This window comes from Virgibacillus subterraneus, from assembly GCF_900110695.1.
GTDB classification, from domain to species: Bacteria; Bacillota; Bacilli; order Bacillales; family Amphibacillaceae; genus Lentibacillus; species Lentibacillus subterraneus.
This window is the reverse complement of record NZ_FOEH01000002.1, coordinates 403,700-519,042: the sequence shown is the minus strand read 5'-3', so window position 1 is coordinate 519,042 and position 115,343 is coordinate 403,700. Positions and strand designations below refer to the sequence as shown.

The 115,343-nt window shown below is 35.9% G+C and carries 142 protein-coding genes, 2 pseudogenes and 1 riboswitch (2 of these 145 running past the window's edge); of the genes and pseudogenes, 15 read left to right on the top strand and 129 right to left on the bottom strand.

Annotation, left to right across the window (positions count from 1 at the left end; genetic code table 11):
- The 27 genes from BMY13_RS09145 to prsW all read right to left on the bottom strand — a co-directional run.
- A protein-coding gene (locus tag BMY13_RS09145; protein WP_092492715.1) for a ReoY family proteolytic degradation factor crosses the window boundary here: on the bottom strand, window positions 1-454 show its 5' portion. Its footprint begins 119 nt before the window's first position; the window shows 454 of its 573 coding nt (coding positions 1-454); the start codon lies at window positions 452-454; its stop codon lies beyond the left edge, outside the window.
- A gap of 340 nt (window positions 455-794) precedes the next feature.
- The gene (locus BMY13_RS09140; protein ID WP_092504074.1) at window positions 795-2,060 is read right to left on the bottom strand and encodes a tetratricopeptide repeat protein; all 1,266 of its coding nucleotides are present in this window, start codon (window positions 2,058-2,060) and stop codon (window positions 795-797) included.
- Between the two features lie 112 nt (window positions 2,061-2,172).
- Window positions 2,173-3,459, bottom strand: a complete 1,287-nt coding sequence (gene aroA / locus BMY13_RS09135; protein ID WP_425445145.1) for a 3-phosphoshikimate 1-carboxyvinyltransferase — start codon at window positions 3,457-3,459, stop codon at window positions 2,173-2,175.
- A gap of 27 nt (window positions 3,460-3,486) precedes the next feature.
- On the bottom strand, window positions 3,487-4,587 hold the full coding sequence (locus tag BMY13_RS09130; protein ID WP_175476759.1) for a prephenate dehydrogenase: 1,101 nt from the start codon (window positions 4,585-4,587) through the stop codon (window positions 3,487-3,489).
- Entirely contained in the window at window positions 4,584-5,690 is a 1,107-nt protein-coding gene (gene hisC, locus BMY13_RS09125; RefSeq protein WP_092504070.1) for a histidinol-phosphate transaminase, read from the bottom strand. The genes BMY13_RS09130 and hisC overlap by 4 nt, the downstream gene beginning before the upstream one ends.
- Window positions 5,691-5,693: 3 nt before the next feature.
- On the bottom strand, window positions 5,694-6,782 hold the full coding sequence (gene aroB / locus BMY13_RS09120) for a 3-dehydroquinate synthase (protein ID WP_342728755.1): 1,089 nt from the start codon (window positions 6,780-6,782) through the stop codon (window positions 5,694-5,696).
- Window positions 6,783-6,787: 5 nt separating this feature from the next.
- Complete coding sequence (gene aroC / locus BMY13_RS09115; protein WP_092504066.1) at window positions 6,788-7,954, bottom strand: chorismate synthase; 1,167 nt, start codon at window positions 7,952-7,954, stop codon at window positions 6,788-6,790.
- Window positions 7,955-8,184: 230 nt separating this feature from the next.
- Window positions 8,185-8,964: a CheR family methyltransferase gene (locus BMY13_RS09110; RefSeq protein ID WP_092504064.1), complete on the bottom strand. Its 780-nt coding sequence runs from the start codon at window positions 8,962-8,964 to the stop codon at window positions 8,185-8,187.
- A gap of 206 nt (window positions 8,965-9,170) precedes the next feature.
- Window positions 9,171-9,617: a nucleoside-diphosphate kinase gene (gene ndk, locus BMY13_RS09105; protein ID WP_092504062.1), complete on the bottom strand. Its 447-nt coding sequence runs from the start codon at window positions 9,615-9,617 to the stop codon at window positions 9,171-9,173.
- A gap of 241 nt (window positions 9,618-9,858) precedes the next feature.
- Entirely contained in the window at window positions 9,859-10,830 is a 972-nt protein-coding gene (gene hepT / locus BMY13_RS09100; protein WP_092492707.1) for a heptaprenyl diphosphate synthase component II, read from the bottom strand.
- A gap of 45 nt (window positions 10,831-10,875) precedes the next feature.
- A complete protein-coding gene (locus tag BMY13_RS09095; RefSeq protein ID WP_092492706.1) occupies window positions 10,876-11,586 on the bottom strand; it encodes a demethylmenaquinone methyltransferase in 711 nt (236 codons plus the stop codon).
- A 3-nt stretch (window positions 11,587-11,589) separates the two neighbouring features.
- Window positions 11,590-12,384 (bottom strand): heptaprenyl diphosphate synthase component 1, encoded by a 795-nt coding sequence (locus tag BMY13_RS09090; protein WP_175476758.1) that lies wholly within the window; start codon window positions 12,382-12,384, stop codon window positions 11,590-11,592.
- Window positions 12,385-12,648: 264 nt separating this feature from the next.
- Window positions 12,649-12,921 carry an HU family DNA-binding protein gene (locus BMY13_RS09085; RefSeq protein ID WP_092492704.1) on the bottom strand — a complete coding sequence of 91 codons (273 nt, stop codon included), beginning with the start codon at window positions 12,919-12,921 and terminating at the stop codon, window positions 12,649-12,651.
- 362 nt (window positions 12,922-13,283) lie between these two features.
- Window positions 13,284-14,762, bottom strand: coding sequence for a stage IV sporulation protein A (spoIVA, locus tag BMY13_RS09080; RefSeq protein WP_092492703.1), 1,479 nt, complete (start codon window positions 14,760-14,762; stop codon window positions 13,284-13,286).
- Between the two features lie 216 nt (window positions 14,763-14,978).
- Entirely contained in the window at window positions 14,979-15,707 is a 729-nt protein-coding gene (locus BMY13_RS09075) for a hypothetical protein (protein ID WP_092504058.1), read from the bottom strand.
- Between the two features lie 10 nt (window positions 15,708-15,717).
- On the bottom strand, window positions 15,718-15,915 hold the full coding sequence (locus BMY13_RS09070) for a DUF2768 domain-containing protein (RefSeq protein ID WP_092492701.1): 198 nt from the start codon (window positions 15,913-15,915) through the stop codon (window positions 15,718-15,720).
- 213 nt (window positions 15,916-16,128) lie between these two features.
- Window positions 16,129-16,389 carry a stage VI sporulation protein F gene (locus BMY13_RS09065; RefSeq protein WP_092492700.1) on the bottom strand — a complete coding sequence of 87 codons (261 nt, stop codon included), beginning with the start codon at window positions 16,387-16,389 and terminating at the stop codon, window positions 16,129-16,131.
- 59 nt (window positions 16,390-16,448) lie between these two features.
- Complete coding sequence (locus tag BMY13_RS09060) at window positions 16,449-17,486, bottom strand: NAD(P)H-dependent glycerol-3-phosphate dehydrogenase (protein ID WP_092492699.1); 1,038 nt, start codon at window positions 17,484-17,486, stop codon at window positions 16,449-16,451.
- Window positions 17,487-17,499: 13 nt separating this feature from the next.
- Window positions 17,500-18,810 (bottom strand): ribosome biogenesis GTPase Der, encoded by a 1,311-nt coding sequence (der, locus tag BMY13_RS09055; protein ID WP_092492698.1) that lies wholly within the window; start codon window positions 18,808-18,810, stop codon window positions 17,500-17,502.
- 97 nt (window positions 18,811-18,907) lie between these two features.
- Window positions 18,908-19,513, bottom strand: a complete 606-nt coding sequence (locus BMY13_RS20050) for a YphA family membrane protein (protein WP_092492697.1) — start codon at window positions 19,511-19,513, stop codon at window positions 18,908-18,910.
- Between the two features lie 479 nt (window positions 19,514-19,992).
- The gene (gene rpsA, locus BMY13_RS09045) at window positions 19,993-21,123 is read right to left on the bottom strand and encodes a 30S ribosomal protein S1 (protein WP_092492696.1); all 1,131 of its coding nucleotides are present in this window, start codon (window positions 21,121-21,123) and stop codon (window positions 19,993-19,995) included.
- 94 nt (window positions 21,124-21,217) lie between these two features.
- Window positions 21,218-21,802, bottom strand: coding sequence for a lysophospholipid acyltransferase family protein (locus BMY13_RS09040; protein ID WP_092504056.1), 585 nt, complete (start codon window positions 21,800-21,802; stop codon window positions 21,218-21,220).
- Between the two features lie 12 nt (window positions 21,803-21,814).
- A complete protein-coding gene (cmk, locus tag BMY13_RS09035) occupies window positions 21,815-22,492 on the bottom strand; it encodes a (d)CMP kinase (RefSeq protein WP_092504054.1) in 678 nt (225 codons plus the stop codon).
- Between the two features lie 239 nt (window positions 22,493-22,731).
- Window positions 22,732-23,382, bottom strand: coding sequence for a flagellar brake protein (locus BMY13_RS09030; RefSeq protein ID WP_139184807.1), 651 nt, complete (start codon window positions 23,380-23,382; stop codon window positions 22,732-22,734).
- 144 nt (window positions 23,383-23,526) lie between these two features.
- The gene (ypeB, locus tag BMY13_RS09025; RefSeq protein WP_092504050.1) at window positions 23,527-24,888 is read right to left on the bottom strand and encodes a germination protein YpeB; all 1,362 of its coding nucleotides are present in this window, start codon (window positions 24,886-24,888) and stop codon (window positions 23,527-23,529) included.
- Window positions 24,889-24,903: 15 nt separating this feature from the next.
- Entirely contained in the window at window positions 24,904-25,767 is an 864-nt protein-coding gene (gene sleB, locus BMY13_RS09020; RefSeq protein WP_092492691.1) for a spore cortex-lytic enzyme, read from the bottom strand.
- Window positions 25,768-25,889: 122 nt separating this feature from the next.
- Entirely contained in the window at window positions 25,890-26,570 is a 681-nt protein-coding gene (gene prsW, locus BMY13_RS09015) for a glutamic-type intramembrane protease PrsW (RefSeq protein ID WP_092492690.1), read from the bottom strand.
- Window positions 26,571-26,654: 84 nt separating this feature from the next.
- Here prsW and BMY13_RS09010 point away from each other — a divergent pair, with 84 nt between their 5' ends.
- Window positions 26,655-27,626, top strand: coding sequence for an asparaginase (locus tag BMY13_RS09010; RefSeq protein ID WP_092504048.1), 972 nt, complete (start codon window positions 26,655-26,657; stop codon window positions 27,624-27,626).
- A gap of 50 nt (window positions 27,627-27,676) precedes the next feature.
- On the opposite strand, the gene BMY13_RS09005 is transcribed toward BMY13_RS09010, so the two are convergent.
- The 4 genes from BMY13_RS09005 to BMY13_RS08990 all read right to left on the bottom strand — a co-directional run bounded on the left by BMY13_RS09005 (window position 27,677) and on the right by BMY13_RS08990 (window position 31,880).
- The gene (locus BMY13_RS09005; RefSeq protein WP_092504046.1) at window positions 27,677-28,651 is read right to left on the bottom strand and encodes a YpdA family putative bacillithiol disulfide reductase; all 975 of its coding nucleotides are present in this window, start codon (window positions 28,649-28,651) and stop codon (window positions 27,677-27,679) included.
- Between the two features lie 208 nt (window positions 28,652-28,859).
- Window positions 28,860-30,140 (bottom strand): Glu/Leu/Phe/Val family dehydrogenase, encoded by a 1,281-nt coding sequence (locus BMY13_RS09000; RefSeq protein WP_092504044.1) that lies wholly within the window; start codon window positions 30,138-30,140, stop codon window positions 28,860-28,862.
- A gap of 160 nt (window positions 30,141-30,300) precedes the next feature.
- Window positions 30,301-30,882, bottom strand: coding sequence for a genetic competence negative regulator (locus BMY13_RS08995; protein ID WP_092492686.1), 582 nt, complete (start codon window positions 30,880-30,882; stop codon window positions 30,301-30,303).
- A gap of 239 nt (window positions 30,883-31,121) precedes the next feature.
- Entirely contained in the window at window positions 31,122-31,880 is a 759-nt protein-coding gene (locus tag BMY13_RS08990) for a metallophosphoesterase (protein ID WP_092504042.1), read from the bottom strand.
- Window positions 31,881-32,149: 269 nt separating this feature from the next.
- Here BMY13_RS08990 and BMY13_RS08985 point away from each other — a divergent pair, with 269 nt between their 5' ends.
- Genes BMY13_RS08985 through BMY13_RS08975 form a run of 3 tightly spaced genes read left to right on the top strand, consistent with a single transcriptional unit; the run spans window position 32,150 to window position 33,236 of the window.
- Window positions 32,150-32,374: a spore coat associated protein CotJA gene (locus BMY13_RS08985; RefSeq protein ID WP_092492684.1), complete on the top strand. Its 225-nt coding sequence runs from the start codon at window positions 32,150-32,152 to the stop codon at window positions 32,372-32,374.
- Entirely contained in the window at window positions 32,367-32,630 is a 264-nt protein-coding gene (locus BMY13_RS08980; RefSeq protein WP_092492683.1) for a spore coat protein CotJB, read from the top strand. Before BMY13_RS08985 ends, BMY13_RS08980 begins: the two co-directional genes overlap by 8 nt.
- Window positions 32,631-32,666: 36 nt before the next feature.
- On the top strand, window positions 32,667-33,236 hold the full coding sequence (locus BMY13_RS08975; protein ID WP_092492682.1) for a manganese catalase family protein: 570 nt from the start codon (window positions 32,667-32,669) through the stop codon (window positions 33,234-33,236).
- A gap of 37 nt (window positions 33,237-33,273) precedes the next feature.
- Here BMY13_RS08975 and BMY13_RS08970 read toward each other — a convergent pair whose 3' ends face one another.
- Genes BMY13_RS08970 through BMY13_RS08955 form a run of 4 tightly spaced genes read right to left on the bottom strand, consistent with a single transcriptional unit; the run spans window position 33,274 to window position 36,768 of the window.
- Window positions 33,274-33,600, bottom strand: a complete 327-nt coding sequence (locus BMY13_RS08970) for a hypothetical protein (RefSeq protein WP_092492681.1) — start codon at window positions 33,598-33,600, stop codon at window positions 33,274-33,276.
- Window positions 33,593-34,180 (bottom strand): CPBP family intramembrane glutamic endopeptidase, encoded by a 588-nt coding sequence (locus BMY13_RS08965; RefSeq protein ID WP_092504040.1) that lies wholly within the window; start codon window positions 34,178-34,180, stop codon window positions 33,593-33,595. Before BMY13_RS08965 ends, BMY13_RS08970 begins: the two co-directional genes overlap by 8 nt.
- Window positions 34,173-35,702: a RecQ family ATP-dependent DNA helicase gene (locus BMY13_RS08960; protein ID WP_245736066.1), complete on the bottom strand. Its 1,530-nt coding sequence runs from the start codon at window positions 35,700-35,702 to the stop codon at window positions 34,173-34,175. Before BMY13_RS08960 ends, BMY13_RS08965 begins: the two co-directional genes overlap by 8 nt.
- 19 nt (window positions 35,703-35,721) lie before the next feature.
- The gene (locus tag BMY13_RS08955) at window positions 35,722-36,768 is read right to left on the bottom strand and encodes a YpbB family protein (RefSeq protein ID WP_092504036.1); all 1,047 of its coding nucleotides are present in this window, start codon (window positions 36,766-36,768) and stop codon (window positions 35,722-35,724) included.
- A 153-nt stretch (window positions 36,769-36,921) separates the two neighbouring features.
- Here BMY13_RS08955 and BMY13_RS08950 point away from each other — a divergent pair, with 153 nt between their 5' ends.
- Window positions 36,922-37,176 carry a ferredoxin gene (locus tag BMY13_RS08950; RefSeq protein ID WP_092504034.1) on the top strand — a complete coding sequence of 85 codons (255 nt, stop codon included), beginning with the start codon at window positions 36,922-36,924 and terminating at the stop codon, window positions 37,174-37,176.
- Between the two features lie 36 nt (window positions 37,177-37,212).
- Here BMY13_RS08950 and BMY13_RS08945 read toward each other — a convergent pair.
- The 15 genes and pseudogenes from BMY13_RS08945 to BMY13_RS08875 all read right to left on the bottom strand — a co-directional run.
- Window positions 37,213-37,464 (bottom strand): annotated as a pseudogene (locus tag BMY13_RS08945) (helix-turn-helix transcriptional regulator); the annotation flags it as partial.
- A gap of 105 nt (window positions 37,465-37,569) precedes the next feature.
- A complete protein-coding gene (locus BMY13_RS08940) occupies window positions 37,570-38,760 on the bottom strand; it encodes a hypothetical protein (protein WP_092504032.1) in 1,191 nt (396 codons plus the stop codon).
- Window positions 38,757-39,281: an RNA polymerase sigma factor SigX gene (sigX, locus tag BMY13_RS08935; RefSeq protein ID WP_092492674.1), complete on the bottom strand. Its 525-nt coding sequence runs from the start codon at window positions 39,279-39,281 to the stop codon at window positions 38,757-38,759. Before sigX ends, BMY13_RS08940 begins: the two co-directional genes overlap by 4 nt.
- Before the next feature lie 95 nt (window positions 39,282-39,376).
- Entirely contained in the window at window positions 39,377-39,892 is a 516-nt protein-coding gene (locus tag BMY13_RS08930) for an ECF transporter S component (RefSeq protein WP_092492673.1), read from the bottom strand.
- A gap of 5 nt (window positions 39,893-39,897) precedes the next feature.
- Window positions 39,898-40,335, bottom strand: a complete 438-nt coding sequence (locus tag BMY13_RS08925) for a DUF4430 domain-containing protein (protein WP_092504030.1) — start codon at window positions 40,333-40,335, stop codon at window positions 39,898-39,900.
- A gap of 205 nt (window positions 40,336-40,540) precedes the next feature.
- Window positions 40,541-40,723, bottom strand: a riboswitch (cobalamin riboswitch).
- 24 nt (window positions 40,724-40,747) lie between these two features.
- Window positions 40,748-42,511 carry an ATP-binding protein gene (locus BMY13_RS08920; protein WP_092504209.1) on the bottom strand — a complete coding sequence of 588 codons (1,764 nt, stop codon included), beginning with the start codon at window positions 42,509-42,511 and terminating at the stop codon, window positions 40,748-40,750.
- A gap of 2 nt (window positions 42,512-42,513) precedes the next feature.
- Window positions 42,514-43,230, bottom strand: a complete 717-nt coding sequence (locus BMY13_RS08915) for a response regulator transcription factor (RefSeq protein WP_092504028.1) — start codon at window positions 43,228-43,230, stop codon at window positions 42,514-42,516.
- A 68-nt stretch (window positions 43,231-43,298) separates the two neighbouring features.
- Window positions 43,299-44,492: a c-type cytochrome biogenesis protein CcsB gene (gene ccsB, locus BMY13_RS08910; RefSeq protein WP_092492670.1), complete on the bottom strand. Its 1,194-nt coding sequence runs from the start codon at window positions 44,490-44,492 to the stop codon at window positions 43,299-43,301.
- A gap of 26 nt (window positions 44,493-44,518) precedes the next feature.
- Window positions 44,519-46,159: a cytochrome c biogenesis protein ResB gene (gene resB / locus BMY13_RS08905; RefSeq protein ID WP_092504026.1), complete on the bottom strand. Its 1,641-nt coding sequence runs from the start codon at window positions 46,157-46,159 to the stop codon at window positions 44,519-44,521.
- Window positions 46,160-46,186: 27 nt separating this feature from the next.
- A complete protein-coding gene (resA, locus tag BMY13_RS08900; protein WP_092492668.1) occupies window positions 46,187-46,759 on the bottom strand; it encodes a thiol-disulfide oxidoreductase ResA in 573 nt (190 codons plus the stop codon).
- 148 nt (window positions 46,760-46,907) lie between these two features.
- Window positions 46,908-47,639, bottom strand: a complete 732-nt coding sequence (locus tag BMY13_RS08895) for a pseudouridine synthase (protein WP_092504207.1) — start codon at window positions 47,637-47,639, stop codon at window positions 46,908-46,910.
- 206 nt (window positions 47,640-47,845) lie between these two features.
- On the bottom strand, window positions 47,846-48,514 hold the full coding sequence (locus BMY13_RS08890; protein ID WP_092504024.1) for a coiled-coil domain-containing protein: 669 nt from the start codon (window positions 48,512-48,514) through the stop codon (window positions 47,846-47,848).
- Window positions 48,515-48,934: 420 nt separating this feature from the next.
- A complete protein-coding gene (locus BMY13_RS08885) occupies window positions 48,935-49,405 on the bottom strand; it encodes a spore coat protein (RefSeq protein ID WP_092504022.1) in 471 nt (156 codons plus the stop codon).
- Window positions 49,406-49,574: 169 nt separating this feature from the next.
- Complete coding sequence (locus BMY13_RS08880; protein WP_092504020.1) at window positions 49,575-49,769, bottom strand: hypothetical protein; 195 nt, start codon at window positions 49,767-49,769, stop codon at window positions 49,575-49,577.
- A gap of 1,166 nt (window positions 49,770-50,935) precedes the next feature.
- Window positions 50,936-51,055 (bottom strand): YjcZ family sporulation protein, encoded by a 120-nt coding sequence (locus tag BMY13_RS08875; RefSeq protein WP_092504018.1) that lies wholly within the window; start codon window positions 51,053-51,055, stop codon window positions 50,936-50,938.
- A gap of 422 nt (window positions 51,056-51,477) precedes the next feature.
- Here BMY13_RS08875 and BMY13_RS08870 point away from each other — a divergent pair, with 422 nt between their 5' ends.
- Both BMY13_RS08870 and BMY13_RS08865 read left to right on the top strand, forming a co-directional pair.
- Window positions 51,478-51,693: a helix-turn-helix domain-containing protein gene (locus tag BMY13_RS08870; protein WP_092504016.1), complete on the top strand. Its 216-nt coding sequence runs from the start codon at window positions 51,478-51,480 to the stop codon at window positions 51,691-51,693.
- Window positions 51,694-51,831: 138 nt separating this feature from the next.
- The gene (locus BMY13_RS08865) at window positions 51,832-52,035 is read left to right on the top strand and encodes a hypothetical protein (protein WP_092504014.1); all 204 of its coding nucleotides are present in this window, start codon (window positions 51,832-51,834) and stop codon (window positions 52,033-52,035) included.
- A 356-nt stretch (window positions 52,036-52,391) separates the two neighbouring features.
- On the opposite strand, the gene BMY13_RS19915 is transcribed toward BMY13_RS08865, so the two are convergent.
- The 8 genes from BMY13_RS19915 to BMY13_RS08830 all read right to left on the bottom strand — a co-directional run bounded on the left by BMY13_RS19915 (window position 52,392) and on the right by BMY13_RS08830 (window position 58,444).
- The gene (locus BMY13_RS19915) at window positions 52,392-53,354 is read right to left on the bottom strand and encodes a peptidoglycan-binding protein (protein WP_175476757.1); all 963 of its coding nucleotides are present in this window, start codon (window positions 53,352-53,354) and stop codon (window positions 52,392-52,394) included.
- Between the two features lies 1 nt (window position 53,355).
- Complete coding sequence (locus BMY13_RS08855; protein WP_092504010.1) at window positions 53,356-53,781, bottom strand: phage holin family protein; 426 nt, start codon at window positions 53,779-53,781, stop codon at window positions 53,356-53,358.
- 144 nt (window positions 53,782-53,925) lie between these two features.
- Complete coding sequence (locus tag BMY13_RS08850) at window positions 53,926-54,471, bottom strand: hypothetical protein (RefSeq protein WP_092504008.1); 546 nt, start codon at window positions 54,469-54,471, stop codon at window positions 53,926-53,928.
- A gap of 68 nt (window positions 54,472-54,539) precedes the next feature.
- Window positions 54,540-54,713, bottom strand: coding sequence for a hypothetical protein (locus BMY13_RS19470; protein ID WP_175476756.1), 174 nt, complete (start codon window positions 54,711-54,713; stop codon window positions 54,540-54,542).
- Window positions 54,710-54,922, bottom strand: coding sequence for a hypothetical protein (locus tag BMY13_RS08845; RefSeq protein WP_092504006.1), 213 nt, complete (start codon window positions 54,920-54,922; stop codon window positions 54,710-54,712). Before BMY13_RS08845 ends, BMY13_RS19470 begins: the two co-directional genes overlap by 4 nt.
- A complete protein-coding gene (locus BMY13_RS08840; protein ID WP_175476755.1) occupies window positions 54,922-56,787 on the bottom strand; it encodes a phage tail spike protein in 1,866 nt (621 codons plus the stop codon). The genes BMY13_RS08845 and BMY13_RS08840 overlap by 1 nt, the downstream gene beginning before the upstream one ends.
- Before the next feature lie 66 nt (window positions 56,788-56,853).
- Entirely contained in the window at window positions 56,854-57,396 is a 543-nt protein-coding gene (locus tag BMY13_RS08835) for a DUF2441 domain-containing protein (RefSeq protein WP_092504002.1), read from the bottom strand.
- Between the two features lie 100 nt (window positions 57,397-57,496).
- Window positions 57,497-58,444: a glycosyltransferase family A protein gene (locus BMY13_RS08830; RefSeq protein ID WP_175476754.1), complete on the bottom strand. Its 948-nt coding sequence runs from the start codon at window positions 58,442-58,444 to the stop codon at window positions 57,497-57,499.
- A gap of 168 nt (window positions 58,445-58,612) precedes the next feature.
- Here BMY13_RS08830 and BMY13_RS08825 point away from each other — a divergent pair, with 168 nt between their 5' ends.
- Window positions 58,613-59,647 (top strand): acyltransferase family protein, encoded by a 1,035-nt coding sequence (locus tag BMY13_RS08825; RefSeq protein ID WP_175476753.1) that lies wholly within the window; start codon window positions 58,613-58,615, stop codon window positions 59,645-59,647.
- 35 nt (window positions 59,648-59,682) lie between these two features.
- On the opposite strand, the gene BMY13_RS08820 is transcribed toward BMY13_RS08825, so the two are convergent.
- From BMY13_RS08820 to BMY13_RS08640, 41 genes and pseudogenes are all read right to left on the bottom strand, one after another.
- The gene (locus BMY13_RS08820) at window positions 59,683-61,206 is read right to left on the bottom strand and encodes a polysaccharide deacetylase family protein (RefSeq protein ID WP_175476752.1); all 1,524 of its coding nucleotides are present in this window, start codon (window positions 61,204-61,206) and stop codon (window positions 59,683-59,685) included.
- 15 nt (window positions 61,207-61,221) lie between these two features.
- Window positions 61,222-62,034: a phage tail domain-containing protein gene (locus tag BMY13_RS08815; RefSeq protein WP_092503997.1), complete on the bottom strand. Its 813-nt coding sequence runs from the start codon at window positions 62,032-62,034 to the stop codon at window positions 61,222-61,224.
- Window positions 62,031-65,015 (bottom strand): phage tail tape measure protein, encoded by a 2,985-nt coding sequence (locus BMY13_RS08810; RefSeq protein WP_092503994.1) that lies wholly within the window; start codon window positions 65,013-65,015, stop codon window positions 62,031-62,033. The genes BMY13_RS08815 and BMY13_RS08810 overlap by 4 nt, the downstream gene beginning before the upstream one ends.
- A 15-nt stretch (window positions 65,016-65,030) precedes the next feature.
- Window positions 65,031-65,153 carry a phage tail assembly chaperone GT gene (gene gpGT / locus BMY13_RS19910; RefSeq protein WP_425445148.1) on the bottom strand — a complete coding sequence of 41 codons (123 nt, stop codon included), beginning with the start codon at window positions 65,151-65,153 and terminating at the stop codon, window positions 65,031-65,033.
- A gap of 59 nt (window positions 65,154-65,212) precedes the next feature.
- Complete coding sequence (gene gpG / locus BMY13_RS08805) at window positions 65,213-65,566, bottom strand: phage tail assembly chaperone G (protein ID WP_092503991.1); 354 nt, start codon at window positions 65,564-65,566, stop codon at window positions 65,213-65,215.
- Window positions 65,567-65,606: 40 nt separating this feature from the next.
- Complete coding sequence (locus tag BMY13_RS19710) at window positions 65,607-66,668, bottom strand: hypothetical protein (RefSeq protein WP_092503989.1); 1,062 nt, start codon at window positions 66,666-66,668, stop codon at window positions 65,607-65,609.
- Window positions 66,669-67,352, bottom strand: coding sequence for a major tail protein (locus BMY13_RS08795; protein WP_245736065.1), 684 nt, complete (start codon window positions 67,350-67,352; stop codon window positions 66,669-66,671).
- Between the two features lie 11 nt (window positions 67,353-67,363).
- Window positions 67,364-67,732 carry a hypothetical protein gene (locus BMY13_RS08790; RefSeq protein WP_092503987.1) on the bottom strand — a complete coding sequence of 123 codons (369 nt, stop codon included), beginning with the start codon at window positions 67,730-67,732 and terminating at the stop codon, window positions 67,364-67,366.
- A complete protein-coding gene (locus BMY13_RS08785) occupies window positions 67,732-68,124 on the bottom strand; it encodes an HK97-gp10 family putative phage morphogenesis protein (protein ID WP_092503985.1) in 393 nt (130 codons plus the stop codon). Before BMY13_RS08785 ends, BMY13_RS08790 begins: the two co-directional genes overlap by 1 nt.
- Window positions 68,121-68,489, bottom strand: a complete 369-nt coding sequence (locus BMY13_RS08780) for a head-tail adaptor protein (RefSeq protein ID WP_092503983.1) — start codon at window positions 68,487-68,489, stop codon at window positions 68,121-68,123. The genes BMY13_RS08785 and BMY13_RS08780 overlap by 4 nt, the downstream gene beginning before the upstream one ends.
- Window position 68,490: 1 nt before the next feature.
- Window positions 68,491-68,808 carry a hypothetical protein gene (locus BMY13_RS08775; RefSeq protein WP_092503981.1) on the bottom strand — a complete coding sequence of 106 codons (318 nt, stop codon included), beginning with the start codon at window positions 68,806-68,808 and terminating at the stop codon, window positions 68,491-68,493.
- Window positions 68,809-68,826: 18 nt separating this feature from the next.
- The gene (locus tag BMY13_RS08770) at window positions 68,827-69,996 is read right to left on the bottom strand and encodes a phage major capsid protein (RefSeq protein ID WP_092503979.1); all 1,170 of its coding nucleotides are present in this window, start codon (window positions 69,994-69,996) and stop codon (window positions 68,827-68,829) included.
- Between the two features lie 13 nt (window positions 69,997-70,009).
- Window positions 70,010-70,750, bottom strand: coding sequence for a head maturation protease, ClpP-related (locus tag BMY13_RS08765; protein ID WP_092504201.1), 741 nt, complete (start codon window positions 70,748-70,750; stop codon window positions 70,010-70,012).
- Window positions 70,751-70,776: 26 nt separating this feature from the next.
- Window positions 70,777-71,865: a phage portal protein gene (locus tag BMY13_RS08760; protein WP_092503977.1), complete on the bottom strand. Its 1,089-nt coding sequence runs from the start codon at window positions 71,863-71,865 to the stop codon at window positions 70,777-70,779.
- A gap of 106 nt (window positions 71,866-71,971) precedes the next feature.
- A complete protein-coding gene (locus tag BMY13_RS08755) occupies window positions 71,972-73,618 on the bottom strand; it encodes a terminase TerL endonuclease subunit (protein WP_092503975.1) in 1,647 nt (548 codons plus the stop codon).
- Window positions 73,619-73,948 (bottom strand): P27 family phage terminase small subunit, encoded by a 330-nt coding sequence (locus tag BMY13_RS08750; RefSeq protein WP_092503973.1) that lies wholly within the window; start codon window positions 73,946-73,948, stop codon window positions 73,619-73,621.
- A gap of 112 nt (window positions 73,949-74,060) precedes the next feature.
- Window positions 74,061-74,339, bottom strand: a complete 279-nt coding sequence (locus BMY13_RS08745; protein WP_092503971.1) for a hypothetical protein — start codon at window positions 74,337-74,339, stop codon at window positions 74,061-74,063.
- A gap of 4 nt (window positions 74,340-74,343) precedes the next feature.
- Window positions 74,344-74,676 (bottom strand): HNH endonuclease, encoded by a 333-nt coding sequence (locus BMY13_RS08740; RefSeq protein WP_092503969.1) that lies wholly within the window; start codon window positions 74,674-74,676, stop codon window positions 74,344-74,346.
- 12 nt (window positions 74,677-74,688) lie between these two features.
- On the bottom strand, window positions 74,689-75,072 hold the full coding sequence (locus BMY13_RS08735) for a hypothetical protein (protein WP_092503967.1): 384 nt from the start codon (window positions 75,070-75,072) through the stop codon (window positions 74,689-74,691).
- 64 nt (window positions 75,073-75,136) lie between these two features.
- On the bottom strand, window positions 75,137-75,301 hold the full coding sequence (locus BMY13_RS19465; protein ID WP_175476751.1) for a hypothetical protein: 165 nt from the start codon (window positions 75,299-75,301) through the stop codon (window positions 75,137-75,139).
- Window positions 75,302-75,409: 108 nt separating this feature from the next.
- Complete coding sequence (locus BMY13_RS08730) at window positions 75,410-75,724, bottom strand: hypothetical protein (RefSeq protein WP_092503965.1); 315 nt, start codon at window positions 75,722-75,724, stop codon at window positions 75,410-75,412.
- An 82-nt stretch (window positions 75,725-75,806) separates the two neighbouring features.
- A complete protein-coding gene (locus BMY13_RS08725; protein WP_092503963.1) occupies window positions 75,807-76,247 on the bottom strand; it encodes a hypothetical protein in 441 nt (146 codons plus the stop codon).
- Window positions 76,248-76,460: 213 nt separating this feature from the next.
- On the bottom strand, window positions 76,461-76,700 hold the full coding sequence (locus BMY13_RS08720; RefSeq protein ID WP_092503961.1) for a hypothetical protein: 240 nt from the start codon (window positions 76,698-76,700) through the stop codon (window positions 76,461-76,463).
- Window positions 76,691-77,134, bottom strand: coding sequence for a transcriptional regulator (locus tag BMY13_RS08715; protein ID WP_092503959.1), 444 nt, complete (start codon window positions 77,132-77,134; stop codon window positions 76,691-76,693). The genes BMY13_RS08720 and BMY13_RS08715 overlap by 10 nt, the downstream gene beginning before the upstream one ends.
- A gap of 16 nt (window positions 77,135-77,150) precedes the next feature.
- A complete protein-coding gene (locus BMY13_RS08710; RefSeq protein ID WP_092503957.1) occupies window positions 77,151-77,960 on the bottom strand; it encodes a DNA adenine methylase in 810 nt (269 codons plus the stop codon).
- Between the two features lie 201 nt (window positions 77,961-78,161).
- Window positions 78,162-78,347, bottom strand: a complete 186-nt coding sequence (locus BMY13_RS08705; RefSeq protein WP_092503955.1) for a hypothetical protein — start codon at window positions 78,345-78,347, stop codon at window positions 78,162-78,164.
- Window positions 78,348-78,379: 32 nt separating this feature from the next.
- Entirely contained in the window at window positions 78,380-78,922 is a 543-nt protein-coding gene (locus BMY13_RS08700) for a site-specific integrase (protein ID WP_092503953.1), read from the bottom strand.
- Between the two features lie 15 nt (window positions 78,923-78,937).
- A complete protein-coding gene (locus tag BMY13_RS19460; RefSeq protein WP_175476750.1) occupies window positions 78,938-79,108 on the bottom strand; it encodes a hypothetical protein in 171 nt (56 codons plus the stop codon).
- Between the two features lie 34 nt (window positions 79,109-79,142).
- Window positions 79,143-79,454 carry a hypothetical protein gene (locus BMY13_RS08695; protein ID WP_092503951.1) on the bottom strand — a complete coding sequence of 104 codons (312 nt, stop codon included), beginning with the start codon at window positions 79,452-79,454 and terminating at the stop codon, window positions 79,143-79,145.
- 181 nt (window positions 79,455-79,635) lie between these two features.
- A pseudogene (locus BMY13_RS08690) lies at window positions 79,636-80,067 on the bottom strand (RusA family crossover junction endodeoxyribonuclease).
- Entirely contained in the window at window positions 80,064-80,276 is a 213-nt protein-coding gene (locus tag BMY13_RS08685; protein WP_092503949.1) for a hypothetical protein, read from the bottom strand. Before BMY13_RS08685 ends, BMY13_RS08690 begins: the two are co-directional and overlap by 4 nt.
- Window positions 80,266-80,883, bottom strand: coding sequence for a dUTP diphosphatase (locus BMY13_RS08680; RefSeq protein ID WP_092503947.1), 618 nt, complete (start codon window positions 80,881-80,883; stop codon window positions 80,266-80,268). The genes BMY13_RS08685 and BMY13_RS08680 overlap by 11 nt, the downstream gene beginning before the upstream one ends.
- Window positions 80,870-81,151, bottom strand: coding sequence for a hypothetical protein (locus BMY13_RS08675; RefSeq protein WP_092503945.1), 282 nt, complete (start codon window positions 81,149-81,151; stop codon window positions 80,870-80,872). The genes BMY13_RS08680 and BMY13_RS08675 overlap by 14 nt, the downstream gene beginning before the upstream one ends.
- Window positions 81,151-81,903: an HNH endonuclease gene (locus BMY13_RS08670; RefSeq protein WP_092503943.1), complete on the bottom strand. Its 753-nt coding sequence runs from the start codon at window positions 81,901-81,903 to the stop codon at window positions 81,151-81,153. Before BMY13_RS08670 ends, BMY13_RS08675 begins: the two co-directional genes overlap by 1 nt.
- Entirely contained in the window at window positions 81,900-82,196 is a 297-nt protein-coding gene (locus tag BMY13_RS08665; RefSeq protein WP_092503941.1) for a hypothetical protein, read from the bottom strand. The genes BMY13_RS08670 and BMY13_RS08665 overlap by 4 nt, the downstream gene beginning before the upstream one ends.
- Window positions 82,193-83,137 carry a DnaD domain-containing protein gene (locus BMY13_RS08660; protein ID WP_092503939.1) on the bottom strand — a complete coding sequence of 315 codons (945 nt, stop codon included), beginning with the start codon at window positions 83,135-83,137 and terminating at the stop codon, window positions 82,193-82,195. The genes BMY13_RS08665 and BMY13_RS08660 overlap by 4 nt, the downstream gene beginning before the upstream one ends.
- 1 nt (window position 83,138) lies before the next feature.
- The gene (locus BMY13_RS19455; RefSeq protein WP_175476749.1) at window positions 83,139-83,315 is read right to left on the bottom strand and encodes a hypothetical protein; all 177 of its coding nucleotides are present in this window, start codon (window positions 83,313-83,315) and stop codon (window positions 83,139-83,141) included.
- 143 nt (window positions 83,316-83,458) lie between these two features.
- A complete protein-coding gene (locus tag BMY13_RS08655) occupies window positions 83,459-84,226 on the bottom strand; it encodes a phosphoadenosine phosphosulfate reductase domain-containing protein (RefSeq protein ID WP_217649052.1) in 768 nt (255 codons plus the stop codon).
- A 301-nt stretch (window positions 84,227-84,527) separates the two neighbouring features.
- Entirely contained in the window at window positions 84,528-84,797 is a 270-nt protein-coding gene (locus tag BMY13_RS08650; protein ID WP_092503935.1) for a hypothetical protein, read from the bottom strand.
- Window positions 84,794-85,558 (bottom strand): phage antirepressor, encoded by a 765-nt coding sequence (locus BMY13_RS08645; protein ID WP_092503933.1) that lies wholly within the window; start codon window positions 85,556-85,558, stop codon window positions 84,794-84,796. The genes BMY13_RS08650 and BMY13_RS08645 overlap by 4 nt, the downstream gene beginning before the upstream one ends.
- Entirely contained in the window at window positions 85,555-85,746 is a 192-nt protein-coding gene (locus BMY13_RS08640; protein WP_092503931.1) for a hypothetical protein, read from the bottom strand. Before BMY13_RS08640 ends, BMY13_RS08645 begins: the two co-directional genes overlap by 4 nt.
- 50 nt (window positions 85,747-85,796) lie before the next feature.
- On the opposite strand from BMY13_RS08640, the gene BMY13_RS08635 reads away from it, so the two are divergent.
- The gene (locus BMY13_RS08635) at window positions 85,797-86,126 is read left to right on the top strand and encodes a hypothetical protein (RefSeq protein ID WP_092503929.1); all 330 of its coding nucleotides are present in this window, start codon (window positions 85,797-85,799) and stop codon (window positions 86,124-86,126) included.
- Between the two features lie 223 nt (window positions 86,127-86,349).
- Here the strand turns inward: BMY13_RS08635 and BMY13_RS08625 are convergent, their stop codons facing one another.
- Genes BMY13_RS08625 through BMY13_RS08615 form a run of 3 tightly spaced genes read right to left on the bottom strand, consistent with a single transcriptional unit; the run spans window position 86,350 to window position 86,977 of the window.
- Window positions 86,350-86,571, bottom strand: a complete 222-nt coding sequence (locus BMY13_RS08625; RefSeq protein ID WP_092503925.1) for a hypothetical protein — start codon at window positions 86,569-86,571, stop codon at window positions 86,350-86,352.
- Window positions 86,568-86,750, bottom strand: a complete 183-nt coding sequence (locus tag BMY13_RS08620; RefSeq protein WP_092503923.1) for a hypothetical protein — start codon at window positions 86,748-86,750, stop codon at window positions 86,568-86,570. The genes BMY13_RS08625 and BMY13_RS08620 overlap by 4 nt, the downstream gene beginning before the upstream one ends.
- Entirely contained in the window at window positions 86,747-86,977 is a 231-nt protein-coding gene (locus BMY13_RS08615; RefSeq protein WP_175476748.1) for a helix-turn-helix transcriptional regulator, read from the bottom strand. Before BMY13_RS08615 ends, BMY13_RS08620 begins: the two co-directional genes overlap by 4 nt.
- 158 nt (window positions 86,978-87,135) lie before the next feature.
- On the opposite strand from BMY13_RS08615, the gene BMY13_RS08610 reads away from it, so the two are divergent.
- Genes BMY13_RS08610 through BMY13_RS08600 form a run of 3 tightly spaced genes read left to right on the top strand, consistent with a single transcriptional unit; the run spans window position 87,136 to window position 88,962 of the window.
- Window positions 87,136-87,447, top strand: a complete 312-nt coding sequence (locus BMY13_RS08610) for a helix-turn-helix transcriptional regulator (protein WP_092503919.1) — start codon at window positions 87,136-87,138, stop codon at window positions 87,445-87,447.
- 13 nt (window positions 87,448-87,460) lie between these two features.
- Window positions 87,461-87,922: an ImmA/IrrE family metallo-endopeptidase gene (locus BMY13_RS08605; RefSeq protein ID WP_092503917.1), complete on the top strand. Its 462-nt coding sequence runs from the start codon at window positions 87,461-87,463 to the stop codon at window positions 87,920-87,922.
- 11 nt (window positions 87,923-87,933) lie between these two features.
- On the top strand, window positions 87,934-88,962 hold the full coding sequence (locus tag BMY13_RS08600; RefSeq protein ID WP_092503915.1) for a tyrosine-type recombinase/integrase: 1,029 nt from the start codon (window positions 87,934-87,936) through the stop codon (window positions 88,960-88,962).
- A gap of 147 nt (window positions 88,963-89,109) precedes the next feature.
- Here the strand turns inward: BMY13_RS08600 and BMY13_RS08595 are convergent, their stop codons facing one another.
- The 5 genes from BMY13_RS08595 to BMY13_RS08575 form a co-directional block, all read right to left on the bottom strand.
- Entirely contained in the window at window positions 89,110-89,640 is a 531-nt protein-coding gene (locus BMY13_RS08595; RefSeq protein ID WP_092503913.1) for a spore maturation protein, read from the bottom strand.
- 2 nt (window positions 89,641-89,642) lie between these two features.
- Entirely contained in the window at window positions 89,643-90,227 is a 585-nt protein-coding gene (locus BMY13_RS08590; RefSeq protein ID WP_092503911.1) for a nucleoside recognition domain-containing protein, read from the bottom strand.
- Complete coding sequence (locus BMY13_RS08585; RefSeq protein WP_092503909.1) at window positions 90,221-91,321, bottom strand: D-alanyl-D-alanine carboxypeptidase family protein; 1,101 nt, start codon at window positions 91,319-91,321, stop codon at window positions 90,221-90,223. Before BMY13_RS08585 ends, BMY13_RS08590 begins: the two co-directional genes overlap by 7 nt.
- Window positions 91,322-91,573: 252 nt before the next feature.
- Window positions 91,574-92,170, bottom strand: coding sequence for an SMC-Scp complex subunit ScpB (gene scpB / locus BMY13_RS08580; protein WP_092492664.1), 597 nt, complete (start codon window positions 92,168-92,170; stop codon window positions 91,574-91,576).
- 2 nt (window positions 92,171-92,172) lie between these two features.
- Window positions 92,173-92,904 (bottom strand): segregation/condensation protein A, encoded by a 732-nt coding sequence (locus tag BMY13_RS08575; protein ID WP_092503907.1) that lies wholly within the window; start codon window positions 92,902-92,904, stop codon window positions 92,173-92,175.
- Between the two features lie 169 nt (window positions 92,905-93,073).
- Here BMY13_RS08575 and BMY13_RS08570 point away from each other — a divergent pair, with 169 nt between their 5' ends.
- On the top strand, window positions 93,074-93,157 hold the full coding sequence (locus BMY13_RS08570; protein WP_092492662.1) for a YjcZ family sporulation protein: 84 nt from the start codon (window positions 93,074-93,076) through the stop codon (window positions 93,155-93,157).
- 117 nt (window positions 93,158-93,274) lie between these two features.
- Here the strand turns inward: BMY13_RS08570 and BMY13_RS08565 are convergent, their stop codons facing one another.
- From BMY13_RS08565 to BMY13_RS08470, 20 genes are all read right to left on the bottom strand, one after another.
- The gene (locus tag BMY13_RS08565) at window positions 93,275-93,631 is read right to left on the bottom strand and encodes a GNAT family N-acetyltransferase (RefSeq protein ID WP_092492661.1); all 357 of its coding nucleotides are present in this window, start codon (window positions 93,629-93,631) and stop codon (window positions 93,275-93,277) included.
- Between the two features lie 304 nt (window positions 93,632-93,935).
- Entirely contained in the window at window positions 93,936-94,385 is a 450-nt protein-coding gene (locus BMY13_RS08560; RefSeq protein WP_092492660.1) for a site-2 protease family protein, read from the bottom strand.
- A gap of 6 nt (window positions 94,386-94,391) precedes the next feature.
- Complete coding sequence (locus BMY13_RS08555; protein WP_092492659.1) at window positions 94,392-94,832, bottom strand: peptidylprolyl isomerase; 441 nt, start codon at window positions 94,830-94,832, stop codon at window positions 94,392-94,394.
- Window positions 94,833-95,099: 267 nt separating this feature from the next.
- The gene (gene lysA, locus BMY13_RS08550; RefSeq protein WP_092503905.1) at window positions 95,100-96,407 is read right to left on the bottom strand and encodes a diaminopimelate decarboxylase; all 1,308 of its coding nucleotides are present in this window, start codon (window positions 96,405-96,407) and stop codon (window positions 95,100-95,102) included.
- Between the two features lie 101 nt (window positions 96,408-96,508).
- Window positions 96,509-97,999: a spore germination protein gene (locus BMY13_RS08545; protein ID WP_092503903.1), complete on the bottom strand. Its 1,491-nt coding sequence runs from the start codon at window positions 97,997-97,999 to the stop codon at window positions 96,509-96,511.
- Between the two features lie 26 nt (window positions 98,000-98,025).
- Window positions 98,026-98,454 carry a stage V sporulation protein AB gene (locus BMY13_RS08540; RefSeq protein ID WP_092492656.1) on the bottom strand — a complete coding sequence of 143 codons (429 nt, stop codon included), beginning with the start codon at window positions 98,452-98,454 and terminating at the stop codon, window positions 98,026-98,028.
- Window positions 98,432-99,049, bottom strand: coding sequence for a stage V sporulation protein AA (locus tag BMY13_RS08535; RefSeq protein ID WP_092492655.1), 618 nt, complete (start codon window positions 99,047-99,049; stop codon window positions 98,432-98,434). Before BMY13_RS08535 ends, BMY13_RS08540 begins: the two co-directional genes overlap by 23 nt.
- Window positions 99,050-99,618: 569 nt before the next feature.
- The gene (sigF, locus tag BMY13_RS08530) at window positions 99,619-100,371 is read right to left on the bottom strand and encodes an RNA polymerase sporulation sigma factor SigF (RefSeq protein ID WP_092493230.1); all 753 of its coding nucleotides are present in this window, start codon (window positions 100,369-100,371) and stop codon (window positions 99,619-99,621) included.
- A gap of 8 nt (window positions 100,372-100,379) precedes the next feature.
- A complete protein-coding gene (spoIIAB, locus tag BMY13_RS08525) occupies window positions 100,380-100,820 on the bottom strand; it encodes an anti-sigma F factor (RefSeq protein WP_092492654.1) in 441 nt (146 codons plus the stop codon).
- Entirely contained in the window at window positions 100,817-101,170 is a 354-nt protein-coding gene (gene spoIIAA, locus BMY13_RS08520; RefSeq protein ID WP_092492653.1) for an anti-sigma F factor antagonist, read from the bottom strand. The genes spoIIAB and spoIIAA overlap by 4 nt, the downstream gene beginning before the upstream one ends.
- Window positions 101,171-101,282: 112 nt before the next feature.
- A complete protein-coding gene (locus BMY13_RS08515) occupies window positions 101,283-102,452 on the bottom strand; it encodes a D-alanyl-D-alanine carboxypeptidase family protein (protein WP_092503901.1) in 1,170 nt (389 codons plus the stop codon).
- 940 nt (window positions 102,453-103,392) lie between these two features.
- A complete protein-coding gene (locus BMY13_RS08510; protein ID WP_092503899.1) occupies window positions 103,393-104,697 on the bottom strand; it encodes a pyrimidine-nucleoside phosphorylase in 1,305 nt (434 codons plus the stop codon).
- Between the two features lie 17 nt (window positions 104,698-104,714).
- On the bottom strand, window positions 104,715-105,536 hold the full coding sequence (locus tag BMY13_RS08505) for a purine-nucleoside phosphorylase (protein WP_092503897.1): 822 nt from the start codon (window positions 105,534-105,536) through the stop codon (window positions 104,715-104,717).
- Window positions 105,537-105,551: 15 nt separating this feature from the next.
- Complete coding sequence (gene deoB, locus BMY13_RS08500) at window positions 105,552-106,730, bottom strand: phosphopentomutase (RefSeq protein WP_092503895.1); 1,179 nt, start codon at window positions 106,728-106,730, stop codon at window positions 105,552-105,554.
- 93 nt (window positions 106,731-106,823) lie between these two features.
- Complete coding sequence (gene xerD, locus BMY13_RS08495; RefSeq protein ID WP_092503893.1) at window positions 106,824-107,717, bottom strand: site-specific tyrosine recombinase XerD; 894 nt, start codon at window positions 107,715-107,717, stop codon at window positions 106,824-106,826.
- Window positions 107,718-107,722: 5 nt separating this feature from the next.
- Window positions 107,723-107,929 (bottom strand): DUF4227 family protein, encoded by a 207-nt coding sequence (locus tag BMY13_RS08490; RefSeq protein WP_092492647.1) that lies wholly within the window; start codon window positions 107,927-107,929, stop codon window positions 107,723-107,725.
- 294 nt (window positions 107,930-108,223) lie between these two features.
- On the bottom strand, window positions 108,224-108,685 hold the full coding sequence (gene fur / locus BMY13_RS08485) for a ferric iron uptake transcriptional regulator (protein WP_092492646.1): 462 nt from the start codon (window positions 108,683-108,685) through the stop codon (window positions 108,224-108,226).
- A 110-nt stretch (window positions 108,686-108,795) separates the two neighbouring features.
- Window positions 108,796-109,437 carry a stage II sporulation protein M gene (gene spoIIM, locus BMY13_RS08480; RefSeq protein ID WP_092503891.1) on the bottom strand — a complete coding sequence of 214 codons (642 nt, stop codon included), beginning with the start codon at window positions 109,435-109,437 and terminating at the stop codon, window positions 108,796-108,798.
- A 91-nt stretch (window positions 109,438-109,528) separates the two neighbouring features.
- Window positions 109,529-110,704, bottom strand: coding sequence for an endonuclease Q family protein (locus tag BMY13_RS08475; RefSeq protein WP_092503889.1), 1,176 nt, complete (start codon window positions 110,702-110,704; stop codon window positions 109,529-109,531).
- 3 nt (window positions 110,705-110,707) lie between these two features.
- The gene (locus BMY13_RS08470; protein WP_092492643.1) at window positions 110,708-111,253 is read right to left on the bottom strand and encodes an NUDIX hydrolase; all 546 of its coding nucleotides are present in this window, start codon (window positions 111,251-111,253) and stop codon (window positions 110,708-110,710) included.
- 324 nt (window positions 111,254-111,577) lie between these two features.
- Here BMY13_RS08470 and BMY13_RS08465 point away from each other — a divergent pair, with 324 nt between their 5' ends.
- Both BMY13_RS08465 and BMY13_RS08460 read left to right on the top strand, forming a co-directional pair.
- The gene (locus BMY13_RS08465) at window positions 111,578-112,495 is read left to right on the top strand and encodes an aldo/keto reductase (RefSeq protein ID WP_092503887.1); all 918 of its coding nucleotides are present in this window, start codon (window positions 111,578-111,580) and stop codon (window positions 112,493-112,495) included.
- Window positions 112,496-112,834: 339 nt separating this feature from the next.
- A complete protein-coding gene (locus BMY13_RS08460; protein WP_092492641.1) occupies window positions 112,835-114,085 on the top strand; it encodes a DNA polymerase IV in 1,251 nt (416 codons plus the stop codon).
- 106 nt (window positions 114,086-114,191) lie between these two features.
- Here BMY13_RS08460 and BMY13_RS08455 read toward each other — a convergent pair whose 3' ends face one another.
- Both BMY13_RS08455 and BMY13_RS08450 read right to left on the bottom strand, forming a co-directional pair.
- On the bottom strand, window positions 114,192-114,986 hold the full coding sequence (locus tag BMY13_RS08455) for an SDR family NAD(P)-dependent oxidoreductase (protein WP_092503885.1): 795 nt from the start codon (window positions 114,984-114,986) through the stop codon (window positions 114,192-114,194).
- A protein-coding gene (locus BMY13_RS08450; RefSeq protein ID WP_092503883.1) for an MBL fold metallo-hydrolase crosses the window boundary here: on the bottom strand, window positions 114,976-115,343 show its end. The gene runs 595 nt beyond the window's last position; the window shows 368 of its 963 coding nt (coding positions 596-963); its start codon lies off the right edge, out of view; its stop codon occupies window positions 114,976-114,978. Before BMY13_RS08450 ends, BMY13_RS08455 begins: the two co-directional genes overlap by 11 nt.

The following is a 115,343-nucleotide window of genomic DNA, read 5'->3' as shown; positions in this document are numbered from 1 at the left end:
GTTGATTCTTTTGATATTCAAATAATGATTTTTCCAAGAGTTGTTTTGCTGCTTCCTGATCCTTTTTCGTAATAAAGTATTCGTCAGGAATAAATGGGTTTTCAACTAGAACTGCTGCATATAATATATTCTGATACGATTTTGTGAAATTCAATTGGATGTATAAGGGCTCATGTTGATTCATCCTGATATCATGAAATGACTTTTCAGCATCAGTTGTAACTAATTGATTTTTATAGAAACGGAATGGTACTTCCTCAGAACAATGACTGGTAATTATAATTCCTCTTGGACAAAACTTCGCTTCACGCACAAAGTGCACGTTAGTTAAGATTTTTTTATGATTTATTAAATAATTTAAAATCCATACACTTTCACGCTTTTTTAACTGATAGTGATTTAAAAACCATTGAATAAAACTTTTCTTATCCTGCACGGAAATAGGAGTATGCATTCGTGGAACTAACCTCCCTTAATATCCATAATTTTTTTGCAGTTTAGAAAGTATAAATACTGTCTTACTGCATGAGTGCAACTAAGGCTTTCGCCATAAAGGCATGGCGGTAGCAATTTTCTCTAATATTATAAGAAATAAAAGTTAAGTGCTGTGTATAACTGAACTTCCGAGTTTGCCACGTCCAGCTCCAGCGCCTATTGGACTTCTCCCCGTGTTTACGATGAGTCATGTTCATAAAATTTCAGGAAATAAGAAGATCGCCGCTTTGTGCGACAACGTCGATACGGCACGATTATAATCCATACGGCACTATACATGTGTTTGCACTTTCGTTTTATTATAGTTCTCTTGATTGTTTTAGTCGAGCGATATATTCTTCGACATCTACATCTAATGGTTGTTGTTTTAAATATTCTTCAAATATACGGATTGCTGTTTCCATCCTCCCTTCTTCTGTTAGAAAGTATCCATACTCTTTTAGAAAGTCGCTGTCTTGGTTTAAGCTATTATATGCTTCATCATAGTGTTTTAATGCATTGTCATATAATTCAATTTCATTATACGCTCGTGCAAGTTCCCATTCATAAAGTGGGTCATTAGCTCCCATTCCTTTAATTTCAATAATCAGCTCAACTATAGTTTCCTGATTATTTTGTTTTTTAAGCAGCTCAATTAAAAATAAAACTGCTTCTTTATAGTCAGGATCAAGTGCTATTGCTTCCCTCACCAACTTTTCACTTTCAATGTCTTCATTTAATTGGTGTGCCAAAGAACCGGTAAAGAAATATAGCTCTTTATTAAACTCATCAACCTGCAATCCCTGCTTTGCTGTCTCGTAAGCTTCTTTAGGCATTTCTTCCGCTTCGTACGCCTTTGCTAATTGATAGTATGCAGCATGATAATAGGTATCAAGTTCTATTACTTGCTTCCATGCTTTAATTGCTATATCACTTCGACCTGCATGCATGGCTGTAAAACCGTATTTAAATATTGTATCTGGATTCTCACTATCTATATCCTGGAATATACTTAATGCAATTTCATATTCTCCTATTGCCGCATATGCTTCAGCCATACGGTCATTAATTGGTACATTTGCCATTTCATTTGTAATAGGCAGTATCTTTTCATAATACGTAATAGCGTTTTTATATGACCCGGTAGAAAACAGCAGTTCAGCTAGAGCAAAATCAATGATAGGCTCATTGGGCTCATATTGTTTGGCAATTAACAGTTTTTGTTCTGCTACTTCAAAAAGTCCCTGCGCCTGATAAAGGTCTGCCAGCTGAATCATACTCTGAACAAATGCCGGATCGTCTTCATCAATTTCACTTAGTAAATTTATTGCCTCTTCGTCATTTTCGAGTTCAGTATATACATCAGCAAGCATTACCTTAATTTCGCTTTCTTTTGGATATTTTTGTAAAAGTTCTTGTAATGCATTACTAGCCTCTTTTAGAAAACCCCACTGAATATAGAGTTCTGCAATTGTATATTTTTCTTCATCATCAGCTTTTGGTAAATAATTTTCCAAAAGTGAAATTGCTTTCTCTGATTGTCTATTTTCCATTAAATTAACTGCTTCCATAATTTTGGTGTCCACTATGAACTTCCTTTCTTTTCGTGCGAAACTATCTAATGCATTTTATCATACAGAAAAGTGTATTTTTGTTCAAATAGAAAAGAATCTGTATGTAAACAGATTCTTTGCCAAATTAACTACATACGGATGTAAGATCCTGAAAGAAATTCGGATATGAAATTGCTACAGAAGATACATCATCGATTACAACCTCATTTTGAGTTATTAAAGATGCTATCGCATGCATCATGGCTATACGATGATCGTTATAAGAATTGACACTTCCGCCAACAAGTACGGAATTTCCTTCAATCATCATTCCATCTTTTGTCGGCTTCACTTCAGCACCTAGAGTGGTCAACCCCTCTACAACCGCTTCAATACGGTCTGTTTCCTTTAATCGCAGTTCTTCGGCATCTCCAATTACTGTCTCGCCTTCAGCTTGGGTTGCTAATAATGCAATTATTGGAAGTTCATCAATTAAACGCGGGATGATATCACCATTAATTACAATACCTTGTAATTTTTTATAGGAAATGGTTATATCACCGAAATCTTCTCCGCTTATTGTTTGTTTATTTGAAATTGATATAGAAGCTCCCATTTCAGTTAATACATCAATAATACCCGTTCGTGTAAAGTTTAGTCCAACGTTCTTCAAAGTCAAGTTACTACCAGGAACAATTGCGGCAGCAACCATGAAAAATGCTGCAGAGGAAATATCCCCAGGTACAAATACATCTGTCGCAGTCAGAGGCTGATTTGTAATACTTATACAAGTATCTTCTATACTGATATCCGCCCCAAAAGCCTTCAACATATTCTCAGAATGGTTTCTGGTGGCTGTCGGTTCAATAACCTCGGTCGTCCCTTCAGCAAAAAGACCTGCTAACAATATTGCCGATTTAACCTGGGCGCTTTTTACAGGTAAGGTATATTGGACGCCACTCAACCCACCACCATTAATTGCAAGCGGCAAATAACTGCCATTACTTCGTCCGTTTATACTAGTCCCCATCTGCTGTAAAGGAATAATCACACGATCCATTGGACGTGATGTTAATGAAGCATCCCCATAAGATGCGGTGAAGAAAGGCAATCCGGATAACACTCCGAGCATTAATCTGGCGGTAGTCCCTGAGTTTCCGAAGTAAATTGGTTCTATCGGTTCTTTAAAATGGGACAAGCCATTACTGCGTATATATAACGTGGTGTTATCTACCTCGATATCCACCCCTAGCAATTTAAATGCATTAATGGTTCGCAGACAATCCTCGCCAGTTAAAAAATGAGTAACTTTTGTAGTACCTTTCGCAAGCGAACCGAGAATTACTGCCCGATGCGAAATAGATTTGTCTCCTGGGACTTGCAATATTCCGTTAAGAGCATTTGAACACGGTGATAACTTCATATCCTTCAAATCTATTCACTTCCTTTTTCATTTCCACTATTTTTCAAGCATCAATTCATATCCATTATTATGTAATACTTGATAACTTTTCTTCTGATCATCTATTGTTGGAACACTTAAGCGCAAAACGCCAGTAATCCCTTCTCGTATCTCCAATATTTGCATGTTCTTAATACTAATTTTCTCTTGAGCTAATAGTTGAGCAACAGAAGCGATTGCACCTGTTTGATCTCGTATATCGACATATAAATCATAAAAGGATGGAATTACTCCTTTTTTGGTTGTACCCAAACCGTCTCGGTAATCCTTCGCTTGATTCAGGTAGGAACTTAGTTTTACTTTGTTATTTTGTTCAAGCATTTGCTTTAACTCATTCATTTCCATTATCCAGTCGTCTATAAGGTGCATCACTTTTCCACTATTATGGTGAAAAATATCCTGCCACAGTTCGGGATTACTGGATGCAATCCGAGTAATATCCCGGAATCCTCCGGCTGCAAGTTTTGGAATAAATGAATGTGTGTTTTGCCACTTTTTTGCTTGATGAACAAGTGCAGATGCAATCAAATGAGGAAAATGTGAGATAACTCCAGTCATTTCATCATGATCATTCGCCTCTAACACTACAAAGTTACTCTTTGTAGCTTTCAGTGTAGTTTTAAGTGTGTTTATCATCGTTTCAGTGCAGACATCGGAGGGCGTAAGAACATATATAGCATTCTCAAATAAGTGCTCCTTTGCTGCTTTAATTCCCTTTTTATGTGAGCCAGCCATTGGGTGACCGCCAATGAACTTAATGTGTTTATTGGTAATTCCATTTGCAACGTTACTAACTGGCTTTTTAACCGACGAAACATCTGTAACAATAACATCTTTATTAAATGGGATTTGATCTAATTCCTTTATAAACTTAATTGTTTCTGTTATTGGTGTTCCAAGTATAATAATATCAGCCATTTGAGCAGAATCAGCAATAGTTGAACAAGACTCATGAATGATTTCATTCATGAGCGCAAATTCAAGCGTTTCTTTATTTGTATCATAACCAATGATATAGTTTTCGTCTGACTCGCCAATACTCTTTGCTAGTGAGCCACCGATCAATCCTAAACCAATTACAAGAATTGTTCTTTTCATGATTCTCTCTCCTTGTTTATATCTAGATGTAATTGGTAGACAATATCTTGTAGCTGTTTCATATCATCTTCATTTCCAATCGTTACGCGGATTGTGTTAGGACAACCTAATCCCTCACCGGATCTAACGATAAATCCATTTTCCAATAAGTACTGAAATACTTCATCACCATTAATTGGGGTAGAAATCAGTAAAAAGTTTGTTTGTGAATCATAGTAATGCCAGCCTATCGAATCTAAAAACTGCTGAAAGCTATGTTTTATACTACTGTTCCTTGAAGTTGAATCCAGAAGAAACTCATCGTCATCAAGTGCTATTAATGCAGCTTTCTGTGCCATGGACGATGTATTAAATGGTCCTCTAACAACATCTAAATTCGCAATGAGTTCTTTATTTGCTACCCCGTATCCAATCCGTAAACCAGCTAATCCATAAGCTTTAGAAAACGTACGTAATATTAGCAAATTTTTATAGCTTGATAATCTAACCGAAATATTTGATTTCATATTGTTTTGTACATATTCATAGTATGCCTCGTCCAAGACTACAAGCACATGCTTCGGGCACTTCTCCATAAATGTATAGAAATCATCATGAGCAATTATACTACCTGTCGGATTATTCGGTGAACATAACCAAACCACATTTGTATCTTCATCAATTGCGTATAGCATTCCATCGAGATCATGATACCCATTTATAGTTGGTATCTCTTTTACAGTTGCTCCCTCAATTATAGCGTTATGCTTATATTGTGGGAATGTTGGTGTAGGCATTACCGTATTTACTCCAGGATATAAAAACGCCCGACCTACCATTTGAACAATTTCATCTGTTCCACTTCCAAAAACAAGTTGATCTTCGTTAATATTTAATTTGTTTGCTACAGCTGTACGCAATTCAGATGTATATCCATCTGGGTAAATATCAAATGAAGGCAGTTGTGCATCAAAGTATTCATTAATCTTCTTTGTGTATCCAAACGGATTTTCATTTGACGCCAGCTTTACAATTCGTTCTAATCCAAATTCTTTTTTCACTTCATGCATTTGCTTTCCTTGTTTATAAGGGGTCATTTCCTTCAAAATTCGCTTTCCATTCATATGCTACTCCCCCATCCTCAAATTAACGTTGTTCTCAATTTCCTTAAGAAAGGAATCTAAATAATTTAATAAGTCCTCGTCACTAATTTCAACAACAACGGGTTGTGCAATATCTTTTAAAAGTACCATTTGTATTGTTGTATTTACTGTCTTTTTGTCTAATTTCATTCTATTTAAAACTTGTTGTTTATTTATATTTGTAAGCTGAATCGGAAACGCATTTACGTTTAGCCATTGTAACAGTTGATCATAAGGGAGCTTAATGGAGAATACCTTTTCACTGACTCGTATCGCAAATAATAATCCGATTGCAACCATTTCTCCATGTGTACGGACCCCATATCCAATAATAGATTCTAAGGCATGACCTAATGTGTGTCCCAGATTAAGATATTTGCGTACACCCGATTCACGTTCATCCTCTTCAACGATTGAAGCTTTTATTTCAATCCCTCTGTTTAACTGATTAGCTAAGACATCGTTTGTTAATGAAGAAAGGTCTGAAGCTAGTAATGATTGGAAGAAAGCATCATCCTGGATTAATGCTTCCTTAATCAATTCAGCATAACCTGACCTTATTTCTTTATCATTTAATGTTTGAAGTGTTTGTACGTCGTAGACAACTGCTGCAGGGGGATAGAAATTACCAATCAGGTTTTTCCCCTGTTCATGATTTATCGCAACTTTTCCGCCGACACTGCTGTCATGAGCAAGAATTGTCGTTGGCATTTGGATGAAATCAACCCCGCGCATATAGGTCGCTGCAACAAAGCCAGCTACATCACCAACTACACCACCACCAAGTGCGATGATAAGTGAGTGTCTATCTAATCCAAATTCAATCGCATCCGTATGCAATTGATAAAACGTATTTACATTTTTTGATTTTTCGCCATATGGAATGACCGAAGAATAGACATGCTTATGGGATATGCTTTTCTTTATCTCTTCTAAATAATGCTTAGCTACTATTTCATCTGTAACAATAAAAATAGATGAGTAATCTTTTGGCAAATAAGAATTTAAATCACACCTTATATTTTCACCTACATAAACATGGTAGGAATTTGAAGCAGATTTAACTTTTGTCACTTTCACTAAAAACACCTTGTTTCTTCACGATAATCTTCAATTGCTTTCTGTAAAGCCGAAAATTTATCACTTGGAAACTGCTCGGTAATTGCTTTTGCAAGTTCAAATGCAACAACATGTTCTACTACAACAGAAGCAGCAGGTACCGCACAAGAATCTGAGCGTTCAACACTTGCATTAAACGGTTCTTTTGTTTCTATGTCAACGCTTTGAAGAGGTTTGTACAAGGTCGGGATTGGCTTCATTACTCCCTTAATTACAAGGGGCATGCCAGTTGTCATTCCTCCCTCAAATCCACCTAAACGATTTGTTTTCCGGTAATAACCGACATCTTCTTTCCAGGCGATTTCGTCATGGACCTTACTGCCATTCTTTCGAGCTGCCTCAAAGCCTAAGCCAAACTCAACTCCTTTGAAAGCATTGACGCTCATTACACTGCCAGCAATCCTGCCATCCAGCTTCCGGTCATAATGTACATATGATCCAACCCCTGCAGGCATTCCCTCTACGTACACCTCGACAACTCCACCAATTGAATCTCCTTCTTTTTTCGCTTGATCAATTGCATTCATCATTTGCTGTTCTACATTTTTATCAAGCGTTCGAACAGGTGATTCTTCAGAAGTCGATTTCCTATTTTCCATTGTCATAGATGGATTATCTTCTGCTACGATACCGGCAATTTCTTTTACGTAGCCTGAAACTTCTATCCCCAGGTGCTTTAAAAGTATTTTAGCAACAGCGCCTGCAGCTACACGAGCGGCGGTTTCACGTGCTGATGAACGTTCAAGTACATTGCGCATATCACGATGACCATATTTTAATGCTCCATTCAAATCAGCATGACCAGGTCTTGGACGTGAAACGGTTCGCCTTATTTTCTTATCTTCTTCAATTGGACCCTCTCCCATTATATCTATCCAATGCTTAAAATCATCATTGTGTATTACCAGTGATATAGGTGATCCTAACGTATAGCCATGACGAACTCCGCTTGTGATTTCCACCAAGTCTTTTTCAATTTGCATTCTTTTTCCTCTGCCATGTCCTTTTTGCCTCCGAAGTAACGATTCATTAATATCATCTATTAATAAAGGCATATGTGAAGGGATTCCTTCAATAATTGTAGTTAATTGTTTACCGTGTGATTCGCCAGCTGTTAAATAACGCATGAAACCTCCTCCTTCTCGATAATTTTGTATAACTATATCATATCTCATTTTACTTTTGTTATATTTAGTTAAAAATTTTTAGCAGTTAATACTTTCTTACTGTATATATGCAATCAAAACTTTCGCCATTAAGACTTGCACTCCGTAGTATAGAATAGTTCTTAGAACCATAAACCAAGGATTTGCCATAGGTTAAAATAAAAATACGCTTGCACTATTAACAAACGTATTTAATTATTATTCTTTTTATAAAAAAATGTATCTATCAATGACATATTATACTTATCAGGACTAAATATTTGCTCAGTACTCCCAACAAATAAAATACCATTATGCTTCAGTGAATCCGAAAAATTCTGATAAATTATATTCTTTGCTTGGTCAGTAAAGTAAATTAATACATTTCGACACACAATTAAATCCATATTTCGAGGGTATATATCAGAAAGCAAATCGTGCTTTTTAAATCGTACATGGTGTTTTATTTCGTTATCAATATGGTATAGACCTGATTCCTGCTTAAAATACTTATCTCGTACTGACTCAGGCAATTCTTTAAGTGATTGTTCTGTATAAGCCCCTTGTTTCGCTCTTTCTAACACCAAATTATCAATATCTGTAGCTAAAATAGTAAAATCGGCATTTGGAAAATGTTCCTTAACCATTAATGCTATACTATATGGTTCTTCTCCAGTAGAACAAGCAGCACTCCATATTGATAGTTTCTTACCACTTTTCAATAAAGAAGGCAGAATAACAGATTGCATTACTTCCCACCTCTTCGGATTGCGATAGAATTCAGAAACATTTATCGTAATACGATCGAGAAATTCGTTTAACAGTAATTCATCCTGGGCTATCGCTTTAAGATAATCACTAAAACGCTGATAGCCACGTTTATCCCGTAACGAGGTAAGACGTCGCTTCATTTGTGTTTCTTTGTATAACGTTAAATCAATTTTTAATTTATGTTTAATATCGGAGACAAATTTTATGTAATCCTGCGACATTTATATACGCCTCTTTCATTTTAGAAAACTTTGCATACGTTAAAGGGATTCTTATGAAAAAAGTGTGATTTGCTTCTTGGAACCCCTTATACTTTGGAGTAAAAGCCTTAATGGCGAACGGCTTAGTTGCACTCATGCAGTAAGAAAGGATTTATACTTTCGTAACTTCTAAGAAAACCTCCGTTAGAAAACGGAGGTTTAAATGGTTAGTAAATCCACGCACTATCTTGTTTAGAGTAGGACAACACATCATTTTCATTAAAAAATAAATCAATCTCTCTCTCAGCACTTTCTGGTGAATCTGAACCATGAATAATGTTTTTCCCAACAGTCATGGCAAAGTCTCCACGGACAGTACCTGATGCAGCTTCAAGTGGATTGGTTTTACCCATCATATCACGGGCAATAGAAATTACGTTTTCACCCTCCCATACCATTGCAAATACTGGTCCGGAAGTAATGAACTGAACTAACTCTCCAAAGAAAGGTCTTTCTTTATGTTCACCATAGTGATTCTCGGCTAAGTCATTAGAAATATTCATTAGCTTTGCACCCACTAATTTAAACCCTTTGCTTTCAAAACGGTTGATAATTTCACCAACTAAATTACGTTGAACGCCGTCTGGTTTTACCATTAAAAATGTTTTCTCCATGTTTGCACCTCATTTAGTATGTATTTTTTCTTATATAAGCAACCTTTAAAATTTTAACAAACATTTATTAAAATAACAATTATCTTTACTGTTAACCTAAAAGACTAAGCTAACAAATAGTTTATAAATACTGTGTCTGGAGTATATGTCGCCTTGGTAACCGGAGCGGTGTCATAGCAATTATATTATTTTTCCACACTGTGTCGCAGTTTATATAATAGCAACAAACTTTTAGCATAATTTATGAGCGTCTTTTGCCAATGTACTTTGCAATACTCTGTAATGTTTGTTTAGCCTTATGATTCGGAATTGTTTCTAATTCATTTAGCGCTTTTTTCAAATAGTGATCACTTATCTTATAAGATTCTGTTATGGCATTTGTTTTCTTCATTTCGGTCAACAAGTTAGCCATTTGAGCTTTAGATACACGCTCAGGATCTTCAAATGTCTCTCTTACTAAATTATTAAACTCCTTATCCTTCATTGCAATTAAGACAGGTAATGTGATATTCCCCTGTAGAAGATCATTTCCAGCCGGTTTGCCAAGTTCATTTTCAGACGCAGTGAAATCAAGAATATCATCAATAATCTGGTAGGACATCCCTATATAGTATCCATAACGATATAGTTTTTCTGCGTTTTCTTCAGAAACATCTGTAGCAATTGCACCCAATTTACAGCTTGTCGCAATTAACAAAGCTGTCTTGCGTTTAATTCTGCGTAAATAATTACGCAAATTCTGATCCCAATTAAACTTGTCTTTAATTTGTTCAATTTCCCCTGTAGCCACTTGCACCATCGTTTTAGAAAGTACACGGTGTGCTGTTGGCTTTGGTAATAAAGTTATATTTTCCAGAGCTCGTGCCAGTATGTAATCACCTGTATACATTGCAACACGATTTCCATAAAGCTGTTTTATTGTAGGTTTACCCCTACGTAATTCTGCGTCATCAATTACATCATCATGGACTAAAGATGCCATATGTATTAATTCAAGCGATACCGCAACCGTTTTAATACGATCAATATTAAAGTTTCCAAGTTGTCCGCATAACAAGACAAAAACAGGGCGAATTCTTTTCCCCCCTGCCTGAAGTAACTGTGTAGAAGCTTCACGTAATACATCGTGGTCAGCTTGAATAGCGTTACCTAATGCATACTCAATTATATCCAATTCTTTGTTTAAATACCCGTAAGTTTTAGATAGTTTCATGCATGTCACCTTTTACTTTAAGTTCCCGAACTAAAGTCGTTTTATTTATTGTTCTTTTGTTGCCATATGCATTGCAGCTACACCACCTGTATAGCTTTTCACTTGTACACGAGAAAAACCTGCTGATAGAAACATCTGTTTCAGTTCTTTCTTATCAGGAAAGTCTTTTGCTGACTCATGTAACCATGCATATTCTTTATAACTTTTAGCAAACATTCTACCTAATAATGGCATAATAAAGCGAAAATAGAAATAGTATCCTTGACGAAATCCAAACATTGTTGGCTGTGAAGTCTCCAGACAAACTACTTTTCCATTCGGTTTAACAACACGATACATTTCTTTTAATACTGTCATATAGTCTGGAACATTACGTAACCCAAAACCAATTGTGACATAATCAAATGAATTATCCTCGTATGGCAATTCCATAGCGTTTCCTTGTACAAAATGAAGCTGGTTGTACTTTAGGGCTTCATTTTTTTCTTCTGCGACAGATAACATATTATGACTAAAATCCAGCCCGATCACTTCACCTGTGCTGCCACTTGCTTCAGCAAGAGCGATAGACCAATCTCCAGTACCACAACATACATCGAGTGCAATCGATCCTTTTTCAACATTCATTCGCTGCATGACATTCTTCCTCCATGCCTTGTGACGCTGAAAGGAAATTATTGAGTTCATGGAGTCATAGTTATCATATATTTTTTCAAATACGTGATGTACACGTTCTTCTTTCGATTGTTGATGCATTTACTACCCTTCTTCCACAATTGTTCTGTTTTCAAATGGAAATTCATTTAAAGTCTTTAAAATGTGTGTTTTGACTGCAATAAGATGCTTTGGAAAATGAGTTAGCCGATTTCTAACCGATGCTATTTCTTTGTTAATATGCTTCTTTGCAGCGCGTATTGTGATCGCATCACTTGAAGAAGTCTGCTTGTGCCAAATAGAAAACATCGTGGAAGTACCTGTATGTAGCATATGTTGTGTTTCATCATTGAGTTTCCTAGTAAATAGCCATCCAGCCGCGATGCCACTAATTGTCGTTTCACCTACGAATTCAGCAACATGAGTATATAATAGTGTTTCAATTTTCTTTGCGATTATTATAAAGGTATCGAAAGACTCTATTTCTCTATAATATAATTGCATTTTATATTCGTTAATTTCTTTAATTGCAGTTGCTAGAATATGAACCATTTCTACATCTTCTATTTCCGATAGAAGTAGGTAGTATAATCCGCTATAGTAATCTCCAGCCAATACTGATAGTTGCTTTGTTACCTTTTCTGTATTGGATTGCTCTGAATCGTTTGTTTTGGGAACCAAATCATGTGTGTCCAATGCCATTTGAACAAGCATTGTAGATACGATGTAATTCTCTTTTTTATAGTCTGGCAAGTCGGCATTGTTTAAAATTGAAGTTAACATGAATAGTTTATCTTCACTCAAAACCGGGTTTTTAACATATTTTTCTAAATATGAATTATGCATTTTTTCTTTTATTAATGTTTTTAAATTTCCCGTATCCATACTGGATGTCTGCAAAACAACCACCTGTTCCCTTTCATGCATTCCTAATTGATATTGTTATTATAGCATATTTTGAGTATGTTCCATAATCAAAAAAAGCAAAGACAAGAACGTTGAAATAGGAATTATAATTTATATAACCAAGCTCTGTGCATAGCAGTATGGTAAGCCCGGGCATTTTAGTCACAGCAAATCTCATTTGATCTTGATATTTGTAATACAAAGACAAAGAAAAAAGGGCACGTAGTTTACGTGCCCTTTTTCGCCCTATGTAAGATATTATTTAACGCTTTCCTTTAGGGCTTTTCCTGGTTTGAATGCAGGAACTTTACTTGCAGGAATTTTGATCTCTTCCCCAGTTTGCGGGTTACGACCTTTACGTGCTGAACGCTCACGTACTTCGAAATTCCCGAATCCAATCAATTGTACTTTTTCACCATCTTTAAGTGAATCCATGACAGATTCAAAAACTGCATCTACAGCTTTAGTAGCATCCTTTTTAGAAAGCTCACTTTTTTCTGAAACTGCATTTACTAGGTCTGTTTTATTCATGACATTCACCTCCTCCCAAATTTCAATCGACATTGGCACAAACTTATTCTAATTCCATTTGTTACCAATCTGTCATTTTTTATACTATTACCACCAAATTCATTGATGACAAGGCTTATACTAACCGAGATTGAAATAAATTTCAACAATAATCGCCTATTTTCTCGGTTTTTATTTGATATTTAGCTATTTTTTCCCATATTAGTCTCTAAAATTTGCCGTTTTGGAAAAATTAACCATGTATATTGGGTGCAGTATAAAGCCGTAGTATAATAGGCTCTTTTAGATATATACGACAATGATAAGGAAATTCCTGCAACTTTTAAAAAAATATAAAAAAAAATAGCAACTAATTAAAGCTGCTATAAAATAATTGCTATTAAACCACCAGAACCTTCGTTAATAATTCGTTCAAGGGTATCTTTTAATTTATATCTAGCATTTTCCGGCATTAGCGCAATTTTTGCTTGGATGCCCTCTCTTACAATAGAACTTAAGGATCTGCCGAAAATATCAGATTCCCAAATGGATAAAGGATCCTCTTCAAAGTCTTGCATTAGATACCTTACTAACTCTTCACTTTGTTTTTCAGTTCCAATTATTGGCGCAAATTCTGACTCCACTTCAACTTTTATCATGTGTATGGAAGGTGCAACCGCTTTTAATCTAACTCCAAATCTTGATCCTTGACGAATAATTTCCGGTTCTTCTAATTCCATATCCTCCAATGTTGGAGCTGCTATACCATAGCCGGTTTGTTTTACCATTTGCAATGCACCAGAAACATTATCATATTCACGTTTTGCATAAGCAAAATCCTGCATTAGTTCAAGTAGATGGTCTTTCCCTCTAATTTCTTCTCCAACAATTTCTTTTAGTACTTCATCATACAAGTAATCTGGTGCATGGAGATCAATTTCTGCAACTCCATCTCCCATCTCCATACCTGCGAGATTTGCCTTGTCAATATAATCGTAATCTGAAAAGTCTCCAACTATATGATCCACATCTCTTAATCTTCGTATATTTTTTACTGTTGCTTGAATTGCTTCCTGATAATTTTTTCTTAACCAGTGATCCTCATTTAAGACCATAACCCAGCTAGGTAGATTTACGTTAACTTCAAGAACCGGGAATTCATAAAGTGATTCTCTTAATACGTTATAAACATCATGCTCAGTCATTGATTCAATACTCATAGCCAATACAGGTATATCGTATTTTTCAACTAATTCCTGGCGAAGTAATTCTGTTTCCTGACTAGTTGGTCTAACGGAGTTAACTACCATGATAAATGGTTTACCGACTTCTTTTAATTCTTCAACAACCTTCGTTTCTGCTTCTTGATAATCAGATCTTTCAATCTCTCCGATAGTTCCATCGGTGGTAACTACGACACCAATTGTAGAATGCTCCTGAATTACTTTTCGTGTACCAATCTCTGCTGCATCATGGAATGGTATAGGATCTTCGTACCATGGTGTATTAATCATTCTAGGGCCATTTTCATCTTCAAATCCCTTAGCACCATTAACAGCATACCCAACACAATCCACTAACCGGACGTTTACATCAAGTCCCTCGTCCACATGTACCGATACGGCTTGGTTTGGAATGAATTTAGGTTCTGTTGTCATTATCGTTTTTCCTGCTGCACTTTGTGGCAACTCATCGTGTGCTCTTCCTCGTTCACTTTCATCTGCAATATTCGGTAAAACTACCAACTCCATAAAACGCTTAATAAAAGTTGATTTCCCGGTCCGGACTGCACCTACAATTCCAAGGTAAATATCTCCATTCGTCCGTTTCGAAATATCTTTAAAAATATCAACTCTCTCCAAACGATCCCCTCCCGATCTCCTTATCCATTAATAATAAACAAACTACGAATAATTGACATTACAATTCTATGATGTTGTCCTATCAAAATATGACTTAATTATGTTTAAAAGATTATTTTAGTTATCAAATTCTTAAGTCATGGAAGAGGTTTATACTTCAAACGCAAAAAACCCCTTGCAACACAATATATGTAACAAGGGATTTATTATGATAGTTTATTTATTTGTATTATTAAAAACAGGCTCACCTTCTCGAATTGTATATGGTAAAGAGTAAGCAGGTACAAAGGGGCTATTGTCAGCCAACAAATACCGAATATCTTCTCCTGTTTCATAATTGTGCTTATATTCTTTTAATGCATTCATTAAATCTATACGATAATCCACATAAAGTTTTCCCTGATTATCCATTACGATAGGCAGATTTTCTTTTGAGTATGGACTTTTAACATAAGGGTAAGCCTGTAAATTTAGTTTTTTATAGTCCACTTTGAAAACACCATCTGCAATTTCTTTTCCATATGGCGGATAAATGTGTTCGGTTCGGTAAATTTCCAGTTTTACACTTACTTCTCTAATTGCTTCAGTTATCTGTAAATCAATTAGCTTCACACGTGGGTTCTCCTCAGGAGTTATTAACACATATTGATAAATACCTCCATTTTGATATGCATTCGCAGGTATTTCCGATATGTTGTTTTTTTCTTTTAGCTTATTAAAATCGATTAAATATTTTTGAAAAATTGGTGTATCATTTGATTTTGTTCTAATCGGAACCAATCCATTGGTTTCATTATGATACGTATCAACTGCTGATTGTATTTGTTCGAGTTGGGCCTGATTTGGCACTTGGTTTTTTGATAATTCATTATTTGGATACAGACATCCTGTTAGAAAGAATATGATAAGAAATGCACTCATAGCCCCAATATATGTATTTTTCATGATAAGCCTCCTATCCTGTTGGACCACTAAAAACGATATATAAAATAATTATTCCACCGATCATCAGAGAAAGATATGCTAAAACAGACACAATTCCAGCTAAAAAGCCCTTTAATTTATATCTGCTGAGTATAATAAGCCCGATAGCTAAAAGTAATAGCGCCATGCCTCCGAATGATATATACATTTTAAGCATTGATACTGACATTGCTTTCACTCCTATTCTTAATATGCAAAACGTATTATAACATAATGGCATTTATTAGAGCATTATGTACACATTAAAAATCCGAGATGAAGGGGGCCTATCTCCATCCCGGTTTGACTAAATAATACCCACAGCAACTCTATCGATGAATGCTTGTGCGATTCATTTTATGCGAGCATACGCACTAATGTATCCTCACTTGCCCAGATATGACTATTTTTTAAACATTTTATTTAAAGATTGCATATCCACTGGCATGTTACTACTTGTTATAGACTTAACAATCTTATCTTCCTTGGCTTTAGAAATTGGTTTATTGGCAATTCTGGACAATCGCCTAACTAGTTCTCTTACAGTTTTTTCATCAGAAAAATCTGCATGCTTTACAGAGTCTGCAACTTTATAAATTTCATCAGGATTTACGTCTGACTTTTGTTGAATTTTATCAAAAAGATTGTCTTGAAAATTACTCACATGCTCGCCTCCTTGCATAGTTAGTTCACCATATTGTATGCAAGGAGAAAGATTACGTGTTATTTTGAATAGTTTGTACGGAGCAATGTTGCAAGGTCGTCCATTTCTTCTTTTTTTGTTCGATTCATTAACTGTTCAACCACATCTCTTGGATTCATATCATCAAATAAGATCTTATATATTCCATTAGTAATTGGCATTTCTATTTGTTGTTTTAAGGCAAACTGATTGGCAGCCTTAGTAGTTCTTACACCTTCAACAACCATCCCCATCTGATCTAATACTTCTTCCAATTTCTGGCCTTTTCCTAACAGATTTCCGGCGCGCCAGTTTCTGCTATGAACACTTGTACATGTAACAATAAGATCACCTACACCAGGTAACCCGAGAAATGTTAGTGGATTGGCTCCAAGTGAGGTACCCAATCGCGTGATTTCTGCCAGCCCCCTTGTAATAAGAGCTGCTTTCGCATTATCCCCATAACCCAATCCATCCGAGATTCCAGCTCCAAGCGCAATTATGTTTTTTAACGCACCACCAAGTTCTATCCCCACTATGTCTGGACTTGTATATACTCGAAATGATTCATTAAAGAACAAATCCTGTGCTAATTCAGCATTTTTAATATCCTTTGACGATACCGTTACGGTAGTTGGCTGTCGTTTTCCTACCTCTTCTGCATGACTAGGTCCAGATAATACAACAACATCTTCTTGTGTGTATTCATTCATTTCTTCGCCAATCATCTGTGATACTCTTTTTAGTGATTCTGGTTCAATACCTTTGGAAGCATGAATAATAGTAACTTTGTGTTTTAATATCGTGTCTAATTGCTTACAAACATCACGAATGGCCTTCGTAGGGACCACTATAACAATAGCTGAAACATCATCAACTGCTTCTTCCAAATCATGAAATGCAATCAGTTGTTCTGGAATCATTATATCCAAGTAATTTTCATTCTTATGTTTTGTGTTAATTACATCAGCTTGTTCTTTTCGATGTGTCCATAAACGAACATCATGTCCATTATCAGCTAATACAATGCTTAATGCTGTCCCCCAGCTTCCAGCACCTAATACAGCTACTTTACTCAATTGCAATTCCTCCTTATTGTCGACTTCGTGCGAATATTTTTATTGGAGTTCCAACAAAACCAAAAGCATCTCTAATTTTATTTTCCAAAAATCTCTCATATGAAAAGTGCATTAGCTCAGGATTATTAACAAAGACAACAAAGCTTGGCGGTTTAACAGCTACTTGAGTTGCATATAAGACCTTTAAGCGTTTCCCTTTTACTGTCGGGGTCGGATTCATTGCTATCGCGTCCATAATTACGTCGTTCAATACATTTGTTTGTATACGCTTCGCATGATTTTCACTGGCAACTTTTATTGCTGGAATTAACGTATGCAAGCGTTTCTTTGTTTTTGCAGAAAGGAATACGATAGGAGCATAGTCCAAGAATAGAAAATGCGAACGTACTTTGGTTTCGAATTCTTTCATCGTTTTTTCATTCGTTTCAACTGTATCCCATTTATTTACAACAAGTATAACAGCTCTTCCTGCTTCATGTGCATAACCAGCTATTTTCTTATCCTGTTCCCTTATTCCTGTTTCGGCATCAATTAAAACCAAAACCACATCAGAACGCTCTATCGCTTTTAATGCACGTAAAACACTGTACTTTTCTGTAGTCTCGTACACCTTTCCACGTTTACGCATTCCAGCCGTATCAATTATTACATAATCCTGGTCATCTCTTTTTAGGTATGTATCAGTAGCTTCTCTTGTAGTCCCTTCTATCTCACTGACAATAACCCTTTCCTCATTAAGCATAGAATTAACTAATGAAGACTTACCTACATTAGGTCTCCCAATTAGACTAAAATAAATTGTATCTTCTTTTGTTTCTACATCACTTATTTCAGGGAAATACCCAACAACAGCATCCAATAAATCCCCTAAACCAAGTCCGTGCGACCCTGATATAGGATACGGCTCACCAAAACCTAATGAATAATATTCGTATATTTCTTCACGCATTTCAGGATTGTCCATTTTATTAACAGCAACAACAACAGGTTTATTTGATTTAAATAGAAGTTTGGCAACTTCCTCATCAGCGGCTGTAATTCCTTCGCGACCGTTTAATAAAAATACAATTACATCCGCTTCATCGATAGCGACTTCAGCTTGTTGACGCATTTGTACTAGTAATGGTTCATCACCAATTTCAATGCCTCCTGTATCGATCAGATTAAATGTTGATGTTAACCATTCAGCTTGAGCATATATTCGGTCTCGGGTCACACCAGGTATATCCTCCACAATAGATATTCGTTCTCCTACCAGTCTATTGAAAATAGTCGATTTACCTACATTCGGTCGACCTACAATTGCTACAACAGATTTCCTCATGAAAGGAACATCCTTTCTTTAAATATCTCTAATTTTTATTTTTATGATTGCATTAACTTTTACTAATTCTAGCAAAAGAAAGTTATATTCACAATCATTAGCAAGCTCGCTGTCTTATCGAATGTCTAGTTATTGACATTAATATATAAATTTTTCGATTCAATGTTAGTAGTAAGCTATTACAGAGTAAAAGAGCTATAACGATTAGCACGCAATCAAAAAACTCCATATCCCCTATTGTTTTTTGTATGGCATAATTAGCCATAATCATACTATATACTATTTCTCCGCATGCAATACCAAACAAACCAGTTCCAAGTCTGTTTAAAAGACCATTAGTCAATAGCATAACTAAAATCACAAGGAAAACAGAAATAGTTATAAGCTGAGGGAAAAAGAGCCTTAACGGGGTAATATTTATACAAATCACGATGCCAATATATCCAATACTTACAATGAAAGAAATAAATGAATGAAATATTAATCGTGGGAGCTTTAAATGTAGAAGTAGAGTTCCCCCAAGAAAAACCAGGAAACTTACAGAAATTTGATAATAATATATTGTGAAGTGCAAGTTTGAAAATAAGATTAATAAAAGAATCCAGCATGCCAAAAACGTTCTTCGTCTATCTTTTTTCATGAAGAACGTAATCACAACCCATATAACCCAACAAAACCAGTAAAAAATAAGTCCACTACCCATGAATAACCACCTACTATATTTAGTATTATGGCAATTATTTTTTACTTTTAAACAAAGGCTGTGTGATAATAAATCAATTATTGTATATATACAATAATCTTTGCTAAAGGCTTTTTTAGAAGATTGTTGCTTTTTCCAAGCAATGAATCTTAACATGTAGTTGATATAAACTGCGACACAGTGAAAATTTTCTTTTGCACCACTCAGGTACCAATGCAACATCTGCTCAAGCTAGCACTTTCGCAGTCTTACTAACCATGGGCTCACTCATCAGGGTTATGAGAACCCGAACTCTGTTTAAATAGTGAGAAACGGTCACTCATATCGAAGTTATGAGCCCCGGTTGAGTATTTTTCAATGTTACTTCGCAGTTTATATTAAACTGCGAAAATGCGAGGCTTACAAAGCAAAAAAATTTACCAAAAGAGCTTTTCAAAAACAACAGCTCTCCCTGCTGTCGGAAGAGCTGCTCAAAAATATTATTTGTATTTATTTAATTTATCACCAATGAAATCACCTAGCTGAAAACCTGATTGGTCCTCATCTTTTTCATATTGTTTAAATTCTGCTGCTTCCTGTTCTTGCTCAAGTTCTTTAATGCTTAGCGACATCCGTTCTTCTTTTTCACTAACATCAAGTACTTTGACTTTTACCTGTTGACCAACTTCAAGTACTTCTTGAGGTGTTCCGACATGGCGGTTAGCAATTTGAGAAATATGAACAAGTCCTTCTACTCCTGATAAAACCTCTACAAATGCGCCAAAGTTTACAAGACGTTTGACAGTCCCTTCAAGAACATCTCCTTTTGATACTCGGTCCTGAATATTTGACCAAGGTCCAGGGAGTGTTTTCTTACGTGACAGAGATATACGTTCATTATCTCGATCAACAGATAAAATTTCGACTGTGATTTTATCACCTTCAGACACAACATCCGAAGCTTTCTCGACATGCTCGTGCGCTAACTGTGAAATATGAACAAGTCCATCAATACCACCCAAATCTACAAAAACGCCAAAGCTAGTTAAACGTTGGACAACACCTTCTAATACTTGACCTTGTTCCAGCGATTGAAGAACTTTTTGCTTCTGCTGCTTTGTTTCATCTTGAACAACATCTTTATGGGATAATATCACTCGATTTTGTTCTTTATCCAAATCAACAATCTTAACTGTTAATTTCTTATCTTTATAATCTGCAAAATCTTCTACAAAGTAAGTTTCAACTAAGGATGCAGGTATAAATCCTCGCAGTCCAACGTCTACTACAAGACCACCTTTTACCACTTCTTTGATTTCTGTTTCAAAAACTTCATTATTTTCATAGCTCTTTTCTAAGGAATCCCATGACTTCTCAGCATCTACTGCCTTTTTAGATAGGATAATTTCATCATCTTCCATTTTCTTCACTTGCAACGTAAGTATATCGTTTTCTTTTACAAGATCACTCGCTTGTTCGATGTGAAGATTTGATAGTTCACTGATTGGGACAATTCCCTCAGACTTATATCCAATATCAACAAGAACTTGTTTATCTTCAACTTTTACAACTGTTCCTGATAGAATATCTCCTACCTCAAACTGCGTAATTTCATTACTAGATTCACTCATACAATTAGCCCTCCTTAAAGTACAAAACAACAATACATTAAACTCTCTTTTTTATAACTTCTAATATTTATAATTATTTGTCAAGTAATGCAGACTAGGATTTATGTTTTTCTTTTAAAATCTTAATCTCAGACATGATCGCTTCGGCCGCATCTTTTGCAGAAGACTTGGCTGCTCTGTATGCTTCCATATCCATCGGTTCCCCATAAATAACAGTAAGTTTTTTTCCTGGCTTATATTGCCCAATTATTGCACAGGGTACAATAGCAGCATTTGATCTTAACGCGAAGAACCCAGCACCTGCTAATGGTTTACCAAGTTCACCGCTTTTACTCCGTGTACCTTCTGGAAATAGGCCTAATGTTTCGCCATTCTCCAATATTTGCAATCCTTTACGTAATGCGTTTCGGTCTTTCAATCCCCTCTTAACGGGAAATGCACGAATTGCTAATAATAGTTTCCCCAAAAATGGCTTTTCAAACAGTTCACCTTTCGCCATAAAGAATATATCACGAGGAGAAGTAATCCCAACAACTGGTGGGTCAAGATTTGAGATATGATTTGAACATATAATTACTGGTCCTTCTTTTGGTACATTCTTCTTTCCGATTATTTGAATACGAAACAACGGAAAAAAAATTATCGCTACAACTGTTCTTGCAAATTTATAAAGACTCATGTTAAATCCCCTCTACTTAGTGATTACTCTAGCTGCTTCATTTAGTATTAATTCAGCCACTTCATCAATTGTTAAGGCGGTAGTGTCAATCTCTATTGCATCATTTGCTTTAGTTAGTGGAGCTGCCTCTCGTTTAGAATCAATCAGGTCCCTTTGTTCAATTTCCTCTTTTAATTTCTCTAAATCAGCAGGAAACCCTTTTTGTATATTTTCTTCATATCTTCGTTTAGCTCTTTCTTCAACGGTTGCAATCAGGAATATCTTTATCTCTGCTTCTGGCAACACATGTGTACCAATATCCCTTCCATCCATGACGACTCCGCTTTGTTCTGCAAGTATTTGTTGTCTTTTCACCATTTCTTTTCGAATGCTGGGATGTTTAGCTACAAATGATACATTATTTGTTACTTCATCAGAACGTATACTGCGTGTTACGTCTTCCTTATCTATCATAACGTGCTGTCCATTTTCACCCTGGACAAGCTCTATATCTGTATCTGTCAATAATGCTGCAAGCTGTTGTTCATCTTCAAGGGAAATTTGCTTATTAAGAGCTTTTAAAGTTAAACCCCTGTACATTGCTCCTGTATCGATATAAACATATGTAAGCCGTTTTGCGACAATTTTAGCTACTGTACTTTTTCCAGCTGCAGCTGGGCCATCAATTGCGATTGAGATTTCTTCCATTATTATTGTTCATTCCTCTCATTATCCATTCAAGTCACTAGAATTCTATTCATTACAGGAAAAACTTGGCACAAAAGCCAAGTTTAAATAAAACCCTTATATAAAATAATAACATATCTATAAAAACGCGGTCTATTGCTTTTAATATAATACAAAATAATTAAACTTAAACTATGTAAAAATTGCCACCTTATTAAAATAACAATGAGGTTAGAGGAAAAGTTCAATTTCAAAAGTGTATTTTATAATAATTCTTTTTTTCTAGCTTCCCTTTGTTTCTCAAAACAATATCGAACAATATTTTGTCGAACTGGTTTTGTAACCGAAATAAATTTCAGAGATGCTATACTTGCTGTGCTTTCTGATTCTTTAACCCGGATAACTTCTGTTAATGCTGTTACATATTGAAATTCACCTGAGTGCATCTGGAGAACTATCCAGACGCTAGCCTCTTCTTTTTCTACGATTGTTTTACCATTAGGTACAATGATGGATAGACCACCACCACTTATATCGGAGGTTACAGTAGTAAATGAATCTTTTGAACCATGAAAAGCTATATCAATTGCAGTTTCAATTCGCACATACTCACGTCGCTGAATCCTTTTAATATTATCTTTACGAGGAAAATCGATTATAAGTGCTGGTACGTTTAATTTCACTCTAGCAATTATCTCTGTATGGAACTTATAAACGGATTGGTCTTTTCCCACGTATTCCACTGATAAACGTGATCCTCTGTGAAGAAATGCGGTTTTGTTCGTTTTAATTTCAATCGGATAATCAATATAAAGATAATCCTCATTTTTCTCAACAACTTTGCAACGATACTTCAAAACCTCACCTGTCTGATCTTGTTTTAACTCCAGGTTGAGTAATGTCCCAATCTTCAACTTCAATGACCCCCATTCAAGTAATACTATATGCCTACATTATTACAGAAAAATCAAAAAAGGGAAAGACCTAAGTCAATCCCTTTTGTACAGCATTGAAAATTATAAAATTAAATACTGTGTAATCAGCCATGTCTTATGAGGCTAAGCAGGAACTTTCTCTTTTGTTCTCCTCGCAAAGTTTAATTCAGTTCCATCCAGCTTTTCAACTTTTTCTTCAGTACCGTCCATTGCATTTATAAATATTCTGTATGTCTCATTTCCAAGAACACCTAAAAATTCATAAACTAATACTTCTTCTCCAATATCATTGTCAATAACAGCCATATGTTCTTCATTTATTTCAACATCTGGATTGACTTTATTCTTTGCCTCTTTTATAGAGAGTTCTGGCTTGGGGATATCTCTTTCTTTATGGTTCATAAAGTAATTTCTTGCAGTAAATCCAAGTAAGTCGCCATTATCTAGCGCGACTTTAATTTCAATTGCATCCGAGAATACTCGTACATCATCCTGGTTGTAGAGGAACGAATATACCCCCACATTACTAAATTGATTACTTGAAAATATAGTCATATCTTTAAATCCATTTTGCTCTAAATAAGTTTTTGCTTTTTCTAAACCCTCATTTAAACTTATCTTTTGTTCATTCGTAGATCTGTTTACTAAAAGAGTTATTGGATGTCCGCCTTGTTGAGATATATCGACGTATCCATTCTTCTTATCGTTCTTATAAGACACGCTGTAAGTAGGTATATCTGATCCTTCACCGCTTTTTGTAACTGTCATATTATTTTCATTTTTTACATTAAACAATTTTTTACTCTCTTCTAATGCTTCCTCTTTTCCGATTTTATCGCCTTTTAGAAATTGGTACTCATGCTCTTTGGATGAAGTTCCAGTAATTGACGAATTCACATTACTTTCGGTGTAACCCTCTACTTTCTTTTCAACTGTTTTAAACCCATCAACAATAGTATTATCTGATTGCTCTTCTTGAGTAGCTAACGCTAACTGTACATCCATCCAGCGCAAATTTTCCTCCAAGACCACATGCTGTACTTGTCTTAACTCATCTTTTAATTCACCTGACTGTTTATATAATTCCTTGAGTGTTGATGTTTCCTTGTCAGTTAGTGGATCCTTCTTTAAATCTCTTACAGCAGTACGATAGGTGAAATCACCTATATTAGAGAGGAACTCCTCTGTCTTGTTAAAAGGGAGCAATGTAAGTGGCAATTGTCCTACATCAGATATTGCTTGAGATGTTAGTCGCCAAATTTCAACCATTTGTGGTGATAATCGCTCTTTGGAGTTCATTGCTAATGTTGTACCTATTTTGTCATTTAAAAGATCCATATTATATGAAAGTTCATGGAATGCTCGTTGATACGTATTTTCTGCCTGTATCAGAATAGCATTTTTCTCCTGATGTTCCTGATAACCCCAAAACGCTGTACCAGCTATCCCTATTGTAAGAACACCGATTAAAATCCATCGTACCATTTTTATCACTCCTTGCTATTTAGCAAATATGTGTTTCCCTATTTTTTTTATTTGTTTTCTTGACCAAATCCAATCTGAAGTTGCGGTTTCCGGATTAAAGTAATATATCGCATTCCCTGAGGGGTCCCAACCGTTCACCGCATCTAGAACTGCCTCTTTTGCTTGCTCATTTGGAGTTAACCATATTTGTCCATCAGCAACAGCAGTGAATGCACGTGGTTCAAAAACCACTCCTGAAACAGTATTTGGAAAGGTGGAACTTTCAACTCTGTTTAAAATTACAGCTGCTACCGCAACTTGTCCTACGTAAGATTCACCTCGCGATTCTCCATGAACTGCATTTGCCATCAATTGGATATCATTCTGTGAATATCCTTGTGGTACATTAACAGCAGTAGGCTCTGCTTTAGTTTGTTGATTGTTATTTGCACCTTGTTGATTATTCTTGTTATTTGTATTCTGTTGTTTTTCCTCCTTATCTGGAGTAGTTTGTTTAGTATTATCCACTCCGCCGTAATGTGTAAAATCTTTTCCTTTTTTAATCTGTTCTTTTACATACTTCCTATCATATTCACTTGCCTCTACTAACTTTTGCCTTGTGGTGAGTCCTGCTAATCCATCTACTTTCAGGCCAAATTCATATTGAAAATTTCGTAATGCCCAATATGTTCCCCACCCAAAGACACCATCTATATTCCCATTATAAAAACCCAGATATTGTAATCTCGCCTGCAATTCAATAACATCATCCCCAACAGCACCCTTCTGAATTACTTGCGATGTAAATGCATTTACTTGTTTTGGGGTATGTGATGTTTGAAGTCCTACCACTATAAAACATATAATGATTATGAATAGGAACATTTTTTTATAGGTCATTTTAATTTTCCTCCTGATAATGCATTGTCATGTGATACCTATTTTTTAACTAAACGTCCTTTTTATTCATTAAGATTTCTATCAATAAAAAAATCCTCCATATCTAAAGGATACAAAGGATTTCAAGCTCGTAATTTTCTTTTTTGAATTACATCTTCAATAATTGGCTTATTTGCAGATTTAACTCGCCGCAAACCAATTATCCAAAGACCAATCATAAATGGGACCAATAATGTTAGCCAATTACTCGTAATAGATTTTAGAATATAGTTATAACTGCCATGTAAAGTTAAGGGTATAATTAATGCTAACAAAATATTCCATTTCTTATAATTACTATTAATTTTAGCCTTACCAAAATGGAAGCCCATTATAACACCAAACAAAGCATGTGATGATACTGGAAATAATGCTCTAGAAAATGCGTACTCAATTCCGTTTGTAAGCAGATACAGGAAATTCTCTACTGTAGCAAACCCTAAACTTATAGAAACAGCATAGACAATTCCATCATAATGTGCATCAAATTCAGTATGATGATAGATGACATACATAAAAATGAACCATTTAAAAAACTCTTCAATAAAACCTACTACCAGGAAAGATTGAATAAAGTTATTATCATTTACTATGTTTTCTATCGTTAATGCGTATTGGATAAACATAATCGGAAATACGAGCAGTGCACCTAATATAAACGTTTTTAGAATTAGCGAGAATGGTTCTGTAAATCGGTCTTTCAAATAAATAAAAGACATTAATGCGAATGTAGGTGCTATTCCGGCAGATAAAATAGCTAACATAATAAGGACCTCTCTCCAATTATCTTGATATAATCGTATCATTAAGTGACATGAATTAAAATAGAATTTAGGCTGGTGATTTATATGAAAAATATTGTGATTATCCATACTGGTGGAACAATTTCAATGGTAGAAAATAAAAGTACAGGTGAAGTCAATACAACTAAACATCATCCATTAACAGATTTATCAGGTTATTTTAACACGTACGCTAACATAGATGAGATAAACTTTTTCTCTCTCCCTTCACCGCAGATGACTCCACAACATATGTTGGAACTAGCTATTAAGGTTGATCAGTTAAGTAATGATTATGATGGGGTTGTAATAACTCATGGTACTGATACTCTTGAGGAAACAGCATATTTCCTTGATCTGGTTGTTAGAACCCAAAAACCGGTCATTATTACTGGAGCTATGCGGTCCACAAACGAGATTGGCTCTGATGCCCTTTATAATTTAATTAGTTCACTACGAGTCGCAACAGATCATGAGGCTGCAAACAAAGGTGTACTTGTCGTAATGAACGATGAGATACACACAGCAACAAATGTAACTAAAACATCAACAAGTAATGTAGCAACTTTTCAAAGTCCACAGTATGGACCAATTGGAATCATTACAAAAGAATCTATTATATTTCATCACACGATATTGGAAAGACATTCCCATCCAGTAAAACAAATCACTAAAACAGTGTTTTTACTAAAAGCATACGCTGGGATGGATGAACAGATTCTTAATGCGATTTACCAAGCTAATCCAGATGGTCTTATAATAGAAGGGTTGGGACAAGGGAACTTACCTAAAGATACCGTTAAGCCAATACAAACATTTATTAAGAAAGGAATTCCTATAATTTTAGTATCAAGATGTTTCCGAGGAATCGTACAACCAACTTATGGGTACGAAGGCGGTGGAAAACAACTTAAGGAATATGGTGTAATCATGTCCAACGGGCTAACTGGGCCTAAAGCCAGAATTAAATTAATGATAGCATTAGAAAAAACGAAAGATGTAAATGTATTAACCGAAATTTTTGAGAATGAACTATAGTAAACAAAAGCAAAGGATAACGCTATATACAGCTGTTATCCTTTGCTTTTCTATTCTTTCGTTATAGATCTCGCAATAAGTCCACCATGGTGTCTGCCATTTTCAATAAAGATCTTATTATTGTTATAACCAGCTGCTACTACACCGGCTACATAAATTCCTTCCACGTTTGTTTTCATTGTATTTTCATCAAAAATAGGGCAGCCATTTTTTTCGTCAACCGAAACTCCTGCCCTTTTCAGAAACTGGAGATCGGGCTTGTACCCAGTCATAGCAAACACAAAATCATTATCGATTGTTTTCAATTCACCATTAACTTTATACTCTACTTTATGGTTTGTTATTTTGGATATATTAGCGTTAAATTCCATAGTTACAATATCTTTTCTGACTAAAGCATCGAATTCAGGCAAAATCCATGGTTTTATACTCTGAGAGTAGGTATTACCTCGATACAGAACAGTAACATTTGCTCCTGCTTTATGCAGTTCCAACGTAGCATCAACTGCTGAATTTTTACCCCCTATTATAACTACATCTTTATTGAAATAAGGGTGCGATTCTTTAAAATAATGCATTACTTTTGGTAACTCTTCACCTGGAATCACCATCTTATTCGGCTGGTCATAATAGCCAGTAGCAATTATTAAATTCTCTGCCTGATATTCAAATATTTCACCTGTGTTCTTTTCAGTTTTTAATTGAATATTGTATTTACTTGGTTTGATTTCTATAACTTTTTCAAATGTATTAATTCTTAACTTTGTTCGCTCTGCTACTGATCGATAGTATGCTAAAGCCTGATTACGTACAGGTTTTTGTTTTTCGGTTATAAATGGGATATTTCCAATCTCGAGCTTCTCACTTGAGCTAAAGAATGTCTGGTGGGTTGGAAAGTTATAAATCGTATTAACCACATTTTCTTTTTCTATTATTAATGGTTTTATGCCTTTATTCTGGAGCTCAATGGCACACGACATTCCACAAGGGCCACCCCCAATAATTATAGTTGATTCTTTTTGCATATTAAAGCACTTCCTTTTCTTACATGTAACATTAGAAAACTTGGAATTCATAAAGGGATTCTTATGAAAGCGTACTTTGCTTTCGCTTTCATAGAACCCCTTAGTGTAGTTATACTTTCTTAACTGCTAAAAAACTCCTACCCAACTATACATGATAAGAGTTTTTTCGTCATTTATTTGGTTTTACAATGAGTGAAATACTAAATCATTATACCCATCCACGGAATCTTGCTGCTTCGGCCATTTTTCGAACGCCGACCATATAAGCTGCAAGGCGCATATCTACGCGTCTTGTTTCCGCAGTGTTATATATATTGTTGAACGCCTTAACCATTATTTTTTTAAGCTTTTCCTGAATTTCCTCTTCTTCCCAATAATACCCCTGATTATTTTGGACCCATTCAAAATAAGATACCGTTACTCCACCTGCAGATGCTAGGACATCTGGAACAAGTAATATTCCGCGCTCAGACAAAATTCTTGTAGCATCTAATGTTGTTGGGCCATTCGCTGCTTCTACTACAATACTAGCTTTAATCTTATGTGCATTTTCTTCTCTAATTTGATTTTCAACAGCAGCCGGTACTAGAATATCGCAATCCAATTCAAGTAGATCCTGATTTGATATTGTATTATTAAATAATTTTGTGACTGTTCCAAAACTATCTCTACGGTCAAGCAAGTAATCAATGTCAAGTCCCTCAGAATCATGTAAACCGCCATAGGCATCTGATATACCTACCACTTTTGCGCCGGCGTCATGTAAGAATTTCGCTAAAAAACTTCCTGCATTACCAAAACCTTGGACAACTACTCTTGCACCTTTTACATCTATACCTTTTTTTCTAGCTGCTTCATCAATACAAATTGTTACACCTTTAGCAGTTGCGGTTTCTCTTCCATGTGAGCCACCAAGAACAATAGGTTTCCCTGTAATAAAACCAGGATTATTAAATTCATCAATACGGCTGTATTCATCCATCATCCACGCCATAATTTGTGAGTTAGTGAATACATCTGGTGCAGGAATGTCTTTATTTGGGCCAACGATTTGACTTATCGCACGTACATATCCACGACTAATTCCTTCTAGTTCGCGAAATGACATTTCACGAGGATCACAAATAATGCCGCCCTTACCTCCGCCATATGGTAAATCCATAATTCCTGCTTTTAAACTCATCCAAATTGACAGGGCCTTAACTTCTTTCTCTGTAACATCAGGATGAAATCTTACCCCGCCTTTTGTTGGACCAACTGCATCATTATGCTGAGCACGGTATCCAGTGAAGACTTTGATTGAACCATCATCCATTCGAACAGGCATTCTCACTGTCATCATTCGAATGGGTTCTTTTAGCAATTCAAATACTTCATCAGGGTAACCCAATTTCTCCAATGCATTTTTTACAACTGTGCGCGTTGAATTTAACACATCCAATTTATCAATTGCTTCTTTGGCAGAATCTGCTGGTTTATCGGCTACCATGAATTTACCTCCTAGATTATCAAAAAAATTATTATAGCTGTACTCAGAGATTAGTATACACGTTCATGATAAATATGCAATAAAATAAGGTTATTTTATACGGTAATTAATTTTGATATGAAAGCGATTTCAGATCAGTCTTCTTCCCTAGTTATTCTTATTAATCATAAAAGATCTTCATAATTTGATTTACTGCATTTTCTTGCATGATTACTTTACCGTATTCCTTTAATCGATGTGATGTAATAATACTGGGAGAAGAAAACTCAGACATAACTGCAATGATATTCTCTTTGTTTTTCGGGGTCAGCTCATCCTCATTTAGCAACATATAGTAACGATTATTCATATAATATACCTGTCCGCCATCCATATTTATAACTGATAAGTAGGAAGATACTTGAATAATATCCTCAAACTCTTTAAAAGAAAATATCATTTCCTTACTTTCATCTAACGTTACTTTCATCTCAATGAAATCCTCTTCCCAACTTGTATTTTCAATTTTTTGAGTCACGATTACATGCATACCCTGTGCCTGCATTAAATGAACTTGAACGAGGAGAACACCTTCCAATTCAAATCCTAATTCCGTACTGGCTTCGTACATCATATCACTAAATAAATTGCGCACATTCGTAGCATCATGCCATAAATCCTCTTTCGTAAAACCACGATCTATTAGATCATCAAACGTTAAAAAAATTGTAAATTGGCTATCGGACACTCGTTCAATTCGCATAAAGCATCCTCCTTTATAAATACATTTTAGAAAACTTGACTTATTGTCAAATGGGCTTTATGAAGTCTATTTAACCCCTTATACTTTGAAGTGCAAGCCTTAGTTGCACTTATGCAGTTATGAAAGTATATTTCTTAACTGCTAAACAAAATTAATCATTATTATTCTAATTAAAAACATTAACTTTTTTAATTACTATAAGTATATGCTATTGATGCATTTGTTGAACATCACAATTATTATTGCTTAAAAGTTAATACATGACATTCTGATCTTGTTCCAAGTCGAAATGGCAGTCTAGTATACCCATAACCTTCACTGACAAAGATTTTAGTGTTGTGTAATTTAGTTAATCCGCCCTTTTCAAAATATCCAAATCCGAAAATACGAATCTGACCACCATGTGTATGACCAGCCAAAACAATGTCAACTTTATTTTGAAATTCTTCCTCTGTTTCATAAAAAGCACTGGGGTCATGTGTTAGAAGAATAGTATAAAATCCGTTTACGTTTTTCATTGCTAGATCCATCCGTGCTTCACTGTGCTGACAGCAGTCTAATCCCATTAAGCTTATTGTCTGGCTGCCAATTAATATATCATGATTGTTATTCGTCAGTATTGTTACACCTTCACTAATTAAGAGTCCATATATTTTACTTGGAAGTGCTTCATAGTCATTATTTCCCCAAACAAAATATATAGGAGCACCAAATTCTTTTAGCTTGCGAATATTTTCCCTCGTTCGTTCAATTGGTACGCCTTTTTCTGTTATGTCCCCACCAATAACAACAAGTTTAACGTTCTCCTTTATGGACCGTAACGTTTCAGTCCTTACTTTTCTTCGATGTATATCAGATATAAAAAATAAATTAAACTCAGACGATAAGTCAGTAACTTTAATTGTTCGGTAATCAATTGTATCATGATGTGCTTTATATATCATATACAATATAAATGCAGAAGGAATTAATACACAGGCAGATATTATATAAATCAATCTTAATCCTCCTTTCAGTCATACACATTCATAATACAAATGATTTGTGTTAGAAAACTTGGCATTCGTTGCAAGAATTCTTCTAAAAGCGTACTTTGCTTTCTTAGAACCTCTTATACTCGGGGTGCAAGCCTTAATAAAGATAAGCCTGAGTTGCACTTATCTAGTAAGAAAAAGATATTAAGCACTATATATAATTGAATAGGACATCCATATACTTACATACCATGAATAGAAGCGGAAAAGTATTATTTCGAAAGGAGGATTTTATGTTCACACAATATAAATTTTGGGAACCCTATGCCAGCCCATATGACCCTTGCCCACCTATGACAGTAAAAAGTTATTCTACCCCACCTCAACTATACATTAACTTCCAACCCCCTGGATTAGCACAATTCGAACCAAGAGCAGCGCTATATCATGGAACACTATGGAAAGAGTTATTCAGTCCCTATCCAGGACCTAATAAAAGAGGTGATGTTGATGAATAAAGTGCTTCCATCTGAATATTACAAACTGCTCGAGGAAATTCAAGCAGTGGATTTCGTATTAGTGGAGCTAACATTATATTTAGATACACACCCACAAGATTATGATGCAATAGAACAATTTAATTTATTCTCAAAGCAAAGCAAAGAACTCAAAGTTAAGTTCGAAAAAAAGTTTGGGCCATTAATGCAGTACGGAAGAAGTTATTCAAATTATCCGTGGGATTGGGATAACACTCCTTGGCCTTGGCAGGTTTAATTTAAATGGAATATCTAATATCTAGGAGGAGATATTTTGTGGTATTATGAGAAAAAACTGGAATACCCTGTTAAAGTCACCGAATGTAATCCCCGTCTCGCTAAATTTCTGATTGAGCAGTACGGTGGTGCTGACGGTGAATTAGCTGCGGCTTTACGTTACTTAAATCAACGATACAGCATACCTGACAAGGTAATAGGTTTACTTACCGATATTGGTACAGAAGAATTTGCCCATCTCGAAATGATAGCAACTATGATATACAAACTCACAAAGGATGCAACCCCAGAACAGATGGAGGAAGCAGGTCTTGGTGCCCATTATGCCAGCCATGATAATGCTTTATTTTATCATAATGCTGCTGGCGCACCTTGGACCGCTACCTATATTCAAGCAAAAGGGGATCCGATTGCAGACTTATATGAAGATATAGCTGCAGAGGAAAAGGCAAGAGCAACCTACCAATGGATTATTAACTTATCCGATGATCCTGATCTAAATGATGGCTTAAAATATCTTAGAGAGCGTGAAGTGGTACACTCATTACGTTTCAGAGAAGCCGTCGAAATACTTAAAGAGGAAAAAGATAAAAAAGTTATATTCTGACTTTGCCTGGAGGTGCCTATTAAAGGGCACCTTTTTACTAGATATTTGTAATAACTTCCATTAGTTCTTGTCCCCATAGATAATATGCTCCACCTAAGAATGCTAAAAATATAACAACTACAATAACTAAGCGAAGTGATGCTCCACTTAATTTAACTCTGGTTCGCTTATTATTTGTACTATGTACCTCTTTACGTGGTGGCAAGTTTAATATATCAACATCACGTTCTTCTTGTTCTGTTTCGGAACCTTCATCTTCACCATCATCTACTGGTACAGATTGTTCACTTTCCTCTTGAACTTCATTAAAAAGCTTTCGTAATTCATTTGCCTGATCAGTATATTCTTTGGTCTCTTTACTCATTATACAGCACCTCACTTTTGAAGCGAATAACTACCCCTAATAAAAAGTCTACAATAAAATGAGCAGTAATTGTGACTAATAAATTTTCCGTAAGTATAAAAATATACCCAATATAAAAACTTACAATTAAAACTGATAGTAACAATACAGGCTTTTTTAAGTAGCGAATATGAATAAGTGCGAAAATAATACTAGCAACTACATAACCAAATGTAGTCTGAATAACTCCTCTAAACAATATTTCTTCAGAAACAGCTACCAATAAAGCAATGGCAAAAATTTTTTTGATGGAACGGTTTCTAAAAATTCTATCATTAATGCCACCATCATCATAGTATTTTTTTGGAAAAAAATAAATAAGGATGATATCTGAAGCAACGATGATAAGTCCCGGTAATATTCCATAATAAGCTATTTCATATAAGTTAAAGCGAAATAGACCAAACCACTCTACCATGTCATCAAAAAATATCAAACTTGAAAGCAAACTAACTACGATTAATAGCAATTGTGAAAAAAATATCTGTTTGCTTAATTCCTTATCAGTCATTCCCTTTATTATCTCACTTTGACTAGCCATTCTGAACTCCATTTAACAATAAATTTCGTAACTTGTTTTCCCAATTATGTGTTGCATGATTGACTTCTGTTTGTTTAGCATTCCATTCATTAATTGTAAAACCACAATTCGAACAGCATCCATACAAAGGAGACTTGTAATTAATCTGAAAGCTTTTATAAAGATGTTTGCGTAAACATTCCTCTTCATGAATCCAGGAAATTATTTCTTTTAACTTCTGTTCTTTTAATAAATTTCTTTTTTTAATTAAATCGCTTATATTAAGCAAAGCCTTATTCCAAATATCCCTTTGATAAATAATCTTATTCCCTTTAATCATACCATGCTTTTCCATTTGATAGTGCAAAAATCTCCATTCGGTTTCATTTAGTTGTAATTTTTCCTGCATGTCTTGATAGGATAAAAACTTAGGTGATTTTAAATACAACCGATAAAGATTCATGAAAATTGTGTCTAATGTTTCTACGCTCGGTAATTCATTCCCGATTATAGCATTTGGAATAAGTTCATCACCTGAAGTATAGAGTAAAAGGCTCACACTTGATTCTCCATCGCGGCCAGCACGTCCAATTTCCTGTATATAGGATTCTATCTGCAGTGGAAAATGATAATGAAGCACCAATCGAATATTGTGTTTATTAATCCCCATGCCAAATGCACTAGTACAACAGATTACATCTATCTGATCATTCATAAACTGCTGTTGAATTGTTATCCGATCTAATTGGTCCATATCACCATGATAAAAAGCTGTACGGTGTGAAGGGACATTTTCAGACAGGAATGCTGCAATTTCTTCTGTTTTTCGTTTGCTTGAAAAATAAATCAATGTAGGCACACGATGACTTTTCAGTAAGTTAATGATAATCTCCTTCTTTTCAATATCCCTATTTACTTTTTGCACAGTAAAAGAGATATTTTCACGATCCATCGGGTATATATGTTTCTGAATATTAGGTCTATTTAATGAATAAATTATGTCTTCCTGCACTTCTTTGGTTGCTGTTGCACTTAAAGCTAAGACGGTAGGATTATTCACTTTTTCCAAAATAGAGCCTAACCGTAAATAATCAGGCCTGAATTCGTGCCCCCACTGTGATATACAATGAGCCTCATCAACTACAAATAAACTAATTTTAATATTTTTTAAGTAGTCTATTATTTGTGATTGCTGAAGGAATTCTGGAGATATGTAAATTAACTTGTACTCATTCAGATGCTCGAATGCACGTCTTTTCTCTTTTGGTTCCAGAAAACTGTTTAACGCAATAACAGATTTAAATCCTGTTGATTTTAATTGCTTCACCTGATCTTGCATTAATGAAATTAGTGGAGAAACAACAATTGTCACCCCTTCCATAATTGTTGCGGGTAATTGGTAACATAATGATTTTCCGGATCCAGTTGGTAAAATTCCTAATACATCTTTTCCATGCATTACGTCATTAATGATCTCCTCTTGTCCTTCTCGAAAAGATGTAATATTAAACTGATTGAATAATTGGCTTTTTAATATATTCACACTCAATTCTATCACCTGATTACGTTATATTTTCAACAGCTAAAACAAGTCTTATTTGAAAGTAGCTTATTTCCTTATTTATCTCTTGCTTGATATCTTTTAATTTATAGGATTTCAATCTATTTATCACATTTAAAACTTCCTGATGACCTTGCTCATCTATGTAATTGTCAAGAGGAAATTGCTCATCATATAGTGCTATTTCAACAATATGGTCATAAATTGTATTCAGTTTTAGGTTACGCATAATCGAGATCTCTTCTGCAGTGTAATGGCAATTTAAAAGTTCCCTCGTCTTAGTTGCTGATTTAGTAGTATTCGAGTACTCTGGCAATTCATTTTTAATGTGTGATAACAATGGATATTTTCTTGTATCATGTTCGATTGTGAATAACATATGATGAATTATTCCAATAAGAGCCAAAGGCACATCTATCAATTTAAGGTTATAATTATCAGCCAGCTGATAACTGCTCATTCCATAGTGCTTGAATCCTGTTAAACTATCGACAAACATACTTGCTTCTTGATCCTGAAAACATTTTAGAAGATCGTACAATTCGTCATAAAAACTTTGCAGAAAATAATGCAGATCTTGCTTAATAACGTAATATTGTTCTTTCACCCAACCTGTAACCACTGGTTTATCAACAACCGGTATGAAGTTAAGGTTGCTGTTACTACTATTTGATATAGTTTGAATTAAAAGGACTAATCTTTCAAAAAATATGGTTGCAGAACTAGAGTAGTTCATTCCATTAAAGTAACGTAGCGGAATACTATTTGGATTTTCTTGTAACCATTCATTACCTAATGCAGTTGGTATTGCTGAAGAATTATCATTAAGCTGAACTAAACCTGCAGAGATAAGCTTATCTATTCTTTCATCAAAATTCTGCTTCTTTAACGATTTATAAATTCCGTAAAAATTATCCAATTTATATATGTGAGCATCCTGAACGGTTTGGATTGATTTTTTTCCTTTTAGTAGATGATATATTGCTGAGACACTACGTCCAGTTTTTAATTGGGAGCAACATGTAATGACAATACGATCAAATATCAATGTTCTAAACTCCTTTATGAATAATTTGTGTCGATTATCAGAGTTTCCTTCCTCATTAATGATAACATGTATTATAGCAGTTGAAATGTATAAATATCAGCCTTACAATAGTTTGTACAAGACTTTTTTTGTAAACGAACTGGAGGTTAATTCATGCCTAAATATACAATTGTTGATAAAGAAACGTGTATTGCTTGCGGAGCATGTGGTGCTGCTGCTCCTGATATATATGATTATGATGATGAAGGGATTGCATATGTAGTTTTGGATGAGAATGAAGGAAATGCCGAAGTACCGGATGTATTGGAGGAAGACATGATTGATGCATATGAGGGTTGTCCTACTGATTCTATCAAGATAGCTGATACATCATTTGATGGTGATCCATTAAAATTTGAAGATGAATAACACGAAAGCTCCTAATGTAGGGAATCATCTTTCTTTATGTGCTGCTGTTTCGAGAATCGTTAGTACATCATATCCTACAGTTTGCTGTATTACTTCACTGTCACGAAAAAGCGCACACAACGCTACTGTCGTAGTCCAATTAGCATTGTTTCTCCGTTTCTCAATTTGAACTAACGACTTCTTTGATATTCCCAATACAGTTGCCATTTGATCTTGTGTATAATTATTCTCCACCCGTATTAGTTTTACTTTTGTCGATATTCTATCGATAATTGTTTCTTGTTCCATTGAAATCATCCCTAAATAAATAACTCGTATAAATTATATGATAATTCCCATTGTTAAAAAAGTCAAAGCGTTCTGACAGGATATCTCCTCTCGGAACGCTTTGACTCAATCAATTTTAATTGCATTTACTCCTTCTGGTACTTTAATTGGCTCAGATAAATTATATGGGCCTATTGTTTCGTCTGAAGTATTTGTAAATAAGACTTCCTGATAATCAAAGCTTTTCGCAGTCATCAGAATAGCCTCTATCATCGTTACGGTTTCCTGGTTATTGTAAGCCATTTTTTTATCGGCAAAATTTATTTGAAGTAAATCACCTTCACTTCTCAATGAATAATCAATATTTCTTGGTATTGAGTGATAGACATTATATGATTCTTCATCCTTTTTCATTTCGGCTAACGCGGTTTCAATATCAGATTGGTCTTCGACTGGTATTCTTGCAAGAAACACACGTTTTTCTTCAGACAATTGATATCGTTTATAAATGACATTTGAAGATTTTAGCGATATTTCCTTCACTTTACCTATAGGATCAAGATTTACTTGCTGACTAAAGACAGCTTTATTAATTTTGTTAGGGGCAAACATTGTTGTCAGTAAACCTATAAACATATTCGCCTGAGTACTTGAGGTAACAGAAAAATCTTCAGGCAGTTCCACATGAACTTGACTATTTTGTTCATCCAATTGGAATACTGCACCCGAAAACATATAGTCACTAACACCCCATGTTTTCTCATTCAAATAAGTACTTATCTGATTATAATACTTTCCCGCATTCTCTGTTTTGGGAACTTCAAAAGCTAACGGGATAATATACTTTGCCTGACGATCGGCAAGAGCACCATGTATTATGGTAGTATTGTCATCCGTAGAATGAATAACGTTAGACTGCATCTCGGCTTCCATCATCGTAACGCTAGATTCACTTTCAGCAGAAGATGCATTGTCTTCCTGCCTCTTTAGTTCACTCGACTCGTTTCCACCATCCATACTATCGTTAGAGGCAGAATTGTCCATTGCTTTATCAGCAGAACTATTTTCACTATTACTCTGATACATCGTATTATTCATCATCGAAGGTACTATAAGAACTAATAGCAACAGCACCATAACTGTACTGAAAATAGGAATAAGTACAAACCTTTTATTAATTCTTTTAGGTCGTATTTCATCATTAAGTTCGGAGGAGATGCGCTGATAGAGTATATCTTTGTCCAAGCTGTCTTCCATTACTGGCATTTGTTCTAACGATTCTTTAATCTGCTTTTCGTTGTTGTCGAAAGTATTCACAATACATCTCCTCCTTCACTAATGTATTTTTTCAATGTCTTCAGTCCACGATGCTGTGTCGTTTTCACTTTGCTAACACTGAAATTTAGGATGTCTGCTGTCTCCTGAATAGAAAATGATTGTATGTACCGTAATATTAGAACACTTCTTTGATCTGGTGTGCATTTATCTAAATAGCGATAAACATCTTTCACTTGTTCATTTTGCATAGCTATCTCATCAGGGAGCAACTTCTGATCCTGAATTAATTGCCCTTTTTCACTCCAGTCAAAGTATTCCATAATACGATTTCGTTTCCTCTTCTGAGAGCGAAAGTAATCGATTGTTATGTGCCGCGCAATTGAAAATAGCCAAGTCTTCTCAGTACTTTCTCCTTTAAAAGAATCGTAGGATTTTAAGACTTTAATATATACTTCCTGAACGAGGTCTTCACAAGTTTCTTTATCCTTTACCATATAAAAGATGAATTGGTATAAATCATGATGATAGTTATCATAAAATTTCTCAAAAACGGCTTTCATAAAGATCCTCCGTTCATTTACATAGTCGTTTATTACCACACGAAAGTTACAACTTATTATACTATATTAGAAAAACGCAAAAATACCAACCTAATTCAGTTGGTATTCTGCAAATTGAAATGTTTTTCAGCATAATTTCTAAAAAAGTGAGCAATTATCGGATATAACAGAACCATAAATACCCCATTGCCAATTGCATGATATGTATCAAATGGTAATCCTGCCAGATAGTACGGAAGAAATTTTCCAGTAACAGAAAATGTCGTTAGTGAAATAATAAATCCGTATAAATAACCACTAATTACCGCAATAATTACTAATATTAATCCTGGAATCTTACGAGGGTATTTTCCTAACACTCCACTTAATAATCCGATTAATGCCCAGGCAACCACTTGCCAGATTGTCCATATACCCATTCCTAAAATCATATTAGAGAGGAATGTCGTTAAAATAGCTAGTAAAACAGCTGCTAGAGGGCCTAATAATAAACCACAGACAATGATTAGCGATGTTACCGGCTGGACATTTGGTAGAAATGCAAAGGCGAAGCGTCCGACAACAGCCAGTGCTGCAAGCAATGCAAGTAACGTAATTTTATAAGTATTCAATTAAGTCATTCCCAAGCTTGCAGATCAAAAGTTACTTTGTCACCAGGAGATAGCTTAAATTCTTTAGCACCGACTGTAGGCATTTCACCATTTACAGTAAACATCCAAGATTTTTGCTCGCCGTCTTTAGGTGCAACACCGTCAATTGATGTTATAAAGCCATCATTAAAATCAGTCTCCAGCTGAAAGTTCTCTTCCATTACTTCCATAAGTGTTGCCCCTTCTTTAACAGCAACCTCTTTTTCATTAATATATTCAGAACCTTTATCTTTGGAAATTGTAATCTGAACCTTTTCCTCACTTTGTTCCTCTGAGTTCTCACTTACTGTATTTTTCTCTTCTTGACTGTTTGTCTGCCCCTGTTCTTGTTCTTCAGCACCACACCCGATCAATAATCCCATAACGATCAGCAATGATGCAATACGTAAAAACAATTTGTTCATCTTCCCATTCCTCCAGTTCTATTTTTGTATTGAGGAGAATTGGGCGTTGGAAACCAAGGTATCGTTTAAGTTCTAAGTATCAATCAATTATAAACATATAAAAAGCTAACCCTTCTAGAGAGTTAGCTTAAATAGACAATCGATACATAAAAATAACCAATCACAATGTACTCGGTTGTCCCAATCGCTCACATCCTCGAAGCTTTGAAACGTTAGAGACTTGGCAGGTCTACTGACTCGTGATTTACACCTACTATAAGTCCTTCCCATATGACGAATCATACAGTGGATTACACTTATTTCGAATATCACATACAGTTGCGAGGACAGTTCCTGTTTTTCACAGGATTCCCTATTAAGTAATGACACCAAACTCTATATTATTATTCAATTCTATATTATCATATCATATTTACTTCTCTTGTAAAGGTAGTTTAAATGAAAACGTGGTTCCTTCATTAATTTTGCTGTTCACAGTAATTGAACCATTATGAGCTTCCACAATATTTTTAGCAATGGATAGTCCAAGTCCAGTTCCCTTTTTCTTACTATTTTTTGTGCGTGATTTGTCAGCTTTATAAAAACGTTCGAATACAAATGGTAGATCATCTTCCGGAATACCACTTCCATTATCATTCACCGAAACATTAAAATCAGTTGCATTACTTTCAATAATAACATTAACTTTTCCGTTTTCATTGGTATGTCTAATTGCATTATCTATTAGGTTTGTTAATACCTGCTCCACTCGATCCTGATCAATATATATTTGGTCAGTCGAAATATGCTTTATAAGATTTAATTCAACATCACTTTCATCCGCCAACCCTTTAAACTTTTTCAAAATTCGTTCAATAAATTTTTCTACGTTAACATTTTCTATATTTAACTGTATATGACCTGCTTCCATCCGTGCTAAATCCAATAATTCGTTCACCAAGCGACCCATTCTTAAAGATTCATCGTGGATAATTTGTGCAAGTTCATTTTTATCTTCTCTACTTTCTGCCACATCGTCGACAATCGCTTCACTATACCCTTGTAACATGGAAATAGGTGTTCTCAGTTCATGGGAAACATTTGCGATAAAGTCTTTTCGCAACTTATCTAATCGTCGTTCCTCTGTCATATCACGAATAACAGCCACCGCTCCACGTACATATGTCTGATCATATAAAGGTGTCATAATCATTACCCATGTACGTCCTTGTAGATTAATTTCATGTATTGCTTCTTTTTCATCTTGGATGACATTCGTTAATATTTCATCTAAAGGTATCGGTGCTTTATTATTGTTTTCTGACGAATCCATATCATTTTCGTAATATAAATTCTCAATAAACCGCTCTGCAGGAGGATTTGTTATAAGCATATCACTATTTCGGTTAAATGTAATCACACCATCTGCCATGGAACTTACGATACTCGAAAGCTGTTCTTTCTCCTGTCTTAACGCATTAATATGAAATTTCAGTTGTCTGCCCATTCGGTTAAACGCCATTGCAAGCTCACCAATTTCATCGTGTGTTAAAATTGGTACTTTCGTGTTAAATTCTCCTCTTGTAAGATCAAATGCTGCTTCCCGCATTTTTATTAAAGGTGACGTTATTCTGGTGGAAAGGAAAAAAGCAAAAATAGTTGTTAAAATTATAGCAATACCAGCAGCAAGAAAGATAATTTTAGTCGTTTCAGCTTTCGTCTGGTTTACGATATCAAGTGATTGGTATACAAAAACTGCTCCATCTTGGCTAACTGGAGTACCTACGATCATTACTTCTGTATTACCATCAGGTAAGAATAGTTGTTTTTTTATATTTTCACCATTAGTAATAACTCCCATTAGATCATTTTCCTTTTTCAGCCATTCGGTATCGAGTTTACCAAGGTCGTTATCAATAGATTGGGATACCCATGAAGTACCATCTTCATAGATGATAGCTAAACGGCTTGCTGGATCCTTTACACGTTCTGCAGTCTCCAACGCTAATTCCTGGTTATCATATTGCTCTACCATTATAGACACCTTTGTTGCTGTTTGCATCATATCTTTTTCTGCTTCATCAACATGAAAATTCTCAAAAAACTCCAAAAGTAAAACGGTTAAAATAAATAATACAAAAGAAACTAGCAATAATATCGTTATTGCTAGTTTCCCTACAACACTACGCCAAAACATCATTATACATCATCTACCTCAAATTTATATCCGACGCCCCAGACAGTAACAATCATCTTGGCAGCTTCTTTGGATACGTTATTTAACTTCTCACGTAGCCGCTTTACATGTGTATCTACTGTACGTAGGTCTCCAAAGAACTCATATTGCCAAACTTCTTTTAATAGAAGTTCACGTGAAAATACTTTATCTGGAGACTTAGCTAAGAAACATAACAACTCATATTCTTTAGGTGTTAGACTAACTTCTATACCGTCTGCCGTAACTCTGTGAGCATCATGATCTATGGTCATATGAGGAAAAACGATTAAATTTTTGGTCGGTGTATTCGCTTCATTAAAGTTAGTGTTCGAAACTCTACGCAGCAATGCCTTCACACGTAAAACTACTTCTCTTGGACTGAACGGTTTTACAATGTAATCATCGGTGCCCACTTCAAACCCTTGTACCCTATTTGCTTCCTCCCCTTTTGCTGTAAGCATAATAATAGGAGTCGCTTTCTTCTCTCGTAATTGTTGGGTAACTTCAATACCATCCAGTTCCGGCATCATGATATCTAATAGGATTACATCATAATCATTTTGAAGTGCAAGTTCCAATGCTTCCGTACCATTTTCTGCTTCTTCAACAATGAAGTCCTCCTTTTCCAGGTACATTTTTATTAAACGCCGAATTCTTTCCTCATCGTCTACAACTAACACTTTAGCGCTTGATTCCATAAAAGCTCCCCCTTATCATTATTTCGTCGAAAATAATATCCTTTAAAAAACCAAAAACTGTCATTGCATTAAGCGTATGAATGAAGACCAGCTAAAATCAGATTTACAGCAAGCAGATTAAACATAATAATAGCGAAGCCGCCAACCGCAAGCCAAGCAGATTTTTCACCATGCCAACCACGTGATAGTCTCAAATGTAAAAATGCTGCATAGAAGAACCAGGTTACTAATGCCCAAACTTCTTTTGGATCCCAACCCCAAAAGCGGTCCCATGCTATTTGAGCCCAAATAGATGCAAATATTATTCCGCCAAGAGTGAAAACAGGAAAACCAATTGCTACCGCACGATAAGAAACTTCGTCTAATAGATCGGGTTTCACTTTCTTAAGTAATGGTTGGATCGCTGCTCCAATTCTTTTACGCAAGATTAATCTGGTCAATCCATATAATACTAGTCCAGACAAAACTGACCATATAATAGTATTAAATTTCCTTGCTGCGTCAACACCACGCATCCATCCCGGAGCGTCAAATAATGGATTCATTTTATCCCCTGTTATTAGTTCGCCCTCGTTAGGACCGGCAATCGGTGGCAAGTGATAATCGGTGGTAATTGTATTATTACTATTATTTACAGTATATTCAAACTGAGCACTATACCCTGATAAGTTAAATGCTACAGTAATTACACTGAAACCAATAAAAACGATTAAGGAAAATAAAACGATTTCTAACCAAGTAGTACGTTTACTCCTAACTGATTGATCAACTTGTCTGATTAAATAAATCAGCCCCGTTACAAAACTTATCGATAGAATTGCCTCTCCAAGTGACACTGTTGTTACATGAATATATAACCAGTGACTCTGCAACGAAGGTACGAGGGGAGCAATCTCGGTTGGAAACATACTCGCATAGGCAATTATTATCATTGCTATCGGTAATGCAAACAATCCCAAGATATTAAGTTTGTAAATAAAATAGATGATAATGAATGCAAACACTAACCCCATACCGAAAAACGTCATAAATTCAAACAGATTACTTACGGGGGCATGGGCACTTGCTATCCATCTTGTTATAAAATAAACAATTTGTGCTAAAAAGCCAATGATGGTTATGGAAATTGCAATTTTTCCAGCTATTCCTTTACTCCTGTCCGACTTTTTTTCTTTAATTGTCGCGCCAAAGAAAAACGTAGCGATCAAATACAGGATAAAAGCTGTATATAGCATCGTACTACTTATACTTAAAAAATCCATTTATATCCTCCTTGATTCATATAACGTTATTTATCATCTAATTCCTGTTGATCGTCAACCATTTTTATATCTGTATCCTCAATTATTTTCTCAATATCCTTCTTCACACCAAACCAATTCTTGTTGGTGTGAGCCGCCATTAGAATCCCTTCCCCTGTAGGGTGTATCCAGATTCTGCGGTGCTGCCAATACATTCCTTGTATCACGCCAAACATAAAGATCAATGCCCCAGCAATAAATAATGGGAGTGTATAATCACGTCTGACAGTTATTCCGCTCACATCACGCATTTTAAAATCCTGAATTCCCAGTTTATAATCATTCTCTCCAGTTGCATCAACATTCTTTCCAATTCCTACAAAACTCATTTCAGGTTCGCTGCCATCAGGGGGATGTACAGAAAATACATACGCTGGATTTCTTGGATAATCTGTTTTCGATTTCGGCTCTCCATCATCCAAATAGTAATCTGGATAATATTGATCAACAACAACTCTAAAACCACTATCCAGTTTATACTCGGGCTTAGGTGATGTTAAATCAATTTTGAAATTACCGAGAGATGTTTCTTCTGAATCATCTGTCTCATGAACTTTAAAGGTCATGCTTGTAAACTCGTTTAATTGGTATCCGGCTTGGTAAAGCGTATACCCATCAAATTTCAGAGGATGATTCATACGAATATCATCTTCTGCAACTTTTTCAAGTTCAGGGTCTTCCCCTGGTATTGTTTCTCCAGATTCCTTATAAACAATTACATTGGTTTGAAAGTTTTTAGGAACCATGCCTTCTTTTTTTATAGCCTTTTGAAAGCGCTCATCGTTTTCATCATATGTTTCCAGGATAAAGTCTTTATTTTTTATGTAATATTCACCTTTCGTTCCTGGAATAACGGTTTGTTCACCTTCCCTTACCCAAACATAATCGTCGAGGTACATAAACGGAGTGAAGCGCAATAATGCGGCAATTAAAACAATAATTAGGCCAATGTGATTTACATAAGGACCCCAACGGGAAAAACGCCCTTTTTCTGCTAAAATATGCCCATTTTCATCAGTAACTTTATATCGTTGTTTCTTTAGACCTGAGACGATTTTATTCTTTTCTTCTGAGGTAACTTGTTCTGTTTCACTATATAAACGCTGTCTACTTAGAAATGAAGCATGACGTCTAGCCTTTTGTATTTTTAATGCTTTATATAAAGGGACAAACCTGTCAATACTGCAAATCACCAAAGAAATACCAATTAAAGCAATCAGCAACATATACCACCAAGATCCATACAAATTATGGAACCCCAACTGATAATAGATTTGGCCAGTTATTCCATATCGATCTTCATAAAATATAGAGGGATCCCTTGATACAGCATCCGCCGGTATGTACATTTCCTGTGGGTATATAGTTCCCATTGCTGAGGCAATGAGAGCTAGAACAATTAGCCATACACCAATCTTCACAGAAGAAAAGAAATTCCATATTTTGTCAACAATTGACTTGTTATATGTTTGCGACCTGCGTGCACTACCATCATATCGCATATTTAATAATTTCTTTTTATCATTTCCATCAATATGCTGGTTACCTTCTATAGGTTTACCACAAGCCTCACAAAGGACCGTCCCCTCTGGATTAACGTGCCCACACTCACACTTAATGTTTTTCATTCATATCCCTCACAATAGCTGCATTCTTTATTTAGGTTGAATTTCTTTTAAATGGCCTTCAAGTTTATCTAAAGTTAACGCACCTTCAACTACCTCAACAATTTCCCCTTCTGGATTTATAAAAAAAGTACTCGGTATTGGACCAACGCTATAAAGATTCATTACCTCACTTTTTGTGTCATGCGGTATAGGGAATGTTAAGTCATATCGATCAACAAAACGATCCACAACAATTTCAGTAGCATCCAGACTGACAGCGACTATTTCAATCCCCTTGTCCTTATATTCTGGGTATAACTTTTCCATATAAGGCATTTCTGCTTTGCATGGTTCACACCATGTTCCCCAAAAGTTTAGCATGACACCCTTACCTTCTAACTCACTTAATTGTACTGTTTCAAGCTCGTTGTTGTCATTTATTTGCTGAAGCTTAAAATCTGGTGCCTCATTACCTGGTTCAACATTTGTCTTTTCTTTGTTAAAATTAGAAACTAAAGCATATACAACGGCGACAAGTAAGACCGCTAACACAACTGTTCTAAAAATCAGCCTGTTTTGTTTCTTGCGCTTTTTATTCGCCTTTATCTTTTCGGTGCTCATGTCTATTCACTCCCCACGTCATTGTATCATGAGAACATAGTGGCAAATTTGACTATTATTCGACAATTAATTGCACTTAATACTAACCCTCTCGCCACCTGGTGGATTGCAGGTACAGATTTTTACAACATTAAACAGGCACTTTTCTTTAGTTTTCTGCTAAATGCCGCATTTTTTTAATTTCATGAGGGGTTAATGGCCGATAATTTCCAGGCTGCATTCCATGTAAAGTCAGAAGACCATACTTCTCCCGCTTCAACTTGGATACAGGATATCCTATCCCCTCCATCATTCGTCTGATATGCCTATTTTTACCTTCATGCAGTGTCAGCTCCAATATCATGGTTGTTTTTTGTCTATCTACTTCTAGTATGTTATATCCAATAACTTTTAGTAGATCATTATCAACTTTAACACCTTTTTTTAAATTATTAAGCTCACTTTTACTTGGAATACCTTTAATTTTTGCAACATATACTTTATCTACACCATGTTTCGGATGCATTAGCAGGTTAGCGAAGTCACCATCATTTGTTAACAATAATATACCAGAAGAATCATAGTCGAGTCGTCCAATCGGATAGATCCGCTCAGAAACTTCTCCCAAATAATCTGTTACAACTTTTCTTCCTTTGTCATCACTTATGCTCGAAATAACCCCTCTAGGTTTATAGAGCATATAATATACAGGTTCCTCTTTTTCCAAAAGTACTCCGTTAACTTCAATATCATCACTGGGAGTCACTTTAGTTCCTAGTTCATTGACGACTTTACTATTAACCTTTACTTTACCATCAACAATCAATCTCTCCGCTTTTCTCCTTGATGTGACTCCACTTTGTGCGATAACCTTTTGTAACCGTTCTAAAGAATTTGTCATTATATCACCATTTTTCATTATTTTCACCATAATAATAGCGTTAACTATATGTTAACTATAAACCCTTTACATACAGGGTTTAAAAGCATTTCTGTCTATTACCAGTATATTACTTATGCCAATCTAAACGATTTTAAACCAATTGTATCACAAGCAATAATGGAAACAAAAAAATAAAGAAGAGGCTTAATACCTCTTCTTTTCCCCTATTCAACCGGTGTTAATTTGACAGGAACAGCATTTTTCACTTTATATCCAGATGACCCTACGAAGACATAACTAGGAACTCCACCGTCTCCGAGTATTGTAGAGAGGACTAACCCTCCGTCTGCATCCCAAACAGAAAAGTTGCTCCCTCTTCCAATTGGCGTTACTTTATATCGCCCTGGCTTAATGTCTTCCCCAAAAACAAATTGACCAGCCCCAACTTCAATTGGCTTTTCTTTTGCTGCAACTAAATCACCTTCCAATTTAGCCAATTTATTTTCTGTAACTTTTATATCTGATTGTAACCCGGTCAATTCTGATTCTGCTACACTTACCTCATTTTGTAATTCATCTCGATTACTTGCTAGTTTTTGCAATTCGTCAAATTTATCCTGATTTTTTGCGACCTTATCTTCAATGGTCTTTAAGTCAGATTCTGCTGTTTCAATTTCATTATTAAAATCAGCCAATATTTGTTCCGCTTCACCAACCTTTTCCTGTATTTGTTCATAATTCAATGCCTCTTCGTTTATTTCTGCTGTTAATGAATCCTGACCTTTTGAATAACCTACGTTATGAATTCCAAACATAGAAATGAATAAAACTAGAACTGTTATTGATATTCCCCAGAACCATTTTGTTTTAAATAAAGATTTAATTTTACCCAACTAAATACACCCCTTCTAATACACTAATACTGTTATATTATCTGAAAAGTTTCAATAAATGTTAAATTTAAGCAATCACAACCAACGCACCATATACAAACACTAAAAAATTAATCTACAGAACTAAAAATAACTCTAACCAAAAGGTAACTGATCACTTGTGAGATGCGAAATAGTGATTCGCAAGTTAAAGCTCACCTATAATCACTAAACTTTCACCAGTAAATTTACAGTAAAAATGGCTTGGATATTTCTCCAAGCCATTTTTCTTTCTAATATCTGTTGTTAAATTAAAGCACCCAATAGTTAAAGAAATTATCAACTAAAAATGTATAGATTAAAAGTAAAAGGATTTAATAAGCCACACTTAATATACATTGCCGACCTATCAACTAATAGGTCGGCTCACATTCATTCATATTACAGGATATTTATTTTAGCAACTAAAGCAATCAAAACCTGTAATAACACTTGCGCATTTACTGCTACATCTGTATCTGTTGTAGTAACTTTAACTCCACGAGAATTTTCAATATACGTTTGTTGTCTGTTTACTTGATTGGATGTTAATCTAGATAGTAAATCCTGTGTTACTCTCTCAGCCTTATCACTATCAGCAATTGATAAGCTAATTACTAATGAAATTGTTGCTTGGAGGGCAACTTGCAGGTTGATAGCCGCTTGGGTATCAGTGCTTGTTACTTCAACATCAGCTGAATCTTTAATTACAATAGATTCAAACGACTGTTGGATGGATTTTATTATTTGACCAGCATCCTGTGTTTCGTTATCTAAAGGATGAACACTTGTTGGGTCAAGTGCATTCCATCTACTTACCTGTCTACTACTTACCGTAGGTTTTTCCCCTTCCCAAACTTTACTTTCCTCCATTTTCTTCCTCCTTAATAATACTAAGTTTACACTACACTGTATGTGAAAAGTCAAAGAGATGGAAAGGCTAAAGACCATTCCATTAGGATATGTGCTTTTATCCATTTCGAAGAAAAAAAGAATGGAAAATGCCGTTACTTAGCATCCATTCTTTTTCTTTAAGAAAAATTCATTTTTTCGTTGTTTTTGTTAAAGAGGTTACACCCTTTTGTAATTCTTTGACTAAGTTTTTTAATTCCTGCTTTTCCTTTAGAGTAATCTTTTGGGGTTTATCTAGACTTACTCCATGTCGCTTAAATGTTGAGTTAATAAGCATATCTATACTCTTTTTAGAAATATTATTAAATTCTCTATTATTACCCATTTGTCCAACCCTCCATATTTAGATTCGATTTCTTTAATATGTTATGCACTTACAGCAACCAGAGTGTTATGGATAATTGCCCTTTTAGTTTGTTATTTAGTAAGATACTTGTTAAAAAGCAATAGCATTAAATTAATAACTGTAATAATATGTCCAATCATAAAAATTCCTTTTATGAACTTCTTTTTTATTTTAATTTTCAATTATTCTGCCCTTTACTTCAATAAAAAAGAGCTAATCTGAGATTGAATGAACAGATAAAATTTCTTTTCCAAACTTATTTTGCTTTAAGGCTTTATTTAAGGCTTCAACGTTAGATAGTGTTGCACCTTTTGGGGTAGAACTTGGTATTATTTCTATTTTTCCAATAGACGTTTGACTATTTCCGCCTTCTTATACTCAGATAATAATGGCTTTTCCTTATATTCATCTTCGGACCACATTTGTTTTAAGCATCTGCTCATATTCCGGCATCATCATTGCAGTCCATTTCTTCGTTCCACGATCATTAGCTTCACTCATCATTATGCCCCCATTCGTTTACGGATTGTTCTACAGACAAGATATTGTCCAGTTTAAATGTTCTGACTTTCTCCCGGGTATAGCAATAGGCCAGAACTATATTGTCATTTATTTTTATCACTTTAATAATTCATTGTGATACCTGGTCATCATTATCAAGGTAGATCATTTCGAGTCTTTGTTTAGTTCGAATGGAACGTCGAAGCATATTCATCATGAAATAACCTCCATAAAAGAACATTTGCTCGTATTGTATCATAAAAAAAGAATATCAAAAATAAATTAAATTATTTTCAATTTGAATGCCACATAACACCCTCCGCAAACGATAGTGGTTATGAGGAGGGGAGAAGCAATGGAAAAAGAAAAGAAACTTGGAGGTGACAATAATGTCCAGGTGATGGGTGGCGCAAATACTCTAGGAAACCATATTGGCGTATTTTAAAGACTCCATTACTATAAAAACCCTAGATATCACTTATTGGGCGAAACTAGGGTGAAAGAGAATTTCGTAAGATATGGCTTTGCGTTTAACATAATTAAAACAGCAGTATATGGATCCGTACATTGGTATAAGAGGGGGAGGGAAGAGGGGTGGCAGTCTTCCCTATCTCAATTCAATCTTTTTCTCAAGTGTAAGGTTTTTAATAAAAGTCTTTTTTCACAAAAGAAGCACCTATAATAATTAACAATATAAAAAGAACAACGATTAACTCAAAATTGTTATCCCTCTTTTTATCAAAACCACCAAAAAAGTCACTCATTTATGATTCCTCCTTTCAAAATAGCCTTACCTTATATTATGTTGAAGGGGTTAAGATTGTTTGTACAAATACCTAGGGTTCGACCGATACCAAATACAGTCAAAGGTAGAAAAAGTGATGATGGAAAATTATTGATACATTGGTATGTAAAGTGTAATAATCAGAGGGGTAACAACTATACCCCAATATAAGTTGTTGCTCCTAAAACCGTTAAGCCATAGTTTAATGCTATGGCTTATTTATTTTAATCAAATAAATTGTTAGTGAATCATAAAAAAATTTCTACCCTTTTTTGGATATTTATACTACAAAGGGTTAGACACTTGGGTTTTATTATATAATAATAAGAATATAAATTATCAAAGCACCAAAATCGACGGCTTTTTGCAGAGTAAGAAAAATTATCACAAAAGGTGGGAGTTATGGATCGTCATTTATTTAAGAATATACGAAAATTAAACCGATTATCACAATACGAAATGGCAGCCAAAATTGAAGTAAGCCGGTCACTAGTGGCAAAGATTGAAACAGGTAATAGAGGACTAACGCTGGATATAATTAAGAAGGTTAAACAGGAGTTTGGTGTCAAACATATCGAGCAAATTCAGGATGTAATGGGGCCGCTAAGAGGGACATAACCCCATTATAATAGATGAGGTCATACTTAAATTGTTAGTTTCAGCTATAATCTAGTACTATGGCTTTTTATTCCACCCTAATCTTTGGTAAAATTTTCTGTAGTCAATATAATCCAACAAGAGAGGATGATCGATAATATGAAAAACATATTAGAAGTTGCCCAGGAAAATAATCTTAATCTAATCGAAGTCAGTATCCTGGTTGAACTTAATAAGAATTATCCCCAAACAATAGAAATTGAAGAAGTAACAAATGATGGACAAGTAAGAGAAAATATAAACAATTTAATACAAATAGGTTTTGTCGAGGAAAGATTTCAAAAATATAGGATTAAGAAGTGAATACAAAAATAACCCTCCACCAATTAAGGTAGAGGGTTACTTGTATAATTTAACTATACTTGGTAAGTATAAAATTTATAGGTCAAAGATGGCACATACCTCTCTTCATATTTTCACCGACCTAGCCTCATCTTAATCGATGGGGTTTTTGTATATTATTACTTAAACTGTAATAATAACTCACGGAAGTGGGCGTTGATTTTCCCCCTCAACTTCCGTATTGCCTCTTCATTTGTGAAGGGGTCTTTTTCTTTTGACCTTAATTTATCCAACTGGCTTTTCCGAACCGGTGTTGGAAGTGGTCTGCCTACCACCTAACAAATAAATAGTCTTCTTATTATTTTCTTACTTAATTCTTACATTACTTCTAACAATTTAGCGCGAGTATTCGGTCCGTATACTCCATCTTGTTTTAACCCATACATAGATTGAAAACGCCTAACGGCATCAGCTGTATTAGGACCGTAGTAACCATCGACACCGTTATTCTTAGCGCCTTTTTCTGGATAGAAATAGATGCTTGCTAGTGCTTCTTGTACTGCTCTTACACCACTACCATGCGGGTATGGTTTGTTAGCACGATATACAGTGTTAGGAAGTTTACTTGATTGTTTTGGTTCTTCGGGATTCGGCTTTTTAGCAGCACCTAAACTAATTTTCTGACCAACTTGCAAACGTTTAGGATCTACATCAGGATTAGCCTTGATTAAATCATCTGCACTCACCTCCTTGAGACCATTCGCGATTCCCCAGAAAGTGTCGCCTTCTTGGATAGTATATGTGCCTGGTAGTACTTCAGGTTGTTTACCATCAAGAAAGTGAACAGCTTTATTATAATCAAACACGCAACACGGCTTCCAACCATATCCCGGTAGCTCGTTATGAGCTTTATCTGTGTTACCAATTCCATCATCGACTAGCGCCTGGTGAAGTTCATCAATGGATGCTTTAGTTGCATCGTCCAGGTCATCATAACGGTAATCTCCTGCAACACAAATGCCTAGTGACTTTGTATTACTATCCCCGACATGGTATGAACGTTTACCTGGGTCGTGACACCATACTATACGGGCCCGTCCATTAATAACGTTTTTTGGCTCAATAACAAAATGATAACCGATTCCTGGCCACCCAAGATTATTCACATGGTAAGAAGCAAAACCTTCTGCATCTGAACCACCTAAGTGCTTTCTGGTTAATGAATGGTGCCATGCTCGAATAGTTTTAGAGCTGACACCGTAATCGACATACTCACCATTTTCAGGTAGTCCTTCGCGTTTATCAATCAGCTGCGGTAGTGATTCAAAAATAAAGGTCATATCATTTATCCCCTTTTTCGGAAAATTCATCTTTCACTTCTTCTACAATTCCTCTGCCCGAATTATCGATGTTTTTAAGCTTGTCTGCTAAATTAGATGGAACTAGTACACCCACATCTGCTAGGTTCTCAATTATGGATAAACCTTCATTCGCGATATAAAAAAGAACGGTAGCATATGTTACTGCTCCTTTCAATCCGAGTATCTGATCAACCACGTTGGCTAATATAATTACCACTAAAATCAACAACTTCCTTGCATACCCGAAAAGGCTCTTTCGACTCCATAACTTTTTATTCTTAATCGCCTTGGATACTCCTGTTAAAATATCTAATGCCATTAATAATAGGAGTAAGTGTAAAAACTTCACATCACCAAATAAATACATTCGAGCTGCTTCTAAATGTTCCAAACTAAAACCACCCATACTTTTAACATCTCCTTCATAATTTTTAGCCCCCTAATAAAAGTGTTGTTTCACGAATATATTTAGTAACCACCCATACACCCCGTATGAGTGGTAGAGAGGGGCTATATCCCTCTCGCTTTTCTGCATAAAAAAAGAACCCGTTTAGGATTCTCTAAGTGTTTTTGCTTCTTCAATTAATGTTGGTACGCTGTCGTACTGTTCGTTTTTCAACGCTTGACTAACTTCGCCTAGTTTGTCAAAGTATGCTTGATTATCTACATAATCACTTACCTCCACAATGAATAAATCTAAATGCCTTGCTGTCGATTTAGCTATATCACCTTTTGTAGCCGGTGCGCCCTCTGGAACTTCCGTGTTAATGATGTCGATCGCATGTTCTTCGATTTCGATTGCGTCACTATATAAATAAACCGTTTCTCCATTTTCATGCAGTTCTTCTATTTTTTCACTCTTAAAATGTTTCCACGGAGGATTAGGTCCAGTATCTACCGTTCTTTCTGTTGGAATTTCAACCACTTCCTCTTTTTCTTCATCTATTGGTTCTTCGACTACATTTGATTCGCCAGTTTCATTTGATGCCGCCGCTGATGTTTCGGGCTCCTTTTCTTTATCCATTCCAGATACCGCAAAAATACCACCTATACTAACAACGCCTACTGTTGCGATACCGACTAAAACTTTTTTCAAAATAACCGCGCTCCTTATTTACCATTATTATACACAGTAGTACGTGATTATTCAAAAAAGGTTTCAAATTATTCTAAAGGTTCTATGTTTCTTATATCAATTCTGGAAAAAATCTTATTTCCAATTACGATGCTTTGCAACTGATTATCATTTATTTGATTGTTCAACTCTACTGGATCGTAAGAATCTACCTCAATTTCACCCTGCGATTCCCCGCTATGTGTCGTTACATATAACTTCATTGATTCCCCTCCTTATTTGGATCATATTCTACTGATTCAACAGAAATAATCTCACTTTTTCGAACAGCACAATTATCAATAATAGGGTAAAATTCATCCTTGCAATTTTGGATTTCTTTAAGGACATCCGATACTTTTTTATCCATCCCTATTTGATACTTAACATCGCCTTTTAACGTTACAACCAACACTTTAATTTTCTCATTCATTATAAATTCACTCCTAAATGTGATCTAATAAATATGCGTAGTATTAAATCTGCTTCAATTCTTGCTCGTTCATTTGGTAATATTGTTACCTCGTGTCTGCCTCTTTTAATTTTTCCATCTGTATTTTTACTCATATAATCTACTATATCAATTCTATCTCCTTCGATTTCATTGAATAATATTTCATTTCCATCCACTTTGATTGTAACAGAATTTGGCAACTCAGGTAGTTCAATTATTTTGTGTAATACATCATGCGTATGGTTAGGTAATGTAATATCATGCGTGTGATTAGGAATCGTAACACCATGCGTATGATTAGGAATATCAACACTGTGACTATGATTAGGTGTACTAAATGAATGACTATGAGAAGGTACTGTTACAGAATGATTATGATCGAATCGGTTAGCAGGCAATCTGTGCCAATGCGAATCATAATCGGCAACTGTCGGACCAAGTGTAAAAGCGTCATCACCTAACAGGAACATTGATGACGACTGAGTAGTTCCGCCTCCACTTGCGGTACTTTTTGACGTGCCGCCACCAGAACTTGATGTTGCCGTTGTTCCGCCTCCACTAGAACTTGTTGCAGTTGTTCCGCCTCCGGAACTTGTGCTTTTTACAACGGACCCGCCACCACCTGTTGCTTCGCTATATGTTCTAAAGTTTGTAGTTCTGAATGTCAATTCACAGGTATTGACATGTATAACATCATCGTCAACATAAAATGTTATCTTAGCTGGTATCTTAGAATCTGCATTATCTTGATAACTAAATGCCATTATATTAGTCGCCCCAACACCATATGAATCATTTACATCTAGTCGCCTTTTTAAATCAGCATAAGCACTTGCAGCGTTATCTGTTCGATTGCCTATTTGATAATTAACATCCCACTCCTTAGCAAGGTCAGGTATATCTTCTTCAAGTATACGAGCAAGATATTCTTTATCGCCTTGTTCTTCAACAATAATACTTGTTACACCATTCAATATAGCTTCAGTGTGTTTGTATTCTTCTTTAATCGATAGATCATACATCTTGCTACGGATAGATAATTTAGGGTCTTTATTTTGATTGAGTATAGCTTGCCCTCTTGCTTTCAAAGTTATCTTATCTTCAAATCGTTGGTCTCTCCAAATGCTTGATTTAATCCCCCAGTTATCAATCGACTCTTGGTCCTTTAAATAATTCTTGCCACCGTTTACATCCTCAATGGTTAGCTTATTAACGCCTTCCCCATCACCCTTAGGAATCAACCAATTAGTCATATTAGTTGGGTCTGTAACCTTCCTGAAGCTACCCATATCCCTGCCCCAACGTTTGTCGGCAACAACTTCATTACTGGCTTTTAGTAGATGTAATTTAAATGGATAAACGGTGGTATCTGGAACAAACATATAAGGCTCGATCAAATTTTTCGGAACTTCAAATATTGGAGCAAGTAACGTGTTTTCATCCTCAAATGAATAATTCAAGAAGGTATCAAACTCCACTGTTCCTAGTTCCCAATGTTTTTCACCTTCAAATTGCAAATCTAGTATTGCTTGTAAAACTTCTCTTATAGTCATATCTGTAAATACATGATGACCATCCATTACAGGATCCATCAAAGTAGCAAGAACATGTTCACATTTATACTGAATAGTATCTGTGTTCATATCCTTCTGAGTTTCGGCTGGCATGATACGGTACATTCCTTTGTACCTTCCAGATGGACTTGTAATATCAATAAAATTAAAGTGGTCGCACAAATTATTCTTTGGATCATCACCAGGCATTAGAATAGTTGATTTCCACAGTTTATTAACTTTTCGCTTTGTTCCCGCTTTGGCCTTTTCCAACTGGCCTATCGGTTCCATGTTTCTGTCTTTTACAATTACTGTTGGTTTTATAGTGATCACCTCATTTCATATAAAAAAGACACCTCATTTTGAGATGTCTTGAACCGTTTTATTAACTTTTTTAACTATCTCTATTACTTTAGCTTCTCCTTCAAATAAATATTCCATCTTACCAGGTCTAAAAATTGCCCCTTGCCAATAATACGCTGCTCTTTTTCTTATTTCAGATAAAGCATCCGGTTCAGATTCAATCCAGTAAGCATCTGCCTCAAGTAACTTTCCGTTTAATTCCATTTTCACAATTTGATATTCATCACAATTAGTCGCATGCTCCCAATATGGCAAGTGTTCCTCATCAGTTACCCAAAGGCCAGTCCATCTGGAAGGTAAATCGCTATTCATTGCTAACCTTGTCTGTTCAAACACAAACTCTTTTGTGAATCTCCAATAAGTTCTCGCAGTTTCTTCTCCCATATCATAAGACAAATAGCTATTTTCATAACTATTTCTAAATGGATTTAATTCACCTCCGGTATTAATTGTCTCACCGTGATTTAATAACGGGTGTGGGTTTAATCCGTTTTTGCAATTAATATGATATAATAATTCATTTTTAACTGTTTTCAATTATGCTCCCCTCCTCATTTATCCATTAGTTCGACATAAAGGAAGGAAATCCTTTTATTTTCACTAGTTCGCAATATGTTCCGAGTCTGTCTTAGTCTTTTTAATTAAGCCTCTTTGTGTTTTTTCGGTGAGATTGAATAAGCGCAACCCTTTTGAAAAACTTTACTGGACTAAACATATTTCTGTGAAAAATTCTGATATTATTTTTCCTGAAGACTCGAATTACGTTGTAAAACTTCTTGAAACCGTGCTTCGTAGAAAGAAAAACGATGCCTTGACCGCTTAAATCCAGAGAATTAAAATCTTCTTTACTTAAATGTTCTTGTAAAAATTTATAGTACCTAACAAAAACGTCTATTCGAGTGTCAAACACTTCACTGTTCATGGACGTTGTTAGACTACCTGAACTTTTCGTTACACAATATATTGTGTCCTTTGATATATCAAACGTTTTAATGTGATGTCCTAGATTTGCCGAAAACATTACATCGTTTGAGGAAATCACATTTTCAAATAGTATTTCGTTTTCTTCTATCACGCTTTTCTTTATTAATTTTGACCAAGGAACAACAACCCTGTACCTTAACATCAATTCAGATTTTCTCGAGTTTGTTTCAGAATAATCATCAATTATCTCTGCAAACCGCGTATGTCGATTAGAAATATTCCCTGTTTCTAATTCAATACTTGTCGGCTTAAAAAACACCACATCAACGTTTGCATTAAAATATTTTTCGATAGAATCATAGAATCCATCAACAAAAAAATCATCCGAATCCGCAAAAAGTATCCATTCCCCAATGGCATTTTTTAACCCGACATTCCTTGATGACCCAGCCCCTTTTTTGCCTGAATCATTCTCCAAAAACTGAATATCTCTGTGTGTGCTGTTATCTTTAAATTTCATTAATTTTTGTTTTTCTTCCTGGTTGCTGTGGTCGTCAATTATCAAGATTTGTATTTCTTTTTTAACGGGAACAGAGTCAAGTAATTTCAATACTGTATCAGTCGAATTATAATGCGGTATTATTATTGTCAAACTTGTCATGATAACCCCCCCATATTTTTCCATTGGGTCTATCATACCACAGTTAAATATTCACTACGTTGCAATATTGTTCAATTACTGATTATAATTAGTATTAAATTTAGAATTCAATTGACAATTTTTGCATATAGTTTAAACTGTATGAAAAACATCAAAGGAGACATTTCAATGTTTGGTACTTTTCGTTATCTTTTAGCTATATTCGTAGTGTGGGGGCATCTATCTCCTTTCCCCTCAAAATCAGGCGGTTATGCAGTATTTGGCTTCTACATACTAAGTGGATTTCTAATGGCACTAACATTAAATAAAACATATGGCTTTACCTTAAAAGGTACTAAAAACTTTTTAACCAATCGAGCTTTAAGAATTTTCCCACCTTATTTAGCCGTATTACTATTTTCGGTTTTTGTTGTAAGTCTAGCGCCAACAATAGCACACACGCTCAACGTTACAATGAGTATGCCTGAATCTTTTGCGGAATGGTTTAAAAATCTAGTTATATTAGGTTTAAATAATGACGCACAAACTAGATTAGTTCCGCCAGCCTGGTCACTACACGTTGAATTGTCCTTTTACATAATGATGGCTTTGATCTTGGCAAGAAGTAAAAAAATTGTTACCACTTGGTTTATATTGAGTACCGCATTTACAGTATTTATGGTCTTTGCAGGATTTGATTATCAAAATAGATATTTCCCTGTTTACGCTGCATCACTGCCATTTAGCATTGGCGCTATGATTTATTACTACAAAGACAAATTAACATTTACTTCTATTCCGGTTCTGATCACATTGTTAACAATTTATATCCTACACTCTGGATTAGCTACTTTGGTTTGGAATGACCCAGGAACAGAAGGTTTTTATTTCTCGTTAATTATCACTGTTTTAATTATCATAAGCCTATTAAATATTAATAAGTCAATATTCCCGACATGGGCAAGAAAAACTGATAGTTTTCTTGGCGACTTATCGTATTCAATATTCTTATGCCATTGGCCAGTTGCGGCTTTTGTAACATGGATATTCCTAAATGGCGATACAGAAAAACGTTTATCAATATTTTTGTTAAGTTTTCTCATTTCTCATATTCTAGCGATTATAATTAATTTATTCATCGAAAAAAATGTACAAAAGATTCGTAATAGAGTCCGCGGCAACGCACAGACAAATTCCAATACCGCTTCTAGAAATGTATCATAATCACAAAAACCCATTAGCAATTAATGGGTTTTTATTTACTCTCCGATTGATCTAAAATGCCAATCTACGCTTCCACAATCAATTGATCCTCCAGTCAGATTAGATACACGTAGTTTTCCCAATCCTTCAGATGAGACCCAACTATTCCATACAATCCCGCTTGGTAAATCTGTTTGCGGCGTGGCTATTACATTAAATCCCTTACGAAAAGAGCCCGAACTAATATTTATATCAATCGAACTTTGTGCGGGGACTACACCTACTGATAAAGTGATTAATTTCCTTGTAACTATCGGTACTGTTAAGTCTGTCCAACTCGTCCACCCTCCGGTTGATTCATCCCATCTTCTTCTATATATTTTGTTAGTATTGTATACATAATAACGCTGAAAACTAAAGTCATCATTACCCATCCTGTAAGTTTCTAGTATCCCTGCTGTTCCTTCAGGAAACCCAGACGCATGTGATGTTAGTACATGGGTAATACTTATACACTTATTTTTATACTCACCAATAGGAGTATTATTATTAAGCCTTCCATCAGCAGGAACATACCTAACAACCCCGATTCGGCCCCCGTACGCTTCCCCTTGGGCATCTATCGTTATTCCTTCACTCAACAATTGACTACCTGTTCCAGACTCAAGGTAATTCCCATAATATTTTAACGCTTCGTTTGTGTTTACAATATCCACGCCTTGTGAAATGGCATAATTTACAACTTGTTCCACTTCGGAAGGGTCAAAATCAGCATAATGGGAATGCATACCTAGTACCATCCATCCGCCATTAGCTACGATCTCATCAATTTTTGCTTGTGCGTTAGCAACACCACGATCAATATAAACACGCTGAACATCCATGCTGTTAAGCGGTGAATTATTAACGGGAGAATCACCAGGGTCAGTGTTTATGCCTAGTTTAAAATACTTTGCAACCACATCTTTCACAAGGTCGTTCACCCCACCGTAAGGATATACTAAAATATCGCCATTAAATCCATTACTCAACAACCAATTTCGACTATCGTTGCATTCTTGCTCAATCTTGGATTCCGTCAGAGTCGATAAATCAACGTGTGTGTATGTGTGTGATACAAACTCAAATCCATATTGTATTAAACTTTTCAATTCACTCAATGTCATTGTTCCTGGTTCCGCTCCGACTTTCGAAACTGGAATTGCACAAGCAATTGGAATGTTATATTGTTCTGCTATGGGTTGAAGCTTTGTCAATACTGTATTCCTTCCGTCATCATCAATTAAAGTCATGATGGGTTTTCTTTTACGACTAGCCTTAATAGATGTGAATCGTTCATTTTCCGCCAACTGCGAACTAACTTCACCAAACTGCGTGTCTAATCTGTCTTTTAAAGTGGGATGATCTGTTCCATCAGATTCCACCCTCGCTTGAGCTGTTTCTGGGTCAATCGAACCCTCGACAACAATATTGTCAATTTGTGTTTGGAAGTTATTAACCATATCAAACATCATATTAATTTTTGGTGCAATAACTTTTAATGATTCCCCATTACCAATTTTAATTTTTTCTATTGCCATGATCACCACCATCCTTTACATGTGTTGGTCTCTTACCCTTATTGATAGAGTAAAGTCCATATTGTCACCAGTTATCTGTACATCATTTAATCCTGGTAATAGGTCTAAAAATTGCTTACCTACTTTTTGACTGAATCCATTAGCACCATTTTTAGTAACTGTATACGTATCACCCTTTATTTCAAAGGTTGCATTACTAAAATTCTTCAAAGAAAAAGACTTCCCATTAGCTGAGAAAGTCACGTTACTACCTGATCCAGTTATTAATATTGTGGGTCGTACTGCATACCAATTTGCCCATGCTTGAACTGTTTGATTTGATTTGATTTGAACATCTTCGACAGCCACTGTTCCAAATAAATAACTATCATCCATAGTAACCTTTTCGCTATCCCAATTAATTTCATGGGTTAACACCTTACTTTGCGCCATTGGATTAGCAGCTCGTAATGGCAAATTGAATTTACCCATACTGACTAATCGTTGAATTGGTAATTGCCCTGAATACTTCACCATGTAGTATCTATCAGGATTATAGTTGTACATCAATTTTATTTCTCTAGGATGTCCATATGGATCCAATATGAACTTCGTGAACTGATCAGCCTTATACCGTAAATCTGCATAACTTTTTTGAGGTCTGATACCCATCGGAATATTAAAAGGTTTAGTCCCCATTATGGAACCCATATCATGCGCTCCGTGCATACCAGGTACTTCTAGTAAATTATCTCGTGTACCAGGAAGGAGAGGATTATCGTGGTCAGCTAAAACCATCAAATCGAATTCACTTAAATCACTATCATCCAATGTTAGTATATCGTTCACGAATAACCATCCTCCCTTTTTGCTTCTTCTTGTAGACCGTATAGTTCGGTTGCTATTTTTTCAATGTCGTTATCATCACGAACAATCATTTGTTCAATGTGGATTGGTGAAGGTTCTCGACTTTGTTGCTGACCATTCAAACGATTCACAATCTTATCAGCTTCACCACTTGTTCCAACTCCTGAAGCATAACCAGGTAGACTGTTTATAGCCTTTAACATTTTCATAGAATCATCATGTGTGAATACTTGTGCCCCTGTTGATAAATCAGGCATTAAACCAAAACTTTGCAATGACCATTTACCACTTTGATTAACGAGCTCGGGTCCTTCTTCGCCAACAACTGCTGGACCGCCTTTGTGGTAATCAGTTCCTACAGCAAATCCTGGGAACATTCTTTGTGATAGTAAAGAGTTACCAACACCAGTAATTCGCACGCGTTTCGATACTGTCTTTCCAAGCGCGGCGTCGATAGCTGAGAGGTTAGGGCTCACATTGATATTAGCGTTTTTGGTTACATCTCTACCTAGCTCTTTAGTGTAGTCACTAGCTAAACCTGTAAGCTCGTTAATGTCTCCTTTAGCAAGATTTAATTTTCCAATTTGATTATCAATTTGTCCAACTGCATTTTTGTATTCATCTGTATTCCGCATATTAATCGGAGTTTGCTCTTTTAACTTCTGTTTTTCTTCTTCCAGTTTACCGATTTTAGTATTTATGGCACCAATTGCATTACCATCTTGAACAGCTTGTCTTGCTTTTTGTTCTGTAATTCCTGCATTTTTTAAATAGTGCTCCTGGAGCCTTGTTGTAACTACATCGAATTCTGCTATTTGCTGCTTAGTATTCTGTAATTGTGTCTCTTGCTCGTTTATTTGCTGTTTATTTGTAATGAGCTGGTCATTTAATCCTTGCTCGCCATCTTTAATAAGTTCTAATATTTCATCATTTCTTTTTTTGCGTTTCTTCTCTTCTGTGGTGAAGAGGTGATAATTATCTTTGTTTATATCTAAACTCTTATTTTCTTTTTTAAGCTTTTCTTCCAATTTCTCTAATTCTTTTCCAGTATAGTCATTTAACAAACTCTGGATTTGTTTACCTTCATTTTTTAAACTGTTGATTTTTTGTATTTGGTTTTCTTGGTCTTGCAATAGAATCCCCTGATTTTCAACTGCTTTGAAAAACTCTTTTTCCATTTCGAGAGTTCCCATTTTCCTTATTTCTTCGTTGTACTTTTCTAATTCTCCTGTTGTCCCAGCTACCTTATTACCTTGATCTGTTATTTTATCAGTCGCACCAGGCAATGTTTCAACTAAATCACTATTAAGTGTAACCATTGTACCTAACTCTTTATTAGAAAGACCTGATTCTTTTTGTAACCCTTTCATTTCTTTTTCAATGGATTCAATGACTTTCGGGTCAGTAGCATCTTTTAACTCAGATTGTAAGTCTATATAACGACCAAACTCATCTGATGTTAGCTTTGATTGACTTCGTAACTTATCAAATTGATCAATCATTTTGCCTGTTGCTTTATGTTCATCAAGCATTTTTTCAGCTGTTTCCAATGACACTTCATTCAGTTCTTCTTTATCCCTGGTTAAGGCATAAATACCAGCTCCAAGTGCAGCAACGCCTCCGATAGCTAAACCAACAACACCGCCACGGCTTAGACCAGTTATACTTCCAAGTAACCCTTTCCCTCCAGGTTTTCCTAACTTACCTGTTAGTTTGCTTGCACCTTTTGTCAGATTAGCCATTGCGGTAGTGGTCCCGCCTAAAGCCATACCAATAGGACCAACTGCTGCGGAAAGTCCCGCGAATTTTATTATATTATCTTGAGTAGCAGGTTCTAACTCATTAAATGCATCAATGATTTCTGTTACATGGTTAGTTAATTCAGCTGCAATTGGTTCTAATTTTTCGCCAAGTTCAGCAAATGATTCCTGAAAATCATATTGTGCATTTCTACCCTCAATTATCGCTTCATTGGTTTCTCGGAATTCTTTGTTAACCTTTGAAAGGTCTAAATCGTTTAATGTATTTAACGCATAATTGAGCTCGCTTCCTTCTTCTTTTGCTTTAGCCAAACCTTCATCAAATGTTTCTAAGTCGACACCCATACGCTCTAATAATTCAGCGAATGGTCCAATAGCTTTACCTGTTGCCAATGTTTCCTGTAGGCCGTCTGCCATACTTTCGATTTTCATTGTATCCGGGAACTTAATAACTGCACCAGATAAACTATCAATGGCCTTTTGCATCTGGTTATCATCCATACCTGTAGCCATAAGGTTTGAAAGTGCTTCAACATTAGAGTCTGTCTCACCAGTAATTCCTTTCAATTCACGCATTGATTCTCTCATCACGTCAATACCGATACCGGCTTGTTTTGCGTTTGTTTCAAGACGGGCCATGTTTACACGAAATTCTCTAGTAGATTCCACAGCTAAAGCACCCATACCTACAATTGGAGCTGTGACACTCGCAGACATTGTTTGGCCAAAGTCAGTCATCTTGCCCCCGGCTTTATCAAGATCACCGGAAAATGTATCAAGACCGCTGGAAAGTTTACCCCATCCGGAATTCGCACGTTTTTGTTCCTTCCGCATTTGTTCCAATTCTTCTGTGGCGTTGTTCACATATCTATCCAAGTTGTTTAATGCCGCTGCTTGTTTGTTATATTCTCTTGCTGCCTTTTCTGCTTCTTTAGAACCCTCGCCATGCTCTTTAGCCATCTTGTCATATTCTTTACGCGCTTCAGAAGTAACACGTTCTTGGGCTTTTAACTTCTTATTCAAGCCCTTCAAACTAGCTTCGTATTTTTCAATTGATTTATCAGCACGATCAAATGCAGACATATTGGATTTCATTTCTGAATTAACACTTTTTAAGCTGTCTTTAGCACCAGCTAATCCACGGTCAAGTTTCGTGGTATTTAAGTCTAAATCAATGCTCAAACCTTCTACTCTTTGTGCCAAAGTTTCCCCTCCTTCCTAGCCACCAAACGCTGCAATTAGTGATTTGTTTTCTTTCGGTTTATTTTCATTCTTAAGTAGTTTAGCTACGAAATAATATGGCATGTTTAATATTTCATTGATGTCTTTACCGTTTTTCATGTAATTCAATATCAACTTATCCATATCTTCTTTTTGCTGTTTGAACGTATAGACATCACTCAGTTCTTTCCCGCTAGGTACTTTTTTGTATCATCGTCCTGGACACCACGTGCAGCAAACAATACTTGTTGTTGTAATTTTTGAGTAGCTTCAGGACCATGTAATCCATTATTTAATTCTTCTTTTGTAAACTGTTTGTCGTATAAATTAACAACAAAAATAGATAGTTTATCAATTATTTCTTTTTCTGACTTTGCAGATCCAGCTGAATCTTCAATTGCTTCCATCATGTCAATTGCTTCGTATACCATCTTCATAGGGATAAAAAGTGGGGTTAAATAATTCTCAGTTATTAGTTCGCCTTGTTTAACGTCTTTGACAAGTTCAATCATATTGCGCTTTAAATCAGCCATTACGCACTCTCCTTTTCATATAAATAAAAAAGAGCAGGAATTATTCCTGCTCCTTGATTAACGGTGTTCCGGCATTGTTATCAGAAGACATTAACTCATCGATTCGTTCTTTCTTAACTTTCTTATTTGCCGGTTTCGGAAACTTATCGCCAACAAAATATTCTTTATCCGTTTCTTTGTCACGGAACCCAGCAATCACTTCAAATTTCGCCAATTGCAACACCTCCTTGATTGCCTTCACGTATTCAATTGATGCCTTGCTTTTGTCTATATGTTCGAATGAATCTCTGAATGGTGTTTTGCTTACGTATTTACCTTTGAAGAATAGATTCTGATTATCATCCACGACACCAGCATTGTGATATATTTTCATTTCATGATATTTATCAACTGGATCTGTCGGCCAGCAAAAATCTAATTCGGTGGAGGTCTTAACTGTCTTCCCGAAATGATATACATTCCACAATTGAGCCCACATCTCTGCAGTCCATTTTTGAATAGGTGTATAATTTGTATCATTTTTCTGGACATATTCACCCTCCACAGAATTTAGATATTTATAAAGCTTTACGGAATCCTCATATACCTTCTTCCAATAATCATAAGACGGATTTTTGATAACCCATTGTGCTCCGCCAATTGGATTTTCCTCGCGAATAAGTGAATCATTTATTCCGATTGCATCACACATACGCTCTAATAAATCAGAGCCTTTACTGTCGATATAATCAACGCTCAAATAACTTTCACACGCCGAGGCATACCATTTGTTTTCTGTAGGTTTCACACCAGGAATCTCTCTTAGCAGTACATCGCTGTCCAAATAGAAATAAGTATCGTTTTCTCTGGATTGATCTTCCTCTAAATACTTCATCCAAAGATAAGGTTTTACAGAAGGGATATAGATTTTATCCGTTCTATTATCGATGTAAACATGAGTTTCCACATCGTAATTTTCCTGCAAGTACTTAGGCACTTTATCGTCCTGCTGCGTAAACAACAGAACGATATCCTTAATGCCTAACTTTTGTAATCTGGTTATACATATTTCCAGTTCCCACTCAAAACGTTTTATAGCCGGTTGGCAAAGAATATACTTCATTTAAGCGCTCGTCGTAGTTGTTGTGGTACTAGATGATGTAGTTGTTGTTGTAGATCCAGGATAAGCTACACCAAATACCTTTTGGAACAAAGCATCTCGATTAGCTGTAGAACCTGCTTCATCATAGCCAAAGATAACTGTTTTTTCTTTTGTGAAACCAGCTACTTCACGTTCCATAAATTGACCTGAAATTTCATCAGGACTAAACGTTGTGGTGTCCTGTTTTGTTTGCGCATTTATTGTAGGTCGCATGAATATACCTTTTGTTAAGCCAACCCATTCTTTGGATCCATCTTCATGTGTCTTTGCGAAAACGCATGCCACGTATGGTGGGTTATCTCCAGCACCATAAGAAGACAAACCTTCCACTGTTTCTAGTCCAAGTAATGTTTGGCGCACTTCAACCGGAAGTTTATGAAATGCTCCCGTTACAGAAACATTTCCATTTGCAACAGCAATTTCAGCTGTCTTATTATCACCATAAGCTCGGACAGCTTCCTGGGGCAATTCCACTGTAATTGTTTGTGCAAATTCAACTCGCTCCAAGGCACCGGCAATTATAGCTTCGGTTGTTTCATCTAACACACCATGATAAAACTCATCGACACCTGTTGACGCTTTATAATTTTTTTCTTCTCCTGCAAAAAACTGTAGGTCTAGTTTCAGAGATTTATTTTCATCCACTTTTTTTCCTCCTAAATTACATAAGATTTTCCGCGATACCTTCTAGCATCACGGTATATACTTAAATCTGAATCGTATTCATCTACGCCGCTACCATCATTACCAAAATTCAAATCCCACATGATATATTGAATTCGTTTCGCAATCATGTCACGGTCTGTCTTATTTTTAGACCACACTTCAATTTGGAACATGAAATCTTCCATAAGCCATTTATTGTCTGCAAAATCACTTGGCTTCGGTGTATCAAGTGGGTCTATGACGATGTGCGTTTTTGTCATGTCTGCCGTTTCAGGGTACTCGTAAAACTTGATACGACCGCCTACTTTACTGCTTATTAAACTATCAGCAATAAACGCTTCATAAATAACATCTAACATCATAGCCCCCTCTCTACCGCATTTCGGATTGCGTTATGATATGGCTTTTCAGCATTTCGCATTGCGCGCACAATGGCACCTTTACCAGCCGGGTTTGGATTTTTAACAGTTCCAAATTCATTAATATGGATAATGCGATAACGGTCATTTGGACCCTTCCAATATACTTTTATAGTACGTGCGCCGCCTTCCCAATAAGGATTGGACAGTGTCATTTCATCAATGGTAGCGTGGGTGTCTGCCCATGGTTCGAACTGCCTTTTTAATTCATCAAGAAAAACTTCAGCTGCATCATTTAATGCAGCATCACTTATACGTTGCATTGCCTTTTTACCGAGTTCATTTTCCAAGTTACCTAGGAGTCTATCAAGTCCAGTTACTTTCACACTCATGATGTCAGCTCCGCAATAACGTTTATAAAAGCCTTGTTTTGCATATCCGGCTGAGCTTGTTTAACGTTGAAGTGTTTTCCTTTGTACTCCGGAGCATCGATTTCAACATAGTGTTTGTTGGTCGGAATATAGTCTCCTTGTGGATCACGAATAATGATAGTTACATCAGATAATGTTCCGTTTGACTTAGCCAGCTCCACATCTCTTAACCACACTTCATCAATTTTAGCCCAGGGACTGTAAAGCACTTGTTTTACTTCTTCACCAGGATAAGGGCCTTCTATAGGTACATACTGATAAAATATAACTGGTGTTCTTAACTCGCCTGAATGTACGCGAGGTGGTTTATATTCAAACTTACGCATATCACACCGCCTCTGTAGTAGTCGTAGTTGTTGTGGTGGTTGGTATCAGGGATATACCTAGACTTGTAATTTCGCTTAAGAAATTATCTTCAAAGTATTCTACCGCATCGTTATAAGCATAACGGGTACGCTCGAAAACCAACTCTTTAGCTCTGTTATCAGTTTCAGTAGTTCCGGATATATCGAATTGACCACAGCTGCTTACAATTGCAGAAACGGAAAAGGACAACAATCTTTTTAGATTGTCATCCTCTCCACTGTGAGATATATGCATTCTGCTTTTAAATTCATTGACGATGGTTGGTGTGATCTCATTCATTTAGATCAACCCTTTCATTTAAGCGCTCGTCGTAGTTGTAGTGGTGCTAGATGTCGTAGTTGTTGTTACCCCAAAGATATCCAAGTCATAAACTTGTGCTGCGTATTTGTCTTTAGGCTTACCAGTAGCAAACTGTTTAGCGATATAAAGAGTAGCGTCATCCAGGGCCATTGTTTGGTCGAACCTCTTAATTGGTTCTGAACCACCTGTTGCTGCAATATACTCCCCTTCTACGAAAAAGAGAACTTTACCTTCTGGGACAAAGATAGATTCTTCAGTATCCGGATTAAAAGGCAGGTTAGTAACATAAGCACCATTTGCATTTTGAACTGTAGCATTTGCTTGGATGTCAATAGTGTTAAATGGATTTGTAACCATAACTACTTTCCCTGCAACTTTTTTAGGTTCATCAGCATCAGTTCCATCACCATTTACCTTTTTGGCAAGAAGCTTAGTCACATCACGCATTTCATTAATTAGTGTGCGACCAGGTTCAAAGGTAAGTGTTTTAACAGATGTTTTTGGCACAACAGCACCATCACTTTGCTTCACATATAACAGACCGATTGGCATGTTGTTACCATTACCTGATACAAAGCCTTTTTCCAAACCTACAGCCATTGCTTCTTTTATCATTGTGCGAACATAACGTTCTACCCATGCAGGCCCTAGTTTCAGCATGTCGTTCGCTAGTGGAATGAACGCTGTTAGTTTCAATTGAGTAAGTGTTTCTTTACGGAATGCTGCATTCAGCTGACCTTTGATTTCATCGAATAATGGTCCCCATACTGCTGCACCTTCTGGATCAGAATAAATGAATTCCGTTACAGCACCCAAGTTTTCTAGTCCTAACTTATCCAACAGTGGATGCTCTTTTTTCAGCTCTTCAAATACACGCTCTTGTGTGGTTACTGGCAGTTGTTCAGTCTCTTTGAATCCACCCTCTTCTACAACAGCATTGAAGAATTTATGTTCTTCACTTGTTAAAACATTTTGGCCACGTGCCTGCATAACTGCGTTGTCTGCAGACTGAGTATTAACCTGATTCAAAATATCTCCCTGCACGTCATTAGCAAGTGCTTCAAGCATATTATTTAGTGCTTCTGATTGCTCTTCCTCAGTACCTTCTTGCGTTGCCTTTGCAAACGCTAATTTCTTTTCTTCAAAGTTATTAAATTTAATTGGCATTGTCATTCTCCTCTTATTTTAGATTTAAAAAAAGCTTACTCATATTCTGCTTTGCTGCAGGAGTAGGCTCAGGATTTGGCGGTTCATTATTATTTTTTGGGTTCTTAGGTGCATACTTTGCTACCAACTTATCCTTATAATTTTCGTAAATACCCTCTTCGTCGTCATCATCATCGAGATCTTCAAGTTCTTGAATTTCAATCTCATCATCTACAGTATCGGCCAATCCAAATGCAACGGCTTCTTCTGCAGTTAAGAAAGTTTCATCATCAAGCAATTGATCTAATTCAGATTGTTCACCAACAAAACGTTTCTTATATGATGCAGCAAGCGATTTATCAACTTTCCTCAAGTCTGCGGCGGTCTTTTCAAATAAAGCAGCATTACCCCACTCAATAGTGGATGCCCGATGAATCATCATCATGGTGTTTTCAGGCATAATAATTTTATCCCCTGCCATTGCGATTACAGATGCAGCACTTGCGGCCCAACCGTCAACATGGACAATGATTTCTGCTTTATGATTTTTAAGTAAATTACCAATAGCAACACCATCAAATGCTGAACCTCCAGGAGAATTAATATGAACGTGAATTTTTTCAGCATCAACATCTTGTAATTTTCTTCTAATGCCCTGTGCACTATTGTTGCTAAAGATAAATCCACCGATAGGTCCATAAATATAAAGTGTGTATTCTTGGCTATCTTCATTTGCTTCAAATCGAACGTCGGTTTTTTTACCCATCATGTTCATGATTTGCTCTTTTAGTTCCTTTGACACTATTTATCACCTCCTTCAAGTAAATCTTCTAATTCAGTGTAGTTCTTCGTAATGATATGCTTGTCCAATAATTCATCATTGGATCGTTCATAACCTGCTTCTTCCCTTACTTCATTTCCTGTAAATACAGATGATGATACAAGTTTGTCAACAGCTGCTGCTAAATCAAATATGTCACGGTAGGAAATCCGTCTAATACTAACCCGTTCGCCTTTCAAGAAATCTTTTTTAGCAACAAACTTCCCTGTGAATTCATCTCTAAATTCTTTGATAATCGGATCAATACAGAATGTCATGTAGTTACGTGTGCTATTTTCTACATCAGACATATCGCCATGAACCAAAGCAACAGGAATGCCAAGTGCTTTTGCAACATGATCCAGGAATCCATTTGTGATTTTATTAATCTCTTCAACACTTGCACCAGACGCTCTACTTGATTGTTCGCTATAAACAAAACCCTTCTGTTGCGGAACGATAGCAAAGGCTTTTTTCTTAACGACTTCATACATTTTATTGATAAAGTTTTGAAGTTTTGTTTGTGTTTCCGGGTCCTTCGCATTCACATTTTCCATATCAACTGTAGAACGGATCTGGTTATTGTGCTTTTGGAATTCCAGCATCCTTCCAAATAATTCACCATAATCGGTATAAAGGCTGTCAATCAAACGTGATAAATCCTCATTGCTGTACTCCAAATAAATAACTTCACTTGATACGAAACTTCGGCTATAGGTAAAATTCTTAATCGTTACACTTTTAAACACATCTTCCATTAAGGCATATTCTGTTTTTGCAAAGTCATCAGCAATTAATAAATCATCGCTGTCCGAAACGATAATTAAACATTCGTTATCGTGAATTAATTTATAAATAACTGTTTCCCAGAACCGGCTGGCAGATTGGTTTTTATTCGGCCTAACATTTAACCGATAATAGAATTCGTCATACTGCACTATGCCTTTTTTCTTTATTCGGAACTCTGACTGGCTAATAGTACGGGCAATCATATTGACGCACGTTGCAATTGCGAGTCTCTTATAATAAATACGATCTGATGTATCTTCAAATAATTCATAGTCATACATCTGTTCAATCTCACTGTGTCGTTTGAAAAAGTCTAAAAAGCCTATTTTTAATCACCTCCCTAAATGCTATTACGCGTAACCCAGCGCGGGAGATGTGGACCACCTCCTAAAACGCGATTTCATCAAGATAGAATTCTTCCTCTTCTTCCAGTACATTGTCTGCTTCAAACAACGCATGAATGAAAGCCTGAAATCCATCTGTCTTACGTCTTACTTCATCTTTCTTGAGATACTCTTTGTTACCGTCTTTCTTGATTTTCACGTACACATTGTTGGTGAACCAACGCATTAACGGGTTGTCATCAAATATTATATTGTGATTTGCAAATATCGTTTCAACCCTTGGAGCCAGTTTACTGTGTATCGCTTTTGGATTACGTATATAAATTAGCTGGAAACCTTCTGCTTCTAATGCAGCTTTAACTAGATCCAGTCGGAATGTATCTGCAACGATTCTATTCACACCGTAAATCTCGCGCATTTCTACAAACCAATCAACAATGTGACTTATGTTGATTACTGGTTCATCGACTATGGTTAGAAATCCATCAGACTCCCAATCTTTTATTGGTGGTTTTAATTCAACAGAATCTAAAAACCCTTGTCTTACAAATGAATGGGTCTTCCACACATAGTCATCACCAACCTTAAAAAGCAACCCCACCGATGCAAAGTCTCTTATGCTTGCAAAGTCTAGTCCACCTACAGCTGTCCGATGTGCTAATTCCGGGAATGGTCTGTTTGTTGCTTCAACCTCTTCCCAAGTAGCAACGGATGATGTTAAATCTGTTGCTGGTGTGTTCATTCGTTTGGTCATAAAGCGAATTCTTGCTGATGGTTTTGAGTTTTTCAAGGAAATGTACTGTGTTCTGACTTTCCTGAATAACTCTTTACCATACTCACCCATCGGTTCATGAAACATCGGATTTGCTTTTTGCCAGTTTGATTCATCTTCCATTTCTTTTTCATCATCAAGTGTAGCCATGAAAACAAATAAAGGATCTTCAAGTGAGTCGCCTTTCAAAACGCGTATTGCGCGCTCTTTTAAATCGTCCAGGTAACCACCACGGACAAAACCATCTGTGGTTATGAAAAACTCCCTAGAATGTTTTACTTTACCAAGTCCAGAAGAAAATACATCAACAATAGTTGAGTCCTCGTATTCGTGAACCTCATCATAAACAACACAACCATCACGTAAACTATCTTTTGTCTTTGCATTCGACGTGTGATATTTCAAAACGCTGCTATTAGTCTTACTTTTGATTTCTGATTTTGTGTGCTTGAAAAGAGACTGAAGCACTCCGCCTTTTCCATTCAGGTCAATTACGTTAAATATTTCATTAAAAGATGTTTTAGCCTGTTCTTCACTATTGGCCACAATCGACACATTATAGTTATTTATCCCATGCAGATCGCTTATAAAGAAATTAGTTAACGATGAAATCAAACCATTCTTTCCAGCTCCACGTGCTTTGTACCAAAAGAACTGTTCATAGAATGGATAGTCGCCTTCTTTGTAATACAGAAAAACAAATGCGGTTATGAACTTCTGGAACGGCATTAATTTAAAATAATTCTTTTCAGTAAAAGCAATATATCTTTCATGGGTCACTTCATCAAAATAAATATCGTCACGATTTAGGATATATTTTTTTAAGTAACCAAATAAAAGAACCACATACTTACTGACTTTGATTTTGCCAGATTCGTATTGGTTCATATAAAATTTAACGTGCTTATTTATTTTCATTTATATCAGATCATTTGCTGTGTAATTTGGTTTATCACCATCATTTTCATCAATAAAATTGAAGGTACGCTCTATGTTCATAATTGAATCATTTGTTTTTTTCATCTCACCTAATAGAGGATGGGACTTAACATATGATTGACTTCCGTTTTCAACTGTAATAGAAACGCCTTCTTTTTTTATGGTTCGTTCCATTCTGCGATACATCTCTAAATGCTTTAAATACCTACCAACTTTTTCTACTTCAACTGGACTGCTAGTATCTATCGTCGACATCAAGAAATCCTTTATTTTATCTATACCTACATCGGTTCTGAGTTTGGCCGTCACATGGACCCACCCCCCTATACATGAAATTTTGAAAAAATGTAGGAAATCGACTCCCCCTGCACCGTTTCCCCGATCGGAAAAAAAGGTCAAAATTTTTGACCGGGGGGTGTTACTAATAATTAAGACCAAATCGGTTGGCCAATCTTTTCAATTCCTCTAGCGACAATCCGTCAATTATATTATTAACTACCTTTCTCACATCATCTTCTTCGCTAACATGAAGTTGAGTTAACTCATTTTCTTTCACTTCAAAATCTAATGTTTCACCGTCTGCATCACTAGGATGAATATAAATTAAAACATTGTCGCTATTATCTGTTGCAGATAATACATGATGAAATATTCCTTTTTCTTGATTTTGTTTTAAATACTCTTGTAAATTTGGTTTCATTTGTTTACCACCTCTCATCACTATCCCATTTAGTTGCCTTTCTTTTAAATAGCCTGAAGACGTATCTATCATGCTTATGATTATGACATCTAATGCAAAGTGTTTCTAAGTTATCAGGATCCATTGCCAGCTCCGGATGATCTTCCAGCTCTTTAATGTGATCAACATCAAACACCTTATGCTTACCAGGCTTGTGATATTTAGTGAATACCCTTCCTTGTCGCTTACATTCCTGACACTCGAAGTTATCTCTTTCCAAGATAGATTGCCTCAGCATTCTCCAAGGTTTGCTTTTATAGAACTTCATTCGTTGTGCATCGGTTTGGTATTGCTGCATTAAATCACCAACCTAACATTTACTTACACCGGTTCGCTTTATGACTGGTTTATCACCTGATGTATCTACATTTTCAATGTCGATATTCAACTTTCCCATTACAACATCAGTTTCTGTGTTCCACTCAAAATCAACATCCCGCAAATGCTTTACTTGTTCTCCTTTATAAAATACTTTTGGAACTGCAGTTTCATTGTCTAATTCAATGATCAACAATGCGTTAATATTTTTTCCAGCTACATAATCAATACCGCCAATGTACTTAGCTGTTCTATATTGATCAACTAATGCACCGTGACACTTCGGACACACAAGAACTTCTACATATTCTTCGCGATTACCGCGTTTTACTTCCTCATACTTACACTTTAAACAACCATATTTAGCACAAGCCATGATCAACACGCTCCTTTTAAATTGTATATAAAAAAGGTGCCATATTAGGCACCTTGTCCATTTTTTAACAGCAATGTCTCCGTTTTCTTTCTCTGCCTCTGACTTGATCTTTGTCTCGATCTCTTCCCATGACTTCATCCTTATCTCTTTCTCTTTCTACACCTCTGACTTGATCTTTATCTCTTGCTCTTCTTCTATCGCGAATGAAATTGTTACGTCTGCAGACCATATTTATCACCTCCATCACGATATTTTATGAATCAAATCTCTTACTGAAACGGCAATAACCTATAGGATGGTATAAAAAAAAGACACCTCTTTTTGAGATGTCTAGATATCACTTATATAAGTTTTTATATCCTTCAAGCTTACCAATACCCTCGAGAGTAGCAAATCTCCCACCTGGAAGGTCTGATAAATCCTTTATATTCACCACACCTTTTAAATAATTATCTTCTAGGCTAGTCATAGTTATAGTAGGCATTTCTGTTTCTTCAACTCTTTTTGCCAATGGTGATTCATCCACAATGAATCGAAGTTCTACTTTCCATCCCTTCTTTAGGCCACTTTCTATAACTAGAATATGGCCAGTGTGAAAATGAAGAATGTCTCTATCTTCAAATTGTATGGTTTTTATGTCTATCTGCTTCATTGTCTCACTCTCCTTTTAATAATACTATCGGCAAAAGAAGAGGGATATTAAAAAAGACACCTCAGTGAGATGTCCTTAATATTTATTGTGGATTTTCAAAATACATTTTTACTCCAATCCATAACATTTTTCCATGAGTTATCAAACCATCAATAGTTTTTACGTCACTATTCAATTTGTTAGCCTTATCCATTACATGTCTATACTTACTATCTGCTTCTTCAATTGTCTTTGCAGTACTAATTTCCATAATGCTTTGTATAACATCAAGAACTTCCTCTTGATTCTCGTTACTCTGTTGAACTAGAGAAATCAATGACCCAATATCAGCAGTGTTGTTTTCTATATTTTTCAAAGTATTCAACACTGATTGCTTATATTCCTCTTTCTCTTTCAATGTTTCTTGAATTTCTTTTTCCATTTGATCGGTGTCTACCATGTTTGAAAAATCCGGTCTTTTTATTTCACCTGTTTTTAATGGATCAAATTTAATTTTATCTGCTAAATCATCATATTTAGACATTCCATCACCTCCCCTATTTAAACAATATTCACCAGAAGAAGAGTGACTTCCTGCCTAATCTACAAAAAAGACACCCACAAATGTGAGTGCCAAGTGTTCACTTTCGACATAAAGTAAACTGTTGGGAGGTAGAATTTAATATGAATCTTCCACAATATCATAATAACACCTATTAGCGACCCAAAAGTGCAAAGATAGTGCAATGTATTCGGACTATGAATTAAAATGTTTATCAAATTGTTCTTTTAAAAACTGATATTCTTCTTTTGTTAATGCAAAGTCATGTTGGGAATTATCTTTTGAATTGATTGTGGTAATTCTTATTTCGTCCTGATTATTAAAATAAAAGAACATTTCAAAGTTATCTTCGCTTCCGTTCACATAATCACTTTCTAAAACAATCTTGATATTGCCCAAACTTTTCACCTTCTCCGCATTTTTGTTCATCTCCATCCCAACACCTCCACAGTTGCCTGTATAATTTCTTTTCTCCAGTAGATAGCTTGCCTTCTACTTACGTTCAATTCCAACGCTAAACTATCCCAAGTCAAATCCTTGCTCTTTGACCAGTACCTCAGCTGCACTAATTTCTTATAATCATCAGGCAAAGCATTGTAAACCTGTTCAACAGCTTCAGCTACCTCAGTAAGATAAGTCAGCTGCTTACTTGTAGTTAACCGTGTTGCGATTCGTTGCGTTGGATTACCAGGAGTTCTAACTGAGTTAGCACCCTTAACTATTGTTGGGTCCTCTGGATCTTCATCGAATGGATACTTGATGCCTTCTCTTAATTTAGCAATCTCTTTCAATGTGTGATGATAGTTATACCATTCTGATTCAGCATGTTTGAATGTGATTTTCTTTGGTTTAAGTGTAGCTTGATTCAATTTATTGCCCCCTTCACTAATTAAATAACGTTTCTTGAAAATAACCGTGTTTTGCTGCAGTTGGATTTATCCAAAGTACTTCTTGTCTTTTAGCGCCTGCTTCAGCTAAAACATTAATTATCTCTTTATGCCATCCTTTCAGATAATCGTTATACAGATCATGATTGTATCCTGACAATAATACGGGACCAGGATGGTGACTTAACTGTTTCAATAAATCAATATGTCCATCCATATCCATTTCATGTTTATAATGCCGTTTTGTTCTTGTTTCTAAAATGTAAGGTGGATCAGCATAAATCAAAACATCAGATCGCTTATATCTTTCAATTAACTTGCCAGCTGGTTGATTTTCAATCTGAATTTGCTTCAGTCGATTGGTAACCATTAATAATTTATCTGGAAGCCTTCCCCAATCTTTAGCTGTATCGGGCCCGTTTGAAGATATTAGGCTTCTCCATCCTGTTTTATCACTTGTTTTCCCACCAATTGCTTGCCAACACCTAACTAAAAACCTTCGAGCATCCTCTACATCCTCACCAGTTGGTTTTTCATAGGATAGATAGTACTCTTCTCTCGATAGTGGTGTAAATCTTATTTTGTATGCTAATTCTTCAGGATTATCGCGAATAACTTTAAATAAATTAACTACACTTGAATCCAAATCGTTTACAGTTTCGATTGGTGATTTTGATTTATTAAATAACACTGCACCGGATCCGAAAAAAGGCTCTAAATATGTTTTGTGGTCTGGCATATGACTGATAATCCAACTGGCCATACTCCATTTACTTCCTGGGTAATGTAATATCCTTGGTATTGACAATAAATATCCACCTCCTGAATATATGCTGCACCTGCATTTACCCTATTGAGTTCTCTAAAGACTAGATTGTGTTAAATTCATGGAGTAAGCTGAATACCTGTAATAGCAGGGTTTCTGTTAATTGTCTGATAAAGAGTTAAACATCACCTATTTTTGAATAACTCATAGGAATAAGGTTGTTTATTTGGTCGAACTGTGCATTTATTTAGGCTCAACAACTAAGGAAAATTTCCTGAAACTATTTTCTTTTATTATCTTGTTAGCAAACTTTTGAGCCAGTGCTTCTGACTTAAATACTTTAGCACTTTCCCTAACAAGAGTTCTTCCAGGATCTCCTTCCCAAGGTGCAATCCAACAGTCTTGATTACTAAATTTTAAAATAAACATAGATACGTTAGCTCCTTCGCAATTTGGTTCAATCAAATCTTAAAGTTATGCATCATGTGATCAATGTTCTCTTGTTCAATCCCAATGTACCTGAGTGTCTCTAATTGGCTTGTGTGGTTGAATATCTTCTGTAAGGAAGCAATATCCTTTGTTCGCTTATAGAACCAGTAGCCAAATGTCTTACGTAATGAATGGGTACCAATACATTCAATTTTAAATTCGTCTGCTACTTCCCGGAGAATGACATAAGCCATTCCCCTGGTAATAGGTTTATTAACACCTTGGCGACTCTTAAACAGATATTCATGATTGTGTTTACCTTTGGTGAATGCAGCAATCTCTTTTTTCAATTCACTGTTTAAATGGATCCGTTTAAACTTCCTTGTCTTTTGCTCTCTCAAATTGACGTACCAGCCTTCTACATCACCGACTTTAATCTTTAGGATGTCTGATACCCTTAGACCGGTATTGATGCCCATTAAGAACAGCAAGTGATTACGTTCATTGCGTGATTTTAAAGTGCGCTTTATTTCTTCAATTACTTCTCTATCTTTAATCGGTTGCACAACATTCATCAGCTGCACACCTCCTTATTTGTACAAGACTCCATAGGCTATATAGACTGAAAATACTGCTGTTAATATTGTTAACCCTGCAAAAGTTACGTTGAAGTGTGTTAACTCAGTAAAACCAACTGTTAATGCTGCAAATAAAACAAATAGCGCAAATCCTGAACATAATAATTGTATTGCCTTTTTCATAAATACTTACCTCCTGTTTGGTCGGAATGCGACATTATATTTCTGTTGAAGAAATGACGCATGGTTTGGTTATATTTTCGTGTTTAATTACCCAATCAAATGTTTTTGCTGCACACAATTCACCATAGAAATTTTTCATATCTAATTGGGTACTCATCTTTTCTTCTTCAGGTAGGTCATCGATTGGAATATACATTTTGTCAGCCAAACTAACTTCTCCCCACTGTTCAAAATCTTCGTCAATATCTTTCATGTCCACCCCTGTTTCTTGGTGATACCATTGTTTGGCCTGTTCCTCTGATTCAGCACATACCCAGTCAAAATCATTCATCTTAAACACCTTCATTTTTTTCATCTCCTTTACTTTGCATCTTCGTTCCAGTTAAGCTTTCTCCCTCAACATTTCACCAAAGCAATCCTCACATAGTTCTTTGCTCCAATGACGTGCTGGTTTATCTTTACATTCAGAACATGGCTTTGACCTTTTCACATAGCGTTCAGTGTTCGATTCAACATATATCTTTTTATTACTTTCCATCCGGCTCACCTACTTCCTCAATCCGTATTTCAACCCGTGGCTTATCGCTATAAAATTTACGGATAACTAGATCCACTATCTGACTATCATCGTTGTATATAACGTTATTCAATGCATCTTCTATCCCTTTGGCATAATTGCTGTTGTCAGGCTTGGTGATTGGTCTATGTAGTCCTGCCATAGATGCTTGTCTTAATTTTTTTGTCATACTTTTTGGGATAGGCCTATATACTTTAATTAGGACGTTCTATGGTCCTTCTAGTGGAATCTTGGGAGCATGTTGTTTAGCAACAATAGATACATAGTTTTTGTAGTATCTGGATTCAGCTGGATCATACAAGACTGGTTTTCCTTGATATGTCTTTCCTGCTCTTGGACGACCTTGTGCTTTTGGTTCTCCTGGAATCGTAAATTCATTCAATCCAGCCGCTCCTTTCTGTAGATAGCTTCATAGTATGATTCTTCTTCTGTACTTTGGTAATTCAACCTGCCCCTACGCTGATTGAATTGCTTGAAGTATTGTTGCTTTTTCTGGATAGGTTTTACGCAAACATAACCTTCTGCTTCTTTATCCCTGCATAATTTAAGCAATCCGTGTATGGTTTTATTACGTAATCTGCTAGTAGGCATTGTCTTGTCTCTCATGATTGATTTTGTTCTTGTCCAGGTATGCATTTAAAACCTGTTCTTCAGTAAAACCTAAAATCTGCCCAATTATTAAATATTCGTCAAACAAGTCCTGGTAGCTATCTAATACAACTTTGTCATTTTTCTTGAATCTATTTGCGTAGATTAAGCAGTAAAGTTCCGCTGCCTTGAAATTAACCTCAGTAAACAAAGTAACTAGATTGTTCGGGAAAAAACTCGGCATTGGTGTGTAATCGTAATTTAGTTCCAGTCCAATGCTTAGTAGAAAATGAATTCCGTCCACGTATTCTTCTAGGAGTGGGTTTTTCTCTTGTATTCCCGTGGCATCACAATAAATACAAGGGTCATAATATTCTTCATGATCGAATCCACCATTTCCATTACAAGCATGACATTCAATGTTTTTGTCTCTAGGTTCCTTGTTAACCTTCCAAAACTTAAACCCACGCCATTCATTTGCCAGCTCACCTAACTCAACCTGTAAAGCTAGAATCTTTTTATCTAGCAATTCTTGTCCTTGTAATTTGTGTTCCTCAATAATTCGGTTATCCAATACCTTTTGTATGTCGAATAATTTAGTTAGATTCACGTCTAATCCTCCTAATTTCTCGTAATCTCTCGGCCTGCTTTAATATCATTCTGTCGCATTCATCATCCTCTACAGCTGCATCTGTTAATCGATTGATTATCTGACCTTTTTTCAAGTCATACGGGAAGTTCATTCCATGCCGTGAATACCAAACTCGGTTAAGCTCTTCGTTATGAACATTTGAACGTTTTGATATTCGCAATAGCTGGTATTCTGCTAGATTGGTGTAGTTATCTTTCATCGAATCACCTCGATTCATAAAACCCATCAGAACCACTCATTTTCTGAATTACTGATATCTACTTCAACAGCTCTTTCGTAATCGTCTGCATACATGAATACATAACCTCCGCTCACTTCACTTTTTCTCATTAGATTATGCCTAATAGCCTCATGAGATAAATAACATTTTCTACCCGCTTCACGAATGGATCTGTATTCACCCAATAATTCATTCGTTTCGGGGTCCAGCTGCACAATAGCTATACTCCTTGATGAATAACCAACAATTTTACCTAGTTCAGACCTGGTAATATATTTCAAATTAGCAACATGATCATCTGTTCTAATTCGGTTTTTGTGGTAAACAACTTTTCCTGGTTCCAAATCACCTATAAAGTGATCCGCTACTAATCGTGATACTTGGTATTCGCCATACTTGTCGTTGTATCTTACCTTCACAAATAAAACGCCTTTATCTTTTCGCCTGAATGGAAGTATGAGTCTCTGATGTTGTTTGGATTGACGTTTGACACGTCCATAATTGGATAATAAATATTGATTATTTGAACCTTTAATGGTTAACCAGTATTCATCATCAAATTTTTCCTTGGTATACCATTCTCTTCTTTGTTGAACCGTTGTATTGTCATCCATGATGTAGCAGTTAATCAAACTTAATTTCATTTTTCTTGATTTCATAGAAACTAAGCTGTTATATGGCTGTCCAGTTATCCCTTTTAAGTCCTCATAAGTTGTTTTCGTATAAACATTTGTCCTAGGATCATAAAGGTATATCATTTCTTCACCTTTCCTTTCCCAGGCGGAATCATCAATTTCGCTCCACTTGAAAATGCCTTCTCAATATCATCAATCTTTCTATCCATCCAAGCTTCATAGAGTGCTAGAAATACCTCATGTGGATTTCGCTTTGTCCATTTTGATATATAGTTAACGCTTTTACCTTGATGCCATAACCTTAATATTTCTTGCAGCTGCCATTCAGGAAAACCAAAATCAATTGGTTTATCATCAAATAGCACTTGGCTTTTATCCTGCTTTAAAATGGAATCTCTGCTTGATAATGTGTTCATCCATTACCACCAGCTTTACGAGAATGTTCTTTTAACAATCGTTTTGTCTCTTCCCACTCATTAGGGTCAACTTTTTGTTTTGGTGTGTTGTTTTTATTCTGTTTTCGCTCTTTAAACCAATCCGGAACAATCTCTTGTGACTTACTTTGATAAAAACCACGTTTGCTAGATTGCTGATTCTGGAACTCAACCTCTTCCGCTTTTGCTTGTTCTAAGGTTTTAATGTTTTTACGGTGCCAGGATTGTAGGATGCTTTTCGCATAACCCCAACTAGGTTTGTTTCTATCGAGTGACCTTCTTAATGCTTCAATGACCATATCGTCGCCCAGGTCATTTATCCACATAATTATTTCCTCTGAGATATATGGTTGAATTGTTCCTAAATTATTTTGATAAAATACAATGGCATCAGTTGAAGAAGTTGAGGGATTTTTTTCCTCTTTTTCTTCTTCTTGTTGTTCTTCTTTTTCTTCTTCTTTTTCTTCTTCTTCTTCTTTTTCTTGTCCCCTTGTCGTGGTCGAGTCGTGGTACGTATCGTATAAAACCTTGATGTTAAGCTTTTCAATACGTTCACCAACAATAGGTATCAACGATTTATCCTTTACACCCTTCAATTCTGCAGTTACACAATCAATTACTGGTTTACCTCCACGATTCAGGTTGTATTTCCCCCAATTTTTGATAGCAACTTCTCTTGTATCTGGATTGTAAGCAATGATTTTGTGATGTCTGATAAACCGATCAAGTAATGAATTTATCGTGTCGATGGAATAACCAGTATCAAATGCCATTTGCTTTTTAGTAATCTGATAGATACCTATTTGAGTAGTATTTGAGTTTGTCAGAAGGTAAAGGAAAAAGTATTTATCCTCTGGAGACATTTCTTCAACCACTTTAGGGTCGTCCCAAAATTCCGTGTGTACCATTCTGAATTTAGCCATTTCATTCACCTCGCTTTTGCTGAATACTTTCACATATGGCAAAACCATTATTTATAGAAATTAGGTTATATTCTGGATACCGCTGCATATAATCTAATACAAGAGCTTGTACCTCTTTTTCGTTGTTGGATTTTTCAAAAATCCATTTAGGCAACAGGACATTATGTTTATTCATCATTGTTTTGGTTTATCCTGTTGATCCAGGCATGTATGACAAATGAAGTGATTCTTTAGGAAACCACCATCATCGGCATAGATGCCACAGATTCTACACATGAGATACGTCATTTGAATCGCTCCTTATGACGGTATATGGTCGAACTACGAATTAACTTTAATCCCTACATGTTCCTCTAAAGAGATAGGTTCTTTCCCATTCATGAACATGGTGTGACCGATTTTCTTCTCAAGCTCCACGTATTCCTTATATAAGTCTGGACGTTGTTCTGCTCCATGTCTTAGATCATTTACACAACCCATAATGCAAAATACGCAGCTTAATCTTTCGTTCTTCTCATAAGCCCAGAAAGGTTTTTCTCCAGATTCTTGAATGGCTGTAAATACTTCATCCGTTTTAAAATGAAAGATTGGTAGCCAGTCATATACGTGACGGGTAACCCTGTTATTGCAGCTCTGCATTTTGTTATAGGTAAAAGGCTTTTTCTTAGCCCTGGCAGATGATTCCTGTGCTCGCAGTCCCATGCAATTAATCGCAATAATAGCCCCGCGCTTCTTTAAATCATTTCGTATAAACTTGGATATTGGTCCACGCTTTAAATCACTGGTACATTGTCTATATGCTGCGCTTGGCCACATCTCTCTTTTCTCAACCATTTCAAGAAAAGTTTTCTTTGCTCTAACAACATTTACCTGGTGGTCTGTATTTTGTTTGATGTGCTGTTGAACACCTTCCCATTCGACTTTTCCTAAATCAGCATGTACAACTACTATCTGTTCATCAGGCACAACTTTTCTAACTAAGGAATACATTGCCTGCGAATCTTTCCCTCCAGAATGAGATACATAGAATATAGCTCCATCTGTAATTAATTGTTCGATTTCTTCTGGTATGAATAATTCTGGTTTCACATCATCCCTCCTTACTTCGCATTTTGGTTCTACACCGTAGCTAATTGCCATATTCGTTTATTTAAGATAAACTAGGACTATGTTTATTTTTCTTAGGATCCATGTTGCTGCATGGGTCTGTTTTTATATCATTACTAGAATGATAGATACGACAATTAAAGCTCCCACTAAACTGAATAGGTTTTCCTTTAACGTGTAATCTTTCAACCTCTTTCACCTCCTTCAAAATGTGCATAATGTCCATTCCAGAAAACCAAAACCAATAACCGCAGCTACATATATTTTGATTACATGGAATCGTTCACTCATATCTGGACCTCAATTCACAGAACAGCTTGTCCGCATGTTGTTGTGATTCAATCTGCTTGGTTACAAACCACTTTTGATCATGTTGTTCTTTAGATAGCATCATACGATTCAATTCTGTTAATGCTCGCGTTGCATTATTTAAGTACAGCTGAGCTTCTTCATATTCACCACGGTCAAAGCGTTCATTTGCTTTATTTACACATGTTTCAAAAGTCCTGTTTTCTTCATCAACTTTCTTCCAATCCTGCTCCAAGAAAATCATTGAACAGCCGCTCCTTCCAGAAACTTATTAACAAAGTAAATCTGCCCTTTTCCGGTTACTTTTGTTGTTCTGGTTGTACGTATAGAACCATCTGGATTATTAATTGATCGCTTCTTTATTTCAAAAAGCCCCATATCCATACTCTTTTGTGTCGGTAGATTGTAAGATTCACTGCGTTTACGGATTAAGTAACCGTTATCACGTAACCAGCCAAACAACCTGTTCTGCCCTATATCTATGCCATTTTGTCTAAGTATTTTTGAAAGTTCCCCGATTAGAACGGATGACTTGGAAGTTTCTACAGCATCTGCAAATAATGCCTTTGGTTTCATGGTGGCTAATTGTTCATTTTGTGCCTTCATTGTTTTTAATGTGGTCCTGAACATTGATTTTGTCTGTTCATCTGCTTGCGGTAGATATGTGTTGATGAACATATCATCGTCGGCCACATAACCACCTGTTTTTCGTATAGAAGGTAATACTTCTGAGGTTATCCATTTTCTGAACCGTTTAGCTTCTGATTTCCGACTATCCAGAATGACATCATATAGTCCATCTTCATTAACGAATGTTGCATCTTGTGTTCCACCAACTGTTTCAAGGGGGTATGTTGAACATACATCCTTATCAAGTCGTTGCTTAACAACTCTTGGGTTTACATTTAAGATTTCGCAAGCATCGTTAAGTAAAAATAAAGGTTGTTCACTTTCTTGGATCATTCTTAGTTTGAATCCATCAAACATTTTTGTAAGTTGATTCATTTAGTTTCAGCCTCCATATCCACTTGCTCCTGAATTCTTTTAAATATTTCTTCAGGATGAATATTTTCATTACTGTATTTATTACGAGCTTCAGCAAGGCCAAACAACCTACTCAATATACTTGTTTTATTATCTTCAGGAAGTTCCCTCATTTGCTCAAACAGTGAATCGCGTTCTTCTTCAGTCATTTACCTCACCCCTTTCTTTGTTATAATCTCCCTATGAGGAGGTGATAATTTTGGATAAAATTAAAGCAAACATTGTAATCGAAACTTTACAAGAGTTAAAATCTGCTCCAATTGGTGTGAACACTGATTCTGAATACAAGGAATTAATAAATAGATATAACGTAATGTTCCTTGGTTCTAAATTCAATATCATTAACTCATTAGAACTTGCTCACTACCTTAAATTAAATAAAGACCCTTCTTTTTCTCATGAATACTTAATAAAGCTTCTCCCAGAAATTAAAGATGCATTATCTTTAAAACTTGAAGGCCAAATAAAATTGGAAGATGCAGATAAAGCCGATCGTGAAATTTCTAATTATCTAATCCATCTCTTTTAGGGGAATATCACCATTCGGAATTGGTTGCAATCCATTTTTAATTCGTATTTGATTTATTGTTTTAGAATCCTTTGTTGACGCAGAGGATTCTTTTTTATCCACTATCCACCCCTCCTTTATCTCGTCTTCACAATCTGTACAGCACTCAAGAATGTGATAACCTTCAACAATTTTAAAATTGTGTGAGTCTGACTCCCTACTGCAATAAGTACATTTATTCACCTTACCTCACCCCTTCCAAATTTCTAGCCAAGCTAACCTTCACATACAGATCCATAACTTCTTTATTCTGCTGCAGGTAATCATCCCTGCGAATCATCGGAATATGTAAAGCCTTTTCCATTCTAGCCATCAAGTTTGTTAATCGTTTACTTCTGACTGGCTCCCTGCCTTCCATCACTTCAACAAATTGTTTCTCAAATCGTTGTAGCATTTCGGTTTTCACTTCAGCTCACCTCCTACATAGTCATTTAATAATTTAGGTGAAATGTGGTAAGTCCACTTAGAAGATAGCTGAACAGCCGTACCAAAAGGCAATATTTTTTGTTGTAATCCAACCCGGACAAACTGTTCAGATTTACCGATCATCTTTGCAGCATCGGATACCTTTATGTTTTCACTCATCGGATTTCGCCCTCCTTAACTCTACTAAAAGTAGAACTGGGTATAAAAAAAATATTGTCTAGCGGAGTTTTTGTAAAGATGGAAAACTCTTTTGCCTTACCCAACGGCATTTCGTCAGGATTTCTTTCCCATTTCATGTATGTCTGTCGGTGAACGCCCAACATTCCAGCGATTTCAGCTTGACTTAAATCACTAAATTGTCGGGCTTGTTTTAATGTTAGCTCCAAAAACGGCACCTCCTTGTTTGCTTGTGAGTTAATAATAATCTACTAAAAGTAGAATGTCAACTACAAAACGGTAGAAAAATTCTACTTTTATGTTGAAATTTTTCGACATATGGAATATACTCTACTTATAATAGAATTTAATTCAAAAGGAGATAGTCATGGGAACAAGTGAAAATTTAAAATTGTTAAGGGAAAAGTACGATTTAACACAGCAGGACCTTGCGGATATAGCAGGGGTTTCTAATAAAGCGGTTTCAACCTGGGAGAAAGGAGAAAAAGACCCACGCATGGGAGCTATCCAGCGGATTGCAGATCATTTTAACCTTAAGAAAAGTCAGCTGATTGAAGATGGTGGACTGGATTACATCGAAGCAGTTGCAGCTCACCACGGCGAAGGAGATTGGACAGAAGAGGAACTCGAAGAGATAGAAGAGTTTAAAAAGTACATAAGATCAAAACGCAATAACTAAAAGGGGCGATCAAATGTATGAACGGCTACAGTCTGAAGCGACATCACTAAACATAGAGGTACTGGAGAAGAGAATGAAAAAGCGTATTAAAGGACTGTATGGCGATGATGTAATTTTTATCAACAAAGAAATCGAAACAACAATAGAGAAAGCTTGTGTACTGGCTGAGGAAATTGGCCATCATCACACAACAGTAGGAGACATTCTTGATTTAACGAAGTTATCAAATGTAAAACAAGAAAAATTAGCGCGTAATTGGGCTTTCAGAAAATTGATACCGCTTAACAGTTTACTGAAATGCTTTATACACGGCTGCAAGTCACGATTTGAAATTGCAGAGAACCTAAATGTTACGGAAACATTCCTGGAAGAGTGCTTAGAACATTACCGTGAAAAGTACGGTAAAGCTGTAAAAGTAGACAAAAATCATATCCTGTATTTAGAACCGCTAGCAGTGTATGAAACATTAGAATAAGGTGATAAGTAATGAAAAACCCAAACGGATATGGTTCTGTTTATAAATTAAGCGGAAAAAGAAGAAACCCATTTGCGGTTCGAGTGACCGCAGGATGGGAAATCGATGAAAAAACGGGGAAGGTAAAACAATTATATGATAATATCGGGTACTACAAATCAAGACAGCTGGCAATGATTGCGCTTGCTGAATATAACAAGGATCCGTATGATATTGATGCCAGAAAAATTACATTTCAAGAAATATTCGAGCGATGGGGTGAAGAAAAATTTAAAAACAAGCCCATAAATAGAGGATACAGGTCAGCGTTTAATTTATCTGAATCGCTGCACAAGATGACGTTTATCGATATACGAAAATCTCACATGCAAGCTGTTATCGATAATATGAACAAGTCACATAGCACGAAAAAGATAACAAGAACACTATTTAACCAACTGTACAAATTTGCGCTCGAAAATGATATTACCGATAAAAACCACGCAAGTTTTATTGAGTTGGGTAAAAATGAAGATGAAAGCACAAGGAAGCCTTTTGACAACGCTGAAATTAAAAAACTGTGGGATAGCCTAGATAACTACAAAAATGCTGACATGGCTCTTATAATGATTTATACGGGGCTACGTCCTAGCGAATTATTGGCGATTGAAATTAAAAACATCCACATTGATGACAGGTATATGATTGGTGGGATGAAAACAGAAGCAGGAAAAGACCGTGTTATACCGATAAATAAAAAGATTCAGCCGCTTATCAGAAAACGGATGAATCAAGAGAAGAAGTATTTATTTTTAAATAGCAAAGGAAACAAACTTGCTTACAATGTATTTCGCCCCGATTTTATCAGTCTAATGGAAAAATTAAAAATGAATCATAAGCCACATGATTCCCGACATACTTTTGCTACTTTGATGGATAATGCAGGCGCTAATAAAATATCAATACAGAAAATTATGGGTCACGCATCACAAGGTATTACCGATAAAGTATATACTCATAAGAACATCGAAGAACTAAAAAAAGCGATTGATTTAATATAAACTATTTGTGTATTATGTGTGTATTACCGACAAAAATTAGGGCATTTTTAGACGAATTTAATAAAATAAAAATCCCACCAAATCAAGTGTTGACGGGATTATTCCAATCGCCATAAGTTAACTATATGTTAACGCTACTTTCAAGATTTAGCCAAATATTAATGTTACAACTATTACAGATGCTATTATACCAACTAAGTCAGCTAATAGTCCAACTTTGAGTGCATACCCCATTCTCCTGATGCCAACTGCCCCAAAATATACCGTTAAAATATATAGCGTAGTATCTGTACTCCCTTGCATGGTGGAAGCCAATCTACCGATAAATGAGTCTGGACCATGAGTACCTATTAATTCTGTAGTCATTCCCAAGGCCGCTGTTCCGGAAATAGGTCTAACCAACGCAAGAGGAATTATCTCTGGTGGTATTCCTACCATTACAAGGATTGGTGATATTAAATTTATAAATGCCTCCAGCGCCCCAGAGCTACGTAAAATGGATATAGATACAATCATTCCAACTAGAAAAGGAAGTAATGAAAATGCCATTTTGACACCATCTTTTCCCCCTTCGACAAACATTTCATATGTTGGAACACGTTTCCACGTTGCTACAGAAAGTACAATTAGGATGAAACATGGTATTAACCAAGTGCTGATAGATGTAATAATACCCATACTCACTTCCTCCTGAGACTACTATAGTAAAAAAGCCGATCAATTACTATCGCACTTAATGAAGAGATTAATGTTGCAATAATTGTTGTACCAACAATCTCAGTGGGAGATATAGAATTATATTGCATCCTTATAGCGATTACTGTCGTTGGAATAATTGTTAAACTTGATGTATTTAACGCCAGAAAAGTTATCATTGATCTAGAAGCAGTGTCTGTCCCACTTAACTCCTTCATTTGCTGCATCGCTTTAATACCCATCGGTGTTGCAGCATTACCTAACCCAAATATATTAGCTGTGAAATTAGATAGTATATATCCCATCGCGGGGTGATCTCTAGGTATATCCGGGAATAATTTAACTACTAATGGTCTAAACATTTTAGTAAGCACTCGTAAAATACCTGCATTTTCGGCCACTTTCATAATACCCAGCCAAAATACCAATATACTAATTAATCCTATCGATAGCGTTACTGCATCATCCGCACTTTCGAATAATGCTTTATTTACCTCCTCCATTGTACCATTGAACATAGCATAGACAATTCCAATCATTGCCATAAATGCCCATATTAAATTTACCATACATAATTAAACCCAATAATATGTTTGTATATTGAAACAATATCTGCAAAAAAGTTTTCATCCTGTTTTTTTTCTGAATATATTGGTGTTTCGATAATCGGAACTGAGTTTATAAAATAAATAGTCTTACCAATTATATCCTCTGTTCTATTTGATGCATTCTTTAAAATAAACGTCTTGCTTTCGATTTCCTTTTGTTCATGTCGGTTTAGTGGTATTGTTATATCTTCATGTAAATACCCACTTGTATGATCACTCGATTCTTTTATATTGTAGTTAACCTTTCCCTGGTTACCAATCGTCGTCATAGCATAATTTTTATAGCCCCATTCATACATTCCGATGTGGTCCTGCCAATCATCTGGTGCATCCAAGGTCACAGCAATTAAATTCATATCATTTTTTTCTGCAGCAGTAACCAATGTCCTACCAGCAACTTTTGTATATCCGGTTTTTCCTCCAATACAATATTCATACAATTGAGTGAGTAACTTATTTTTATTTTGCCATGTATATGCCCACTCAGGTTTGTAAGACTTTGAACCTGTTATTTGACGAAATTGTTCATTATCCATGGCGTAGCGCATAAGTAACGCCATATCATATGCAGTAGAATAGTGATCTTCAGAATCAAGTCCATGCGGATTATCAAACGAAGTATTCGTCATTCCTAACCATTGTGCCTTCTTATTCATTAAATGAGTAAAACCTTCCAGGCTACCACCAACATATTCACTAATTGCCACTGCTGCATCATTACCAGAGCGAAGCATAAGTCCATAGACAAGATCCTTCAGTTTAATTTTTTCTCCTTGTTCTAAATAAATAGAAGATCCAACTGTATATACAGCCCGTTTACTTACGGTCACTGTTTCATTTAATTTACCTGATTCAATTGCAATAATAGCTGTCATTATCTTAGTTATACTTGCTATTGGCCTCTTATCATGGGCTTTTTTTTCATGTAACACCCTCCCAGATGATTGTTCCATTAAAACAGCATTATTTGCCGAAATACTGGGTTCTGCTCGTCCGATTGTTGGGTTTAAAAAAATAACTGATATTAGGCAAAGTGAAATGACTATGTAACGCATAGTAGGTTTTCCTCCCGCTGATAATTTATCTATACAGTTTATGCTTGGTATGACTAGATATGATTTGAAAATTAGAAAACGATAAAGGGTTTTTTCTGAAAGTTAATTTTTCTTTATTAGAACCCCCTTAAACTTTGAAGGTAAAAGCATCGGCTTAAGCCTTAGTTGTAGAATGTATTTATAATTTCTTATAAATGCTAAAAGTCCTTGCGCAATATACGCAAGGACTTATTAACATAATATAAAAATTAGTTAATTATTATTGCTATGATCTAGTTGATCTGAAAACTTTTCAAAAAATAAATCAGCTTCTTGCTCCATTTCTTCTTGATCCATATTCTCTGGTAATGGTGGTAACTCTTCCAATGAAGTTAAGCCAAAGTAAGTTAAAAATTCCTTACTTGTAGCAAAGAGTATTGGTCTGCCGGCACCTTCTCTTCTTCCAACTTCTTCGATAAGAGATCTTGCAATTAATGTTTGCACAGGTCTGTCACTTTTCACACCTCTCACCTCTTCAATCTCAGTTCTTGTGATTGGTTGCTGATAGGCTATAATAGCAAGTGTTTCCAAGGCCGCTTGTGACATTCTTGTCGTCTGGGGTGTTTCAAGAAGTTTTTTGAAATAAACACTATGCTCTGGTTTAGTAGTTAGGTGGAATACCTGATGTGACTGCATAATCATAATTCCACGGTCTGTATTTTCATAGTCATATTTCAGTTCATCGATTAGATGTTCAACAGTTTTATCCGTAATATCCAGAATTCGCGATAGCTGTTTGACTGTTATTCCTTCATCACCACTTGCGAACAAAAGTCCTTCTGCAATAGCTTTTAAATCATTGATTTCCACATTCAATCCTCCATATAAAAAACGTATAATGAATCAAAATGTTTTTCCTGTCTACATTGTATTTCATTTCCTTTCATCAACTCCAATACAGCAATAAATGTTGCCACAATATGGGCACGTGTTGGATAATCAAATAGTTCATCAAATGCTATTCCCTCTTTTGAACGTTTAACAAGGTCTAATACTTCGGTCATCTTCTGTTCAATAGGAATTTCTCCACGTTTTACTTTTGTTTCGAGAGGCTTATTCCAATTCTTTCGTTCAAACATTTTCCCTAAAGCATTAAGCATATCGTATATTGAAGTATCACCTTTTACTATCGGTTGACTGGATTTGATATGATCAAATACTACTGGAGGTCTTGTGAAAATTTGATTTGCATCTGTTTCTTTTTCCTTGAGTTTTTCTGCTGCATCTTTATATTTTCGATATTCAATTAAACGGCGCATCAGTTCCTCACGTGGATCTTCCATATACTCATCTTCTTCTTCAATCTCTTGCTTTGGTAACAGCATTTGACTTTTTAATGCTAATAATGTTGCAGCCATAACAAGGTATTCACTCGCAACATTCAGTTCAAGACTTTGCATCGTATGTATATATTGCATGTACTGTTCCGTAATTTGTGCAACAGGAATATCATATATATCAATCTCGTATTGATTGATTAAGTGCAGTAATAAATCAAGTGGTCCCTCAAAAGTGTCCAGTTTTACTTGATATGACTGATTCATTACCTCTCCCCCTTCCGATTAGGCAACTTTATTAATGAGAAATTAAAAAATATATATTTTTTTTATATTCGCCTATACACTATAGCAATAGTTAACATAAGTTATTAACGTAAGATAAATGTTACCAAAAAAACATTTATTCGTTAAGTGGAAAAGGAGGAATATAATTATGGGTGGTAGTTATGGCGGAGGATTCGCGCTAATTGTAGTACTGTTCATTCTTCTAATTATCGTTGGTGCTGCTTGGATGTAGTAAGTAATATGAACTAGTATTGCAGTATCAATATTTGTTGCAAGCTATTCAACACTTATCACTTTAATCAAAAGCCAGCTCTGGATCGACAGAGCTGGCTTTCGATTAGTTATCATTCTATTGTTCGAAATCAGTACATTTATTGTAAAATTGCTGAGTCTTATCATCTGGACAAACTGCGTATTTACTTTTGTACATATTGTTTATTTCATTGACCATTTTTTTGCCTATCCCTGAATTTCGATGTGATGGATTAACAGAAATATGCTGCACCACAGCATTAATATCATCTTCCACCCTGATACCAATTGCACCTATTATATCTTCTTCTTTCCATAGGTAAAGATGCCAGTCAGGATTTGTTTCATATTCTTTTATTGTTTGCTGCAATTTTTTTACATCTTTTTCTTCTGGCATGAATGATAATAAACCCATTGCAATTTTTTCCTGATTTTTTTTATATCGAATTAACATAGATACCCCTCACTATGAATATAACTTGCCAACTTTGGAGAGAAAAAGCACAATTTCCTAATATTTTTACTTGCTGGAGATTGTATACTTATTTATGCCTTATATTCGAGTATTTGTCAAATTACTTCTTTCAAAATACAAAGACAATCCAATAAATGAAGCCCCATACTATACCTAAAGTTAATAGAATAATTAACAATATCCAATTTTTTTTGCGTTGGCTCAATTTAATTCATCCTCTATCAAGCATTACCATATTTTCTAAAAAACATACTGCTACTGAATAACCTTCTAATGTCTGAAATCACTTCTGTGTGAGTACTTTAACAATCGTGTATCCATCTGATTGTTTGTCTTTGAACCGAAAAGGGACAAGGTTAATAAGTCCTATCCATAAATTAAATAATAAAAGTAACAATAGATAATTAGATGGATAGGCTGTATTAAGAAGATACAATAAAAAAGCAGTGAGTCCATTAGTTAATGGTCCACAAAGCGCAATCCAAATAAGCTCATGTGGTTTGTAAATACGTTTTCTTTCACTTGAAGCTAATCCACCCAAAAAGAAAATAACCCGTATCGTTACCTGGACTTTACTAATGAAAAAACTGCTAACTATTTTTCCACTCCCTATTGTTAACCTCATACGATCAGCTTTTAGCGACTTCGCTCCTATTACATGACCTGCTTCATGAAGTACTGTACCGATTGGGGCTACTACAAATAATAGATAGAGCAGTAAGGAAATATTCATAGTTATTTATTCTTCTGTAGATATTTTCATTTCTTTCATAATATCACCGTTCTTCATTGCTTTAGCATGCTCAATACCTGATGTAACTTGACCAAAAACAGTATGAACACCATCTAGATGAGGCTGTGGACCATGTACGATGAAGAATTGAGAGCTTCCTGTATCTTTTCCAGCATGCGCCATTGACAACGACCCTTCAACATGTTTGTGCGGATTACCTTCTGTTTCACATTTTATCGTATAACCAGCTGATCCTGTTCCATTTCCTTTAGGGCAACCACCCTGACTGACAAAACCATCGATAACACGGTGAAATGTTAATCCATCATAGAAATTACTATTCGCTAGTTTTTCAAAATTAGCTACTGTATTTGGTGCTTCATTCGGATATAATTCAAACTCAATTTTATTACCATTTTCCATTAATATATAACCTGTTTTACTCATATTTTCATCCCCTTTATAATTGTCCCATTTCTAAAATTCTTGTCTACTTTAACATTGACGTCCAGCTCCTAGCGCCTAGTGGACTTCCCTCCTCGTATCTACGATAAAGAAATAAAGGAAGATCGACTAAGACCGCAGCTTTGCGCGGTAACGTCGACCCACCCGCGATGCACTGAGCACAGTCCATACGGCGCTAAACAGGCGCTAGCACTTTTGTATTATATCATACCATGTTATCCAATCTATTAAAAGAAAGCAAATTCATTGTTATTCGTAAGATAAATCGTTTTTTACAACATCATGGAAAGATTCTCTTTTTACTACTAATTTATCCTGACCATTTTCCACAAAAACAACTGCCGCATTAGGAAATCGGTTATAATGACTTGCCATAGAGTACCCATAAGCTCCCGTTGAAAATACTGCTAAAATATCATTACTGCCAATTTCAGGTACTGGAAGATCCCAAATAAGCATATCACCTGACTCACAACATTTTCCTGCTACTGAAACTAAATCAGTAACTGGTTGTGCGGCCTTATTAGCCAATACACCCTCGTACTTAGCCTGATAAAGCGCCGGCCGCAGGTTATCAGTCATACCACCATCAACTGAAACATAACTGCGAACTCCTGGAATATCTTTTTTTGAACCTACCGTGTACAATGTCAAGCCGGCATTTCCAGCGATAGCACGTCCTGGTTCAATCCAAATTTCCGGAATTGTCATATCAAACATGGAAGCATGTTCTTTAACTTTAGCTACTAGTTCTTTTACAACCGATGAATAGGGTAATGGTGTATCTTCTTTAGTATATCGAATGCCAAAGCCTCCACCAAGATTTAAAACTTCTGGTGTGTAGTCATGCAGTTTATTCCATTCTCCTATTTTTTTAAATAACATAGTTGTGGCCATTTTAAATCCATCTGCTTCAAATATTTGTGATCCAATATGACAATGCAGTCCTTTAAAATGAATATTTTCATTATTATAAAGTTGCAAAAATGCCTTATCTGCCTGTCCATTATGCAAATTGAACCCAAATTTCGAATCTTCGTTCCCTGTCATAATGTATTGATGAGTTTTGGACTCGATTCCTGGTGTAACCCGTATTAGAACATCTATTGTTTTGTTATACTTTTTGAGAAGTTTGCTTATTAAATCTATTTCAAAAAAATTATCTACAACAATACAACCGATTCCATACTCAATTGCCATCGAGAGTTCCTCAACGCTTTTATTGTTTCCATGCATGTGAATTTTACTTGGAGGGAAATCTGCTTGAATGGCCGTATACAACTCTCCCTGGGAGACAACATCCAAGCTAAGCCCCTCTTGTTTAACGACCTGTAGCATCGCTGTTGATGAAAAAGCTTTACTTGCATATGCAACCTGTGCACTTACATCTAAGTCCTTAAAAGTGTCCACAAAAGACCGGCAATTTTCTCGGATAATCGAAACATCATAAACATACAGTGGTGTGCCATATTTATTTGCCAAGTTGATCGAATCCACTCCACCTATTTCCAAGTGACCTTTGCTATTTAACTCAAATGGATGATTATCTAATATCATAGTCATTTCCTCCATCCAACCTATACTGTAGCTCTTAAATAATAAAAACACTTTATCACATGAAAGCCAAAAACAAAAGAGTAAAGAACGCCCGTGATTCTCTAATGGCGTTCTTTTCTCCTAATAGGCTGACGATAATTATTTCTTGGATGAACAATGCTTGGACGCTCGTTAGAAAATGGAACTGGCACACGTAGCACAATTTGAAGCATTGCCTTTGGATTAAATGGTATGAAGGGCCAAAAATACGGCGTTCGAAGTGATTTTAGCTGGATTAAAAATAACATGTACAGCGTAAACCCTATTACAAACCCAAGTAAACCAAATATTCCTGTTATAATAACTAAGGTGAATCGGCCAAGTTTATTGGCCACGCTTAGTTCGTAGCTTGGAGTTACATAGGTACCAATAGCACTAACTGCAATATACAATATTACTTCTGGACCAAACATTCCAACATCAATAGCGATTTGACCTATTAATACCGCTGCAATTAATCCCATCGCAGTAGATAATGGTGTCGGTGTATGGATGGCGGCCATACGTAAAAACTCTACACCCAAATCAGCAAGAACAATTTGAAGCGCTATTGGTATAGTTCCCTCTTCCTGAGGTCCTATAAATGACAGTTCTTTTGGTAATAATGTTGGTTCCATTACAAATAACAGCCAAAATGGCAGAAGAAATATCGACGCCATAATAGCCAAAAAACGCGTCCATCTAATAAAAGTTCCTATTGCAGGAGTTTGGCGAAATTCTTCGGCATGCTGAACATGGTGAAAAAAAGTTGTTGGTAAAATTATAACACTTGGGGATGTATCTACGATTAATAAAACATGCCCTTCAAGTACATGGTTAGCTGCAACATCAGGGCGTTCAGTATATCTTACCAATGGATACGGGTTCCATTTCCGTTCAACAATAAACTCTTCAATTGTTTTATCTGCCATTGCTATACCATCAATTTCAATCTCGTTAATTCTGTCTTTAATTAATTTAATAAGTCCCTCGTCAGCCACATCCTGTAGATAGCAAACACAGAGATCTGTTTTAGATCGTTCACCAACCTTCAACATTTCATGGCGCAACCTTGCATCACGTATTCTTCGCCTTGTTAAAGCAGTATTTTCTATAATGTTTTCTGTAAATCCATCTCTGGACCCTCTAACTACATGTTCTGTATCTGGTTCCGCTGGTGTACGTCCCGGGTAATTCCTGACATCCACCACAAATGCATACTTTTCACCGTCGACAAATATGATAATTAGACCAGACAACAGCTGATCAACTGCTTCATCCATTGTCTTGCTCTTATCTACTTGCTGATGTACTAAACGATTTTCTATAATTTCGGGTACTTTTTTCAAATTGCTTTCTTCATCGTTGATATCTACTAGTTTTTTAATAATTTCCTGCACAAGAGATGTATCGCATAGACCAGTAAGGTAATAAATCTGAATTTTCTTTTTTAAGATTATAATTTCACGAAAACCCAAGTCGAATGATGAACCAATACCAATTTTATCTTTCATGTATGTTTCAGTTTTGTCTATCTTTGGTGAAACCGGACTATCTGTTTTTTCTTGATTCATTTAAACACACTCCGCTCATAAAAGAACTATCGAACAAAAATTGTCCATTGGAAAATAGATCCTGCAATTTTACCAAATACTATAGCCATTAATAGCCATAGTAATTTATCATCCATTCGCACTCGCTTAGATATTATTGGAAATACATTTAATACCTCCGTTAAAGCAGCGGCAAGCATTCCGTTGAAGATTCCGTGGAAGCAACCCCAAATTATCAATATAACGACTGGCTGATCCCAGGTCACATCAGCAAACGACATATATGTTCCAAACAATGATCCAATTATAACGCTAGCAATATATACTTGAACCAATCTTTCTGTTCGGCTCAATTGAATTAATCTAGGAATAATACCAAGTACTGTTAAAAAGGCAACAAATCCACCACCTACTGCCAAACCACTTGCTAAACCAATTGCTATTTCGAGGATATTAATGATAAGGTTTTGTATCATTTAGCTTATTTTCATAATAACTGACATATTGATCGAGATTTTGCTGGTAGTTAAATATTTCTACCTCAAGTGGACTTGGCTCTTCATTGAAGCGTTTGGTAAACCAGTGATTAAAAAATAACAGCATTCCTATTCCTAACCCAAATGAATATGGTATCTGAATCCACAATGGGTATTTGCTCTCCTCACCGGTTAATAAAAAATGTAGCTTTTGTTGTACTTCTTGCATGCTGACATCATAGTGAAAATTCATAATAGTCATTCCAGTACCAATGAAAAGAAGCAACCAAACAATAGACACTATTACTATATTTGGGGGCTTTTTGTGTTTCTTAATTCTGACAATAGTATGGGTTGGTCCGACGAGTTGAAATTCTATGTTTCCGTGAAGATCCCCTAAATGATCAATCACTAAAAAGCTGTCAATTATGACGATATTTCGATCCTTTTTAGTAATTCGATATAAAGTTGTTTTTTCCAATTTCCTTTTTAATTGAGAGGAAGCTGAAATGTATGCAATATCCTTTAGAGTTAACTCCCTTAAATATGTTAATTCCACATTTTTTTTCATGCGCAAATATACTATTTCTGACATGTGGATATCATCCTCTTCGTCGTGGTATATAAAATAGTATTAGCTAAAGGTTATTGAATTATCATAAGAAAAACTTGGTTTATTAGCCTCATTTCTTATATTTGTATAATTTAATAGTTATTTATTGGTTAAATACTCTTTTGTTGTCTTTAACCATCGCAGTTAAAAAAACTGCAACGTACACTAAAGATAACCAATTCATAGTCTTTAGTGATACTCTCTGACCACCTGCTGGTTAAATGTTTTAAATCCTGTTATTATCCATCTCAATATACATTTTTATTATCAAAATACAATGAGCAAAATCCAGCTCAGGAAATACACAGAGACTGGGGGGGAAGCAACAGCTGGAGATTCCGCGGAAAGCTAAGTGTATTTCCGTAGCGATGTCATAGTACTCAAGTATTTACCGCACTGTGTCGCAGTATATATCTTTTAACAACATTCTTTTAGAAAACAGCTATACAAAAAGAATCATCACAAAGTTTGTGATGATTCATAATTCGGAAGTTAAGAAAGCATAATACTTTCTTACTGCACAAGTGCAATTTAATGATAAGCCAGGTTGTTTAATTCATATTTACTTTCATTTCACGTAGGATTTTCTTCTCTAACCTGGAGACTTGTACCTGCGAAATACCGAGTCTTTCGGCTACTTCAGACTGTGTTTTGTCTTTGTAATAACGTAAGTACAAAATCAATCGTTCACGTTCATTTAATCCTCGTATTGCTTCTTGTAATGTTAGTTTATCAAACCATTTTGTATCTTGATCCGCTATTTGATCTAATAAGGTTATCGGGTCACCATCATTCTCAAATACAGTTTCGTGTATTGAATGTGGTGATTTTGCGGCTTCCTCAGCATGAACAACATCTTCTGAGGATATATCTAACGCTTCCGCAATTTCCAGTACAGTTGGTGATCTTCCGAGGTCCTTTGTTAATTCATCACGCTTTTTACGTATTTTGTTTCCGATTTCTTTAAGTGAACGACTTACTTTAACACTTCCATCATCCCGAATAAATCGTTGTATTTCCCCAATAATCATTGGAACTGCATAGGTAGAAAACCGAACATCATAGGTTAAGTCAAATTTATCAATCGATTTTATTAATCCAATGCTTCCTATCTGAAATAAATCATCTGGATCATACCCCCGATTAATAAAACGTTGAACAACCGACCATACTAGTCTCATATTTTTTTCAACAAGGGTATCTCGAGCATCTTTGTCACCCTGTTGACTTTTATGAATAAGCTCTTTCACCTGTTCATCCGTGAGTGACTCTTTACGTTTTTGATGTTTAACATTAACATCCATAGGCATCCCTATTTACTAACCATATTACTGAAAGTTAATTGCTTTGTCATGTGAACGGTTGTCCCTTTATCTGGGGTTGACTTAACCTCAACGGAATCCATAAAGTTTTCAATGATGGTAAATCCCATTCCAGATCTTTCTAATTCGGGTTTTGATGTATATAATGGTTGTCTAGCTTCATCCACGTCCCCAATTCCAATACCATCATCTTTAATCGTCAAATCCACTTCACCATCCTGAATTACACAGGATATTGAAACAAGATGGTCTGGTTCATTGTTATACCCATGGATAATGGCGTTTGTCACCGCTTCCGAAACGACTGTTTTAATTTCCGTTAGCTCATCCATTGTTGGGTCTAACTGTGCAACAAAAGATCCAACGGCTACTCTGGCAAACGACTCATTCTCACTGACACTTGAAAATTCTACATACATTTTATTATTCATGAAGCCACCCCCAACGTAAATAACGCATGTTCTTCGTTCTCCTCTAACCGAACAATCTTAAATAAACCGGACATTTCAAACAGGCGTCTTACCGGTGTAGAAACCGAACAAACCACCATCTCTCCTCCTACTTGTAAAACTTCCTTATACCTACCTAATACTACACCTAATCCCGAACTATCCATGAATGATACGGACTCTAAATTTAAAACAACATGTTTTATAGAGTTTGTATACATCATTTCTTTCCAGTTATTTCTTAATGCTTCTGCTTCATGATGATCCAATTCGCCCGACATTCTCACAATTAGTACATCTTTTTTAACTTCAAACATAGTAGATAGACCCATTACGTTTCCTCCTTACATTCTCTTTGTAAGTTATTTTTTCGCTATGAAGCGGGCCAATTCCTGCTATATGACAAAAGAAGAAGCATTTCGACTAAATTAGAATGATTCTTTCCTATTTCACCATATTTTGCACTGACCGTTTAAATAACGTTAAGTAAGATGCAATATTAACATCATGATCCACGACTAATGGTGATTTAGAAACAACTTTATTATTATTTTTCACAACCAATTGACCAACTTGGCTCCCTTTTTTCATCGGCAGATCCAAATTAGTATTTAATTCCACTGATGCTTTAATATCACCATCTTGGTCACCCTTTTTGTGGATGGTACTTATCGATTCTGATGCCACAATATTAATATCTTTTTCTTCTGCTTTTAATAATTGCAGTGATGTGATGGTTTGACCTTTTTTATATAATTTAGTTGTCTCAAAATGGTTAAACGCATAATCTAGCATTTGTGAAACCGTCGCATTTCTTTCTTTTGTCGTATCAGCTCCCATTACAACTGCAATAACACGCATATTATTTTTTTCTGCTGTAGCTGCAAGGCAATATTTCGCTTCATTCGTATAACCCGTTTTTAGTCCATCAACACCTGGGTAGGATTTCACCAATTTATTCGTATTTACTAACCAAAATTCATTATCTTGGCCTTTTCTTAAGTAATCTTCATACTTGGATGTATATTCTGTTATACTTTCGTATTTTAATAATTCTTTTGCCATGACTGCCATATCATGTACGGTACTGTAATGATTCTTAGCTGGTAAACCAGTTGTATTTTGAAATAGCGTATTTTCTAGACCTAATTCTTTTACTTTTTCATTCATTTTCTTAACAAATGCTTCCTCACTTCCTGAAATTCTTTCTGCTAATGCGACGCTCGCATCGTTCCCTGATGCTATGGCAATACCTTTTAATAAGTCATTTACACTCATTTCTTCTCCGGATTCCAAAAATATTTGAGAACCTCCCATTGATGCTGCACGTTCACTGATACGAATAATCTCATCTTTTTTTATTTTGCCTTCATCTAGCGCTTCCATTATTAATAACAAAGTCATAACTTTTGTCATACTAGCCGGTGGAAGTTTTTCGTGAGCATTTTTGTCAAATAACATTTTCCCTGTATCACGCTCGATTAAAATTGCTGATTTGGCATCTGGAGCAAGGTTCAATTCACTATCTGAGCCATTCTCTTTACCATAAATGGTACCAGTTGTGGCTAGTAAAATAGAAAATATAATACTAGTCATCAAAACAAACTTTTTCATCGCTTTACCTCCAACATTCAATATAATTATAGGCTTACCAATATCTGCCTGATTTATACTTTATAAATTTGATATTTCCGGGATGGTATTAAAGTAAATGCGAGCACAGGATTTTGAATAATATTAGAAAACCCGGTATCCGTTAAGAGAGCTTATTTTTTCTTTTTAGGTCCCCTTATACTTAGGAATGCAGGCGTTATGGCGAATGTCACAGTTGTATTAACTGCTAAAAAATAAGCATTAAATTGCTCCTGCAATTCAATGCTCAAATTTGTTTTACTTTTTTATTCCTCATCTAAACTACGAACGTTTTCTATTCTCTTTCTATTAATTGTTTACTATAAGTTTGTCGCAATAGAAATAAACTGCTAAGTACTTTTTAAAAAGTTTGAGTGCTATTATGCCGCTCCGGAAATACACTTCGCGCACCTAGGGCGGATGATGAGCCTCCTTGCTCCTACGTCGCTGCGTAGTCTCATCTAGGCCTCGGCTCCCACAGGAGTCTACGTGTATTTCCTTCGTTGTTGACTCGAGTAGGAATCGCTATATTGGTAATAACATGACACGTTGCGGTCGCTAACAATTTATTGTTAACGGAAAAGCGTATTCCGATGCCCTTTGGATCTCCGCATATCTTAGAAGGACCTACCCTCCCAGGTCTCTTGGCGTCTTGAGCATGCTTTCCTTCATTGGGTCTCTTTCTAAGGCGGAGCCCGCATGATGCTCCTGCGGGAATAGCACGTGTCCGAAGACCCCGCAGAGTGGTTTTCGCAACGGAGGCTGAGGTCGTTCCCTAAGGTGCGCATCCGCCCGTAGCGACCTCGGACGGCGGGACGATAGTTTATAGAGATTATTCCAACAGTTACTTCGAAGTTTATATCAACTGCGTCAAGACTCATTGCTTGGAAAAAGCAACAATATTTTAGAAAATCAGCATCTATTACTTTGTTATTATATCGTATATAAGAGGCTGGGGTTCGACTGATTCCTTTGAGATTGTAATACTTGCATAAAGTTTCTCTTGTACGTCATTAACATCTTCTTGATTCGCATGAATCGTCAATAATGATTCACCCTCTTTTACAGTATCTCCAATTTTTTTGTGTAGTACGATTCCTACCGCAAGATCAATCTTAGAATCCTTTGTAGCTCTTCCTGCACCAAGCATCATTGCCGCAGTTCCAATATCATCGGCAATCATATCAGAAACATAACCAGACGTTTTTGCTGGTAGTTCAACCTGATTAGCAGCCTGTGGCAAAGACTCGGTATTATCAGCTACCCTGGAATCCCCGCCCTGTGACTCAAGAAATGTTTTAAACTGTTCAAGCGCTTTTCCATTATTAAGATTCTCGATTAAACGATTTCTAGCCTCATCGAGGGATTCTGCTTTACCTGCTAATAAAACCATTTGGCTGCCAAGTGTTAGACATAACTCGGTTAAATCTTTTGGTCCTTTGCCTTGAAGCGTGTCAATTGCTTCTTTTACTTCTAAGGCATTTCCAATCGCATTGCCTAGCGGTTGACTCATATCAGAGATTACTGCCATTGTATTGCGGCCAACTCGGTTTCCAATTGACACCATAGCACTGGCTAGATTTTTAGCTTCGTCTAATTCCTTCATAAATGCCCCGGCGCCAGTTTTTACGTCCAACACAATTGCATCTGCACCAGAAGCAATTTTTTTGCTCATGATTGAGCTTGCAATTAAAGGAATTGAGTTAACCGTTGCTGTTACATCACGCAAACTATATAGCTTTTTATCTGCTGGGGTCAGGTTGCCTGTTTGTCCAATGACAGAAACCTTATTTTTATTTACAAGACTAACAAATTCCTCACTTGTAATTTCCACGTGAAATCCAGGAACAGCTTCAAGCTTATCAATAGTTCCGCCTGTATGTCCTAATCCTCGACCACTCATTTTAGCTACTGGTACTCCAAGCGATGCCACCAAAGGAGCTAAAATTAACGTTGTTGTATCTCCAACACCACCAGTCGAATGCTTATCTACTTTTATACCCGAAATAGCGGAAAGATCAATTTGATCACCTGAATTAACCATTGCTGTCGTTAATTGGGCCCGTTCATCTGCGGTCATATCTTGAAAATATACTGCCATTAACAACGCACTAACTTGATAGTCTGGAATCTCTCCATTTGTATAGCCATCGATAAAAAATTGAATTTCATCATTTGTAAGTATTTCTCCATCACGTTTCTTTTCAATGATGTCGTACATTCTCATATTAATCACCTTTATAATTAGTTTGGTAGTGTGCGAATAATTTCCTTAATAAATTGCAAAAAGTCTTCACGCACTTTTTCTGTTGTTTCAATCACTTCATTATGCGTTAACGGCTGGTCTAGAATTCCAGCAGCCATATTGGAAATACAGGAAATACCTAATACACGTAAACCAGCATGTCCGGCAACGATAACTTCCGGTACAGTGGACATTCCAACAGCATCTCCACCAAGTGTCCGTAACATGTTAATTTCTGCAGGTGTTTCATAGGTTGGGCCGGTATTACCCACATATACACCATTCTGAACAGATAATTCCAGTTTTTCTGCGCAGTCCTTAGCATGCTGCATATACGTTTTATCATATACTTGTGACATATCTGGAAAGCGGTCGCCCAATTCATCATTATTTGGACCAATTAACGGGTTATCACCCATGTTATTAATATGATCGTTGATTATCATTAGGTCACCGGGGTTATATGTTTTATTAATACCTCCTGCTGCGTTAGTTACAATAATCGAATCTATTCCTAGGTCTTTCATTACTCGAACAGGAAAGGTAACTTGTTGCATAGAATAACCTTCATAATAATGAAAGCGCCCTTGCATTGCGATTACTTGCTTACCTTCCAGCATTCCAACTACAAGCTGACCTTTATGTCCAGATACAGTTGATTCAGGAAAATGAGGTATGTCCTTGTATGAAAAAGTAATAGGATTATCAATTTTATCAGCTAGTACACCTAGGCCTGACCCTAGAATTAACCCGATTTCTGGTGTTTTGGTTAAGTTTTCTTTAATGAAAGCTGCTGCTTCATTTATTACAGTTTGGTTCATGGAATATCTCCCCCTCTATTTGATATTATCTAAAAAGCTTTTTCCATGCTTAGGCATCGTTATATTAAAGTTATCCGCAATTGTTGCACCAATGTCAGCAAACGTTTCTCTAATAGGTAAACGTTCTCCTTCATCAATATTTTTATGATGGATGAGTAAAGGTACAAATTCCCGTGTATGGTCTGTTCCATGGTGTATAGGATCATTTCCATGATCTGCAGTGATAATTAACAGATCGTCTTCCTTAAGCTGATTTAATACCTCAGGTAATCTTGCGTCATATGCCTCCAACGCTTTTCCATACCCTTCCGGATCACGACGATGACCATATTTAGCATCAAAATCAACTAAATTCAGGAAACTAATACCCTTAAAATCTTTCGCCATCGAATCAACCAGCTTAGTCATTCCATCTTCATTATCGGCTGTTCGAATTGCTTCAGTAACCCCTTCTCCATCATATATATCAGAGATTTTCCCTAAGGCGATTACATCATGATTTGCATCTCTTAATTCGTTCATTACAGTACGTCCAAACGGCTTCAATGCATAATCATGACGGTTTGGCGTACGCTGGAAAGCACCAGGTTCACCGACAAAAGGACGTGCAATAACACGGCCGACCATATACTTTTCATCTAATGTTAATTCTCGGGCTATTTCACAAATTTCATATTGTTCTTCAATAGGAATGATTTCTTCATGTGCTGCGATTTGCAGGACTGAATCTGCTGATGTATATACAATCAATGACCCTGTACTCATGTGCTCAGATCCTAACTCATCCAGAATGGCAGTACCAGAAGCGGGCTTATTTCCTATTACCTTTCGTCCGGTTTTTTCCTCTAGGTCAGCAATCAATTCTGGTGGAAAACCATCTGGAAATGTCCGGAATGGCTGCTGAATGTTTAACCCCATAATCTCCCAATGTCCAGTCATTGTGTCCTTTCCGTTAGAAGCCTCTTGCATTTTAGTGTAATGCGCACGAGGAGATGCATTCTTTTCGATTCCTTTAATTTCCCGAATATTACTGAGACCTAACTTCGCCATATTAGGCATTTTGAGGCCATCCATATGTTCGGCAATATGCCCTAGTGTATCTGCGCCTTTATCATTAAACTTTTTGGCATCAGGGGCTTCGCCAATCCCCACCGAATCCATTACAATTAAAAATACTCGTTTGAAATTTTGCATGGTAATTACCTCCTTTAACTATGTTTCCTACTATCCCATATAATATGTTGTCTTAAATTTGTTGTAGGATGTCTGACGACTATAGACAAAAAATTATGCGCGTGGATGATAGGACTGATAAATATCTTTTAATCTAGCTTTTGTAACATGAGTATAGATTTGAGTTGTTGATATATCCTCGTGCCCCAGCATTTCCTGTACGGATCGTAAATCTGCGCCGTTCTCCAGTAAATGCGTGGCAAATGAGTGACGCAATGTATGTGGCGTGATTTTCTTCTTTATACCAGATTCCAGCGCGACACCTTTTAATATTTTCCAAAAGCCCTGACGTGACAGCGGTCTACCATGTTGATTAACAAAAAGAGTATTATCGTCAATTTTACGTTTAGTCAGACTTCCTCTTGCATGCTGCAAATAATCATCCACAGCTTCTTTTGCCATTTCACCAAGAGGAACTATTCTTTCCCTTGAACCTTTTCCAAGACACCGGACAAATCCCATTGTTAAATGGAGATCACTCACTTTTAATGATGTCAGTTCTGTCACCCGCAACCCAGTTGCATATAATAATTCTAGCATTGCTCTATTCCTAATCTTCAAAGATGAGTTACCTTGTATCTTTAATAAAGCTTCAATATCTTGTGTTGATAATACATCAGGAAGCTTTCTCTCTTTTTTCGGTGTTTCAATATGTATGCTCGGATCGTGAACCACCAGCTGTTCTCGAATTAAAAATTGGTGAAATGAACGAATCGATGCAATTGTACGTGCAATAGTAGCAGCCGACTTACCATCATCCTTTAGCTTATACAAAAAGCCCACTATGTCTGTACGTACAACGTCATCCCATTTTGTTTTTTGAAGCACTTTTTCAATATACAGAATATATTGCTTCAAGTCTCTTTTATACGATTTTAACGTATTGTCAGATAATCCTCTTTCCACTTGCAAATAGTGAACGAAATCTTCAAAACCAGACTTGAGCATAGTCGTTACTCCCCTAATCGAAAAAATAAGTTTAACCGATCAATGAAATCTTCATTAAGATTAAAAACTTTAACAGAATCCCCCTCAGGTGGATCATACCGGTGATTTTGTTCATACTCGTCATGCATTGCTCTTAATCCAACGTAAAATAGAAACGTACAAGCTACGAAGATCACAAAAACTTTTATTGTATCCCATATCACATGTTTCATTTGGCATGTCCCCTCTAATAAAGTATCTACTAATAGAAGATATGCCAAAAAAGGATAACAATATACATACAACTATGAAACTAGGGCTATTATAATACATTCCCACATAAAAGTAACCTATTTACGTATAATTGTAAATTAATATTGAATATTATTGATTAGAAAACTTGTAACTTGCCACGCCTTTAGGCGAATTGCCTTGCTTGCACGAATGCAGTATGAAAATAGTTATATTTTCTTATCTGCATAAAAAACAAAAGCCTTTTCACATAAAGAAAAGGCTTCCCATTATTATTATGATGTTTTAGATTGAACAGCTGCTTCTTGACATTGCTTGCAAACCCCATGAAAAGTTAAACGATGGTCTTTCACCTGAAAGCCCCAATCATTTTCAACTATCTTTTCGACATCTCCAAGTAAGTCATCCACTATTTCCTCAACTGAACCGCATTCTATACAAACCAAATGATGATGGAAATGTTCTGCGCCCTCTTTACGTAGATCATAACGTGAAACACCGTCACCAAAGTTTATTTTATCAACAACTTTTAATTCTGATAATAATTCCAAAGTACGATAAACAGTAGCCAAACCAATTTCAGGTGCTTTCTCTTTTACTAGTAAATATACATCTTCAGCACTCAAATGATCTTCTTCACGCTCTAATAAAACCCTAACTGTTGCCTCTCGTTGTGGAGTTAGCTTATAACTTTGTGCATGGAGCTGTTTTTTAATTCGCTCTATACGATGTTCCATGGCAAGTCCCCTCCCTAATATCCCCATCTTTATTATAGGCACACTTGTAAAGCGTGTCAAAGTATAATTATTATAAACTGTTATCAATAATAATTATTATATAATATTAACTATTGGTTATAAAAGGATTTTATTATTGCCTCCATTGCTTCATTTGCAACAAATGCCTCTAGTGCTGACGCAACTACTGATATAGCTAATAAAAAAGTAAAAAACATGACATACTTTCCAAATGGCTGCAGAATAGGTTGGGGTATTTTTCGCGAAAATAACTTACCTAAAAGTGTAAGTGAAAAAATCATCGAAAGACTGCCAGCTATTATATATATTGGTATAATTATAATATTTTGTGGGGCAATTGATAGAGAAGCTAATAGCAGCCCTTTCATTCCAAGCTGATTTACAATAAAACCTACTGAAAAGCCAACTACAAGACCTTTTAAAAATAACAATATCCATACAATCGGCAAACCTATAACGGATAATCCCAAAATAAACAACAAAAACAGGTATTTAGCATGATAAAAGAAACTGCTTTTCAGTATTTCAGTGTTTTCTATTTGTTCCTTATCAGCAATTTCACCAAAAAAGCGCTCCAGATAAAAGAATAAATCCTCTTTTTGAGCCCAATTCATACTATTTACGATGATTGCACCAAAAATAACTCCTGTTAAAAATAGTATAATCATAAAAATATAGATTGTCGCATGTTCTTTTACATGATTTACTGCTATAGTTCGTTTATTATACATTGGAATCCTCCATTGCTCATGATTTTCTCTCTAGTTAAAAACTATGAAGAATTCCAGATAAAAATACCAAATTAAGATGTTTTCTTATTCATTATTTTTCAGAAGACGGAATTATATTGCCGTATTTACCGCCACCGCCAGCTTTGATAGCCAAATTACCTTCTCTCATATTTACTATTGTATTTGCTAGTTTCTCAGGTATTACCTCTTTCAACTCATCCAGTTTTGTATGATGGATTACGTTCATTTCTGTTTGAAAATGTATTAATAGTTTTTTAAACGTTTTTGGTCCAAGGGCAGGTAAGTATTCCAATGGTACTTGGTACAAATAAGGTGGACGTTCCTTCACTTCTTTTGCATCCGTCAACTCCTGAATACGGTCAAATACACCTTTTACAATCTTTGTAGATTCACACCTATGACAATGAACAGCTTCTGGTGACAATGGTTCTAAACACTGACTGCAAACAGTTGTATAATATTTACCCAAGTGTGGATTCATGCCAAAGTTTTGTTTTATCTTTCGGTCTTGAACATTGTGTAGCGCCCAATTAAATTCTTGAAATGATGGTTCTTCCATACAAATCTCCTGATATTCTCTGGCAATTTTTGCTAATGAATGTGCATCAGAATTAGTTAAAAATGTATAGTCATGCAGTTCCTGTATTTGATCGGCCATTGCAGTGTCAGAACTAAGTCCTAATTCAATTCCATCAATTAAATCCGGATCAAACACTTCTTTCAATGATTTTTGTACCCCTTTTCCGTACATACTTTTAAAGGGTGTAAACACATGTGCAGGAATAAATATCCCGGAAAGCTCCTTTACTTTGTATTGCAGTTCCTTGGCTGTTCCATAATAACGCTGAGAACTTAATGTTATATTTTTCATTTTTGTTGTCAGCCACTTTGAAAATTCCTCAATCTTTGCAAGTGTCGGGAAATAACAGAGTACATGGATTTGTCCACGGCAATTTTCGTCATAAACCTCAATTTCAGACCCGAGCAGTAAGGTGACGTTCTCAAATCTTATTCCGCCATAGGATAGTTCATATGCTTTATTTGCTTTGATAAGCTGTTTTATTTCCTGCTGGACTGCTGGAGAATGGCTATCGATTACTCCTACCATATGAATTCCCTTGTTCCGACTTGCTTCTTTCAAAATATTTGTCAGGGTTAATGTTTTGGACCCTGTTATTTTTACCGGCTTATTATACATATCCCGTCCAATGTGAATATGCATATCAGCGAAGAATGAATTTAACATTGCTTACATCCTTTCTAAAGTCTGTAAATACAGTACTGCATAGTTCGTTTTAGCGTCATGAATTCGTTGTTCTTTTACATATTGGATTGCTTCCTCCAGCGTTAATTCAATTAGTTCAACGAATTCATCATCATCGCCCGCAACTTCATCTTCCAATGGGATAATATCATCCGTAATGTACAAATACATAATCTCATCTGCAAATCCTGGCGATGTATAAAATGATGCCACAAACCGTAATGAATTTGTCGTATACCCTGTCTCTTCTTCCAATTCACGAACTGCGGTTATTTCTGGCTTTTCTCCAGTTTCCAGTTTTCCAGCAGGGATCTCGACTAACGATTTTTCCAATGGCTTTCGATATTGCTCTACAAACACTATTTTATTATCCTTTGTAATCGGAATAATTCCTACAGCACCTGGGTGTTTTATCAATTCCCGTTTTGAGTTTTTACCATTTGGAAGTGTAACATCGTCAACTTGCAGTTTAACTACTTCTCCATCATATATTTTTTCAGTATGAATTGTTTTCTCTTCAAATTTCTTCACTTATTATCATCCTTTTTCTTAAAGCTCTTTTCGTAAATTCCGTTGAATTTTTAATCTTCACTATTAGATAAACTTTGTCATAACATATGGCTTCGGAAAAACGACTACCCAAAGTGGGAATTCTGATACTGAAAGTGTTACTGTCCATTCACCACAAGGGATTGGGGAGTGCCATGTTTTCTAATCAATAACAATAAACTTTTGGAAAAAATCCTTCCTTAAAATATTACTATCTATTCTATCATACTCGAAATAGTTGTATTTAACAGATGGATATCCTTACAATAAATATAAACATATTCTAAATAACGGGAGGTTAATAATATGAAAAAGAATCAATTAGGACAATCGGATTTATATGTATCTGAACTAACACTTGGCTGTATGTCACTAGGGACAGAGAATCAAAAAGCAAGCGAAATTATTAACCAGGCACTAGATACTGGCATTAACCATCTGGACACTGCTGACTTATATGATTTTGGTATGAATGAAGAAATAGTAGGTGATGCCTTAAAAGGAAAACGTGATCAAGTTATTTTGACAACAAAAGTTGGAAATAACTTCGATAAAGCCAAGGAAGATTGGTTTTGGGATCCTTCCAAAGAACATATTGAAAAAGGCGTAAAGGAAAGCTTGCGTCGTTTAAAAACAGACTATATTGACTTTTATATGCTCCATGGAGGCACGATTGATGATCCTGATGAGTCAATTGAAGCATTTGAGGCGCTTAAAAAAGAAGGCGTAATTCGTGCTTATGGGATATCATCCATCCGGCCCAATGTTATTCGTGAGTACGTAAGCCGTTCTACTATCGATGGTGTTATGATGCAGTATAATTTGCTGGACCGCCGGCCGGAAGAAGAGGTATTAGATTTGCTGCACGAAAATAATATTAGTGTGCTAGCCAGAGGTCCCTTGGCAAAAGGAATGCTTAGTAACAACGCAGTAAAACAGATTGAAAAAAAAGGACAAGATGGCTTTTTGGATTATTCTTTCGATGAACTGAAATTAATTCAGCAAACTATTGCTAAACAATCTAATAATGCGTCTTCCTTCAATGCGCTAGCTCTTAAATATGTTTTAAAACATCCCGCTGTTGCAACCGCCGTATTCGGAGCAAGTTCAATCAGCCAAGTAACAGATAACACAAATTTTAATACATCCAAAACACTTACCGATGAAACGTATGAAGGTTTAAAGCAGATTACAAAACCAATTGAATATGCTAAGCATCGATAAGTAGTTCCTTCACTATTACAATCGATTCTGAAGTGAAAAAAGTGTCATCAGAAAAAATATTTTTTTGATGACACTTTTTATTATCCTTAAACGATTATAGTTATAGTAATAGGCTATTTGTTAAAAGTTTGCTGCTTTTGACACAAAAGAAATAAACTGCGAAGTACTTTTTAAAAAGTTTGAGTGCTATTACTTCACAGTTTATATCAACTGCGATGGTTAAAGTCATTACGAAAAGAGCGTAGAAATAAGCACCGGAAGAATAAATTCCCATTGATAATATAGGGTCTTGTGGCATATAATGAGAACAAACGTTCCTAGTATTGAGGTGAAAATACAGTGGATTATTCTAATTACCCGCGAAACGATGTCCTGTGTATCGATATGCGCTCATTTTATGCAAGTGTCGAAGCTATAAAGTTAGGGTTGGACCCAATGACGGTTCAACTTGCTGTAGTTGGGGACCCAAATAGACCAGGCAGTATTGTCTTAGCTGCCTCCCCGGCATTAAAGAAAAATCACGGTATCAGCAATGTCAGCCGATTTTTTGAACTGCCTAAAGATCCGAAAATTGTCATCGTTCCCGCACATATGGCTGATTATCTTCAAGTTTCCATGGAGATCACTAAACTTATTAATCAATATGTGCCTAAAGAAGCTATCCATCAATACTCTGTTGATGAAGTCTGGGTTACTGTCAATGGGCTTGAAAAGCTATTTGGAGATCGGTGGCAAGTAGCACGGTTAATAAAACAGGATATCCTGGAGAATTTCGGTATCACTTGTTCAATTGGTATAGGTGATAATAAATTTCTGGCAAAAGTAGTTATGGATTTACATGCTAAACAAGTTGGGATTGCTGAATGTAAATATGAGGATGTAACAGAAAAACTATGGCCTTTTCCTATAGAAAAGATATGGGGCATTGGCAGCAGAATGAAGCGGAACCTTAATAGGATGGGGATTGTCAATCTTGGGCAGCTTGCCAACGCTGAGTTAAAGTATCTGAAGAAGCGTTTTGGAATAATGGGAGAACAGCTTTATTGGCATGCCTGGGGTGTTGATTTGAGCCCTGTTTTTGGAAATTTTACAAAAACCGAACAAAAAGGATTTGGTCATGGGATCTCTTTGTTACGTGATTACTCCGGAGAAGAAGTTGCGATTTGTATTCTTGACCTTTGCGAAGAGGTGTGCCGCAGAGCAAGAACTGCGGGTAAAGTCGGGAGAACCATTCACCTTGGCGTTTCCTATTCCAAAGTAACAGGTGGTGGCTTTAGCCGTTCAAGATCTGTTACGCTTCCGACAAATACTACAATGGACATTTATGATATCTGCATGCAGTTATATAATGAATTTTATGATGGGCACAGTGACATTAGGCATGTATATGTGACCCTGGATAAGCTTTATGATGATGCTGAAACCCAGCTCGATTTATTTGATGACAAGCCTAAGAAAAAGGATATTGGCTATGTAATGGATTCAATCCGTGATAAATACGGATCGACCGCAATACTGCGAGCAACCAGCTATACTGACGCTGGAATTACCATTGGGAGAAGTAAGAAAATTGGCGGGCACCAAGCATAATAGTTTAGAAAACTTGGCTTATCGCCAAGCCTTAATAGATAGCCAAAGTTGCACTTATGCAGTAAGACAGGATTTACACTTTCTTAACTGCGAACAAAAATCACTTCTATTTTTGATTAAATTGTTTTCTCAAACTCTTTTCCAGTGCCCGTGGGAATAGCTGATAAAATTTACTTCCCATCTCCATCCACCAGGGTAGATTTATTTCCCGTTTTTTCGTAAATAGATGCTTCACAATATTGTCGGCAACCTTATCCGGGTCAAGCATATAACGTTCAACACTCTTTTGGTAGTTCCCGCTTGGGTCTGCTGTTGTGAAGAAATTCGTTCGAACAGGCCCAAGATTAACTGCAGTAACATGGATATTTTTACTGGAGATTTCCAGACGAAGCGCATTAGTAAACCCAAGTACCGCATGTTTGGTTGATGCATATATAGAAGATTTTGGCGTAGCAATCTTTCCAGCCTGTGACGCTATATTTACAAAATGCCCTTCCTGATTCTGTGAAAAGTGTGGCAAAAGAAGCTTGGTTCCACGCATTAACGCAAACACATTCAATTGAAACATGCGCTCCACATCCAACCACTGTATATCCCTGACATAGTCAAAGACACCTGCTCCAGCGTTATTAATTAATCCATGAATTTGCGTGTGTTCTGATAAAACCTGTCTGATTACTTTTTCCAGTTCATCTACATTGAGCAAATCTACTTGGTAAACATAACTGCATATATCAAAAGTCTGGTTAATCAGCTTTTGCTGATTTTGCAACTTCTCAATCGAGCGAGCAAGCATGATGGGTGTGCCACCATGCTTAGCAATATGCCAGCACATTCGTTCTCCGATGCCACTTGATGCACCTGTAACGATAATTTTTTTATTTGTAACTTTATTCTGCATAATAGTAATAGACACCATCTTTTAACATTTTTCCAACAACGCCTTGGTCTTCCAAATAATCTAGCTGTCCAATCGTTTCTGAGATTGTCAAATCCAATTGTTTTTCATATTGTTTTGGAAAAATCTGCTTGCAAAGTTCAAATGGCGTTTGCGTCTTTTCTACTAAAAGCTTATAGACATTATTTGCACGTTTCTCCTGTTTTTCCATTTGAACAGGTAATAAAGCATCAATATCCGAAAAAACATCTCCATGTCCAGGGAATACCGTTTTAATCCCCAGTGACAGACATTTATTTAGGTTTGTTCGATACTGAAGCATTGGCCGAGGTCGATCTTGCGTAACCTGTTGTGGTGGTT

Coding starts and splice junctions, on each gene's coding strand:
- BMY13_RS09130 (WP_175476759.1), bottom strand. CDS start 4,587: ATGAAAAGAACAATTCTTGTAATTGGTTTAGGATTGATCGGTGGCTCA.
- hisC (WP_092504070.1), bottom strand. CDS start 5,690: ATGAATGGAAAGCGAATTTTGAAGGAAATGACCCCTTATAAACAAGGA.
- aroC (WP_092504066.1), bottom strand. CDS start 7,954: ATGCGTTATTTAACAGCTGGCGAATCACACGGTAAACAATTAACTACA.
- BMY13_RS09110 (WP_092504064.1), bottom strand. CDS start 8,964: ATGTCGCAGGATTACATAAAATTTGTCTCCGATATTAAACATAAATTA.
- ndk (WP_092504062.1), bottom strand. CDS start 9,617: ATGGAGAAAACATTTTTAATGGTAAAACCAGACGGCGTTCAACGTAAT.
- hepT (WP_092492707.1), bottom strand. CDS start 10,830: ATGAAACTATCTAAAACTTACGGGTATTTAAACAAAGAATTGGATATA.
- BMY13_RS09095 (WP_092492706.1), bottom strand. CDS start 11,586: ATGCATCAACAATCGAAAGAAGAACGTGTACATCACGTATTTGAAAAA.
- BMY13_RS09085 (WP_092492704.1), bottom strand. CDS start 12,921: ATGAATAAAACAGACCTAGTAAATGCAGTTTCAGAAAAAAGTGAGCTT.
- BMY13_RS09075 (WP_092504058.1), bottom strand. CDS start 15,707: ATGAAAAATACATATATTGGGGCTATGAGTGCATTTCTTATCATATTC.
- BMY13_RS09070 (WP_092492701.1), bottom strand. CDS start 15,915: ATGTCAGTATCAATGCTTAAAATGTATATATCATTCGGAGGCATGGCG.
- der (WP_092492698.1), bottom strand. CDS start 18,810: ATGAGGAAATCTGTTGTAGCAATTGTAGGTCGACCGAATGTAGGTAAA.
- BMY13_RS20050 (WP_092492697.1), bottom strand. CDS start 19,513: ATGGGTAGTGGACTTATTTTTTACTGGTTTTGTTGGGTTATATGGGTT.
- rpsA (WP_092492696.1), bottom strand. CDS start 21,123: ATGAGTGAATCTAGTAATGAAATTACGCAGTTTGAGGTAGGAGATATT.
- BMY13_RS09040 (WP_092504056.1), bottom strand. CDS start 21,802: ATGAGTCTTTATAAATTTGCAAGAACAGTTGTAGCGATAATTTTTTTT.
- ypeB (WP_092504050.1), bottom strand. CDS start 24,888: ATGGTACGATGGATTTTAATCGGTGTTCTTACAATAGGGATAGCTGGT.
- sleB (WP_092492691.1), bottom strand. CDS start 25,767: ATGACCTATAAAAAAATGTTCCTATTCATAATCATTATATGTTTTATA.
- prsW (WP_092492690.1), bottom strand. CDS start 26,570: ATGTTAGCTATTTTATCTGCCGGAATAGCACCTACATTCGCATTAATG.
- BMY13_RS09010 (WP_092504048.1), top strand. CDS start 26,655: ATGAAAAATATTGTGATTATCCATACTGGTGGAACAATTTCAATGGTA.
- BMY13_RS09005 (WP_092504046.1), bottom strand. CDS start 28,651: ATGCAAAAAGAATCAACTATAATTATTGGGGGTGGCCCTTGTGGAATG.
- BMY13_RS09000 (WP_092504044.1), bottom strand. CDS start 30,140: ATGGTAGCCGATAAACCAGCAGATTCTGCCAAAGAAGCAATTGATAAA.
- BMY13_RS08995 (WP_092492686.1), bottom strand. CDS start 30,882: ATGCGAATTGAACGAGTGTCCGATAGCCAATTTACAATTTTTTTAACG.
- BMY13_RS08985 (WP_092492684.1), top strand. CDS start 32,150: ATGTTCACACAATATAAATTTTGGGAACCCTATGCCAGCCCATATGAC.
- BMY13_RS08980 (WP_092492683.1), top strand. CDS start 32,367: ATGAATAAAGTGCTTCCATCTGAATATTACAAACTGCTCGAGGAAATT.
- BMY13_RS08970 (WP_092492681.1), bottom strand. CDS start 33,600: ATGAGTAAAGAGACCAAAGAATATACTGATCAGGCAAATGAATTACGA.
- BMY13_RS08965 (WP_092504040.1), bottom strand. CDS start 34,180: ATGGCTAGTCAAAGTGAGATAATAAAGGGAATGACTGATAAGGAATTA.
- BMY13_RS08950 (WP_092504034.1), top strand. CDS start 36,922: ATGCCTAAATATACAATTGTTGATAAAGAAACGTGTATTGCTTGCGGA.
- sigX (WP_092492674.1), bottom strand. CDS start 39,281: ATGAAAGCCGTTTTTGAGAAATTTTATGATAACTATCATCATGATTTA.
- BMY13_RS08925 (WP_092504030.1), bottom strand. CDS start 40,335: ATGAACAAATTGTTTTTACGTATTGCATCATTGCTGATCGTTATGGGA.
- BMY13_RS08920 (WP_092504209.1), bottom strand. CDS start 42,511: ATGTTTTGGCGTAGTGTTGTAGGGAAACTAGCAATAACGATATTATTG.
- BMY13_RS08915 (WP_092504028.1), bottom strand. CDS start 43,230: ATGGAATCAAGCGCTAAAGTGTTAGTTGTAGACGATGAGGAAAGAATT.
- ccsB (WP_092492670.1), bottom strand. CDS start 44,492: ATGGATTTTTTAAGTATAAGTAGTACGATGCTATATACAGCTTTTATC.
- resB (WP_092504026.1), bottom strand. CDS start 46,159: ATGAAAAACATTAAGTGTGAGTGTGGGCACGTTAATCCAGAGGGGACG.
- resA (WP_092492668.1), bottom strand. CDS start 46,759: ATGAGCACCGAAAAGATAAAGGCGAATAAAAAGCGCAAGAAACAAAAC.
- BMY13_RS08895 (WP_092504207.1), bottom strand. CDS start 47,639: ATGACAAATTCTTTAGAACGGTTACAAAAGGTTATCGCACAAAGTGGA.
- BMY13_RS08885 (WP_092504022.1), bottom strand. CDS start 49,405: ATGGAGGAAAGTAAAGTTTGGGAAGGGGAAAAACCTACGGTAAGTAGT.
- BMY13_RS08880 (WP_092504020.1), bottom strand. CDS start 49,769: ATGGGTAATAATAGAGAATTTAATAATATTTCTAAAAAGAGTATAGAT.
- BMY13_RS08875 (WP_092504018.1), bottom strand. CDS start 51,055: ATGAGTGACTTTTTTGGTGGTTTTGATAAAAAGAGGGATAACAATTTT.
- BMY13_RS08870 (WP_092504016.1), top strand. CDS start 51,478: ATGGATCGTCATTTATTTAAGAATATACGAAAATTAAACCGATTATCA.
- BMY13_RS08865 (WP_092504014.1), top strand. CDS start 51,832: ATGAAAAACATATTAGAAGTTGCCCAGGAAAATAATCTTAATCTAATC.
- BMY13_RS19915 (WP_175476757.1), bottom strand. CDS start 53,354: ATGACCTTTATTTTTGAATCACTACCGCAGCTGATTGATAAACGCGAA.
- BMY13_RS08855 (WP_092504010.1), bottom strand. CDS start 53,781: ATGGGTGGTTTTAGTTTGGAACATTTAGAAGCAGCTCGAATGTATTTA.
- BMY13_RS19470 (WP_175476756.1), bottom strand. CDS start 54,713: ATGAAGTTATATGTAACGACACATAGCGGGGAATCGCAGGGTGAAATT.
- BMY13_RS08845 (WP_092504006.1), bottom strand. CDS start 54,922: ATGAATGAGAAAATTAAAGTGTTGGTTGTAACGTTAAAAGGCGATGTT.
- BMY13_RS08840 (WP_175476755.1), bottom strand. CDS start 56,787: ATGGAACCGATAGGCCAGTTGGAAAAGGCCAAAGCGGGAACAAAGCGA.
- BMY13_RS08830 (WP_175476754.1), bottom strand. CDS start 58,444: ATGACAAGTTTGACAATAATAATACCGCATTATAATTCGACTGATACA.
- BMY13_RS08825 (WP_175476753.1), top strand. CDS start 58,613: ATGTTTGGTACTTTTCGTTATCTTTTAGCTATATTCGTAGTGTGGGGG.
- BMY13_RS08820 (WP_175476752.1), bottom strand. CDS start 61,206: ATGGCAATAGAAAAAATTAAAATTGGTAATGGGGAATCATTAAAAGTT.
- gpGT (WP_425445148.1), bottom strand. CDS start 65,153: ATGAAAAACGGTAAAGACATCAATGAAATATTAAACATGCCATATTAT.
- gpG (WP_092503991.1), bottom strand. CDS start 65,566: ATGGCTGATTTAAAGCGCAATATGATTGAACTTGTCAAAGACGTTAAA.
- BMY13_RS19710 (WP_092503989.1), bottom strand. CDS start 66,668: ATGAAGTATATTCTTTGCCAACCGGCTATAAAACGTTTTGAGTGGGAA.
- BMY13_RS08790 (WP_092503987.1), bottom strand. CDS start 67,732: ATGTTAGATGTTATTTATGAAGCGTTTATTGCTGATAGTTTAATAAGC.
- BMY13_RS08785 (WP_092503985.1), bottom strand. CDS start 68,124: ATGAGTGTGAAAGTAACTGGACTTGATAGACTCCTAGGTAACTTGGAA.
- BMY13_RS08780 (WP_092503983.1), bottom strand. CDS start 68,489: ATGCGTAAGTTTGAATATAAACCACCTCGCGTACATTCAGGCGAGTTA.
- BMY13_RS08775 (WP_092503981.1), bottom strand. CDS start 68,808: ATGAATGAGATCACACCAACCATCGTCAATGAATTTAAAAGCAGAATG.
- BMY13_RS08770 (WP_092503979.1), bottom strand. CDS start 69,996: ATGCCAATTAAATTTAATAACTTTGAAGAAAAGAAATTAGCGTTTGCA.
- BMY13_RS08765 (WP_092504201.1), bottom strand. CDS start 70,750: ATGAACATGATGGGTAAAAAAACCGACGTTCGATTTGAAGCAAATGAA.
- BMY13_RS08760 (WP_092503977.1), bottom strand. CDS start 71,865: ATGTATGACTATGAATTATTTGAAGATACATCAGATCGTATTTATTAT.
- BMY13_RS08755 (WP_092503975.1), bottom strand. CDS start 73,618: ATGAAAATAAATAAGCACGTTAAATTTTATATGAACCAATACGAATCT.
- BMY13_RS08745 (WP_092503971.1), bottom strand. CDS start 74,339: ATGAAACCAAATTTACAAGAGTATTTAAAACAAAATCAAGAAAAAGGA.
- BMY13_RS08740 (WP_092503969.1), bottom strand. CDS start 74,676: ATGCAGCAATACCAAACCGATGCACAACGAATGAAGTTCTATAAAAGC.
- BMY13_RS08735 (WP_092503967.1), bottom strand. CDS start 75,072: ATGGCTTGTGCTAAATATGGTTGTTTAAAGTGTAAGTATGAGGAAGTA.
- BMY13_RS19465 (WP_175476751.1), bottom strand. CDS start 75,301: ATGGTCTGCAGACGTAACAATTTCATTCGCGATAGAAGAAGAGCAAGA.
- BMY13_RS08730 (WP_092503965.1), bottom strand. CDS start 75,724: ATGAAGCAGATAGACATAAAAACCATACAATTTGAAGATAGAGACATT.
- BMY13_RS08725 (WP_092503963.1), bottom strand. CDS start 76,247: ATGTCTAAATATGATGATTTAGCAGATAAAATTAAATTTGATCCATTA.
- BMY13_RS08720 (WP_092503961.1), bottom strand. CDS start 76,700: ATGGAGATGAACAAAAATGCGGAGAAGGTGAAAAGTTTGGGCAATATC.
- BMY13_RS08705 (WP_092503955.1), bottom strand. CDS start 78,347: ATGTTTATTTTAAAATTTAGTAATCAAGACTGTTGGATTGCACCTTGG.
- BMY13_RS08700 (WP_092503953.1), bottom strand. CDS start 78,922: ATGAATGTTGTGCAACCGATTAAAGATAGAGAAGTAATTGAAGAAATA.
- BMY13_RS19460 (WP_175476750.1), bottom strand. CDS start 79,108: ATGAAAAAGGCAATACAATTATTATGTTCAGGATTTGCGCTATTTGTT.
- BMY13_RS08695 (WP_092503951.1), bottom strand. CDS start 79,454: ATGAAGGTGTTTAAGATGAATGATTTTGACTGGGTATGTGCTGAATCA.
- BMY13_RS08685 (WP_092503949.1), bottom strand. CDS start 80,276: ATGCCTACTAGCAGATTACGTAATAAAACCATACACGGATTGCTTAAA.
- BMY13_RS08675 (WP_092503945.1), bottom strand. CDS start 81,151: ATGGGTTTTATGAATCGAGGTGATTCGATGAAAGATAACTACACCAAT.
- BMY13_RS08670 (WP_092503943.1), bottom strand. CDS start 81,903: ATGATATACCTTTATGATCCTAGGACAAATGTTTATACGAAAACAACT.
- BMY13_RS08665 (WP_092503941.1), bottom strand. CDS start 82,196: ATGAACACATTATCAAGCAGAGATTCCATTTTAAAGCAGGATAAAAGC.
- BMY13_RS08660 (WP_092503939.1), bottom strand. CDS start 83,137: ATGGCTAAATTCAGAATGGTACACACGGAATTTTGGGACGACCCTAAA.
- BMY13_RS19455 (WP_175476749.1), bottom strand. CDS start 83,315: ATGATGAATAAACATAATGTCCTGTTGCCTAAATGGATTTTTGAAAAA.
- BMY13_RS08650 (WP_092503935.1), bottom strand. CDS start 84,797: ATGATTTTCTTGGAGCAGGATTGGAAGAAAGTTGATGAAGAAAACAGG.
- BMY13_RS08645 (WP_092503933.1), bottom strand. CDS start 85,558: ATGAATCAACTTACAAAAATGTTTGATGGATTCAAACTAAGAATGATC.
- BMY13_RS08640 (WP_092503931.1), bottom strand. CDS start 85,746: ATGACTGAAGAAGAACGCGATTCACTGTTTGAGCAAATGAGGGAACTT.
- BMY13_RS08620 (WP_092503923.1), bottom strand. CDS start 86,750: ATGAGTGAAAACATAAAGGTATCCGATGCTGCAAAGATGATCGGTAAA.
- BMY13_RS08610 (WP_092503919.1), top strand. CDS start 87,136: ATGGGAACAAGTGAAAATTTAAAATTGTTAAGGGAAAAGTACGATTTA.
- BMY13_RS08605 (WP_092503917.1), top strand. CDS start 87,461: ATGTATGAACGGCTACAGTCTGAAGCGACATCACTAAACATAGAGGTA.
- BMY13_RS08600 (WP_092503915.1), top strand. CDS start 87,934: ATGAAAAACCCAAACGGATATGGTTCTGTTTATAAATTAAGCGGAAAA.
- BMY13_RS08595 (WP_092503913.1), bottom strand. CDS start 89,640: ATGGGTATTATTACATCTATCAGCACTTGGTTAATACCATGTTTCATC.
- BMY13_RS08590 (WP_092503911.1), bottom strand. CDS start 90,227: ATGGTAAATTTAATATGGGCATTTATGGCAATGATTGGAATTGTCTAT.
- BMY13_RS08585 (WP_092503909.1), bottom strand. CDS start 91,321: ATGCGTTACATAGTCATTTCACTTTGCCTAATATCAGTTATTTTTTTA.
- BMY13_RS08575 (WP_092503907.1), bottom strand. CDS start 92,904: ATGAATCAGTCATATCAAGTAAAACTGGACACTTTTGAGGGACCACTT.
- BMY13_RS08570 (WP_092492662.1), top strand. CDS start 93,074: ATGGGTGGTAGTTATGGCGGAGGATTCGCGCTAATTGTAGTACTGTTC.
- BMY13_RS08565 (WP_092492661.1), bottom strand. CDS start 93,631: ATGTTAATTCGATATAAAAAAAATCAGGAAAAAATTGCAATGGGTTTA.
- BMY13_RS08560 (WP_092492660.1), bottom strand. CDS start 94,385: ATGAATATTTCCTTACTGCTCTATCTATTATTTGTAGTAGCCCCAATC.
- BMY13_RS08555 (WP_092492659.1), bottom strand. CDS start 94,832: ATGAGTAAAACAGGTTATATATTAATGGAAAATGGTAATAAAATTGAG.
- lysA (WP_092503905.1), bottom strand. CDS start 96,407: ATGATATTAGATAATCATCCATTTGAGTTAAATAGCAAAGGTCACTTG.
- BMY13_RS08545 (WP_092503903.1), bottom strand. CDS start 97,999: ATGAATCAAGAAAAAACAGATAGTCCGGTTTCACCAAAGATAGACAAA.
- BMY13_RS08540 (WP_092492656.1), bottom strand. CDS start 98,454: ATGATACAAAACCTTATCATTAATATCCTCGAAATAGCAATTGGTTTA.
- BMY13_RS08535 (WP_092492655.1), bottom strand. CDS start 99,049: ATGTCAGAAATAGTATATTTGCGCATGAAAAAAAATGTGGAATTAACA.
- sigF (WP_092493230.1), bottom strand. CDS start 100,371: ATGGATGTTAATGTTAAACATCAAAAACGTAAAGAGTCACTCACGGAT.
- spoIIAB (WP_092492654.1), bottom strand. CDS start 100,820: ATGAATAATAAAATGTATGTAGAATTTTCAAGTGTCAGTGAGAATGAG.
- spoIIAA (WP_092492653.1), bottom strand. CDS start 101,170: ATGGGTCTATCTACTATGTTTGAAGTTAAAAAAGATGTACTAATTGTG.
- BMY13_RS08515 (WP_092503901.1), bottom strand. CDS start 102,452: ATGAAAAAGTTTGTTTTGATGACTAGTATTATATTTTCTATTTTACTA.
- BMY13_RS08510 (WP_092503899.1), bottom strand. CDS start 104,697: ATGAGAATGTACGACATCATTGAAAAGAAACGTGATGGAGAAATACTT.
- BMY13_RS08505 (WP_092503897.1), bottom strand. CDS start 105,536: ATGAACCAAACTGTAATAAATGAAGCAGCAGCTTTCATTAAAGAAAAC.
- deoB (WP_092503895.1), bottom strand. CDS start 106,730: ATGCAAAATTTCAAACGAGTATTTTTAATTGTAATGGATTCGGTGGGG.
- xerD (WP_092503893.1), bottom strand. CDS start 107,717: ATGCTCAAGTCTGGTTTTGAAGATTTCGTTCACTATTTGCAAGTGGAA.
- BMY13_RS08490 (WP_092492647.1), bottom strand. CDS start 107,929: ATGAAACATGTGATATGGGATACAATAAAAGTTTTTGTGATCTTCGTA.
- fur (WP_092492646.1), bottom strand. CDS start 108,685: ATGGAACATCGTATAGAGCGAATTAAAAAACAGCTCCATGCACAAAGT.
- spoIIM (WP_092503891.1), bottom strand. CDS start 109,437: ATGTATAATAAACGAACTATAGCAGTAAATCATGTAAAAGAACATGCG.
- BMY13_RS08475 (WP_092503889.1), bottom strand. CDS start 110,704: ATGTTAAATTCATTCTTCGCTGATATGCATATTCACATTGGACGGGAT.
- BMY13_RS08465 (WP_092503887.1), top strand. CDS start 111,578: ATGAAAAAGAATCAATTAGGACAATCGGATTTATATGTATCTGAACTA.
- BMY13_RS08455 (WP_092503885.1), bottom strand. CDS start 114,986: ATGCAGAATAAAGTTACAAATAAAAAAATTATCGTTACAGGTGCATCA.